This window comes from Halodesulfovibrio aestuarii DSM 17919 = ATCC 29578 (assembly GCF_000384815.1).
Classification (GTDB): domain Bacteria; phylum Desulfobacterota; class Desulfovibrionia; order Desulfovibrionales; family Desulfovibrionaceae; genus Halodesulfovibrio; species Halodesulfovibrio aestuarii.
Map to the genome: position 1 here is coordinate 1 of NZ_ARQF01000018.1, position 115,343 is coordinate 115,343.

At 45.3% G+C, this 115,343-nt stretch carries 102 protein-coding genes, 4 tRNA genes and 1 other RNA gene; 50 read left to right on the plus strand and 57 right to left on the minus strand.

Annotation, left to right across the window (positions count from 1 at the left end):
- On the plus strand, positions 1-3,054 hold a 3,054-nt coding region (locus F461_RS19455), incomplete at its 5' end, for a VCBS domain-containing protein (RefSeq protein ID WP_019999669.1).
- A gap of 89 nt (positions 3,055-3,143) precedes the next feature.
- Here F461_RS19455 and F461_RS0102975 read toward each other — a convergent pair.
- The gene (locus F461_RS0102975) at positions 3,144-4,127 is read right to left on the minus strand and encodes an ABC transporter ATP-binding protein (protein WP_019999670.1); all 984 of its coding nucleotides are present in this window, start codon (positions 4,125-4,127) and stop codon (positions 3,144-3,146) included.
- A gap of 350 nt (positions 4,128-4,477) precedes the next feature.
- On the opposite strand from F461_RS0102975, the gene F461_RS16915 reads away from it, so the two are divergent.
- The 4 genes from F461_RS16915 to feoB all read left to right on the plus strand — a co-directional run bounded on the left by F461_RS16915 (position 4,478) and on the right by feoB (position 7,633).
- A complete protein-coding gene (locus F461_RS16915; protein ID WP_019999671.1) occupies positions 4,478-4,750 on the plus strand; it encodes a FeoA family protein in 273 nt (90 codons plus the stop codon).
- Positions 4,751-4,881: 131 nt separating this feature from the next.
- A complete protein-coding gene (locus F461_RS16920; RefSeq protein ID WP_019999672.1) occupies positions 4,882-5,070 on the plus strand; it encodes a FeoB-associated Cys-rich membrane protein in 189 nt (62 codons plus the stop codon).
- 96 nt (positions 5,071-5,166) lie between these two features.
- On the plus strand, positions 5,167-5,403 hold the full coding sequence (locus F461_RS0102985) for a FeoA family protein (protein ID WP_019999673.1): 237 nt from the start codon (positions 5,167-5,169) through the stop codon (positions 5,401-5,403).
- A gap of 43 nt (positions 5,404-5,446) precedes the next feature.
- Positions 5,447-7,633, plus strand: a complete 2,187-nt coding sequence (gene feoB, locus F461_RS0102990) for a ferrous iron transport protein B (protein WP_019999674.1) — start codon at positions 5,447-5,449, stop codon at positions 7,631-7,633.
- Positions 7,634-7,836: 203 nt separating this feature from the next.
- Here the strand turns inward: feoB and F461_RS0102995 are convergent, their stop codons facing one another.
- Positions 7,837-8,262 (minus strand): FKBP-type peptidyl-prolyl cis-trans isomerase, encoded by a 426-nt coding sequence (locus F461_RS0102995; protein ID WP_019999675.1) that lies wholly within the window; start codon positions 8,260-8,262, stop codon positions 7,837-7,839.
- A gap of 356 nt (positions 8,263-8,618) precedes the next feature.
- On the opposite strand from F461_RS0102995, the gene F461_RS0103000 reads away from it, so the two are divergent.
- Positions 8,619-9,308: a TrmB family transcriptional regulator gene (locus F461_RS0103000; RefSeq protein WP_019999676.1), complete on the plus strand. Its 690-nt coding sequence runs from the start codon at positions 8,619-8,621 to the stop codon at positions 9,306-9,308.
- 15 nt (positions 9,309-9,323) lie between these two features.
- Complete coding sequence (lysA, locus tag F461_RS0103005; RefSeq protein ID WP_019999677.1) at positions 9,324-10,625, plus strand: diaminopimelate decarboxylase; 1,302 nt, start codon at positions 9,324-9,326, stop codon at positions 10,623-10,625.
- 128 nt (positions 10,626-10,753) lie between these two features.
- On the opposite strand, the gene bioD is transcribed toward lysA, so the two are convergent.
- From bioD to bioB, 9 genes are all read right to left on the minus strand, one after another.
- Positions 10,754-11,458 carry a dethiobiotin synthase gene (gene bioD / locus F461_RS0103010; protein ID WP_019999678.1) on the minus strand — a complete coding sequence of 235 codons (705 nt, stop codon included), beginning with the start codon at positions 11,456-11,458 and terminating at the stop codon, positions 10,754-10,756.
- Entirely contained in the window at positions 11,445-12,587 is a 1,143-nt protein-coding gene (locus F461_RS0103015) for an aminotransferase class I/II-fold pyridoxal phosphate-dependent enzyme (protein WP_019999679.1), read from the minus strand. Before F461_RS0103015 ends, bioD begins: the two co-directional genes overlap by 14 nt.
- Positions 12,569-13,006, minus strand: coding sequence for a hotdog family protein (locus F461_RS18455; protein WP_019999680.1), 438 nt, complete (start codon positions 13,004-13,006; stop codon positions 12,569-12,571). The genes F461_RS0103015 and F461_RS18455 overlap by 19 nt, the downstream gene beginning before the upstream one ends.
- Positions 13,007-14,239 (minus strand): beta-ketoacyl-[acyl-carrier-protein] synthase family protein, encoded by a 1,233-nt coding sequence (locus F461_RS0103025; RefSeq protein WP_019999681.1) that lies wholly within the window; start codon positions 14,237-14,239, stop codon positions 13,007-13,009.
- A 9-nt stretch (positions 14,240-14,248) separates the two neighbouring features.
- Entirely contained in the window at positions 14,249-14,617 is a 369-nt protein-coding gene (locus F461_RS0103030) for a hypothetical protein (protein WP_019999682.1), read from the minus strand.
- Positions 14,618-14,626: 9 nt separating this feature from the next.
- Entirely contained in the window at positions 14,627-15,376 is a 750-nt protein-coding gene (locus F461_RS0103035; protein WP_019999683.1) for an SDR family NAD(P)-dependent oxidoreductase, read from the minus strand.
- Complete coding sequence (locus F461_RS0103040) at positions 15,369-15,677, minus strand: ApeI family dehydratase (protein ID WP_019999684.1); 309 nt, start codon at positions 15,675-15,677, stop codon at positions 15,369-15,371. Before F461_RS0103040 ends, F461_RS0103035 begins: the two co-directional genes overlap by 8 nt.
- A gap of 344 nt (positions 15,678-16,021) precedes the next feature.
- Positions 16,022-17,377 (minus strand): adenosylmethionine--8-amino-7-oxononanoate transaminase, encoded by a 1,356-nt coding sequence (gene bioA / locus F461_RS0103045; protein ID WP_019999685.1) that lies wholly within the window; start codon positions 17,375-17,377, stop codon positions 16,022-16,024.
- Between the two features lie 9 nt (positions 17,378-17,386).
- Positions 17,387-18,367 carry a biotin synthase BioB gene (bioB, locus tag F461_RS0103050; RefSeq protein ID WP_019999686.1) on the minus strand — a complete coding sequence of 327 codons (981 nt, stop codon included), beginning with the start codon at positions 18,365-18,367 and terminating at the stop codon, positions 17,387-17,389.
- 215 nt (positions 18,368-18,582) lie between these two features.
- On the opposite strand from bioB, the gene F461_RS0103055 reads away from it, so the two are divergent.
- The 5 genes from F461_RS0103055 to gltX all read left to right on the plus strand — a co-directional run bounded on the left by F461_RS0103055 (position 18,583) and on the right by gltX (position 24,392).
- On the plus strand, positions 18,583-19,569 hold the full coding sequence (locus tag F461_RS0103055; protein WP_019999687.1) for a biotin--[acetyl-CoA-carboxylase] ligase: 987 nt from the start codon (positions 18,583-18,585) through the stop codon (positions 19,567-19,569).
- Positions 19,570-19,954: 385 nt separating this feature from the next.
- Complete coding sequence (locus F461_RS0103060; RefSeq protein ID WP_019999688.1) at positions 19,955-21,346, plus strand: MATE family efflux transporter; 1,392 nt, start codon at positions 19,955-19,957, stop codon at positions 21,344-21,346.
- A gap of 9 nt (positions 21,347-21,355) precedes the next feature.
- Positions 21,356-22,261: a DUF2156 domain-containing protein gene (locus F461_RS0103065; protein ID WP_019999689.1), complete on the plus strand. Its 906-nt coding sequence runs from the start codon at positions 21,356-21,358 to the stop codon at positions 22,259-22,261.
- Positions 22,262-22,472: 211 nt separating this feature from the next.
- Positions 22,473-22,706: a NifU family protein gene (locus F461_RS0103070; protein WP_019999690.1), complete on the plus strand. Its 234-nt coding sequence runs from the start codon at positions 22,473-22,475 to the stop codon at positions 22,704-22,706.
- Between the two features lie 294 nt (positions 22,707-23,000).
- Positions 23,001-24,392, plus strand: a complete 1,392-nt coding sequence (gltX, locus tag F461_RS0103075; protein ID WP_019999691.1) for a glutamate--tRNA ligase — start codon at positions 23,001-23,003, stop codon at positions 24,390-24,392.
- 281 nt (positions 24,393-24,673) lie between these two features.
- On the opposite strand, the gene F461_RS0103080 is transcribed toward gltX, so the two are convergent.
- The gene (locus F461_RS0103080; RefSeq protein WP_019999692.1) at positions 24,674-24,928 is read right to left on the minus strand and encodes a hypothetical protein; all 255 of its coding nucleotides are present in this window, start codon (positions 24,926-24,928) and stop codon (positions 24,674-24,676) included.
- An 82-nt stretch (positions 24,929-25,010) separates the two neighbouring features.
- On the opposite strand from F461_RS0103080, the gene F461_RS0103085 reads away from it, so the two are divergent.
- Together F461_RS0103085 and F461_RS0103095 are read left to right on the plus strand one after the other, a co-directional pair.
- Positions 25,011-25,835: a Crp/Fnr family transcriptional regulator gene (locus F461_RS0103085; protein WP_235633770.1), complete on the plus strand. Its 825-nt coding sequence runs from the start codon at positions 25,011-25,013 to the stop codon at positions 25,833-25,835.
- A gap of 585 nt (positions 25,836-26,420) precedes the next feature.
- On the plus strand, positions 26,421-26,807 hold the full coding sequence (locus tag F461_RS0103095; RefSeq protein ID WP_019999695.1) for a hypothetical protein: 387 nt from the start codon (positions 26,421-26,423) through the stop codon (positions 26,805-26,807).
- Positions 26,808-26,910: 103 nt separating this feature from the next.
- Here the strand turns inward: F461_RS0103095 and F461_RS16930 are convergent, their stop codons facing one another.
- A complete protein-coding gene (locus F461_RS16930) occupies positions 26,911-27,639 on the minus strand; it encodes an ATP-binding protein (RefSeq protein WP_019999696.1) in 729 nt (242 codons plus the stop codon).
- A 271-nt stretch (positions 27,640-27,910) separates the two neighbouring features.
- On the opposite strand from F461_RS16930, the gene F461_RS0103105 reads away from it, so the two are divergent.
- The 3 genes from F461_RS0103105 to F461_RS0103115 all read left to right on the plus strand — a co-directional run bounded on the left by F461_RS0103105 (position 27,911) and on the right by F461_RS0103115 (position 31,462).
- Positions 27,911-28,582, plus strand: a complete 672-nt coding sequence (locus F461_RS0103105; protein WP_019999697.1) for a Crp/Fnr family transcriptional regulator — start codon at positions 27,911-27,913, stop codon at positions 28,580-28,582.
- A 111-nt stretch (positions 28,583-28,693) separates the two neighbouring features.
- The gene (cooS, locus tag F461_RS0103110) at positions 28,694-30,583 is read left to right on the plus strand and encodes an anaerobic carbon-monoxide dehydrogenase catalytic subunit (RefSeq protein WP_019999698.1); all 1,890 of its coding nucleotides are present in this window, start codon (positions 28,694-28,696) and stop codon (positions 30,581-30,583) included.
- Between the two features lie 87 nt (positions 30,584-30,670).
- Entirely contained in the window at positions 30,671-31,462 is a 792-nt protein-coding gene (locus tag F461_RS0103115; protein WP_019999699.1) for an ATP-binding protein, read from the plus strand.
- A 379-nt stretch (positions 31,463-31,841) separates the two neighbouring features.
- Here the strand turns inward: F461_RS0103115 and F461_RS0103120 are convergent, their stop codons facing one another.
- The 3 genes from F461_RS0103120 to hcp all read right to left on the minus strand — a co-directional run bounded on the left by F461_RS0103120 (position 31,842) and on the right by hcp (position 35,707).
- Complete coding sequence (locus F461_RS0103120; RefSeq protein ID WP_019999700.1) at positions 31,842-32,663, minus strand: nitroreductase family protein; 822 nt, start codon at positions 32,661-32,663, stop codon at positions 31,842-31,844.
- Positions 32,664-32,856: 193 nt separating this feature from the next.
- Complete coding sequence (locus F461_RS0103125; RefSeq protein ID WP_019999701.1) at positions 32,857-33,519, minus strand: class I SAM-dependent methyltransferase; 663 nt, start codon at positions 33,517-33,519, stop codon at positions 32,857-32,859.
- A gap of 592 nt (positions 33,520-34,111) precedes the next feature.
- Positions 34,112-35,707, minus strand: coding sequence for a hydroxylamine reductase (gene hcp, locus F461_RS0103130; RefSeq protein ID WP_026364591.1), 1,596 nt, complete (start codon positions 35,705-35,707; stop codon positions 34,112-34,114).
- Positions 35,708-36,152: 445 nt separating this feature from the next.
- Here hcp and F461_RS0103135 point away from each other — a divergent pair.
- The 16 genes from F461_RS0103135 (at position 36,153) to F461_RS0103210 (ending at position 52,721) form a co-directional block, all read left to right on the plus strand.
- Positions 36,153-36,227 (plus strand) — tRNA-Val (locus F461_RS0103135).
- Positions 36,228-36,300: 73 nt separating this feature from the next.
- Entirely contained in the window at positions 36,301-38,235 is a 1,935-nt protein-coding gene (gene thrS, locus F461_RS0103140; protein ID WP_019999703.1) for a threonine--tRNA ligase, read from the plus strand.
- Positions 38,236-38,260: 25 nt separating this feature from the next.
- Positions 38,261-38,767 carry a translation initiation factor IF-3 gene (gene infC / locus F461_RS0103145; protein WP_019999704.1) on the plus strand — a complete coding sequence of 169 codons (507 nt, stop codon included), beginning with the start codon at positions 38,261-38,263 and terminating at the stop codon, positions 38,765-38,767.
- A 184-nt stretch (positions 38,768-38,951) separates the two neighbouring features.
- Positions 38,952-39,149: a 50S ribosomal protein L35 gene (rpmI, locus tag F461_RS0103150; RefSeq protein WP_019999705.1), complete on the plus strand. Its 198-nt coding sequence runs from the start codon at positions 38,952-38,954 to the stop codon at positions 39,147-39,149.
- An 88-nt stretch (positions 39,150-39,237) separates the two neighbouring features.
- Positions 39,238-39,591 (plus strand): 50S ribosomal protein L20, encoded by a 354-nt coding sequence (gene rplT, locus F461_RS0103155; protein WP_019999706.1) that lies wholly within the window; start codon positions 39,238-39,240, stop codon positions 39,589-39,591.
- 15 nt (positions 39,592-39,606) lie between these two features.
- A complete protein-coding gene (gene pheS, locus F461_RS0103160) occupies positions 39,607-40,644 on the plus strand; it encodes a phenylalanine--tRNA ligase subunit alpha (protein WP_019999707.1) in 1,038 nt (345 codons plus the stop codon).
- 17 nt (positions 40,645-40,661) lie between these two features.
- Positions 40,662-43,070 carry a phenylalanine--tRNA ligase subunit beta gene (gene pheT / locus F461_RS0103165; protein WP_019999708.1) on the plus strand — a complete coding sequence of 803 codons (2,409 nt, stop codon included), beginning with the start codon at positions 40,662-40,664 and terminating at the stop codon, positions 43,068-43,070.
- 27 nt (positions 43,071-43,097) lie between these two features.
- Positions 43,098-43,508, plus strand: a complete 411-nt coding sequence (locus F461_RS19000; RefSeq protein ID WP_019999709.1) for a MerR family transcriptional regulator — start codon at positions 43,098-43,100, stop codon at positions 43,506-43,508.
- 87 nt (positions 43,509-43,595) lie between these two features.
- Positions 43,596-44,252, plus strand: a complete 657-nt coding sequence (rpe, locus tag F461_RS0103175) for a ribulose-phosphate 3-epimerase (protein WP_019999710.1) — start codon at positions 43,596-43,598, stop codon at positions 44,250-44,252.
- Between the two features lie 114 nt (positions 44,253-44,366).
- A complete protein-coding gene (tkt, locus tag F461_RS0103180; RefSeq protein ID WP_019999711.1) occupies positions 44,367-46,364 on the plus strand; it encodes a transketolase in 1,998 nt (665 codons plus the stop codon).
- Positions 46,365-46,789: 425 nt separating this feature from the next.
- Positions 46,790-47,143, plus strand: a complete 354-nt coding sequence (locus F461_RS0103185) for a helix-turn-helix domain-containing protein (protein ID WP_019999712.1) — start codon at positions 46,790-46,792, stop codon at positions 47,141-47,143.
- 40 nt (positions 47,144-47,183) lie between these two features.
- A complete protein-coding gene (locus F461_RS0103190) occupies positions 47,184-47,807 on the plus strand; it encodes a hypothetical protein (RefSeq protein ID WP_019999713.1) in 624 nt (207 codons plus the stop codon).
- Between the two features lie 86 nt (positions 47,808-47,893).
- A complete protein-coding gene (locus F461_RS0103195) occupies positions 47,894-48,523 on the plus strand; it encodes a hypothetical protein (protein WP_019999714.1) in 630 nt (209 codons plus the stop codon).
- 224 nt (positions 48,524-48,747) lie between these two features.
- Positions 48,748-51,177, plus strand: coding sequence for a Lon protease family protein (locus F461_RS0103200; RefSeq protein ID WP_019999715.1), 2,430 nt, complete (start codon positions 48,748-48,750; stop codon positions 51,175-51,177).
- Between the two features lie 81 nt (positions 51,178-51,258).
- Positions 51,259-51,987 carry a TIGR04283 family arsenosugar biosynthesis glycosyltransferase gene (locus F461_RS16935; protein WP_019999716.1) on the plus strand — a complete coding sequence of 243 codons (729 nt, stop codon included), beginning with the start codon at positions 51,259-51,261 and terminating at the stop codon, positions 51,985-51,987.
- 5 nt (positions 51,988-51,992) lie between these two features.
- Positions 51,993-52,721 (plus strand): TIGR04282 family arsenosugar biosynthesis glycosyltransferase, encoded by a 729-nt coding sequence (locus tag F461_RS0103210; RefSeq protein ID WP_019999717.1) that lies wholly within the window; start codon positions 51,993-51,995, stop codon positions 52,719-52,721.
- Positions 52,722-52,854: 133 nt separating this feature from the next.
- On the opposite strand, the gene F461_RS0103215 is transcribed toward F461_RS0103210, so the two are convergent.
- The gene (locus F461_RS0103215; RefSeq protein WP_019999718.1) at positions 52,855-53,028 is read right to left on the minus strand and encodes a MarR family transcriptional regulator; all 174 of its coding nucleotides are present in this window, start codon (positions 53,026-53,028) and stop codon (positions 52,855-52,857) included.
- A gap of 253 nt (positions 53,029-53,281) precedes the next feature.
- Between F461_RS0103215 and F461_RS0103220 the strand changes: the two genes are divergently transcribed.
- From F461_RS0103220 to purT, 3 genes are all read left to right on the plus strand, one after another.
- The gene (locus tag F461_RS0103220; protein ID WP_019999719.1) at positions 53,282-53,548 is read left to right on the plus strand and encodes a hypothetical protein; all 267 of its coding nucleotides are present in this window, start codon (positions 53,282-53,284) and stop codon (positions 53,546-53,548) included.
- A gap of 419 nt (positions 53,549-53,967) precedes the next feature.
- On the plus strand, positions 53,968-55,416 hold the full coding sequence (locus F461_RS0103225; RefSeq protein WP_162139280.1) for a sensor domain-containing diguanylate cyclase: 1,449 nt from the start codon (positions 53,968-53,970) through the stop codon (positions 55,414-55,416).
- 223 nt (positions 55,417-55,639) lie between these two features.
- Complete coding sequence (purT, locus tag F461_RS0103230; RefSeq protein WP_019999721.1) at positions 55,640-56,821, plus strand: formate-dependent phosphoribosylglycinamide formyltransferase; 1,182 nt, start codon at positions 55,640-55,642, stop codon at positions 56,819-56,821.
- Between the two features lie 109 nt (positions 56,822-56,930).
- Here purT and F461_RS0103235 read toward each other — a convergent pair whose 3' ends face one another.
- The 6 genes from F461_RS0103235 to F461_RS0103260 form a co-directional block, all read right to left on the minus strand.
- Positions 56,931-57,431, minus strand: a complete 501-nt coding sequence (locus tag F461_RS0103235; protein ID WP_019999722.1) for a universal stress protein — start codon at positions 57,429-57,431, stop codon at positions 56,931-56,933.
- Positions 57,428-58,417 carry a hypothetical protein gene (locus tag F461_RS0103240; RefSeq protein WP_019999723.1) on the minus strand — a complete coding sequence of 330 codons (990 nt, stop codon included), beginning with the start codon at positions 58,415-58,417 and terminating at the stop codon, positions 57,428-57,430. The genes F461_RS0103235 and F461_RS0103240 overlap by 4 nt, the downstream gene beginning before the upstream one ends.
- 36 nt (positions 58,418-58,453) lie before the next feature.
- A complete protein-coding gene (locus F461_RS16940) occupies positions 58,454-58,903 on the minus strand; it encodes a DUF1499 domain-containing protein (RefSeq protein ID WP_019999724.1) in 450 nt (149 codons plus the stop codon).
- A gap of 226 nt (positions 58,904-59,129) precedes the next feature.
- Positions 59,130-60,914 (minus strand): amino acid ABC transporter permease, encoded by a 1,785-nt coding sequence (locus F461_RS0103250; protein WP_019999725.1) that lies wholly within the window; start codon positions 60,912-60,914, stop codon positions 59,130-59,132.
- A 121-nt stretch (positions 60,915-61,035) separates the two neighbouring features.
- Complete coding sequence (locus F461_RS0103255; protein WP_019999726.1) at positions 61,036-61,860, minus strand: transporter substrate-binding domain-containing protein; 825 nt, start codon at positions 61,858-61,860, stop codon at positions 61,036-61,038.
- Positions 61,861-61,953: 93 nt separating this feature from the next.
- Positions 61,954-62,685: an amino acid ABC transporter ATP-binding protein gene (locus F461_RS0103260; protein ID WP_019999727.1), complete on the minus strand. Its 732-nt coding sequence runs from the start codon at positions 62,683-62,685 to the stop codon at positions 61,954-61,956.
- A 401-nt stretch (positions 62,686-63,086) separates the two neighbouring features.
- Between F461_RS0103260 and F461_RS0103265 the strand changes: the two genes are divergently transcribed.
- Positions 63,087-63,839, plus strand: coding sequence for a hypothetical protein (locus F461_RS0103265; RefSeq protein WP_019999728.1), 753 nt, complete (start codon positions 63,087-63,089; stop codon positions 63,837-63,839).
- A gap of 56 nt (positions 63,840-63,895) precedes the next feature.
- On the opposite strand, the gene F461_RS18465 is transcribed toward F461_RS0103265, so the two are convergent.
- The 11 genes from F461_RS18465 to F461_RS0103320 form a co-directional block, all read right to left on the minus strand.
- A complete protein-coding gene (locus tag F461_RS18465) occupies positions 63,896-64,516 on the minus strand; it encodes a TetR/AcrR family transcriptional regulator (protein ID WP_019999729.1) in 621 nt (206 codons plus the stop codon).
- A 226-nt stretch (positions 64,517-64,742) separates the two neighbouring features.
- Positions 64,743-64,837, minus strand: a tRNA-Ser gene (locus F461_RS0103275).
- A 203-nt stretch (positions 64,838-65,040) separates the two neighbouring features.
- Positions 65,041-65,135 (minus strand) — tRNA-Ser (locus tag F461_RS0103280).
- A 125-nt stretch (positions 65,136-65,260) separates the two neighbouring features.
- Positions 65,261-65,593: a hypothetical protein gene (locus tag F461_RS0103285; protein ID WP_019999730.1), complete on the minus strand. Its 333-nt coding sequence runs from the start codon at positions 65,591-65,593 to the stop codon at positions 65,261-65,263.
- Between the two features lie 189 nt (positions 65,594-65,782).
- Positions 65,783-66,088: a hypothetical protein gene (locus F461_RS0103290; RefSeq protein WP_019999731.1), complete on the minus strand. Its 306-nt coding sequence runs from the start codon at positions 66,086-66,088 to the stop codon at positions 65,783-65,785.
- 133 nt (positions 66,089-66,221) lie between these two features.
- Positions 66,222-66,317: signal recognition particle sRNA small type (gene ffs / locus F461_RS18910), an RNA gene on the minus strand.
- 19 nt (positions 66,318-66,336) lie between these two features.
- A tRNA-Ser gene (locus F461_RS0103295) sits at positions 66,337-66,431 on the minus strand.
- Positions 66,432-66,729: 298 nt separating this feature from the next.
- Positions 66,730-67,518: an enoyl-ACP reductase FabI gene (locus tag F461_RS0103305; protein WP_019999733.1), complete on the minus strand. Its 789-nt coding sequence runs from the start codon at positions 67,516-67,518 to the stop codon at positions 66,730-66,732.
- Between the two features lie 63 nt (positions 67,519-67,581).
- Complete coding sequence (locus F461_RS0103310) at positions 67,582-68,481, minus strand: phosphoribosylaminoimidazolesuccinocarboxamide synthase (RefSeq protein WP_019999734.1); 900 nt, start codon at positions 68,479-68,481, stop codon at positions 67,582-67,584.
- A 19-nt stretch (positions 68,482-68,500) separates the two neighbouring features.
- Positions 68,501-69,808 carry a histidinol dehydrogenase gene (gene hisD / locus F461_RS0103315; protein ID WP_019999735.1) on the minus strand — a complete coding sequence of 436 codons (1,308 nt, stop codon included), beginning with the start codon at positions 69,806-69,808 and terminating at the stop codon, positions 68,501-68,503.
- 118 nt (positions 69,809-69,926) lie between these two features.
- Positions 69,927-71,351, minus strand: coding sequence for an outer membrane homotrimeric porin (locus F461_RS0103320; RefSeq protein ID WP_019999736.1), 1,425 nt, complete (start codon positions 71,349-71,351; stop codon positions 69,927-69,929).
- Positions 71,352-71,493: 142 nt separating this feature from the next.
- Between F461_RS0103320 and uvrC the strand changes: the two genes are divergently transcribed.
- Both uvrC and F461_RS16950 read left to right on the plus strand, forming a co-directional pair.
- Positions 71,494-73,344 (plus strand): excinuclease ABC subunit UvrC, encoded by a 1,851-nt coding sequence (gene uvrC / locus F461_RS0103325; RefSeq protein ID WP_019999737.1) that lies wholly within the window; start codon positions 71,494-71,496, stop codon positions 73,342-73,344.
- A gap of 544 nt (positions 73,345-73,888) precedes the next feature.
- Positions 73,889-74,176 (plus strand): phage regulatory CII family protein, encoded by a 288-nt coding sequence (locus F461_RS16950; RefSeq protein ID WP_019999738.1) that lies wholly within the window; start codon positions 73,889-73,891, stop codon positions 74,174-74,176.
- A 129-nt stretch (positions 74,177-74,305) separates the two neighbouring features.
- Here the strand turns inward: F461_RS16950 and mnmA are convergent, their stop codons facing one another.
- The 7 genes from mnmA to F461_RS0103365 all read right to left on the minus strand — a co-directional run bounded on the left by mnmA (position 74,306) and on the right by F461_RS0103365 (position 85,092).
- Positions 74,306-75,343 carry a tRNA 2-thiouridine(34) synthase MnmA gene (mnmA, locus tag F461_RS0103335; RefSeq protein ID WP_019999739.1) on the minus strand — a complete coding sequence of 346 codons (1,038 nt, stop codon included), beginning with the start codon at positions 75,341-75,343 and terminating at the stop codon, positions 74,306-74,308.
- Positions 75,344-75,478: 135 nt separating this feature from the next.
- A complete protein-coding gene (gatA, locus tag F461_RS0103340; protein WP_019999740.1) occupies positions 75,479-76,942 on the minus strand; it encodes an Asp-tRNA(Asn)/Glu-tRNA(Gln) amidotransferase subunit GatA in 1,464 nt (487 codons plus the stop codon).
- Between the two features lie 18 nt (positions 76,943-76,960).
- Positions 76,961-77,245 carry an Asp-tRNA(Asn)/Glu-tRNA(Gln) amidotransferase subunit GatC gene (gene gatC, locus F461_RS0103345; protein WP_019999741.1) on the minus strand — a complete coding sequence of 95 codons (285 nt, stop codon included), beginning with the start codon at positions 77,243-77,245 and terminating at the stop codon, positions 76,961-76,963.
- Positions 77,246-77,259: 14 nt separating this feature from the next.
- On the minus strand, positions 77,260-79,467 hold the full coding sequence (locus tag F461_RS16955; protein ID WP_019999742.1) for a penicillin-binding protein activator: 2,208 nt from the start codon (positions 79,465-79,467) through the stop codon (positions 77,260-77,262).
- Between the two features lie 132 nt (positions 79,468-79,599).
- Entirely contained in the window at positions 79,600-81,534 is a 1,935-nt protein-coding gene (dnaK, locus tag F461_RS0103355) for a molecular chaperone DnaK (RefSeq protein ID WP_019999743.1), read from the minus strand.
- Between the two features lie 387 nt (positions 81,535-81,921).
- Positions 81,922-82,479: a nucleotide exchange factor GrpE gene (locus tag F461_RS0103360; protein ID WP_019999744.1), complete on the minus strand. Its 558-nt coding sequence runs from the start codon at positions 82,477-82,479 to the stop codon at positions 81,922-81,924.
- Between the two features lie 474 nt (positions 82,480-82,953).
- Positions 82,954-85,092: an AsmA family protein gene (locus F461_RS0103365; RefSeq protein ID WP_019999745.1), complete on the minus strand. Its 2,139-nt coding sequence runs from the start codon at positions 85,090-85,092 to the stop codon at positions 82,954-82,956.
- A 203-nt stretch (positions 85,093-85,295) separates the two neighbouring features.
- On the opposite strand from F461_RS0103365, the gene F461_RS0103370 reads away from it, so the two are divergent.
- Entirely contained in the window at positions 85,296-86,852 is a 1,557-nt protein-coding gene (locus tag F461_RS0103370) for a cobyric acid synthase (RefSeq protein WP_034606056.1), read from the plus strand.
- Positions 86,853-86,989: 137 nt separating this feature from the next.
- Positions 86,990-88,072, plus strand: coding sequence for a hypothetical protein (locus F461_RS18470; protein WP_019999747.1), 1,083 nt, complete (start codon positions 86,990-86,992; stop codon positions 88,070-88,072).
- Positions 88,073-88,168: 96 nt separating this feature from the next.
- Here F461_RS18470 and F461_RS0103385 read toward each other — a convergent pair whose 3' ends face one another.
- Genes F461_RS0103385 through F461_RS0103395 form a run of 3 tightly spaced genes read right to left on the minus strand, consistent with a single transcriptional unit; the run spans position 88,169 to position 90,406 of the window.
- Complete coding sequence (locus tag F461_RS0103385) at positions 88,169-89,113, minus strand: hypothetical protein (protein WP_019999748.1); 945 nt, start codon at positions 89,111-89,113, stop codon at positions 88,169-88,171.
- Positions 89,113-89,463, minus strand: coding sequence for a PqqD family protein (locus F461_RS0103390; protein WP_019999749.1), 351 nt, complete (start codon positions 89,461-89,463; stop codon positions 89,113-89,115). Before F461_RS0103390 ends, F461_RS0103385 begins: the two co-directional genes overlap by 1 nt.
- A gap of 34 nt (positions 89,464-89,497) precedes the next feature.
- Positions 89,498-90,406 carry a hypothetical protein gene (locus tag F461_RS0103395; protein WP_019999750.1) on the minus strand — a complete coding sequence of 303 codons (909 nt, stop codon included), beginning with the start codon at positions 90,404-90,406 and terminating at the stop codon, positions 89,498-89,500.
- 454 nt (positions 90,407-90,860) lie between these two features.
- On the opposite strand from F461_RS0103395, the gene F461_RS18475 reads away from it, so the two are divergent.
- Positions 90,861-92,411, plus strand: a complete 1,551-nt coding sequence (locus F461_RS18475; protein ID WP_019999751.1) for a PP2C family protein-serine/threonine phosphatase — start codon at positions 90,861-90,863, stop codon at positions 92,409-92,411.
- Between the two features lie 80 nt (positions 92,412-92,491).
- Here F461_RS18475 and F461_RS0103405 read toward each other — a convergent pair whose 3' ends face one another.
- Complete coding sequence (locus tag F461_RS0103405; protein WP_019999752.1) at positions 92,492-93,238, minus strand: hypothetical protein; 747 nt, start codon at positions 93,236-93,238, stop codon at positions 92,492-92,494.
- Between the two features lie 324 nt (positions 93,239-93,562).
- On the opposite strand from F461_RS0103405, the gene lepA reads away from it, so the two are divergent.
- Positions 93,563-95,368: a translation elongation factor 4 gene (lepA, locus tag F461_RS0103410; protein WP_019999753.1), complete on the plus strand. Its 1,806-nt coding sequence runs from the start codon at positions 93,563-93,565 to the stop codon at positions 95,366-95,368.
- Between the two features lie 44 nt (positions 95,369-95,412).
- Entirely contained in the window at positions 95,413-96,072 is a 660-nt protein-coding gene (gene lepB, locus F461_RS0103415; protein ID WP_019999754.1) for a signal peptidase I, read from the plus strand.
- 80 nt (positions 96,073-96,152) lie between these two features.
- On the opposite strand, the gene F461_RS0103420 is transcribed toward lepB, so the two are convergent.
- The gene (locus F461_RS0103420) at positions 96,153-97,886 is read right to left on the minus strand and encodes a bacteriohemerythrin (protein WP_019999755.1); all 1,734 of its coding nucleotides are present in this window, start codon (positions 97,884-97,886) and stop codon (positions 96,153-96,155) included.
- 284 nt (positions 97,887-98,170) lie between these two features.
- Here F461_RS0103420 and F461_RS0103425 point away from each other — a divergent pair, with 284 nt between their 5' ends.
- The gene (locus F461_RS0103425) at positions 98,171-99,691 is read left to right on the plus strand and encodes a YifB family Mg chelatase-like AAA ATPase (protein ID WP_019999756.1); all 1,521 of its coding nucleotides are present in this window, start codon (positions 98,171-98,173) and stop codon (positions 99,689-99,691) included.
- Between the two features lie 43 nt (positions 99,692-99,734).
- On the opposite strand, the gene F461_RS0103430 is transcribed toward F461_RS0103425, so the two are convergent.
- The 6 genes from F461_RS0103430 to F461_RS0103455 form a co-directional block, all read right to left on the minus strand.
- Complete coding sequence (locus F461_RS0103430) at positions 99,735-100,373, minus strand: LysE family translocator (protein ID WP_019999757.1); 639 nt, start codon at positions 100,371-100,373, stop codon at positions 99,735-99,737.
- A 63-nt stretch (positions 100,374-100,436) separates the two neighbouring features.
- Entirely contained in the window at positions 100,437-101,063 is a 627-nt protein-coding gene (locus F461_RS0103435; RefSeq protein ID WP_019999758.1) for a LysE family translocator, read from the minus strand.
- A 196-nt stretch (positions 101,064-101,259) separates the two neighbouring features.
- Positions 101,260-102,363 carry a ribosome small subunit-dependent GTPase A gene (gene rsgA, locus F461_RS16975; protein WP_019999759.1) on the minus strand — a complete coding sequence of 368 codons (1,104 nt, stop codon included), beginning with the start codon at positions 102,361-102,363 and terminating at the stop codon, positions 101,260-101,262.
- A 188-nt stretch (positions 102,364-102,551) separates the two neighbouring features.
- Positions 102,552-103,496: a hydroxymethylbilane synthase gene (gene hemC, locus F461_RS0103445; protein ID WP_019999760.1), complete on the minus strand. Its 945-nt coding sequence runs from the start codon at positions 103,494-103,496 to the stop codon at positions 102,552-102,554.
- Positions 103,497-103,540: 44 nt separating this feature from the next.
- Complete coding sequence (locus F461_RS0103450) at positions 103,541-103,768, minus strand: FmdB family zinc ribbon protein (protein WP_019999761.1); 228 nt, start codon at positions 103,766-103,768, stop codon at positions 103,541-103,543.
- 80 nt (positions 103,769-103,848) lie between these two features.
- Positions 103,849-104,469, minus strand: coding sequence for a D-sedoheptulose 7-phosphate isomerase (locus F461_RS0103455; RefSeq protein WP_019999762.1), 621 nt, complete (start codon positions 104,467-104,469; stop codon positions 103,849-103,851).
- 300 nt (positions 104,470-104,769) lie between these two features.
- On the opposite strand from F461_RS0103455, the gene F461_RS0103460 reads away from it, so the two are divergent.
- The 4 genes from F461_RS0103460 to F461_RS0103475 all read left to right on the plus strand — a co-directional run bounded on the left by F461_RS0103460 (position 104,770) and on the right by F461_RS0103475 (position 109,732).
- Entirely contained in the window at positions 104,770-105,621 is an 852-nt protein-coding gene (locus tag F461_RS0103460; RefSeq protein ID WP_019999763.1) for an NAD(+)/NADH kinase, read from the plus strand.
- A 35-nt stretch (positions 105,622-105,656) separates the two neighbouring features.
- Positions 105,657-107,405, plus strand: coding sequence for an ARMT1-like domain-containing protein (locus F461_RS0103465; RefSeq protein WP_019999764.1), 1,749 nt, complete (start codon positions 105,657-105,659; stop codon positions 107,403-107,405).
- A gap of 95 nt (positions 107,406-107,500) precedes the next feature.
- Complete coding sequence (gene gatB, locus F461_RS0103470; RefSeq protein ID WP_019999765.1) at positions 107,501-108,928, plus strand: Asp-tRNA(Asn)/Glu-tRNA(Gln) amidotransferase subunit GatB; 1,428 nt, start codon at positions 107,501-107,503, stop codon at positions 108,926-108,928.
- A gap of 405 nt (positions 108,929-109,333) precedes the next feature.
- Positions 109,334-109,732: a Ros/MucR family transcriptional regulator gene (locus F461_RS0103475; protein ID WP_019999766.1), complete on the plus strand. Its 399-nt coding sequence runs from the start codon at positions 109,334-109,336 to the stop codon at positions 109,730-109,732.
- A 179-nt stretch (positions 109,733-109,911) separates the two neighbouring features.
- Here F461_RS0103475 and F461_RS0103480 read toward each other — a convergent pair whose 3' ends face one another.
- From F461_RS0103480 to rplM, 5 genes are all read right to left on the minus strand, one after another.
- On the minus strand, positions 109,912-110,523 hold the full coding sequence (locus tag F461_RS0103480; protein ID WP_019999767.1) for a hypothetical protein: 612 nt from the start codon (positions 110,521-110,523) through the stop codon (positions 109,912-109,914).
- Positions 110,507-111,043, minus strand: a complete 537-nt coding sequence (gene thrB / locus F461_RS0103485) for a homoserine kinase (protein ID WP_019999768.1) — start codon at positions 111,041-111,043, stop codon at positions 110,507-110,509. Before thrB ends, F461_RS0103480 begins: the two co-directional genes overlap by 17 nt.
- A gap of 329 nt (positions 111,044-111,372) precedes the next feature.
- On the minus strand, positions 111,373-112,332 hold the full coding sequence (gene nadE / locus F461_RS0103490) for an NAD(+) synthase (RefSeq protein ID WP_019999769.1): 960 nt from the start codon (positions 112,330-112,332) through the stop codon (positions 111,373-111,375).
- Between the two features lie 487 nt (positions 112,333-112,819).
- Positions 112,820-113,212, minus strand: a complete 393-nt coding sequence (gene rpsI / locus F461_RS0103495) for a 30S ribosomal protein S9 (RefSeq protein ID WP_019999770.1) — start codon at positions 113,210-113,212, stop codon at positions 112,820-112,822.
- A 20-nt stretch (positions 113,213-113,232) separates the two neighbouring features.
- On the minus strand, positions 113,233-113,667 hold the full coding sequence (rplM, locus tag F461_RS0103500) for a 50S ribosomal protein L13 (RefSeq protein ID WP_019999771.1): 435 nt from the start codon (positions 113,665-113,667) through the stop codon (positions 113,233-113,235).
- Between the two features lie 228 nt (positions 113,668-113,895).
- Between rplM and F461_RS0103505 the strand changes: the two genes are divergently transcribed.
- Positions 113,896-115,137, plus strand: coding sequence for an HD domain-containing protein (locus F461_RS0103505; RefSeq protein ID WP_019999772.1), 1,242 nt, complete (start codon positions 113,896-113,898; stop codon positions 115,135-115,137).
- Positions 115,138-115,343: the final 206 nt, after the last annotated feature.

Consider the following 115,343-nt stretch of genomic DNA (forward strand, 5'->3'; position numbering starts at 1 on the left):
GTGAGCGAAGGTCAGATTGTGACCACAGACGCTGACACAGGCGAAGCTGCGAACCATACCTTCAGCTTTGCGGACGGTGAAGACGGCTCCGGTACCTACGGCAGCCTGACCCTTGATGCAGACGGTCACTGGAAATACGTAGCGGATAACGCCGCAGTGCAGGGGCTTGGCAGCGATGATACGTATGTGGAACATTTCTCCGTTGAGGTCTCAGACGGTCACGGCGGCACCGACGTACAGACAATCGATGTGACGATCCACGGCACGAACGACGGTCCTGAGGTTGCGAGTGCAACTAACTTGGAAACGGGGCAAACGTTCGGTGATGGTGAAAATATTAGCGGTTCTGTAACAGAAGCCGGACATGGGGACACTGGTGATAGCTCTGCATCCGGTACTCTTACTTTTAGTGATGCTGATAGTAATGATATTGGCAATAGCAGTGACGAAACAAGCGGTGGGCTTCATACTAACCTTGTCTATCAATTGACATCCGAGAATGAATCGTCAGATTCCTATGACCCTAAGGTCGATTCGTCTAGTGAGTCTGCTCTTAAGGTTGTAGGTGTCTATGGTGATCTGACGTATAACACTCAGAATGGTACTTGGGAGTACCACCTTGATAACGACAGAGAAGCAACTAAAGAATTAACCTTTGGTGATCCTGCGAAAGAGTCATTTACTGTAACAGCAACTGATGCATCTGGTGCAACTGTTGATAAAGTTATTGATGTAACTGTTAATGGCCAGCCTGACTTGATTGAGTACAAACTTACTTTTGAAAGTCAAAATGGTGATTGGCATAACGCTCTTGTGGTAGCTGTTACTGACGCCAATGGTGTTACTACAATGTATACTGATTGGAGTGACTCTCATAATATTGACGTTGGTTCTACACTCCAGTTCTCTGCCTCGGAAAATGCAACTGTTGAGTACTTTTTGATTCCACAGGCTACAGAAGATAAACTTGATTCTGTGAGTTATAACGGTACAACCGTTCAGTATCAGAATTCGAACGGGGACATTGTTGATGCTATCTCAGACATGAAATCGCCAGGGCAGGCGCACCCTGGTACTGATTCGGATACCTACCGCTTTGAAGATGGTGGCGGCTCTGATTATAATGATTTTGTCTTTAAAGTTGAAACAGAGCATGCCGACTTGAAGCTCGAAGGTACTTCGGGTGGTGATGTTTTCCATGGCACTGAAGGCAATGACATTATTGTTGATGGAGATGGCGGAAGCTCGAATATAGTTGATGGTTCATTTACAGAGACTGGCGAAAGTTATTCCTCAGGTGATAACGGCGCTGAAACTAATCTTTCTGGTAAAGATTGGCATACTGATAATTCTGTAGAATTGGTGCACCGGGATGTCTCTGGAGAAACTAATTATTTTGTGGAGCTTGATACAAATCCTAACCGTCCTTATCAGTCGAATGAACATCCCACAAATATATACCAGGATATTGATACTGTTGTTGGCCAGACGTACACCCTGACATTTAAGGCTGGTGCTGTTGAGTCAGGAGATGAACTTTATGCAAAAATTCTCGGTACAATTGTTAGTTCAGATGGTGGGACAGTCTATTCTGACAATGTCCTTATTTTTGCTCCTGACGATTCAGACGGAACTTCATGGAATACGTATACCATCACTTTTGTTGCAACATCAGACTCGACTAGAATTGAATTTGGGCAGGATGGAAGTACAGAGTCCGGCTCCTATGATTGGAAGGGCGTCTATCTTGATGATGTTTCCATCCAGTCTGCTGGTAATGACGTTTTGTATGGTCATGGCGGAAATGATACGTTAGACGCAGGCTCTGGGAACGACTTCTTAAATGGTGGCACCGGTGATGATATCTTGATTGGTGGTGACGGTAATGATGTCCTTGTCGGTGGCGCTGGTGCAGACCATCTGATTGGCGGGAATGCCACAGTTGTCAATGGTGAAGTAACCATTACTGCTGGTGGAGATAGTGGTATTGATACTGTAAGCTATGAACACTCTGCTCACGCCGTAAATGTCGATTTGAACTTATCAGGCGCTCAGGTTGATTTTGCAAGTGCCACACACGGCGATGCAGTGGGTGATATTTTGGATGGCATTGAGAACCTTGTCGGCAGTGCGCATGCTGATACCCTGATAGGTGATTCTAATGTGAATGTTATCCATGGTGGTGCAGGTGACGACACGCTGTATGGTGGTGATGAAATTACGGGGCAGCCTGTAGCAAGTGATGATTTTTCATCAAATCCTTGGGATAATACTGAATGGCCATTTCATGGAGACGTTGAGTGGAAGTGGGAGTGGGTTCCAAACCCTGATTATGATTGGCTGCACAATCCTGATCCCGGACATAATGATGTTTATTTAAATCTGGGAGATGCCCGAAATAATGGTGGTAATGGTGAGTTGTCACACACCATTCTTGGTACAGAGGGTGAATACATCATGACATTCGATGTCCGAAACAGCGGTGGCGGCAGCGATGGGCTTAAAGTTGATGTTGATGGTACAACGCATGTGATTCCTAAGGGGAGCGTCTCTGATTCATGGGAAAGCCATGTGGTAACTTTTGAGGGTGATGGCAAGACGGATATTAAATTTTATCATGATGAAGAAGTGCGAGCGGGGAATAAAGATCATGGCATTGATCTTGACAACATTTCTGTTGTTAAAGTTGATGATCACCTTTACGGAGGCGATGGCAATGATACCTTGAATGGGGGCGCGGGCAATGACATATTGAATGGCGGTGCCGGTGATGATACCTTCCTGTTCACATCCCATGACTTTCAGAAATCTGGTGAAATAACCGTTATTGAAGATTACGAAAAAGGGCATGATAGCCTTGCCTTTAGCGATGTACTGGATTCCTCATCATTAACGGAACATGCAACGGTAACTGCTGTCGATAACGGAGGATCGGGTGTTGTGACGATTGTAGATGCAACGACACATTTTACCCATACTATTGTTTTCGAAGGTTATCACGATGAGTTAGACCAACTTGCACAACAAATTCAGCATTTGATAACCCACAGCTAGTTTTATTCAATCAAAAGCCCCGTTCTTTCGAACGGGGCTTTTTTTGTCTTTTATGGAAGACGGGTAGCGCTGCGGAGTGGACGTTGGGGCTATTCATATAACCAGCAACGCACTGCCCTGTGATTACTTGGTGTTAGCAACGGCGGTTCCAGTTCTCTACATTTGTCGAAAGTGTGCTTGCAGCGTTCATGAAAACGACAGCCTGTTGGCTGGGCGTAAAGCGGGGCTACTACTCCAGGTATTGTTTCCAACATTCCTCTGTGAAGCGGGGTGCCTTTTTCAGGAATGGTCGGAATAGAGCGCATGAGCCCTTGTGTATATGGATGGAGGGGATTTTTAAACAGGTTGATGGTACTTGCTTGTTCAACAACGCGACCACTATACATTACGACAACGTCATCAGTGTTTTCTGCGACTACACCGAGATCATGAGTAATAAGGAGTAGAGCCGTTCCCGTATCGTCTGCAAGTTTATGCATAAGATCTAAAATTTGTCCTTGAATGGTGACATCGAGTGCTGTTGTAGGTTCGTCTGCAATGATTAGACGTGGTGAGCACGCTAGCGCCATAGCTATGACGACACGTTGCCGCATCCCGCCACTCAGCTGATGTGGGAATTCTTTAGCTCGCTGTGCAGGAGAAGGGATGCCAACTTGATGAAGGAGTTCAATTGCTCGATTTAATGCAGGTTTTTTCCCAAGACCTTCGTGCAGGCGGACTACTTCGGCAATCTGGTCACCAATTTTAAATACAGGATTAAGCGAGGTCATTGGTTCCTGAAAGATCATCGAAATAGAATTGCCACGAATTCGTTGCATCTCTTTTTCGGGCAGAGTGAGCAGATCTTGGCCATCAAAAATTACTTTACCGCTTACGATTTTACCGGGAGGTGTCGGAATGAGCCGCATGATGGAAAGTGAGGTAACACTTTTTCCACATCCGGATTCGCCAACAATGCCCAAAGATTGGCCTGCGTTAATGGTAAAGCTTACGTTGTCAACAGCCGTAAGTGTACCGTGAGTCGTGGTATGAAAAACAGTTGTTAAATCCTGAACAGAAAGCAGCGGGGGCATAGTGAGTCCTGTTGGTAAAGTTTCGTAAAAAGCGGAAGGTGCATTGACTCGATGATTTCGAGTATTATTTATATCATCTAACCACTGCAATTTTTGTACAGGCTGTGAGTTACCTTATAGTCTGTTAAAAAAGCAATGGGTATGCTGCATTCAAAGATACGGCTTGAAAGAGGCTGGTGCAAGGAATCTTTATCTATAGGGTATCACTAACCTTAATGCTTTAGAAATTAACGTTACGTCGGAAAGGCTGTAGAATGTAGTTGAAAATAATTTTCAATTACATTTCCATTGTTCTTGACAATCATTTTCAATTTGCATAGTTACTAGTCATACGTTTTGGAGGGGCACATATGCCATGTTGTAAACGCAAGCATAAATTGAATTCCTTACCTGCTGGTTGCAAAGCTCGAATCAGAGGGTTTTGTTCGGAACCGAAGCTGAGAGGTCGACTCTGCGCGCTGGGGCTTACTCCGGGTACCGTTGTTGAGGTGTGTTCCCCGTGCAGCTTTAGAGTAAAGGATTGCCTGCTCACTTTGGGTGACGACATTGCACGTAAGTTAGAATGTGAACCATTAGAAAACGAACAAAACTTGAAAAGTACAGAGACTGCGGGCACATTATAGCAGTTTTGGTTACTGATAATTATATGACTCTAAACAAGAGGTGTTTTATGCTGTTGCAAGGTGGAACCCGCTAGAGGTGTCCACTGAAGGTGACAAACGCTTTTTAATTGATGAGTAATCGGAGGTGTCCAATGACGGATGCTATTATTGTTGCAGCTATTATCGCTGTAGCAGCTGGTTATCTTGTTCGTCGCTTTATAAAAAAGGGTGCATCTGGAGGCTGTGGTTGCGGAAGCGACTGCGGTGGATGTAGTTCAGCCGGCGGTAAAAGTTCACAAGATGTAAAATCAGGCTGCAGTTGCTCTTCGCACAAAGAGTAGCAAAGGTTTTGTACGATCCGACAGTGTGCGAAAGTAGCACACTTTTTTTACCGGATCTAATTGATAGAGATTTTCAATTTCATAGAGGGTGGTTAAATGTCTAATGCTATTCCGATGCGAGAATTAAAAGTAGGTGAAAAGGCCAAAGTAGTTGCTATTACAGCAATTGGCGAGCTCGGCCGTCGAATTCGTGATATGGGACTTGTTCCCGGGGCTGCACTTGAAGTTGTCGGGCGCGCGCCATTAAAGGATCCTGTTGCGTTGCGTCTTACTGGTTTTACTCTTTCCCTGCGTAATAATGAAGCAGACTACATCGCTGTTGAACGCGTTTAAGAAATAATCTGCCACAAAAATTTCTGTATACGAGGAATATTTCATGTCTAAAGAGATCAAAGTTGCTCTTGCCGGTAACCCTAACTCCGGTAAAACAACTGCGTTTAACGCAATCACCGGTGCGCGTCAGCATGTAGGCAACTATCCGGGGATTACTGTTGATAAGAAAGAAGGGTTTACTAGTGTTGGTGAGAACAAAATTCATCTTATCGACCTTCCGGGAACCTATTCTCTTACTGCGTACACCATGGAAGAAATTGTTGCGCGTAACGTTGTTGCTGATCAGCGCCCGGATGTAGTCATTGATGTTCTCAATGCCGGTGCTCTCGAGCGTAACCTTTACCTTGCAATCCAGTTGATGGAAATGGGCGCTCCACTTGTTCTTGCTCTGAATATGATGGATGAAGCGAACAAGCAGGGAATGAAGATTGATCTTGCTAAGCTTTCTGAATTGCTGAACGTGCCTGTTGTAGAAACCGTTGCACGCACAGGGGACGGTATTCCGAGTCTGATGGAAGCTACCGTAAAATGCGCTGCGGAGAATCAGGGCAAAAAGTGGGAACCCCTTTCTATCTCATACGGGCCGGATCTTGACCCTGCCTTAGACAAACTGATTGCCCTTATTGAGGAAAACAACGTTCTCACTGACCGTTATCCGGCTCGTTGGACCGCAATAAAATACCTCGAAAGTGATGATGAAATTATACAGCTTGGTCGTGAAATGCATCCTGTTTCCGCCGAACTGGAAGAAATCGTTAAGGATGTTTCCAAGCATCTTGAAAGCACTCTTGCAACGTATCCTGAAGCTGTTATTGCGGATTACCGTTATGGTTTTATTACCTCTATTATTCGTCAAGGTGTTGTAACTCGTCTCGATGCAACCGCAGATCGTGTAGCGCTTTCGGACAAAATTGACAGGGTTGTAACGCATCGCTTTCTTGGCCCGCTCATCATGTTCGGCATCATGTATTTGATTTATCAGATCACGTTTACATTTAGTGAAATTCCGGTTGGCTGGTTTGAAAATTTCTTCGGCTGGCTAGGAGGAATTGCAGACGCCAATATGTCTGAGGGGTTGCTCAAATCTTTGATTGTATCCGGTGTGATTGATGGTGTGGGCGGCGTAATGGGCTTTGTTCCGCTTATTATGTTTATGTTCTTGCAAATTGCCCTTCTTGAAGACTCCGGTTACATGGCTCGCGTTGCATATATGCTTGACCGCGTATTCCGTTTCTTCGGCTTACATGGTTGTTCAGTAATGCCGTTTATTGTGTCAGGCGGTATTGCAGGCGGTTGTGCTGTGCCGGGTGTAATGGCTGCACGTACTTTGCGTAGTCCTAAGGAAAAATTGGCGACACTTATTACAGCGCCGTTTATGGCGTGTGGTGCTAAGCTTCCAGTATTTCTTCTCTTTGTAGGTATTTTCTTTAAAGAACATCAGGCTATGGTAATGTTTCTGCTTACTATGGTTGCATGGGCATGTGCTCTTATCGTTTCAAAAATTCTTCGTAATACCGTTATTAAGGGTGAATCTACTCCATTCGTAATGGAACTTCCTCCGTACCGCTTCCCGACTATGCGTGGTCTCTTTATCCACACCTGGGAGCGCACATGGCAGTACATTAAGAAAGCTGGTACCGTGATTCTTGCTATCTCTATTCTTATCTGGGCAGCAATGACCTTCCCGAACCTTCCTGCAGATCAGGTTGCAGCATTTGATGCACAGAAGACTGTTGTTCAAGAGCAGATTGATTCTGCGAATGCTTCCGGTGCACCTGCGGCAGAGCTTGAAGAAAAACTGGCCATGATTGAAAACGATGAAGCAGAAGCGACTCTTAAAAATTCTTATGCGGGTAGTATTGGCGTCGCTCTTGAGCCAGTTATGCGTCCTGCCGGCTTTGACTGGCGCACAAACATTGCTCTTGTGGGTGGTTTTGCTGCAAAAGAGGTTATCGTTTCAACTCTTGGTACAGCATACTCTCTTGGTGACGTTGATCCGGAAGATGCTGCACCGCTTGCGGAGCGTATCGCGCAGGATCCGAACTGGACTCCTAGCACCGCAATCGCATTCCTCCTCTTTGTACTTCTCTACGCACCGTGTTTTGTAACTGTTGTTGCTATCAAACAGGAAGCAGGTTCATGGAAATGGGCACTCTTCTCAGTTGTATTCAATACAGGTCTTGCATACATAGTAGCGGTAGCTGTGGTTCAGATTGGCAAATTGCTGTAAAAAGTGAATAGTGAATAAACAAAAAGTCCCGTTCAATTTCGATTGAGCGGGACTTTTTGTTTATATCCTGTGGAGGATAAGCTGTCATTTACACAGTCGGCTATGACTTGGGGCATACATTTCTCCATTAAGCTGGCTGGTTCAAAATAAAAAAAGCCCGCGCTAGAAATAGCGCGGGCTTTTTTTATTCGAATGAAATCAGACTAGGCGATTTCAACGAGCTCAATTTCGAAGGTAAGGTCTTTACCTGCGAGTGGGTGGTTGGCATCAAGGGTAATGCCATCTTCTTTTACGGCAGTAATAACTACTTCCATAACACCACCTTCGGATTCAAGCTGCAAGAGCATGCCGATTTCTGGGGTGATGTGTTCAGGCACTTGATCATTGGCAACATCAATAATCATTTCGTCATTGCGCTGACCGTATGCTTCGTCTGCTGGGATAGTAACTTTAGTAGCGTCACCAACGCTCATACCCTCAACAGCTTTTTCGAAACCAGGAATAAGCATGCCGGAACCAAGAGTAAACTCAAGAGGTTCGCGCTCGCGTGAGGAATCGAAAACAGTACCGTCATCGAGAGTACCAGTATAGTGAACTTTTACAGAATCGCCGTCTTTGACCTGTGCCATGAAGGTCTCCTTGTTAAAAATATGGTATGATAGGATGACTGTTCACACTTTGAAAGTCAATTCTTATTTAAAGGACGGTATGATTGCACGGTGTGTTATATTTTGAGCATGGACATCTCCTTGTGTATGGAATACGGAGCCAGAAAACATGTTGATGGTATCCTCGTACCTTACTGATTTTTTGTAGGTATACCTGTTTTTTCGGAGCCTGAATTTATTGTCAGTAATTAGGTGCTGCAAACTGTGAAAGAGTGGTGCTGTCAGCATGTCAGAAAAGTTAAAAAAGTAGTCCCGAATACTTGACCAGTCGCGAAATCTGAAATAGTAGTACTTATAAGAACTACGCAGGAGAAGAGATGGAACTCATTCAAGCATTGAAGAAATTTGGCTTCACCCAGCAAGAGTCTCTGATGTATGTAACTCTTTGTAAAATGGGCGCCATGACAGGGTATGAAGCCGCAAAGGTTTCTGGCATTTCCCGTTCCAATGCATACGCTGCGTTGTCCAGCCTTGTTGAAAAAGGCGGGGCCATTGTTTCTTCCGAGGATTCCAGCAAATATACTGCAACACCGCGTGAAGAACTTATTTTAAACTTACGTCGTTCCTGTGAATCGACATTAGAGTTTCTTGAAGAAAATTTACCGGAACAGGAAGAGGAAGAAGCACCATATCTTACCATTTCCGGATATGGAAACACCCTTGATAAAATGCGGAATATGATTCTGCTGGCAAAAGGATGGGTGTATCTTTCTGTTTCGTCTTCCACAGTAAAATTGCTTACGCCCGACTTGGATAACTGTATCAAGCGCGGGTTAAAAGTTGTGATTTTATCTGATGAAGACCCGCATCTTTCCGGCGTTGTTTTCATGCATAACGAAGCACCTGCGGAGAATGTACGTATTATCGCTGATACCAGCGAAGTTATAGTGGGCACGCTTGCAGTAAATAAAGGGCAGTGTCTCTATTCAAAAAACAAGCACCTCGTATCATTAATGCGCGAATCGCTTTTAAATGAGATTGAGCTTATTAAAATACGTGGAATTTAATTAGGAGATTTCGGCATGAGCAATGTTCGCTCCAGCTACACTGATAGTGTAAATTTCTACGGTAACACCGACCCGATGGAACTTGTTAAAACATTCGGCAGCCCGCTGTATGTCTACAACGAGAACGTATTGCGTACGCGTTGCCGTGAAGTTCAGGCGCTTTCTGACAATCCAGCCTTTACACCAAACTATTCCGCGAAAGCGAATACGAATATCCACCTCCTCAAGATTGTACAAGAGGAAGGTATGGTTGTGGACGCTATGTCCCCGGGTGAGATTGTCATGAACCTTGCCGCCGGATTCAAGCCGGAGCAGATTCTGTTCATTTCTAATAACGTCTCTGCTGAAGAACTCCAGTTCGCCATCGATCATGGCGTGTACGTGAGTGTGGATTCCCTCTCCCAACTGGATCTGTTCGGGCAACTGAATCCGGGTGGCAAGGTTGTTATCCGCTTTAACCCGGGCATTGGTGCAGGGCACCACGCTAAGGTTGTTACCGGTGGTAAACAAACCAAGTTCGGTGTTGATCCTGAAGAAGCAGATACTGTTCGTGCTACCTTGGCTCGTCACAACCTCACCTTGTGCGGTGTGAACATGCACATCGGTTCCCTCTTCATGGAGCCGGATGGATACCTTGAGGCAATGGGGGTATTACTCTCCATTGCGAAAGAATGGGTTACTGAAGATAACAAGCTTGAGATCATCGATTTCGGTGGCGGCTTTGGTATCCCGTATCACAAGTATGATGGTGAAGAACGCCTCGATCTTGCAAAGCTTGGCGAAGCCTTCCACGCTACAATCACAAAATTTGTTGAAGACACAGGCTACACAGGACGCTTTATGTGTGAGCCGGGTCGTTACATTGCAGCAGAATGCGGTGTCTTGCTTGGTAGTTGCTACAGCGTAAAGAACAACGGTGAAAAACGCTTCGCCGGTACCGATCTTGGCTTTAACCAGCTTATGCGTCCTGCCATGTACGATTCATTCCACGATGTGGAAATTTACCGCGAAGGTGGCAGTGAAGTTACTGAAACAATGGAACAGACCATTGTTGGTAACATTTGCGAATCCGGTGATATCATGGCTAAAGATCGTCAGCTTCCTGAAATTGCAGAGGGCGATGTTATAGCAATGCTCGACGCAGGTGCATACGGCTATGTAATGGCATCTCCGTATAACCAGCGTCCGCGCCCTGCAGAAGTTCTTATTCAGGAAAACGGTGAAGCACGTCTTATCCGTCGTCGTGAAACGTTGAACGATTTGCTGAACATGTATCCGGAAGCGGATGAACTGCTCAGTAAGTTCGGCGAGAAATAGATCTTGCTTAAGATGTTACTCCGCCAGTGTGCTGCGCATATTTTTTATGAACAGCGTTAGGTAATATACTTACGGAGTAACGAAGGTACGACATTGTTGGCAGGTTTGCTGTGCTCCATCCGACAAACCTAGCCAGCTATTCTTTCGAAGAGGTTGATTGCCTCTTCGGGAGGGTTTGAAAAGTCTTCAATATGCGGAATACAGCCGCATACAGAATAGTTTGAAAATGTGGAGATAGCCTCCATGTTTTCCTGCAGCATCACCTGTGGTGTACGGTGTTCCTTGTTATTCACAAACACTATCCCTGCCGGTTGAACGCCCCGGTGATGCAACGCCTCAATGGAAAGAAGCGTGTGGTTGATTGTACCAAGTCCGGCTCGTGCAACGAGTATGGGCTTGATCCCGAACCGCTCGACGGCCAGCTGCACCATGTCCGCCAACATGTGTGTACGGCTGAAAGGCACTAACAGTCCTCCTGCAGCTTCTACCACCAAGGTATTATTTTTACGCAAATATGCCAGTTTGTGTAAAAGGTCTTCCACTTCTACGCTGCTTTGTTCATCACGGGCAGCGTAGAATGGAGCCTTGGGATTGCGAAAGCAGGCTCCGGTTGCATCAGCAGCAGTTTGATGCACTTCGGGACAATATTTAAGAACGAAGCTGGCGTCCGCGCCGGCATCGTTCGGGCTAAGGCAGCCTGTTTGCACTGGTTTCCAATAGTAAGGCGCGTGCCCCGCCCTTATTAGAAACCGCATAAGCATCAGGGAAGCAACTGTCTTACCCACATCGGTATCTGTACCGACAACGAAAAATGACGGATTAGGTTCTGTCATACCACCCCCTAATACTGTTGACGAATGTGTGTACGTCCGCAGTACTGTGCAAGGCTGTCATACTTACTCGTATGACAGCTTTGTTCGTTGGTACGGTCGGATAACGTGATGCAAAAGCAAGCACACCATCTTTCCGCATTTTTTCCGCAAGTTCTGCGGCTTTCGTTTCATTACCAATCTCAATAGAAACAATATGCGCATCACCCTGAATGGTGAATCCGGCCTCCTGTATATCAGCACGCAAGAGTGCGCTGATATGTGCCAGATGTTCGCGTTCCGATTCCATTGTCGGCAGTTTTTTGAGTAACGCAGCAGCCGCTGCTGCGTGTGCTTCCGGCATCGCTGTTGAATAGATTACAGGCGATGAGAAGTTATGGAAAAATTCTTTAAATCCTCTCGGCATGAGTACGAAAGCACCGAACATCCCAAGTGCCTTGCCGAAGGTTCCCACGGCTATGTCTGTGCAGCCGTGACTGATACCTGTGCCGTTTGCACCCAGCGCCCCGAATGAGTGTGCTTCGTCCACTATCCCAAAAAAGTTATGCTTCTTGCGTAATGCCTTGAACATTTCTGTATTCAATACATCACCATCCATGCTGAAAAGCGACTCTGTGAGTACCACAGGGTTTTCTGCATCGGCAGCGGTTAATTTTCTATCCAGCTGGGCAAGGTCACTATGGGCAAATCCTTTTAGTGTGCTGCCCGTCTGGACGAGGCCCTGCGCCATGCTGGCATGAATTCGTTTATCGTAGAACAAGGTTTCAGCAGGGCTGCATAGTCCCCATATTACCGCAAGGTTTGCCTGATAGCCGCTAGGGAGGAATAAAGCCTCATCGTATCCGAAGTATTCTGCAAATTGTTGCTCAACATCTTCGGTGTATTGGCTATGGCCTGTAACAAGCCGTGACGAAGTGCCGGACGGTGAATGAGAAGCAAAGCATTCACTGACAGTTTTTTGCCAATCGGAATCTTGTGACAGACCAAGGTAGTCGTTGGATGCAAAATTGATGAGCTTCTTTCCATCAACAAGGACATGACTGCCGATTTGTTTTTCCACAGTAATGGGATTCCGGTATAGCCCTGAATTTTTTTGTACGGCAATGGAGCGTTTTAGGCGTTCTGTAACCATTGAAATAACTCTCTGTAATGGGTTGTGAGGGAGTCTTTCGAGAACTGTGCACCAAACTCGGTACTTCCGAAGAGAAAGGAGCCTTCTAGGGCTATCTCTTCGCAGGTAAAGGAAATATCATAGGCTGCTGTGGAATCCGTCAGAGCTGTCTGTACAACTGTAGTTGTGGCACAGCCTGAGAAGGCAGCTGCACGTAGTAGAGGTGATTGTTGAATAGAAAGCAGGAACGCATGTCGAGAGAAATTCATGCATTTTCTAAAATGCAGGCCGCCAGTCTGCGCCATTGCTTCCAGAGCAAGATAGGCAGGAGCGTTTATAAACTTTTTTTCAGCCGTAAGCGTCTTGTCATCATACTGTACGATTCTGTCCAGCATGATGAAGTTGTCTACGCCAAAGCGGATGGTTTTATCGTATTGCATTTATGACCAGAGGCGCACAACGAGCGCGCTGTTTTGACCACCGAACCCGAAGTTTTCCAGAAGGATGTTGGTTGGCATATATGTACCGGAAAACTCAGTACGTTCGGTAACAAAGTTGATTTTGTCGGAACAAGGTGTGGTGAGGTTACGTACAGGCGGTACAACACCTTTGCTGAGTGATGCGAGAAGAATACTTAGTTCAACGGCTCCGGATGCAGCGGTGCAGTGTCCGATCCAAGATTTAACAGCTGTGACGTAAGGCCGCTTGTTGTTGGTGTCTGCATAGAACACGCGTTCAATCATGTTTGCTTCCATGCGGTCATTAAGTGGTGTGGAGGTACCATGGGCAGAGATGAGGTCAATATCATCAGGTGTCAAATTTGCTTCTGTGAGAGCCGAACGGACAGCTTTTTCTGCATGGACTGCGTCAGGGTGCGGTGCAGTCATGCTATGGGCATCCATTGTTGCGCCATATCCGCAAATTTCAGCTAGAATATGTGCGCCGCGTTTCTGCGCGTGCTCCAGTGATTCCAGAACAAACATAGCACCGCCTTCACCAGCGATGAATCCGCAGCGGTCTGCATCAAACGGTCGGCATGCCTCGTTCGGTTTGCCACCTTTATTCCATATGGCCTGTGCTTTTTTATACGCAAGTAATCCGCCGTGGGAGATTCGAGAATCACCTCCACCTGCAAATGCAACAGTACGGTATCCATCTTTGATTTTACGAAAGGCCTCTCCAATCGCTTGAGTGGAAGCGGAGCACGCGGTGCCTATAGTGGAGTTGTCACCTTGAATATGTAAAAACTGGCTGATGGCGCTTGCGGCAGTGTTGGGTAGGTAGCGAAGCATCCATAGGGCTGCAAGCTCGACACTATCCAGGTTGCCGTTTTTAATATTCGGGAAATCTGAACTGATATCAAAATTAGGGCCGGCACCAGTAAAGAGTCCGGCTTCTGCAAATTCCTCAATAGGTAGGCTGCAATTTTCAGCGGCACGTATGGCAGCAGCGAGTGCAAATTGGGCTCCCCGGGCGAGATATTTTTTATTCTTCCACCGTCCGGTAGATGCTGTGAGAGAAAAGTCTGGAACAGGGCAGACAAAGCACCCTTCAAAGTCGTGAAAAGGAATAAAGTTTGGTGTATTATGACGAACAGTATTCGTGATTTCTTCAGGAGTGCTGCCAAGCGGCGTTACATACCCTGCACCTGTTATGACGACTCGATTACGCATCTCAGCTTCTTACGCACGCTTAGCATATTCAACGTACGCAACAATATCACGTACCTGAAGAACAGGGCCTTTGTTAATAGTGCTCAACATCTCTTTTATACGGTCAGAAGAAAGGTGCGGATATACGCTCACAAGGTGAGTTACAGGTTCCAGTCCCTTATCGTTTGCTTCTGCAATGTGTGTGCGGAATGATTTTAAGAACACCGTCTCATCGTGGACAGAGACACCACATTCTTTTGTAAGCCCCACGCCATACTCCATCAGGTCGATAGACTCCGTTGGGAGGTCACGCATAACGTAAGTTTCTGGGGTGACTTCTTCCGGCTCTACTTCGAGAACCTCTGTAATAACAGCCTGTACTTGATTAAAAATAGACATGTGATTTCCTTATTTGCACGCGGTTAACCCGCCATCCATGGTAATAGCTGTGCCGTTTATCATCGTTGCGTTATCACTGAGTAAAAATGCCACGGTGCTGGCAACTTCATCCGGTGTAACCGCGCGCTTCGCCGGGCAGCGTTTAACCGCTTGCGGGTTACTTTCAATAAAAGTGTTTCCTCTGCCGCTCTGCACATATCCCAGCCGTAGCGAGCATGTTGTAACGCCGCGTCCACCAAGTTCAACTCCAAGATTTTGATACAGAGCTTCGCCAGCCAGCTTTGATGCAGCATAAAAGCCTTGTCCCGCATTCGGGAGTGCCGCAGCCGTTGAAGAAATAAAAACACAACGTCCAAAGCGGGTTGCCAGCATCATTCTTGAAATATAGCGTAAGCAAATGGCTCTGCCGGAAATGTTTGTTTCCATATAGTTGGCCACATCAACAGGTTCAGCTCCTGCGACAAATTCCTCGAAATTACTCTGCATGCAGTCAACAAGGTATTCTGGAGAATCTATGCTTTCTAGTGTGGCATCTGGTTGCATAGTAGCGTTGTGAGCAACCGCTGCTAAATTGAGTTTTAGTATCGTTGCAGTGGGAAAGGCCGATGAAATGCGTGCAATACCTTTTTCCGAACATGCAGAAAGGGTAAGCCGAAGCCCTGCATCGGATAATACTTTTGCAACCGCCATCCCCAAGTCAGAAGATGCTCCAAGTACACATGCGTGCTCACCGGAAAAGCGCATGGGAATATTATGCATCCCCGTCTCCCTCAGTATGAACAAGTATACGACCCGTTACAGTTTTAGCATTGTTTTTAAACAAGGTGCACGCATAGCCGAACGGCTTTGCTTCAATAGAATACGAATACACAGCAGGCGTAATAAACGACTTGAAGCGAAATTTGCTTACGCTCAAAGTTGCCTCGGGTATCAGTTCGCGCAGCACGCTTACAAAGCTATGGATGATAACCGTTCCCGGAATTACAGGGCTGTCAGGGAAATGATCTGCCAGCGCCGGTTCATCAGCGGGAAATGTGAATGTGCCTGTAATGTTGTTCATAGTATTTTTGCCTATGGCATGCCTTCGGCGAGTCTCCGACGGGCAAGGGCTCTGCCCTGCACCCGCAAGGGGGACTCCCCCTTGACCGTGATTATGGATAAGGGGATTGTTCGCGCATTGCCTTAATCTCAGAATGAAGTGTGATTTCGGCAGAGGTTACGCAAGTCGTTTCAGGTTGTAGCAGTACGTCGCTTTACGAACTGAGGCATAAGCCGCAAATGTAACTCTGTGACGGACTGAACTCGCTACTAAAAGTTTTTGGAGAGTCCAGATAGCGACAGTGCAACAGGTTCTCTGGCCGTCGGAAGCATTAAACATACCGCCGGAGGCCTACAAAAATATCCCTATTCAGTCACAGTCTTGATTGCTTCAGTCGTAGCGTTGCACAGCAGGTCAATTTCGCTGAGTGTTATGCTGAGCGGTGGCATGAGCACGATGACGTCTCCGAGGTTTCGTATGATGACTCCGTGCTTTCGTGCTTCCATGCAGACTTTGTGGCCAATTTTTTCTGCGGTTGCGAATGGAGCTTTGGTGGCTTTGTCTTGCACCAGTTCGATGCCGGTCATGACCCCGCGGTTGCGGATTTCTCCGATGTGTTTAAGCTCCAGCATTGCTGTGAGCCTGTTTTGCAAATGGGCAATTTTAGGCTGAAGCTTTTCCATAACGTTGTTGTTTTCAAAATAATCAAGGTTAGCTATGGCTGCTGCACAGGCTAGCGGGTTGCCTGTGTAGGTGTGGCCATGAAAGAACGTTTTGAATTCTTCGTGGTTGCCGAGAAACCCGTTGTAAATCTCTTCTGACGTGACAGTTGCTGCGAGTGGCAGGTAACCTGCGCTGATGCCTTTGGCGAGGCAGATAATGTCCGGCGTAATATTTTCCTGCTCACAGGCGAACATAGTTCCGGTTTTACCGAAGCCTACTGCGACCTCGTCTGCAATGAGAATAATGTTGTGGCGGGTACACAGGTTGCGCACATGCGTGAGGTAGCCTTCCGGATGCATAAGCTGCCCTGCTGCACCTTGCACCAGTGGTTCAATAACGAACGCAGCCGCGGTGCTTCCGTGTGCTTCGAGTACGCCTTCTACGTGCTGGAAACATTCGTGGTCGCAATTTGATTTGTCTTTACCGAATGGGCAGCGGTAGCAGTAGGGAGTGATGACTTTTTCACCCTGAAAGAGCATGTGCTTGTAGGTTGCGTGGAATAAATCCATACCTCCAACGGAAACGGAACCGATGGTGTCGCCGTGATATGCGTTTTGCATTGAGATAAATTTGATGCGGTCAGAGTCACCTTTCTCTGCCTGCTGCTGGAACTGGAAAGCGATTTTAAGCGCAACTTCGACTGCGGTGGAGCCACTGTCGGAGTAGAAGACACGGGTGAGTCCTGCCGGAAGAATATCAACAAGGCGTTTTGCGAGTTCTGTTGCCGGAACGCTGGCAAGGCCGAGCATAGTAGTGTGAGCAATTTTTGCTAACTGTTCCTGTACTGCTTTGTCTATTTCCGGCACACAGTGACCGTGTACGTTCGTCCATAAGGATGAGACACCGTCTAGATATTGGTTGCCTTCAGTGTCCATGAGCCAGTTGCCTTTACCGCTTTCAATGATGAGCTGGTCTTGCTGAGTCCATTCTGCCATCTGGGTGAATGGATGCCATACGTTGGTGCGGTCGATATGCTGTAATTCTTGTGTTGTGCTCATGTGTGCTCCTTATAACACGCCCATACAGGAAAGCATGCTGATGTCGTCTGTTATGTTGCGTCCGCTTGTGGTCAGGTAGTTGCCGATCATAAGACCGTTGGCACCTGCCATAGGGATAAGAGATTGAAATTCGCCAAGGGTGTTTTCGCGACCGCCTGCAATCAGAATGTCCTGCGTTGGAAGAATAAATCTATAGACTGCAATGGCGCGCAGCGCTTCGGAAGGAGCAAGGAGTGGCTGGTTTTCAAGGCGTGTACCTTTGACCGGAGTCAGAAAATTCATAGGAATAGATGGAACTTCGAGATCCCGCAGGGTGCAGGCCAGTTCAACCCGTTGGTTGCGGTTTTCACCGAGACCTAATATGCCGCCTGAACAGACTCGGAAGCCGGCTTGAAGTGCGTTCTGCACGGATATGATATCGTCGTCATATTCGTGCGTACTGCAAATGGCGGAGAAGTGGGAGCGGGCTGTTTCGAGGTTGTGATGATAACTTGAGAAGCCGGCCTGTCGTAACCTTTGTGCCATGTCGGGTGAAAGTTGGCCGAGGGAACCACAGACTTTAATGCTTGTCTGTGTGGTGATGGCAAGTGCTGCTTCGCAAACAGTGTCGAGTTCTTTATCAGAGAGAGCCATGCCGCTGGTCACAATGCCGTATCTCTGTGCGCCGCCTGCTTCCAGCTCCTGTGCTCGGGTTAGCAAAGCTTTGGGATCGATTAATGGATAAATTGGCGCACCCGTGTCATGGTATTTTGACTGTGCACAGAAGGAACAGTTTTCACTGCATTTACCTGATTTGGCGTTTATAATACCACAGGTAAATGTTGTATTTGTTGTAATCGTGGAGCGAATACGTTGTGCACCGGCAAGAAGATCAAGTGTTGCGCTCTCCGGCAGGTTTATCAGTATTTCAGCATCATCGCGGCTGATACCTTTTCCTGACTGGACAACCTCTTCGCACAACGCGTACACAGTTGAAGTTATGGTGGTCATATGGTTTCTCTGGAAAAGATGAAGTAAGTTCTCTGTCTAATATTTATGGGGCATTTTATCAGTATGTTAATTCCACTGGTAAAGTTGTCCCCGCTCATTATGCGGTCGTTTGAACCGCTGGTCGGATAATTTGATGTCGTTAAGGATGAACTAGCTGAGAGTGTTACTATTGTCAACTTTGATTCATCGTATAAGGTTTACAATCAGAGGTATAAATGGCTTCAAAGGGAACTGCAGTTCGTGAAAAGATCTTGGAATTACTGCAAAAAAATACAGATGGATATACGTCCGGAGAGGATTTAAGCCAGCTGTTTTCCATTTCGCGTGCGGCTGTGTCTAAGCATGTCAGTGTGCTGCGTGGACAGGGACACGAGATTGAAGCTGTTACCCGTAGGGGATACCGTTTGCTGCGCAAAGCAGAGTTACTTACGGAAGATGTTGTGCGGCAGGGATTGAAGACACAGCTTTTTGGCCAGTGCGGGGTGCATTATCTGCCAAGTGTCGGGTCGACCAATCTGGAAGCCATGCAACTTGCATTTTCAGGTGCACCGGAAGGAACCGTTGTTGTGGCAGATGAGCAGACAGGTGGCCGTGGCAGACAGGGACGCATTTGGCATTCACCAGCCGGCTGTGGTCTATATGTCTCTGTCGTTTTGCGACCGGATATTGCCCCGAATGAAGCACCTATTATTACGTTATTAACCAATGTTGCGGCGGCAGAAGCTGTGCACGAGATGACGGGTATTCTTCCTGTTTGTAAATGGCCTAATGATGTTCTCATAGATGGTTGCAAGGTTGCCGGAAATCTTACTGAGATATTTCTTTCCGGTGACGTTGTGAGTCATATTATCTCAGGTGCTGGGATTAACGTGCGCCCGTTGCCGAAAAGGCTGGTGGCTGATTTGCGTACAGCACCGTGCTCCCTTGAAGAAACCGCAGGGAAAAGTATTTCCCGCGTTGAGCTGTTACAGGCATATCTGGTTCGGTATGAGTATTGGTACCTGCTTGTAAAAGAGCAAGGGTTTGCTCTTTTACTTACCCGTTGGAAAGAACTCACTGATGTCGTTGGTAAAGAACTGACTGTAGAGGTTCGCGGGGAGACTTTTCAAGGCACGGTGACAGACGTATCCACGGACGGTATGTTGCTTCTGCAAAGCAGCGATGGAGTTGAACATCGTCTGTTCTCTGGTGATATCTTGTAATTGCGTGGTAACCTTCCCTCCATGAGGTTCTTTTACCTGTTTCGTTATTTCTGACTGTTACAAACTGTGATCGTTTGGACGTTGTAACAGGTGAGCCGGAGCTGTTTGTCCGGTTATTTATTGCGGGCAACTATTATTCCCATCTTGTAATCTTTTGGACGGAGCCGCTGTTCATATTGATCTCGTATTTAACGTAACAAAAGTATGATATGATGGACTGTTACGTCCTTTTTTTGTGGCGTTTGGCCATTGTATAGAAATCTTGAAGGCTCCTGCCTGAAAATGCAGTTCTACGTATAAAGTAGTATTTGCTGGTTCCGGGCTGTACTTTTTCCCCATCCGTATTACTCTTTGCACTTCAACACTTTCACTTGGTAACAAATTGATGAGCAACTCAAAGCAGATAACTGACCCTACATCATATAAGGCTATATGGAATCTTGCATGGCCGCAGATTCTTATGATGATGTTTCATTTTTTAATTGGCTTTGTTGATGTGTGGGTAGCAGGACAAATAAATTCCAATGTTCAGGCGGCGCTCGGGATGATTTCCCAGACCTTCCTGTTCTTTCTGGTTATTGCTATTGCTATCGGTAACGGCTGCGTGGCAGGCATTAGTCAGTCTATTGGTGCAGGGCTGCATAAAAGGGCAGCACGGTATATAGGGCTTGTGGTTCTGCTTGGACTCACGTGCGGACTTATAATATCCGGACTGGGGCTGTGTGGGCGGCATATATTTTTGGGGATATTACAGACGCCGGAAGATATCTATTCTATCGCACTGTATTTTTTAAAAATATATCTCTTGATACTGCCCGTGTACTACCTGTTTGTTATTTCTAACGCCGTGTTTCGTGCAAAGATGATGGTGTTTGTCCCTATGCGCTCAATCGCCATTGTCGCCTTGGTGAACGCTATTGCAGACCTCGGCTTCGGGCTTGGCTGGTTCGGTTTCCCTGAGTTCGGTTATAAAGGGGTAGCATGGGCAACCCTGATTTCCGTGTCCGGTGGCACAATTTATAACTTTTGGGTGCTGGTAGGAAAAGGGATACTAGTTAAAAATTCCTTTGCTCCTTGGCGTTGGATGCGCTCTGCCTTGCCTTATTTAATCAAAGTTGCCGCTCCGGCGGGTGGTACTCAGGTCTTATGGCACACAGGGTATATCGTCCTTTTCGCAATTGTTGCTTCATTACCGTACAATGCCGTTGAAGCTCTGGCGGGGCTTGCTGCGGGCATGCGTATTGAGTCTCTTTTGTTTCTGCCTGCATTCGCATTTAATATGACTGCAAGCATCCTTATCGGCCATTTCCTTGGTGCTGGGAATAAGGGTGAGGCAAAGCGGGTAGGATTGCGTATCCTGGGGACAGCGTGCGGGCTTATGTCTATTGTTGCTATTGGCTTTTGGCCGTTTATTGAGCCTATGGCGAAGTTTCTTGCACCGGAAGCCGGGGTAACAATACAGGCTGCCGTCTACTTGAAGTATAACATTATTTCTATTCCATTCACTGTCGCCAGTATGACCCTTGGTGGTATTATGACTGGCGCTGGTGCGACTATATACAACTTTTGGATTTACAGCAGTGCTTCGTGGTTTGTGCGATTACCTGTGGCGTATATTCTTGGGCATCTAGTTTTTAAAGATGCAGAGGGTGTCTACATAGCCATGCTTGTTTCACAGGTGTTCCAGTCCACGACAATGTTTTATATATTCATGCATCGCGACTGGTACCGCTTTAGCATGATTAAACGCAAAAATGCGACCGCTCCGGCTGCGTAGGAGTTTTTGATGAAGGAACTTGTTTTTGAACCGATTTCTTTTGACCGTAAAGATGAATACATGGAACGTTTGGCTCAAAGTAAAACTAAGTCATCCGATTTCAGTTTTACGAATATATGGGGCTGGGCAGACGAGTACGCTCTTGAATGGGCATGGACTCCTAATTTAGTCTGGATCCGCCAGTCATCTTCCGGAGCTTCCGAAATTCCAGTTGTTCGTTATTGGGCACCAGTTGGAAACTGGGATAATGTGGACTGGGCAGATTGTCCGTACATGAAGCAGGCACGTACCTATCATCGCGTGCCGGAACGGTTGCTTGAAATATGGAATGAAAAGCTCGGAGACCGCATTACAGCCCATGAAGACAGAGGGCAATGGGATTACATTTATGATGTTCAGGAACTTGGTGAATTGCGTGGAAAGAAATTTCATAAAAAGAAGAACCTCGTAAACCAGTTCAAGAAAAATTATACCTATACGTATGAACCCATGACCGCTGACTGTGTTGAAGCAGTGCTTGAAATGCAGGAGGAGTGGTGCATGTGGCGGGAGTGCGAAGAATCGCAGTCTCTTCTCGCAGAAAATGATGCAATTCGCCGCGTACTTGAGCAGTGGGACGTAATTCCTACACTTATTGGTGGTTCAATTCAGGTAGACGGAAAAGTAGTTGCGTATACTGTCGCAGAAGCGATTAACGACGAAACGGTTGTTATTCACTTCGAAAAAGGAAAAACTGACTACAAAGGCATTTATCAGGCCATTAACAACTTTTTCCTGACTGACGGAGGTTCCCGTTTTACCTATGTAAACCGTGAGCAGGATTTAGACGACGAAGGACTGCGTAAAGCTAAGATGAGTTATAACCCAAGTGATTTTGTGAAAAAATTTGTCGTTGAAGTAGCAGAAGAAAAGTAAAAAATAGTAGCCGCTTGTGGTTTGACGATTATTTTATAATTATTGAACAGAGGAAAACGTCAGGTTCGGAGCATACAGTTGGCTGTATATACGGATTTGACGTTTTTTCGTAACAGCGCAAAGTGCAAGGTTACTTCTGTCTATGTTTGACACCATTTTTTAACGGCGATAGAAGTGCCACACATATATTTACAGACCTGTGAGGAATAAAATGTCTCTTAAAGAAAAAGTTGAAGCAGCGTTGGATAAAGTTCGCCCTTATCTTCAAAATGATGGCGGAAACGTTGAGTTAGTTGATATTACTGACCGCGGCATTGTAACTGTGCGTCTTACTGGTGCTTGCAAAGGCTGTCCGATGTCTCAGATGACTCTGCGCAATACTGTAGAGCGTTTTATTCTGAAAGCAGTGCCTGAAGTTAAAGCTGTTGAAGCAGCAGAAGACTAGCAGATTGATGAAAACGCACCTTGTGGCGTTTTTCAAAAAATAAAAACTCTTGCATCTTTCTGGCAGGCTTCAATCTTAATTTTTCTTCGAGCCTTGCACTGCACAGATTTGCTGTAATCTGTACCGCAGGGACATTGTTAACAATTAGTATTACTCTAGATGCATAAGCCCCTAGCCTGCGGGCGGGAAGAGATATCTAGTCTTCCTGTACGTCTGTTAGGTGAAGACTGTTTATCTGTTATAGATATTCATGGGTACAGTGCGTCAGTTTTTTTATATTTAGGAGATAGTTACATGGCTAAAGTAGTCACTCGTTTTGCTCCGTCCCCGACCGGACATTTACACATTGGTGGTGCGCGTACCGCTATTTTCAGTTGGTTACTTGCTCGTCACAATGGTGGCGAATTTGTTCTGCGTATTGAGGATACTGACAGAGAACGTTCTGAGCAGCAGTACACAGACGCCATCCTTGCTTCTATGGAATGGCTTGGTCTTAACTGGGATGCAGAACCTGTATACCAGAGCCAGCGTGATGATCTGTACAACAAGTACATTGATCAATTGTTAGCAGAAGGAAAAGCGTACTACTGTGACTGTACTGCCGAAGAAGTAGAAGCAATGCGTGAAGAAGCGCGTGCTAATGGCAAAAAACCTAAGTACAACGGCAAATGTCGTGAGCTTGGTCTGGAAAAAGCAGAAGGCCGTGTCGTACGTTTTAAAGCACCTCTTACTGGTCGTACTGTATGGAAAGACCTTGTAAAAGGCAGCATTGCTTTTGATAATGAAGAACTTGATGACATGATTATCCGCCGTAGTGATGGTTCTCCAACCTACAACCTTGCAGTAGTTGTGGATGACCATTCTCAGGAAATCTCCCACGTGCTTCGTGGTGATGACCACGTAAACAACACTCCTAAGCAGATTATGATTTATGAAGCATTGGGTTGGGACGTCCCTGAATTCGGTCATGTTCCGATGATCCTCGGTTCTGACCGTAAAAAGCTTTCCAAACGCCATGGCGCAAAATCCGTTATGGAATACGAAAAAATGGGTCTGCTTCCGCAGGCGTTGGTGAACTACCTCGTACGTCTTGGCTGGTCCCACGGCGATCAGGAAATCTTTGCTCTCGACGAACTGATTGAGAAATTCTCTACCGACAATCTTTCTTCTTCTGCTGCTGGTTTTGATCCCGATAAACTTCTTTGGCTCAACGCGCAGTACATGAAAGAATCCTCCGATGCAGATCTTGCAGCTCTTGTAGCACCGTTTGTAAAAGATGCTGGTTTCGACAAGTCTGTCGAGGAACTGACAGCGATGGTGCCTCTTTTCAAAGATCGCGCGAAGGATCTTATTGGTCTCGTAGAAGCGATGCGCTTCATGCTTCTTCCTGATTCTGAATACGAATTTGACGAAAAAGCAGTGACGAAAGCGCTGACAGAAGAAGGTAAACAGCATCTTGCTAATATGCGTGAGCAGTTTGCAGCGTTAGAAGCATTCACGAAAGATACCACCCATGACGTTATGGCTAACTACGTATCTGACAACGGCCTCAAGTTTAAAGCTGTCGGCCCTCCATTACGCGTAGCACTTGTTGGTGCTATGGGTGGACCTAACCTTCCTGATGTTATGGAAATCATCGGTAAAGAGCGCACACTGGCTCGTGTTGATCGTGCTCTTGAACAATAGTTTTTTTGATAAATCAGCATATTGCATGTGGTTTATGAAAATAGAAGCCGCTACATTAGTAGCGGCTTTTTTTATTGTGCGTGAGTCATTCAAACCAGTGGATCGGCTTGTAACTAGTGTTTCTTGAGTTTTTTAGTGTTGGCGTGAAAAAAGGTGAGTCTACGTATTAGTAGACTCACCCTGTATTTGTTATACGAGTACCATGTTAGTTAACACATGTTGCGTGGCCGGAGGGCTATGAAGCCATGGCCAGCTACAGGATAACATCTGTTACGGCTGTATTACTGACTTGGTAAATCGTCCTTGGTGAACATACGCCATTGTGTAGTTCCATTTTCGGAAGATTCAGGCTCAACACGCAGAATAGGTTCACCTTTCCAGTAATATATCATGGATTCGTCAGAGAAAATATCACACTTCATATTCTCAACGATAACATGTGGTTCTAATTGTGTTATTTCAATGCCAATTTCGCTTAATTGTTCGCGAAGCAGTTCTTCAACTCGTGCTGCAACGCTTTGGGACATCTTACTCATAGAGTCCTCCTCATTATGATGCACGGACTATAACCTTGATTGCAACAGTTCGCAATTGCGTTGCGGTGTTGGAGTGCGTTTAGTGGCAATTGGACTTGAAGATGACGATTTGTCCACAAGTTGCTATAAGCTTGTTACGCTTAGAATGCAGCAACGTGTCCATTGTGTGCAGGCTTCTTTCTATTGGCGCAACATATTCTATAGATTAATAAAAAGGATAGTCATGCAACTTACTGCAGTGCTTTCTCAAATGCCTTTTTTTAGTGGACTCTCAGAAGAACAGCTTTCAACGTTGGCAGCTATTGCCGCAAAAAAAGATGTAGAGCGTGGACAAATTATTTTTTATGAGTCCGCTCCGGCAGAAGGGTTTTATATTGTTTTGTCCGGTAGAGTTAAAATTTACAAGACAGGCCCGGATGGAAGGGAAGCTATTATCCACTTGTATGGCTCCGGTGAAACATTCGGCGAAGTGGCAGTGTTCCAGAATAGTTCATTCCCAGCACATTCTGAAGCAGTAGAAAAATCTACATTAGCGTTTTTTCCGCGAAAAGGCCTGCTTGATTGCATTGCTAAAGACCCAGCACTGGCGCTTGCAATGCTCGGTTCCATGTCTAAGAAGTTACGTATGTTCACCAAGCAGGTTGAAGCACTGACTCTGCATGAAGCACCACAACGTCTTGCATCCTATTTGCTGTACACCAGTGAGGAAAAAGACGGTGCTGTAACATTTAAGCTTGATGTGTCTAAAGGGCTGCTTGCCGGCATGCTTGGCACTGCGCGTGAAACGTTATCCCGTACGCTTTCAAAAATGGCAGACAGAGGACTTGTTTCTGTTGAAGGACGTCAGATCACCATTGAGGATATGGCGGCACTGGAAGACTTGGCAGAAGGAGAGATAGTTCTTTAGGGCGAGTTGCCTCGTTATCTCTTTTTTAGTCTTGTCAGCAATTCACCCTCCTGCATACTGAGAACCGCACAGCGCTATTGTTTGTGTATCTAGTGTATGTGCTTCTACACATGCTGTGCAGTCTTCTAATATACCGGCAATAATAGTGTTAAAACATGTTTTGGGGAATTTTTTGCTCATACGCATAAAATTACCCTTTCTTAATTTTATGCATGATTTCTTATTGTTGCGTTGATCTCGTTTTTCATGACTACACATGGTTGTGTATGTTTTGTACTGCAACATATTGTTAGTATTACTAGATTGAACTCAATAGTGACTTGTAAACCGTCTTTGAAGTAATTCAAGGACGGTTTTTTACTGTAATAAAAGAGTGATGCAGTAAATTTTTTACGTAGTGAAGGGCGTGTATTGCAATTTATCAACAATATTACAATGTAGTAATGTTTGTTTTGTGTTCTTTCTGCTAGCGTGTTTGTAATCGCTTAAGGTTGTTGCGATCGGTGTTGCAGCATGCTGCATTTCTAAATGTTGAACGTAACGAGTACCTTATTGAATAAAAATCTTATAGATAGGAGGCACACTATGGTGAGGACGAAGCTGATTGCTTGTAATATCGCAGCATTAGTGGTGTTGGTTGCGTTGGTGCTGCCAACAGTTGTTAAGGCAGAGACAGTAGTCATGACGGAAGAAGTGGTTATGGTTGAAACGACACAGCCGTTGGATATTGTAAGGTCTCCGACCTTTACCTCTCCCAAAGAGGTTACTTTGTATGTTCCAATGAATCAGGTTGCTATCAACAAATCACTGGCAACAGCAGATGAACGTAAAGTTCGTGCTTTGTCTACCCGTCGCGCTGTTGGTCGCGCAGTGCGCAGAGGAACCTTTGTGTATCCTCGTAGCGAATGGCCGGTCTATGCACCGGAAAAATATCGCGTTAACCCTGTAATCGTGCGTACTGAAAAACCGTAGCGTATGCACGGAATATAAATAGAAAAGGCCTCGGTACATGGTACTGAGGCCTTTTTTTATCTAGTCAGGCAAGCATTGTTTTATGAGAGAATACTTCATGGAGTTAGCCGAACATAGTTTTTTGTGCTCTGGCTCCACCGCATGTCATAATGGTTTCAGTAGCGGCAATATCAACACCCGAAAGCTTGATTGCGTCAGCCAGTGCACGGGAAAGGCCGGTACAGCAAGGCACTTCCATACGAAGAACGCTGATGGAGCGTATGCCGCTATTGCGGATAATATCTGCAAGTTTTTGCACGTATTCATTAGTGTCGTCGAATTTAGGACAACCGATAAGAACAACTTTATTTTGAGCAAATTCACTGTGGAAAATTGGTGATGCAGCTGCTGCACAGTCTGCCGCTACAAGTACGTCTGCATCTTTAAGATACGGAGCTGTCGGTGGTACAAGGCGGATTTTAAGTGGCCAATGGCCCGGACCGGATACTTTGTTACCCGGTACTTCAATCTCAACAGTTTTCATGCTTTTTACATGTGAGCCCATGCAGCCGCATGGGCTGGATTTAGGTGTTTCTTTCGCGTCACGTTCTTTAACCCATTCCATCGCAGCTTCTTCGTCGAACTCAGGAGCTTCGCGTTCAATGATATGTAATGCGTCCTGAGGACATGCACCAAGGCATGCGCCTAAACCGTCACAGTATTCATCTTTAACGATTTTAGCTTTGCCGTTGATAATCTGGATAGCACCTTCGGCACAGTCAAGAACGCATAACCCGCAGCCGTCACAACGTTCTTCATCAATCTCAATAATTTTACGCACTACTTTATTCATAAAAAACTCCTTTAAGCGAAGTCGCTTTAATTCCTTATTTGTTGAGTTCAGTATATACAGTTCTTTTTTTAGTGTTGTGACATACGGCAAAAATATGGACTTTTTTATGGTAATTACTGTTAAGAGTACAATCTAACCAACTTCTCATTGTCTCCGCGTCACCACGTTCGGTGCCTGTTAACTTACAGAGTTGGGTTGCAAGTTTTGCTTCCCTTGGGCACTCTTCAGTGCGTTGAGAAATGCAAAAAGAGCTCTTACTAAGGAAATTTCTATGAAATTCGCTGAAATAAACTTGCTTTCAGAATTAGCCAAGCCTGAATTTAAAGATTTGCGTGCTGCGATGAACGAGCGCAAATTTGTTGCTACTGAGATGATAGCAGATCCTTTGTCTATTGCGGGTGATGGTATGACAAAACCGGACGAATCTGCTGCTGGTAGTGTGTTTATCGTTAAGGAAGGGCGCTTGAGGGTCTTTCTGGCAGCAGAAGGCAAAGAGTTTACTCTGTCTACTCTAGAAGCGGGCGATATTTACACCAGCCATACCGGAACATTTGTTCAAGCACTTACTCCTGGTGTTCTGCTTACAACCAGTATTCCGGTATTCCATACTTACATGCGTGATATTCCGCAGGTAAGTAAGGTTATGGTTCGTATCCTCGGTAACATGTTGAAAAGTACATTCGGCATTATTGATGATCTTGTTTTTGGTGATGCATCGACACGACTTGCGGCTTTTCTGCTTTCTGTTGCAAAGGAGGAGTCCGGAAGATCTATAGCGCGGCTTGGTATGACTGGCGAACAACTTGCACAACACGTCGGCTCCACACGCCAAACCGTTTCAACGTTACTTAACGATATGGTCCGATCGGGTATTCTGTTTCGTGTAAAGCGAGGCGTGTTTGAAGTTATAGACCCGGCACGGTTGGAAGAACTTACTAAATAGAGTTATTGTATGCTATGTTGATTTCTGGATAATTGTCGGCTTGCTGACAGAGTATAAGTTATAAGTGCGTAATAAAGGAGACAGAATAAAAAATTCAGGAGGAGAGCATTGATGGCAAAAGAACCAAAAAGACCTGAAGATCTTTCTATATGGGAAGACGCGCATGCAATGATCCGCAAAGCGAAAGCAGAAGGCATTGAAACTGCGTGGGATAGATTGGAACGTCAAACACCGCATTGTAAATTTTGTGAGTTGGGTACCACCTGCCGCAACTGTATAATGGGGCCTTGCCGGATCAGTACTAAACCGGACTCCAAAATGAACCTTGGCGTTTGCGGTGCCGACGCAGACGTTGTGGTTGCACGTAACTTTGGTCGCTTTATCGCTGGTGGGAGCGCTGGTCATTCAGATCATGGACGTGATCTGATTGAAGTGCTGGACGCGATTGTTCAAGGTGACACTGAGCATTATCATATTTCTGAGCCGGAAAAGCTTACGCGCATCGCTGCTGAGGTTGGCATTGCCACCGAAGGCCGTGAGCTTAATGAAATCGCATCAGATCTTGTTGATGAATGTTATAAGGATTTTGGTTCCCGTCGCTCTTCTTTGGCCTTTTTATCCCGCGTTCCTGAGCAACGTCGTGTTTTGTGGGATCGTGTAGGCATTACTCCACGCGGTGTTGACCGTGAAATTGCAGAAATGATGCATCGAACACACATGGGCTGTGACAATGATGCACCGAATACGTTGTTGCACTCTGCACGTTGTGCGCTGTCCGACGGTTGGGGTGGTTCCATGATTGGCACAGAACTTTCTGATGTTATTTTCGGAACTCCGACCCCTTCACGCTCCGTCAGCAACCTTGGTGTGATAAAAGAAGACAAGGTGAACATTCTGGTGCACGGGCATAACCCTGTTGTCTCCGAAATGATTCTCGCAGCTGCACGTATTCCTGAACTGGTTGAAAAAGCAAAAGCAGCAGGCGCAGCAGGCATCAACGTAGCCGGACTTTGCTGTACCGGTAACGAGCTGCTGATGCGTCAGGGTATTCCTATGGCCGGGAACCATCTTATGACAGAACTTGCTATCGTCACAGGCGCTGTTGAATCTGTTGTTGTTGATTACCAGTGTATTATGCCTTCCATGGTAACTGTTGCACAGTGTTACCATACTCGTTTTATTACCACTGCGGAAAAAGCTAAATTTACCGGTGCAATGCACTTTGAAGTGCATCCGCACAACGCACTTGAACAGGCCACCGCTATTGTTGAAGAGTCTATTAAAGCCTACACAGAACGTGATAAAGGCCGTGTTGAGATTCCGGCAGAACCTGTTGAAATTATGACAGGATTTTCAAACGAAGCAATTCTATCTGCACTCGGCGGAACTCTTACCCCGCTGATTGATGCTATCAAAGCTGGTAAAATTCGCGGCATTGTCGGCATCGTGGGTTGTAACAACCCAAAAGTTAAGCAGGACTCTGCAAACGTTGGTCTCGCAAAAGAGCTTCTCAAACGTGATATTCTTGTTCTTGTTACCGGTTGTGTTACCACCGCTGCCGGTAAAGCAGGTCTTCTTGTTCCGGAAGGTATCGAGATGGCAGGCGAGGGACTTAAAGAAGTGTGTGGCGCGTTAGGCATCCCGCCAGTACTCCATCTTGGTAGCTGTGTAGATAACTCCCGCATAATGCATCTTTGCGGTCTTGTCGCAAAAGAGCTTGGTGTAGATATCTCCGATTTGCCTGTGGGGGCTTCTTCTCCTGAGTGGTATTCAGAAAAAGCTGCTGCAATTGGTATGTACGCTGTGGCCAGTGGTGTTATGACGCACCTTGGTTTGCCTCCGAACATTCTGGGTTCCGAAACTGTAACCAATATTGCTCTGGAAGGACTGGAAGACATTGTAGGTGCCCACTTTGTTGTAGAAGGTGACTACGTGAAAGCTGCAGAGCTTCTGGATGCACGCATCCGTATGAAGCGTGTCGGGCTTGGTCTTTCTGAATAATGCATAGATAACAGACTACGGCAGTGCGGCCTTGCATCCTTCCGCACTGCCGTAGCTTTTTCGGTACAGCATGGGAGAGAATGTAGAATGAAGTTAGCATTTGCAGGCAAAGGCGGTGTGGGAAAAACGACTCTCACTGCATGGATGGCAGAGTATCTTGCCCGGAAAGGGCAGAATGTGTGGCTGGTGGACGCTGATACCGCATTATCCCTAGGTGAAGCTTGCGGGGTAGACCGTAGCAGTCTGCCGGAAGCTCTCATCCACCGTGAAGATTTGATCCGCGAGCGAATTCGGCAGGAAAATACCAGCATGTTCACCCTGAATCCTGAGGTAGGCGATTTGCCGGAAGCGCTCTCAGTTGAGCTTCCGGTCTTAGGAGAGAATGCACAAGGAAAACCTGCCGGCTCAAAACGCCTGCTTGTGATGGGGACTGTCACTGGAGCCGGAGGGGGGTGTGCCTGTGCTGCCAATACACTTCTAAAAGCTATTCTTGCGCATCTGGTTCTTGAAAGAAATGACTGGGTGTTAGTAGACTTGGAAGCCGGAGTGGAGCATTTAGGGCGCGGAACGGTTGCACACGTTGACGGTCTTGTTGTTGTCTCCGAACCAAGTATGCGTGGTCTGCAAACTGCGGCAGATGTGGGCACGATGGCGGAGGAGCTAGGGCTGCATAAGCAAGTGCTTGTTCTTAACCGTTCTGATATGGAAGACCCAGCACTTCCTCAGCTTGAAGGACTTCCTAATCAAGTTGTTTCCATGCCGTACCTCTCCTCACTTGCAGCACGACAGCTGGAAACCGGCAACGTACTTGGCTTGCCCGACAATGAGGTTGATTTTGTTATTGAGCGGGTGTTGAAAAAATTTGGGGCTGAAGTTTAGTTTTTTATAGTTGTAAAGGGACGGTGACATTCTGTGGTTAGCGTTTAGTAAGCGGGGGATCGCTGGCTGCTGGAGATTGTTTTGCACAACTGCCCCTATACTTTCTAGAAAATGTTATCGGCGAGGCGACGCCTCTTTTGTAGTCCTGCGATTTATGCCGGCATTACGTTATGTACAATAAAAGGCTGTCCTCCATATTGGGGGGCAGCCTTTTGGGTGATTTCAGATTTAGTATGCACAAGTTGCTCAAAGAGTCTGGTTCATAGCTATAGAGATAGAATGACGCAGTTTCAATGAAGCCACTATTGCCTTATTGTATCGCTAACGAATACTAAGAAGAGACTGCCTGTTCTGGAAAATTATGAACAGGTGTCATTAATTAAATGACAGCCCGGTGGATGTCTTGGTCGGAATGCTGCACGGCGCGATGGTATTTTACAGCAGGTTTACCAAAGGCCATAACGCAGACGACCGTGTGGTCTTCAGGAATTCCTATCAATTCAAGCAGTTCTGGGGCGATCATTGTTAAAACGGCTTTAGCGATACCATCCCAGACTGTGCCGAGACCGTGGCTGTTTGCCAGCAATTCGAAATAGCTCATGGCAATATGACAATCAGCCATAGGCGCGAGCGCATCTTTCGGTGCCGAAGCCACTAGTAAATGCGGTGCATTGCGAAAAATTATGTCTTTGCCGTCTTCGCATCCTTTGAGGAAATCAGCTATCCGCTCCAGACCTTTCGGGAGGTTACCTTCGCGAATTACTTTGAGAGCAGCTGCGGTTGCCTGCTCGCGGAGCTTGTCCATGGATTCGGGGTTATCTATTACGGTAAGCCGGTTTTGTCGCTGATTGACAGCGGTAGGGGCATGGTCCACCACGTGTAGCATATGATGAATGAGTTCTGGGTCAACACCCTCTTTTTTGTATCTTCGGATAGAACGACGGCTTAAGATCAGGGTTTCCATCTGGTTGGGGGCGGGCAATCCACCCTTGATTGAGGCACTGTTGGCCGGATCTTTTCCAAGGATACTCAAAGCACCTGTTTTGCATACGGCGAGACAGTGCTGGCATCCAATACACTTTTCTTCCTTTTCTTCATGGATAAAAGGATAGTCGTCCATTCCTATGATGCCGTATAGGCAGTCCTGAGCGCATTCTCCGCACTTAATACATTTATCTGTATCTACCTTAAAATTTAACATGTGTTACCCTTATACCTGTGTAGAGTTTGTTTTCTGTAAGCTTAATCACAGTAGCACAGAGGAAATGTAGCAAGAATACGTACTTTGCTGTAATTTTACGCGGTAATAGGTCGCACGGTGATGTAGAGAAGAAGTGAAGACATAGCAGGCAGAAAAAGAGCACCCTCAATGAGGGTGCTCTTTTTCTGCAATATTATCTTTCGCCCTTGCGGGCGCTGAACATGGCAATACAGCCTTTTACTTCAATTTTAACATTGGAGAATCGGGACTCCAGTTCTTCACGTAAACCGTTACGGTAGTCTCGCGTGTTAGAGAATATTCTTTTTTTGTTATAGAAGGCCATGAACTTTTGTGCAGCGAAGTTTTGTCGTACGCCGTGGCTCAGGATTGTTGATCCGAAAATCTTTCCACCGTCGTACAGGTATTCTGAAAGGGTATCCAAAATGACTGCTTTTTCTTTTATTGCTCCGGGGAGGCAGTGAAAAAGAGCGTTGATGCTTATTGAATCAAATTTGTTACATGGCAAATTCAGCGGTGCAAGAATATCTGCCTGATATACTTCCGGCTTGAAACGCTTAACACGCGCTGCGGCGGTATCTAAGCATGTGCTGTTTGCATCCAACAGGGCTAGGCGGCGTTTTTGTTCTAACAGGCATTTGTCGAGAAAGTAACCTGTGCCCACGCCGACATCCAGATGGTTAAGCGAAACGTGTTTGCGAAAATGGTAGCGCAGGTGCTTGGTTGGGCAGCGCCAGATAAATGAGTTTGAAATGCCGAGTACCCATATATCGTATAGAGATAGGACAGGTTTTGTATAGAATCCCTGCCCCGCGTGTATTACTTGTGACTGTTTCATTATATAAAATTTCTCCTCATCAGGTCACTTGATGATGAACTGTTGCGGGCTGTATGCTTTTGTGCTTCACGAGAACATTGAATGTAGCCCGAGCTGGTATCCATATTGTATGAACCATGTTCAGGAGAAGGTAAAAAAGCAATAAATTCCACACGAATTGTGGTTGCGATGTGATTTTTAATAATATTGTCGTTAAGCGCACAGAAAAAGCGCCCTGTATCGTGTCACAGGGCGCTCTTCACTGATAGCCAAGATGTGAGTACAGCATCATTAATCATAATGAAAGTTGAAATCACATCGCAAGGAGGTAACGGCTTTTAAAATGAAACTTATCATATTGTTGTGCGATAAGAAGTCATTCAAGTGACAGTTTGTTTTTACGCTCCAGCGCAAGTGGACCGACTGGCCACAATAACTGCGTTAGAAGTTGGAACAGGTTTTTATTTGCTCCCAAAATGCGAGAAAGGAAAGCTGAAAATTGTTACGCTTGTTTTTAAACAAGTAAGCTGTCAGGTCGCGTAGGTTGTTTGGCCTATTTGATAGTAAAAGTCCCTCCCGCAGGTACTGCGGAAGGGACTTTCGTGCTTAGGCGCTATCCGAGGATAGCTTTGAGATCTTCTTCTGGGGTGGATATAGGTTTGATACCGTAGTTATCTACCAGAATGTTCAGGATGTTCGGGCTGATGAATGCAGGAAGGGAAGGCCCGAGGCGAATGTCGGTAATACCGAGAGAGAGAAGGGTGAGAAGAATAACAACAGCCTTCTGCTCGTACCAGCTGAGTATCAGTGATAATGGGAGTTCGTTTACGCCGCACTCGAATGCGCCAGCAAGGGCTATCGCAATCTGGATTGCGGAGTATGCATCGTTACACTGACCAATGTCGAGGAGACGAGGAATACCACCGATGTCGCCTAGCTTTTTATCAAAGAAACGGAATTTACCACAAGCAAGTGTAAGGATGACCGTATCTTCAGGAGCCTGTTCTACAAACTCAGTGTAGTAGTTACGGCCAGGTTTGGCGCCATCACAACCACCGACAAGGAAGAAGTGGCGGATTGAACCGGCCTTAACACCTTCGATTACTTTGTCTGCAACACTCATTACGGTGTTGTGGCCAAAGCCGCAAAGAACGCTGCCTTTGTCCGCGGTGTCAGTGAAGCCGGGCTGTGCAAGTGCGCGTTCGATAACCGGAGTAAAATCTTTAGCGGGGCCGATGTGGGTAAGACCAGGCCAGCCAACAAGACCGGTTGTGAACACGTTGTCTTTGTAAACTTCCTGAGGTTTCTGGATACAGTTAGTGGTAAAGAGAATTGCACCGGGAAATTCAGGAAATTCTTTATGCTGATTCTGCCATGCTGTACCGAAGTGGCCGTAGAAATGCTCAAATTTTTTGAGTTCGGGATAAGCGTGACATGGGAGCATTTCACCGTGTGTGTAAATATTGATACCTGTTCCTTCAGTTTGTTTAAGAAGGAGGTATAGGTCTTGAAGGTCATGGCCGGAAACAAGGATTGCTTTACCCGGGACGTGACCGAGAGGCACTTCAGTAGGTACTGGATGGCCGAATGTACCGGTGTTTGCTGTATCAAGCAGTTCCATAGCACGGAGGTTGACTTCGCCACATTTGAGACAGAGGCCGAGCCATGCTTGAAGGTCTCGGTCCTGTTCGTCGTAACCAGCTGCAAGACCGGTGTATATAAAGTGGTATACAGAGGAATCCTGCTGACCGAGTACTGCCGCATGGTCAGCGTAAGCACAAAGGCCTTTCATACCGTAAAGAAGAAGTTGTTTTGCGGAGCGGATATCATCGTCAGTATCAAAGTTTTTAATGGAATGTGCTTCGCCCTGAGCAATTAAACCCTCAAGAGTTTCAGCCGGCTCAAAATTTCCTGGCCCGCTTGCGAAATGAACATCAAGTGCTTTGCGGTGCGCTACGATTTCATTGATAAATTTCTGAAAATCTTCAGGTGTGAAATTAACATTGGTAAGAGTGGTGAAGAGCATTTTGGCAGTAAAATGGCCAAGGTTGTTGCTGCTGTCACCTTTTTTTAGCGCAGTAAGAGCAAGGCCGCGCAGTGCATAGACTGTGAGATCCTGAAGTGCTGCAACGTCTGCTTTTTTGCCGCATACGCCAATTTTGTCACAACCGATACCTTTTGCGGTTTGCTCACACTGGTTACAGAACATAGGTAACTCCTTTTTTTGAGTATTAACTTGAGTTGCTTCGTCTGCCGTAAAAATTTTTTTCAAGAAATCCAACATACTGGTACACCTCATATGGGCTAAAAAATTTTGTGTGTCTCATCGAACAGCAACTTGACAGCAATTAGAAGTTATTTGATGCGCGAAAGAAGTTCGTTGCCATTGAATGCAACCTAGCTATCCTATGAATTTTATTCTGTGACACGGGTCAAAAAACAGAAGTCGTGTCAAAAAAAAGTTGGTTCAGGCATTTTATTTTACCATAGTGAATTTCTCATGTTACTCCTGTGAGGAATATTATATAGGGGGGCATCTTGATATCATCAGGGTGTGCTTACTGTTTGCTTGCAAGAAAAAAGAGGAAAGTGTACCTTTTCCACTTGACGATTGGGTGGGGAATGCGTAAATACCATCTTCGCCGTAACGGTGTAGGCGCGTAGCTCAGTGGTAGAGCACTACCTTGACATGGTAGGGGTCAGCAGTTCGATACTGCTCGTGCCTACCAACACTGACGGATTGTAGGGAGGCGATAGCCTCCCTTTTTTTTATATATTCGAAAATTTTCAGGAGATACCATCGTGAACGTGTCTATTGAAGGACAAGTTGTAGAGGTAGCAGCAGAAGCAAGCTGCCGTGATGCCCTGAGAGAAGTACTCAGCGGTAAAAAATTCAAGACTGTGTTGGCTGCAAAGTGCGGCACGACAACGCTTGATCTCACTGCAACTATTCCGACAGGTTGTGATGAAATCACGCCTGTATACGCGGACACGCCGGAAGGTCTTGCCTTACTCAGACACTCAACTGCGCACATTATGGCTGATGCAGTTAAGCGTTTGTTCCCTTCTGCTAAAGTTACCATTGGTCCTTCCATTGAAAACGGTTTTTACTACGACTTCGACGTAGAGCGCCCGTTTACTACTGAAGACCTTGAAGCGATTGAAGCGGAGATGACCAAGATTATCCGTGAGGCTGCTCCATTTACTTGCGAAGTTGTTTCCAAAGACGAAGCGAAAAAATTGTTTGCTGATATGGGAGAAAGCTACAAGCTTGAACTTATTGATGCTGTCGATGACGATGTGGTTTCCATTTATCGTCACGGCGATTTTGCAGACCTTTGTCGTGGCCCGCATCTTCCAACAACCGGATACGTTAAGTCGTTTAAACTCATGTCTGTTGCTGGTGCTTACTGGCGCGGAGATGAAAAGAACCCAATGCTTTCACGTATCTACGGTACTGCGTTCTCTGATCCTAAGGAACTCAAAAAATACCTCAACCGTCTTGAAGAGGCGAAAAAACGTGATCACCGCAAGCTTGGTGCAGCACTTGACCTTTTCAGCTTTCAGGAAGAGGGCGGAGTTGGTATGGCCTACTGGCATCCAAAAGGTGCCCTTATCCGTACTATCCTTGAAGACTTTGAACGAAAAGAGCATTTAAAACGCGGATACGATATCGTACAGGCACCGCAGATTCTCAAGCGAGAGCTTTGGGAACGCTCCGGTCATTACGACAACTACCGTGAAAATATGTACTTCACCGAAATCGACGAAGTGCCATACGGCGTAAAGCCAATGAACTGTGTTGCGCACATGCTTATTTATAAGTCTCACATGCGTAGCTATCGTGACCTTCCAATGCGCTATTTTGAGCTTGGAGTGGTTCACCGTCACGAGAAGTCCGGTGTGTTGCATGGTCTTATGCGTGTTCGTCAGTTCACTCAGGATGATGCTCATATTATTTGCCGCCCTGATCAGCTTCAGGAAGAGATTGTTGGTGTTCTTAACTTTGTTAAAGACATTATGAATGTTTTTGGTTTTGAATACTCTCTTGAGCTTTCCACCCGTCCTGAAAAATCCATTGGCGATGACGCTGATTGGGATCTGGCAACGGAATCCCTGATTGAAGCGCTTAAGGCCATTGATCTTCCTTACGAGATTAACGAAGGTGACGGCGCTTTTTACGGACCAAAGATTGATATTAAACTCCGTGATTGTCTTGACAGAGAATGGCAATGTGCTACCGTTCAGTGTGATTTTACCTTGCCAGAACGCTTTGATTTAGGGTACGTGGGCGAAGATGGTGAACGTCACCGCCCTGTAATGGTTCATCGCGTTATTCTTGGTTCAGTTGAACGTTTTATTGGTATTCTTACTGAACACTATGCTGGTGCATTCCCAACTTGGCTTGCTCCGGTACAGGCCCGTGTGCTAACTGTCACCGATGCACACAACGAATTTGCAGAAGAAATCAAAGCGGAGCTTCGTAAAGAAGGAATCCGCGTTGAAGCAGATACTCGTAATGAAAAGCTGGGTTACAAAGTTCGTGAAGCCCAGGTTTCTAAGATCCCGTATATGCTAGTTATCGGGGATAAAGAGGTTGAAGAACAAGGTGTGAACGTACGCATGCGTAAGGGCGAAAACCTTGGTCTGAAATCTGTTTCGGAAGTGGTAGAGCTTATTAAAGCTGATTGTGAAGAACCGTTTAAAAGCGGAGGGTTAAGCTATCGCTTTTCCTAAATATCGTCGGCAAGAGCCGCAAGATATGACTAAGCGTAACGAACAAATTCGTGCGCGTGAGGTTCGTGTTATTAGTGAAACTGGTGAGCAGCTTGGAATTCTTGGAAGAAACCAGGCCATCGACATCGCTAAAGAAAAAGGACTCGACCTCGTTGAGGTGGCTGCTAATGCTGAACCACCTGTCTGCAAGATCATGGACTATGGTAAGTACAAGTTCGAGCAGAAAAAGAAGAAACAGGAAGCAAAGAAAAATGCTGCTGTAGTTCAGGTTAAAGAAATCAAAGTTCGTCCAAAAACTGACGAGCACGATTACCAGACTAAACTTAAGCACATTCGTCGCTTCCTTGAAGCCGGTGACCGTTGTAAGGTTACTGTGTTCTTCCGTGGACGTGAAATCGTTCATAAAGATCGCGGTCTTACAATTTTGGAACGGGCTATGGAGGATACTAAGGATATCGCAAAAGTGGACCAGATGCCACGTTCCGAAGGACGTACCCTGCACATGTTGCTGGTGCCGACTGCGAAAAAATAAGCATTCTGGCTTGATTTTGTGATTGAATTAGAGCAATATCCCCGCTTCGCGTAGTTATACTTGTTGTTCTGCGCTTTGCTCAGAGGAATTTTCTGAAAACTCCTTGTACTGCAAGGGGTTTTCTCTCGCGTGCTGTCGTTACGCTGTAGAATGACAGTACAGCAATAACGGTAAGGAGATTAACATGCCAAAGATTAAAACCAGACGTGGCGCTGCAAAGCGTTTTTCTTTGACTGGTACCGGCAAGATCAAACGTCGCAAGCAGAACCTTCGTCATATCCTGACTAAGAAAAGTGCAAAGCGTAAAATGAATCTCGGTCAGTCTGCTATTGTTGATAGAAGCAATGAAAAAGCTGTTCGTCGCATGCTTCCTAACGCATAAGACGTATCACTTTAGTATATAACATTTTTTCGCGCTCCGTTGGCACATCTCTCGCCTCACGGAGTGACAAAGACCCTGGAGGGTATCCATGCGAGTCAAGAGAGGCTTGGCGGCTCATCGTCGTCATAAGAAATATTTGAAAATGGCTAAAGGCTTCCGTGGCGGTCGTTCTAAACTGTACCGCACAGCACGTGAAGCAGTAGAAAATGCATTAGTTTATTCTTACCGTGACCGTAAGACCAAGAAACGTGAGTTTCGTCGTCTTTGGATCCTGCGTATCAACGCTGGCGCCCGTTTGAACGGTCTTTCCTACAGCAAGTTCATGCACGGCCTGACCCTGGCTGGTGTTGAACTGAACCGTAAGGTCCTTGCTGACCTTGCAGTTCGCGAAAAAGAGCACTTTGCCCAGCTTTGCGAAATCGCAAAAGCTAAGCTGAGCTAAGTAGCACTTTCAGGTATGAGCCTGATTCACGAATTAGAAAGCCTGGTTCAGGAGCTTAACAGCGGCCTGGATCAGGCTTTTTCATTAAGCGTAGTGGAAGATTTGCGTGTAGCCTTCTTGGGTCGAAAGGGTAAACTCGCGCAGATCATGCAACGTCTTCCAGAACTGTCTCCAGAAGAACGTCCGGAAGTTGGTAAAACTGCAAACATCGTAAAGGGTAAGCTTACTGGCTTGCTTGATGAGTGCAAAACTAAACTTGAAAACGCAGCAGAAGCGGACAAACTTGCCAAGTTTGACCCTTCAATGCCGGGACGTATGCCTTGGCAGGGTTCATTGCACCCTATCACCAAGGTGATGACAGAAATCTGTGATATCTTCAAAGGGCTTGGATACGACATCGTAACCGGTCCTGAAGTAGAGAACGATTTTTATAACTTCGAAGCGCTCAATCTGCCTCCAGAGCATCCAGCGCGTGACATGCAGGATACCCTGTACGTAACAGATAATATTCTTCTGCGTACGCACACATCTCCAATGCAGGCACGTACTATGCTCAAGCGGAAACCACCGCTTGCTATTATCGCACCTGGTAAAGTGTACCGTCGTGATTCTGACCTTACACACACACCTATGTTCCATCAGATCGAAGGTCTGCTGGTTGGCGAAAAAGTAAGCCTTGCAGAGCTCCGCGGTACCCTTACCGCCTTTCTTCAGGAAGTGTTCGGGCCGGAAACCAAAGTTCGTTTCCGTCCTAGTTTCTTCCCGTTCACCGAGCCTAGCGTAGAAGTAGATATTTCTTGCTGCATGTGCGGTGGCGACGGCGTAGTGGACTGCAAGCCTTGTCGTGTCTGCAAGCAGACTGGTTGGGTTGAAATCCTTGGTTGTGGCATGGTTGATCCTGAAGTGTTCAAGAAAGTTGGCTATGATCCGGAAAAATACACCGGCTTTGCTTTCGGTCTTGGTGTGGAGCGTGTTGCAATGCTTAAATACGGCATTGGTGACCTCCGCATGTTCTTCGAGAACGATGTGCGTTTCCTTAACCAGTTTATCTAGCAGGGGAGAATAGTACCATGCTTTTAAGTATCAACTGGTTGAAAGAGTTTGTTCCGTTTACCGGAACAATTCAGGAACTTGATGACGCGCTGACCATGCTTGGTCTTGAAGTGGAAGAAGTAATTCATCCGTTTGAAGGCATTAAGCCAATGGTTATCGGTCACGTTGTTGAGTGTGAAAAACATCCTGAAGCAGAAAAACTTTCTGTATGTAAGGTCGATGTTGGCGAAGCAGAGCTGTTAAACATTGTCTGCGGTGCACCGAATGTTCGTAAAGGACTGAAAGTTGCTGTAGTCAAAGTTGGCTCTGAAATGCCTGACGGCACCAAGATTAAAAAGACAAAACTTCGTGGTATTCCATCCATGGGTATGATTTGTTCAGAGCGTGAGCTTGGACTTTCAGACGCACATGATGGCATCATGGAGCTTCCGGAAGAACTCGTGCCGGGTGCAAGCCTTGTCGAGTCCTTGAATCTGGATGAAGTAGTGCTGGATATTTCCATCACTCCTAACCGTGCGGACTCCTTGAGTGTTCTCGGTGTTGCCCGTGAGGTTGCACTTGCTTTTGATCTGCCGCTCACCGTACCTGAGTATACTCTTGTTGAGTCCGGTGATGATTGCTCTGATGAAGTGGCAATCGAAATTACCGATGCAGATAAATGTTATTGCTACTACGGTCGTATTCTTGAAGGTGCTGCCATTGGTCAGTCTCCTGCATGGATGCGGTACCGTCTTGTAGCTGTCGGCTTGCGTCCTATTTCGAATATCGTAGACGTGACCAACTACATCATGATGGGTTTTGGTCAGCCGCTTCACGCATTTGACCTTGATCGTCTTGATGGTGCCAAGGTTATTATAGATACGGCTGCTGAAGGTGAAAAGTTCATTACTCTTGATGAGCAGGAACGGACACTGAAGGCAACGGATCTTATGATCAAAGACGGTAGCAAAAGTGTTGCCCTTGCCGGTGTTATGGGTGGCGCTAACAGCGAAATTCATGATGGATCTACACGTATTTTCCTTGAATCAGCTGTGTTCCAACCTGCATCTGTACGCCGCACTGCACGTCGCCTTGGTCTCTCCTCTGATGCTTCTTTCCGCTTTGAACGCGGTGTTGATCAGTTACATTGTCCAGAAGCAATGGATCGCGCAGCAGCTATGCTTGCTGAGCTTACTGGTGCAACCGTCCGTAAAGGCATATGTAAAGCTGAACCAAAGCCTTGGGTTGCTCCTGAGCTTCAGTTCCGCCCGCAGCGTTGTCGTGATCTTCTTGGCGTAGATGTGGATGATTCTTTCTGCAAAGCTACCCTTGAAAAGCTTGGCTGTACTATCTCCGGCGCAGATACTGCGGACTGGACAGTGGTACCGCCTAGCAACCGTCTCGACTATGAGCGCGAAGTAGATTTTATTGAAGAGGTTGCACGCGTATACGGCATGGATCGTATTGAGCCTGTTCTTCCTCAAGTGAAACGTACTCTAGAAGCACGTAATGATGATTGCAACGAGTACGAGTTCTGGTCTCTCATTAAACGCTGGGGCTGCGGTCTCGGACTGAATGAAGCGATCAACTACTCTTTCGTTGGTCATGCAGATCTTGATCTGTTTAATTTGCCTACAGACAACCGCATCACTATCATGAATCCGCTCTCTTCTGAGCAGGATGCGATGCGCACAGAACTTGCTCCGGGGCTTTTGCAGAACCTTCGCTATAACTTGGGACACGGCAACACCGGTCTGCGTTTGTTTGAACTTGCGCATATCTTTGAAGCTGATGAATCAAGTGATACAACTGTTCGCGAATCCGGCCGCCTTAACATTTTGTTCTACGGTGACCGTTTTGATTCTGCATACCCTCGTATGACTTCTGAAGCAGAGTATGCTGATATTAAAGGTTGCGTAGAACATCTTCTTGCACATCTTCATGTAGGAGAGCCTAGCTTTACTCTTGCAGAAGATCATGTATGGCTGTCTCCGGCTGTAGATGTTGTCGTTGGCAACCAGAAAGTTGGCACTATCGGAAGAATCAATCCTGTGATTGCTGATGCCTACAATGCTAAAAAAGATGTCTGGTTTGCAGATCTTGATACAGACGAACTGAGTAGATTGTATGTAGCAAGCTGTGTTAAATTTTCCAGCTTGCCTGTGCATCAGTCTGCATGGAACGACCTCACTGTAATCGCTCCGATTACACTTAATGTTCAGGCTATCTTTGATCAGGTTGCAGCAACAAAATTGCCGCTTCTTGAGAAGATGGAACTGATCGACGTGTTCGTACCTGAAGTGTCAGAAGATGCTGAAGAAACTCGCAATTTGACTTTCCGCCTTACTTTCCGTCATGGTTCAAAGACATTGAAAGATAAGGATGTAGACAAAGAGCGTAAAAAGGTGGTTAAATCTCTCGAAAGCGCATTGCCTGTTCGCATTTAGTCAGGAAACAGCTCTGCAGGGAGACGTATGAAAGCAAAGACCTATCGTATCGGTGAGGCTGCTACCCTGTTGAACTTAAAACCGTATGTCTTGCGGTTTTGGGAAACAGAATTCAAACAGCTTATCCCTATACGCACCCAAAAGGGGCAGCGTATGTATTCCGAACAGAATATACTTCTGTTGCGGGCGATACGGCATTTGCTTTACGAACGCGGTTTGACCATTGAAGGCGCCCGTAAGGTGCTTGGTCAATATGAAGAAATACATGGCTCTATCACCGGTCCGGAATTTCCCGGGCCGGAGATAGAGGCTTTTTGTGCAGGGAGCGGCACAGAGAAGCCTCTGTATGGAACAGAAGCTTCCGGTGCAATTGATGTCGAGGAGATCATTACAGAACTCGCATCGCTCCGTGATTTGCTTATAACGGGTCGTCATTGATGTACCCGTATTTTTGTGTGTGATGTCCGTTGGGGGCGAGCACACCCGCACAGTACCATAACCGGCGAAAGCCACAGAGAAGATACTATGATCCTTTCACCTTCGTTATTGTCTTCTGACTTCGGCAGACTTGCTGAGGAATTACAGGCACTCGAACAGGCAGGACTGAAGTGGGTACACTGGGATGTCATGGACGGCATGTTTGTACCTAATATTACTCTTGGAGCACCTATTATTAAACGTCTCCGTAAAGAGAGTAACCTCTTTTTTGACGTTCATATGATGGTTCAGCAGCCGGAGCGCTACGTTGAAGACTTTGTGGATGCCGGTGCAGATATGGTTGTTATTCATGCAGAAGCAACCAATCACCTTGAACGCACAATTGCTGAAATTAAGCGAAAAGGTGCGCAGGCGGGCGTGGCTCTTAACCCGCATACTCCTCTCTCTGTTCTTGATTATGTTCTCGATGAACTGGACATGGTGCTCATTATGAGTGTTAACCCGGGATTCGGTGGACAAAAATTTATTCCGTTCAGCATGCGTAAAATTGCAGAGCTTTCGGATATGATTAAGAAGCGCGGCCTTTCAACCCTTATTCAGGTTGATGGCGGGGTGGATCCTGATAACACTTCTGAATTGATACGTAATGGCGCAGACGTGCTTGTATCCGGTTCTGCATTTTTTGGTTTTCCGCCGTACGCAGATCGCTTGAAGATGTTTGAAGAGATAGCTCGTAACGCATAACGGTCTTTTTGAGAGACGTTATCAACGGTTGTCATGGCGGCGATTAATGTCTATCGACAGCCACAGCAACCAGCTGGAAAAAATTTTATCGCATCATTCTTTTAGGAGGAAACGATGCCTTCTCGTAAAGACCTCGCCAATGCAGTCCGCGCTCTGAGCATGGACGCTGTGCAGCAAGCAAACTCAGGCCACCCAGGCGCGCCAATGGGTATGGCTGATATTGCTGAAGTTCTCTGGAACGATTTTCTTAAGCATAACCCAAGCAACCCTGCATGGGCTAACCGTGACCGTTTTGTACTGTCTAACGGTCATGCTTCCATGCTTATTTACTCTTTACTGCATCTCTCCGGTTACGACCTGAGCCTCGAAGAGATCAAAAATTTCCGTCAGATGGGTTCAAAAACTCCGGGTCATCCAGAATATGGCATGACTCCGGGTGTTGAACTTACTACTGGCCCTCTTGGTCAGGGTATCGCTACCGCAGTGGGTATGGCAGTTGCTGAAAAAGCACTCGCTAAGCACTTCAACCGTGACGGCTTTGACGTTGTAGATCACTACACCTACGTTTTCATGGGTGATGGTTGTTTAATGGAAGGTGTCTCTCACGAAGCATGTTCTTTTGCCGGTACTCTTGGTCTCGGTAAATTGATCGCATTCTGGGATGATAACGGTATCTCCATTGACGGTAAAGTTGACCACTGGTTCGACGAAGACACCGCTGCACGCTACGAAGCATACGGCTGGCATGTCGTTCGCAACGTAGATGGGCATAACCCTGAAGCAATCAAAAAAGCTGTTGAAGAAGCAAAAGCAGAAACTGCTAAACCTTCTCTCATCTGCTGTCGCACAATCATTGGTTTCGGTGCTCCGCACAAGCAGGGTACTGCTGCAACCCACGGTGCTCCTCTTGGCGATGATGAGATCGCAGCTACCCGTAAAGAAATCGGTTGGGCTCATCCTGCTTTTGAAATCCCAACTGAGGTTGCTGATGCATGGAACGCTCGTGAGCGTGGTGCAGAAGCTGAAAAAGAATGGGACGGCATGTTTGCAAGCTACCAGGTTGCACATCCTGAACTTTCTAAAGAATTTATCCGCCGCATGGCTGGTGATCTCCCAGAATCTTTCGAAGATCTTGCACAGAAAGCAATTGATGCAGCAAACGCTGCCGCTAAATCTGCTGCAACCCGTAAAGATTCTCCGGTTGCGCTTAACGCTTTCGGCCCTGCCATGCCTGAACTCCTTGGTGGATCTGCAGACCTCACCGGTTCTGTAGGTACTAAGTGGGATCAGTATGAGCTTCTCTGCAAAGAGAACTGGGATGGAAACTACATGTCTTACGGCGTTCGTGAGTTCGGCATGGGTGCTATGATGAACGGTATGGCACTGCATGGCGGTATCATTCCTTACGCTGGTACCTTCCTCGTATTCTCCGACTACGCTAAGAACGCAATTCGCCTTTCCGCTCTCATGGGCATCCGTACTCTCTGGGTACTTACCCACGACTCCATCGGTCTTGGCGAAGACGGCCCTACCCATCAGCCTGTTGAACATCTTGCTGGTCTGCGTTTGATCCCTAACTGTCATGTATGGCGTCCTTGCGATACTGTTGAATCCATCGAAGCGTGGAAGTCCGGTATCGAAACCAAGAATGCTCCTTCCTGCTTCTCCATGTCCCGTCAGACTCTGCCGTTTATGGAACGCACTGAAGAAGCTCTCGCTAATGTTAAACGTGGTGGTTACGTACTTCGTGACTGTGAAGGTACTCCTGAGTGTATCCTTATCGCTTCCGGTTCTGAAGTTGGTCTCGCTGTAGAAGCATATGATCGCCTTACTACTGTAGGTCGTAAGGTTCGTGTTGTTTCTATGCCTTGTACTAATATCTTTGATGCTCAGGATGCAGAATACAAAGAAAGCGTATTGCCTTCTTCCGTTACTGCCCGCGTTGCAGTCGAAGCAGCGGCAGCTGATTTCTGGTATAAATATGTAGGTCTTGCAGGTCGTGTAATCGGCATGACTACCTTCGGTGAATCTGCACCGGCTGGTGAACTCTTCAAGCACTTCGGTTTTACCGTTGAGCATGTTGTAGAAGCTGCTGAAGAAACTATGCGTTAAGATTAGGCTCTAATCTGCTTTATTAGGCTGACAATTTTGTATTGCAGTATAAAAAAGTTACGGCTTAATGATGATGGAGTGTAATGCTTCATAACTAAAGCCCTCTTATAGAATTAAACCCCAAGCACATGTTACGTGTTTGGGGTTTTTTTTTGATATGGCAATTTAGAGTTATTGGAGATGGTGAAGATAACAAAGAGGCCCCCTGTACGGTTGTACAGGGGGCTTTTATTTTGTGAAAAGTTTTTAGCTCTATCCCCCAAAAATGTTTCAGGTATGAAGGTTAAATAAAAGCAGCTATATAGAAGCTTTTATATTTTTATGTGGCTTCATAAGCCGCATGAAGAGAGGACACAACATAGTTAAATTTGGCGGTTATATTAGTCAGTAATGCGGTGTAAATTCTATTTCAACGGAGAAATGTAATGGATGAGCAAAAAAAAATTGTTGAAAGAATTGCAAGCATTGTTTTGGCAGCATCAAACAATGAACTTTCAGTAATGCAGACAGCATCTATATTGCAGAAGATGAATATTAGTCGAAGTTACAGTTCTAATTTGCTCAAAAAATATACAGAGTTCTCTATTTTTAAATTTATTGAACAAGAAAAAATGTACAGATTACGTTTGAAAATATCTCAAGATCGGAAATATACAATTGAAAATGCATGTATAGAATTTGGGATATGCAAACAAGATCATGTAATAGAGAAATTTAAAAAAAAATATATCGTTACACCAGGTAGCTATAAGAAAATACATCATAAAGAAGTAACCTAATAATAGGTTTTTCATAACACTATAACCGTAGGAGATTGTTATGCAGTACAATGTAGTTTTCAAGAACAATTCAAAAAACAACATGAATTTTTGTTTGTTTCAAAAAAACCCGGACTTAGAAAAGTATGAAGCCCTTTCGCTTGCATGGCTGGTAAAAAGCTGCGCTCCTGATGCAAATCTCGAAATGAAATGGGAAGTTGACTACGGATGCTCATGGAGCCGTGATGGCGCTCTTGGTGATGTAGCAAAATACCGCACATGGCAGACTAAAACTATCGATCCTTCAAACAGTAATGTCGTGACTCTTTCATACAACCATAAAGTGAATGACTTCTATTTTGGTCCTCTGCGACCTTCCTCTGAAAGTGGAAAAGGTACGCTTCACATTGTTCAGGATGGTAGTGTGCCTGCTGGACTGGCAACTGTTGGGGTAAGTATGGCAGGGATTCCTGCAATTGCTTTAAAAGCACAGCCTAACTTTACCTACAAGTTCACTCCACATCCAAAATACTGGGCTGTCTTCGGTGATTTTACTCCGGGTGATGTCATTGATCTGGAAGAACTGACGAATGTGTGTGAAATCGAATTCAAAGCAGGCGAAAGCAGCATGTATGTCGAATTAAACAGCGATAATACTTGGAGCGAACCAAAACCGCTTGGCTAATATTCCCCACCCCATAATAGAAGCTCAGAGTGACTTTATTGTTGCTCTGGGCTTCTTCATACAACGTATAGAATTATGGAGCGAACATGTATAATTACTTTGTGTATGTTGTTGACTCGCAGTCACCGATGGATTTGTGCAATGGTCGTAGTATTGCAACTGGGTTGCGCGATGCACTAACCTCAATTCGTATTCCATGTGAATATTTTTTGGCATTAAATAAGGAAATGTTCACGTATGCGCTAGGTCAGGCATTGGAAGAACTGGTGCTGAGAAAGAAATTGCAGGGAGGTGTAAATCCATACCCGATAATTCATTTGAGTATGCATGGAAACAAAACAGGTATCGGGTTAACAAGTGGTGAATATGTCTCCTGGAGTGAATTGCAAAAGCTTCTTGAGCCATTTAAGAAACTTCTTGGGGAAGCCCCCGTTCTTTGTATGGGCTCTTGCGAAGGGATGCACGCAGCAGATTGGGGTGGATTGTCTGCCAATTCTTACAAGTGCATTATTGGCAATGCTGAGAAAGTGCTTCAGTCTGATCTAACGACAGGGTATTTGGCCTTTTATAACGGTGTCTTTTATCATACGACGGATGCTGAAAAGCTTATAAGTGTGATGCGGCAAGCATCGTTTGATCAGAATTTCTATTACCAGAAAGGTGCTGGCACTAATGTGGTGCAGTTCAAGAGTGCCATGGCCACTGACCGCCAATAAATCTTGTCTGGTTAGAAAAAAATATTCATGAACGGTGCGGTGCTCTTGTTTAGAGTGCCGTACCTTTTTCTGTGAAATGAACTCTCTCTAGTGACATTCAAATATCAAACAGGTATGTTTACAATTGGTACTGCACGTGACTTTGTGATCAGGTGTATGTTATTTCAGTACCAGTCCATAATTATCTAAATTTCAAATCAGTTACCGATCATAACTGGAGCATCATGAGCAAGATCCGGCCTCTTCCTGCCAAAAAACTACGCGCTAAACTTGCGCTTTCTCATATTCCATACAAAAGCAGCAACGATATTAAGCTAGATGTGAGCTTTGTTCATGCACCACAACCTCGTGCGATGCAGGCACTTGAACTTGCTTTGCATATTAAAGATAACGGCTACAACATCTTTTTGGCAGGTTGTGCCAACCTTGGCCGTAACTACATGTTACAAGAATTCTTGCGTGAAAAGGCGCAGGCGTTGCCTGTTCCGCCAGATATGCTGTACGTGAATAATTTTGACGATCCCGATGCACCGATTCTGCTTACTGTACCAGCGGGTAAAGGGCGTGCTCTTAAGCAGGATTTTTCTCAGGCCATCGCAAATGTGCGAAAGGAACTTCCTAAGCGTTTTGAAAGTGACAGCTATCTGAAAAAACGTACCATCATCATGGAGCAGTTTGCAGACGAGCGGGATGCTTTGTTTAAAGAGATGGATTCTATTGCTGGAAAAGAAGGATTCCATATGGATCTGGATGAGCAGGGCAGCATCACACTGTACCCGCTTATCGATGGAAAGCGTCTTTCAGAAGAAGAGTTCGAACGTATTGACGAAGCATTGAAAAAAAGCCTTAAAAATAAGGGTGATAAGCTGTTGCAGGCTTTGAACACCTTGCTGCGCAATATGAATAATGCAGAGCAGGCGCTTCGTACTAAAGAGCAAAATTTAGATAAAGAACTGACCACTGAAGTTCTTGAAGAGTTGCTGCAGCCGGTAATTAAAGAATATGAAGAGTGTTGTCATAGTGAGACTCTTACTGGGTTTTTCAATGCTGCCAAGGAAGATATTTTAGAGCATGTGGAGGCGTTGCTGCCGAAAGAACCTTCCAATGCTCCTCTTTCTTTGCCGGAGGCTCTGCAGCAACAGCATCCGGAAGATGCTACTGCCCCATATGAGATTAACGTCTTTGTCGACCATTCAGAAACAAAGGGTGCACCGATTATTCTTGATGATCACCCTACAGTGACAAACCTTCTTGGTTGTATTGAGCGTGAAGCTGAAATGGGTGCGTTGATTACAGACTTTTCTCTTATTAAATCCGGTTCATTGCATCAGGCAAATGGCGGGTTCCTGCTGTTGCATATAGAAGATATTCTTTCTCAGAGTGGTTCATGGGAAGGACTTATGCGCGCGTTGCGTTCCGGCATGGTTCGTATTGAAGATACAGAAGAAGGGCAGGAAGCAACCAAAACAAAAGGTATAGAACCTGAACCGCTTTTGCTTGATCTTAAAGTTATCTTGATAGGCGCTGAAGAAATTTATGAACAGTTGCTGGAATCTGATGATCGTTTCCCAAAACTGTTTAAGATCAAAGCCCATCTCAATGATGCAATGCTGCGAGACAAAGAAGGCTATGCAGTTTACCTGCATCGTATGGCAGGCATTATTGATGATGGTGACTTATTGCCGTTCACTAAAGAGGCCATGGCAGAAGTTATCGACTACGGTTCACGCATTGTTGAAGATCAGACCCGTCTTTCTCTTAAGTTTCCCTTGATTAGGGAGATTATGATTGAAGCATCTGCGCTGGCATCCATGGATAAGAAAAAAGCCGTGGATGGGGCTGTTGTTCACAAGACACTCGTTACACGTCATTACCGGAATAATCTGTACGAAGAATTATTCTTTGAAGAATATGATCGTGACTTGATTAAAGTTACCACTCATGGCGAAAAGATTGGCCGTGTTAACGGACTTTCCGTGTCCATGTATGGTGATTTTGAGTTTGGTTTACCGCATCAGATAGCGTCTACAGTTGGCGTAGGACACGGCGGGGTTATTGACCTCGAACGCGAAGCAGAGCTGAGTGGGCCTATTCATACTAAAGCGATGATGATCTTGAAGAGTTACCTCATTGGTATGTTTGCACACAATAAGCCGCTGGTGTTGACCGGCTCGTTATATTTTGAGCAGGGATATGCCGGTGTTGAAGGTGACTCTGCCTCCGGTGCCGAACTTGCTGCGTTGCTTTCCGCACTTGCAGAGGTCCCATTGTCCCAATCGCTTGCTTTCACCGGTGCCGTTTCTCAAAGTGGTGAGATCCTCGCTGTGGGCGGTGTTACCCGCAAGATTGAGGGGTACTTCGATATTTGTTCACGTCGTGGCCTTACGGGGCTACAGGGCGTTATTATGCCTAAAGACAATGTGGATCAGCTCATGCTGAAACGCGAGATTGCTGACAAGGTGGAAGAGGGACTCTTCAGCATTTATCCAGTGACGTACATTGAAGAGGCTCTGGAACTGCTTACTGGTATGAAATGTGGTTCCAGACGCAAAGACGGTTCTTTCACCAAGGATTCTCTCTTTGATCGTGTCGACAGACGTCTTAAGGAGCTTGGCCGTCTGGCTACCCATGCCTACAAACAGAATAAAAAGTAGTCTGTGCTATTGTAAGGCACGGCTTGCGGGCGTTGTGCCGTGTATGTACTATAGCTATACATGTATTGTTTCTGAGGATGTATGGATTCATTTTCTGTAAGTGTAGTTATACCAGTGTGGCATGAAGCCGCCGGTATTAATGAACGCATCGCGCATGTATTTCAGCGCGCGGCAGAAGCAGACGTTCCTCCTGCTGTGGAAGTTATCGTTGCGGATGGAGATCCGGAAGCAACAACGCTTGCAGCTATTAAGCATGTTGGAGTCATTTCTGTGAAATCTCCTCAGGGGCGTGCTGTGCAGATGAACGCCGGTGCAGCACGGGCTACAGGTGATGTTTTGTTGTTTTTGCATGCAGATACGGTACTTCCTGTCCGTGCTTTTGATTTGATCCGTAACGTATTTGAAAAGAGCACTCCTGCAAAATCTAGTGCAAAGGCGGGGGCTTTTACCCTCTCTATTGCCAGCGATAGCAGGTTCTTATATCTTGTAAGTATGCTGGCCAATTGGCGTAACAGGCTAACCCGTACTCCGTACGGGGATCAGGCACAGTTTTTTGTTCGAACATATTTTGAAGAGCTTTCAGGATATGCTCCCATTCCACTTATGGAAGATGTGGATATAATGCGCAGGATTCGTGGACGTAACGAACCTGTCGTAATTATCAATTCCCCGGTTTCTACGTCTGCCCGCAGATGGGAAACGGAAGGCATATATAAATGTACGTTACGCAACGTGCTGTTGCGTTTATTATACGGGGCAGGCGTTTCTGCTCAAACACTTTCGAATTGGTATCGCGCCATGAAGGGGTAGCTTTAATGACCGACACATGTATTCTTTTTTTCATTAAATATCCGGAGCACGGCAATGTTAAAACACGACTTGCCAAAGTTGTTGGCGAAGATGTTGCTACCTCATTGTACCGTAACTTTGTACAGGACATGCTCAAAGGATTTGAGACGGTAGATTCGCAACTTCGTATTTGCTACGCTCCATACGGAACAAACGGCTCGGGAAAGAACTTTAAAAGCTGGCTTGGATCTCAGTACGAATATCGCGAACAGAAAGGGGATGACATTGGTGCGCGTATGAAGCATGCCATGCAGTCCGCTTTTGACGAAGGGTTCCGGCGTGTGATTATCATCGGTAGTGATATACCTGATTTCCCACCGGAACTGATCACGAAAGCGTTTTTAGATCTTGATATGCAAGATGCAGCTGTAGGTCCTTCATACGACGGTGGGTACTACCTGATCGGTTTCAGAAAGGACACTTTTATTCCTGAAGTGTTCGACGAAATACCTTGGTCAACACGCGATGTGTATCGTGCAACCCTTTCCAAAATGCAGAATGCCGGTCTTGAACTTATTCGTCTGCCGGACTGGAATGATGTTGATACAATCTGGGATTTGAACTTGTTGTTCAGAACCAACCGTAACAGTTCCTTCCGTAAGTCCTCCACATTCGCAATTTTACGTGAGCATTCAGACCTGATCCGTCAATTTGACGTTGACTTGCCAACACACTGTCGGTTTGACGAAGAGTAGAGTGTTTTAGACTAAAAATGGAAATAGCCTATGTCAGTTATGACATAGGCTATTTTTTTGCCGTTAGGCGTCTTGCGGTGCAGACAAAGTGGGGAAGGAACTTTGGCAGGACACTCACGATAAGGCAAAGAGATTATTCTGTAGGAGCGTAGTAGCAACGCTTGGGAGAGTGAATCTTACCAGCTTCCTTCAGTTTTTTTATTGCTTTGGATACTTCCTTACTATCAACACCCAATACTTCTGCTACTTCACCTGGGCGGACAGGTTTACCTGCGTTTTTCATTGCTTCAAGAACGTTAGCTTCCATGGGAAACTCCTGATGTTTATTTAGTATAGATTCCTATTATCGATAAGGTGGTGTGCTGTCAATAAATATAGTCAAAAAAAACTAACTTGTTCTGATAGGTACAGATCGAGTATTTTTTGTATAACTATGCATATAGTAAAGAATAACAACTTATTTTGGTTGCCCGAAAGACGAACAGGGAGGTACTATAGTTCTATTACCCAGTAATTGAGCCAAAGCCCTGCATGTTCGGCAGGAAAGAAGGGAGCGGAATATGTTAGCACAGAGATGGCGTACTATATGCGCACTGCTTTTCGCGTTACTTTGCATTATTTTTAACTGGCAGTGGGGCGTCGGGGTTATGTTCTTGCTGTGGGCAATACGCGATATCGCTGATGGTGAATCCCGTTTTATTGAAAAAATTAAGCGCTCTGAAGAACTCGTTCTGTATGTTCTTGTTATTATTATGCAGCTTTTCTTTGCGTTATTCTTCTTAGTTGCAGATTTTTCAAAGAATGATTTTTTACTTTGGTTTTTATAAGAAAAACTGTTTTTAACAGTAGCAAAAAAAAGACTGACTTGCCGTGTGAGTCGGTCTTTTCCTCGTTTAGCATTCTGTTTTGCTTTGCTATCTCTTTCTATTTTATATGTGGTAAAAACACGATGATAGTTACGTCTGCAAGAGTCATTTTTGTAATCACTAGTTACGTTGCTATATCAATCGGTACCTGCGTAACGTATTCTTATGGTGTACGTAGCGTTGGTTAGACATTTTTGTGGGGATATATGAGTGGGCTATTAACAACTCGTTCGTTAAAACTGTTTTTTCCTATACTTGCAATTTTTTGTTATGCGATTTTTTTTGTGATCTCTGCAGTATATCACGATAAGGTTGAGAACAAAGAAGAGCTTTTACGGGTAGATCAGAACAGATCTGTAAGTATACGAAAAGCGAGCTTGATGAGGTCCTTCAATGTTCCTTTTGCAGATGTACGTGTTCTCGCAGGTATTATTTCATATCAAAGGAACAAGGCAAGTCTGTATAAAGACGTTGCGTTGCGCATACTGTACACTTTTGCTGAAAACAAGCCTGAGTATGGTCAGGTTCGTCTGTTGAATGTACAGGGGGATGAGATTATTCGTATCAATCGCGAACAGGGAAGGCTGCGTGTGGTTCCTGAAAAAGGATTACAGTCAAAGGCTCATCGTGGATATTTTAAAAAATCTCAGCGTCTAGGGTTTGGTGAAGTGTATGTTTCCCCGCTTGATCTCAATATAGAAAATAAAAAAATTGAAGTACCCTATGTTCCCGTTATCCGTTTTGTGACTCCGGTTTTTAATGACAGCGGAGAGCGAAGCGGATTTGTTGTTCTTAATTTTTATGCAGCGAAGATGCTGGCACATTTTCTTGAGATAACCTCGGATGTTATGAGCAACGCGATGCTACTTAATAATAAAGGCTTCTGGCTTGTTTCTGATGATAAGAATGTTTGCTGGGCATTTATGTTTGAAAAGGATGAGAAGAAACTCCGTGGAAAAATGTTTGGAGCACAGTATCCTGTTATCTGGAAGTTAGTGCAGCAGGATCTTTCCGGTCAGGTTCAAAATAGGGATGGGTTGTTTACATGGGCAACTGTAAATCCGGTTTTCTCTGTTTCTCCTAAAATTGACAAAGGTGGGCAGGCATCTCCGCCCGTTGTTGTCAGCCCGTATCACTGGGTTGTCATGCAGCATGTAACTATTGAAAAACTAGCTGCTATGAAAAAGACTCTTTTTACTATTTGTGCGTGGGGGTGGGGCATTCTCTCCACATTAACAGGTGTTACCTTATGGTCTGGGTTACTTTTTATTCAACGGAACAGAATGCATCGGGAGGAATTGGAAGTTCAGGCACGTCAGGATTGGTTGACTGGACTTGCAAACCTGCCAAATATATTTGCTAAGCTTGAAAAAGCCTGTGAGAGTTCCAAAATTAGTAATATTCCGTTTTATATTCTGTATCTTGATTTGGACGATTTTAAATTTGTGAATGATCGTTACGGGCATGAATCAGGTAATATTGTGTTGCGGCATGTTGCGTCAGTGCTTCGCAAAAAGGTGCGGTTTACAGATACGGTTGCCCGAATAGGAGGAGATGAATACGTTATCCTTCTGGAGAATATGCGAACTAGCGATAAGGCGAAAGAGATTGCTGCTGACATTCTTACAGCGTTTGATGAGTCTCCTGTCGTTTTGGAGTGCGGCAGCAACGTGTATGTGAAAGCCAGCATTGGAATTGCAGGCTGGAGCAGGGATGTCACAGGGCCAGATGATTTGATGAAACGTGCAGATGTAGCTATGTATGATGCAAAGAAGGAAAGAAAAAAACACAATATCATGCAGGCTGAGACCAGCGATATTACTGTGTAAGTTTTAATAAAAAATAGTACTAGATAGAGGCTGATGATCAGTTTTTCATTATTCTCTTTTTTTATATGCTGTCTGTGGAGGTAAGGGCTGTGAGAAGTAATGAGACAACTTCAGACACTCCCTTGCAACAGGTAAAAAAGTATGACAAACCCCCGCAGAAAAGGTGCATTGTGTACCCGTAAATATAGTCATAGTGATTCCCAAATTTGACAGGAGCAGCGACATGGCATCTATTGGAACCCCCTTAACTCATTCTGCAACCAAAATTTTGTTACTCGGCTCGGGCGAGCTGGGCAAGGAAGTAGCCATTGAGGCAATGCGCCTTGGTGCGGAAGTTGTTGCGGTTGACCGTTATGAGAATGCTCCCGCCATGCAGATTGCTCATCGTTCTTATGCTATCAACATGCTTGATAGTAAAGCGTTGCGGGATGTAGTGGAAAAGGAACAGCCTGATTTAATCGTTCCTGAAATTGAAGCGATTGCAACTGATACCCTTCTTGATCTTGAAAAAGAAGGTGTAACAATAGTTCCAACTGCTAAGGCGACTTGGCTCACCATGAACCGGGAAGGTATTCGTCGTTTAGCCGCAGAAGATCTTGGTGTGCCGACGTCCCCTTACCGTTTTGCAGATACCGAAGAAGAGTACCGCACTGCTGTTGCAGAAGTAGGTATGCCTTGCGTTGTTAAGCCCGTTATGAGTTCTTCCGGCAAAGGGCAGAGCACCGTCAAAACTGAAGCAGATATTACTTCCGCGTGGAAATACTCGCAGGAAGGTGGGCGTACCGGTGGCGGGCGAATTATTATAGAAGGCTTTGTAACGTTTGACTACGAAATTACGCTGCTGACTGTGCGTCATGCTGGAGGCACCAGTTTCTGCAACCCGATAGGCCACTATCAGGAAGATGGAGACTACCGGATGTCATGGCAGCCACAACCTATGTCCGCCATTGCGTTAGATCGTGCACGGGAAATCGCTCGCACAGTGACAGATGCATTGGGCGGGTTTGGTATTTTCGGGGTGGAACTTTTTGTGAAGGGCGATGAGGTTATTTTTAGTGAGGTTTCACCGCGTCCTCACGATACAGGTCTTGTGACTGTGATCTCGCAGAATCTCAGTGAATTTGCTCTGCATGCTCGTGCAATTCTCGGGCTTCCGATTCCGGAAATCGTTCAACGTGGTGCTGCGGCGTCCAGTGTTGTTCTGGTAGAAGGAAATGGCACAGGCGCAACTTTCTCAGGATTGGATAAAGCGTTGAGTGAGCCGGAAACGCAGCTTCTTCTTTTTGGTAAAGCTGAAGTGCACGGACGTCGTCGTCTCGGTGTGGCTCTTGCCCTTGATGAGGATATTGAAAAGGCAAAAGTAAAAGCAAAACGCGCTTCTTCAGCCGTTACTGTGACTTTTTAAGTGAATATGCCTAGGGTGTGTTTCTACGTTCTCAACGCGGGAACCGAGGAACACACCCTAGTATGTCTGCATACTGTAACGGTGTCAGGCGCAGGTGGCATGAGTTTTATTAGTCACAGTTAGAGCTGACCACCCATAGAGCGCATTTTGTGAACTTGCGGAGGAGTTCTGCTGAAACACTTCCAAAGAGAAATTCTTCTTCTTTGCTGATTCCGCGACGGCCAATAACTACGGTTCCATGGTTTCCTTCTTCCTGGATAGCAAGAATATCCTGAGCTATCGATTCTCCGGTTGTACATACTTTTGCGTCTTCAAAAGGTGAACTGCAACTGATGATATATTCTTCATTAATTGCTTTTTTATGAATGTTATTGCTGAGAAGCAATCCGCGAGCTTTGGCAAGTTTCCTTTTATACTCGACGACCAGTTCAGCGCATTCTGCACGCCAGAGAGCTTCAGATTCAAATAGATCCTTGTCCGGTAGCCGTTCGATAAAGAGCAGCGTTACAAGAACGTCCGGAATTGATCGAATCATTCTGGCGGTGTATTCCACAGCTTCAAAAGAAGGTTTGGAAGAATCAAATGCCACAAGAATATTGTAGATGTTCATACTTCAGGATACCTCCTACGGGCTGACTTAAATACGGGGAGTTCGTGAAAACATGTAAGTAACGCGCTTACAAACTCGGTAACTGATGAATAAAAAACACTATTTTTTGCTGAAAAATGCATGCAAATGTTGTTCAGTGTGTCGGGAATGTATGGGTATCGTTTTTGAATGTTTGCAAGACGATACGGCATTGCGAGTGCCATATCCTCAGCTGTTACGGCTTCTGTCTGTGATTGTTCCAATGTTCCAATCTGTTGGGCTGTTATTTCCCGTTGCCCCACTAGGAGTAATAGAATGCTCCCCAGCCCGAATAAATCCAGAGCGAAAGGGTTTTCGCGCAGTCCGAATGCGTAGTCAAAGTCAATCCACCGCCAGTTTTTTGTGTCGGACTCTATGAGTAGGTGATCACGCCGGATATCACCATGTTGTTCATGATTTAGATGCAGGTGCGCAATCGCTTTTACGGCACCAATAAATTTTGCGAAGTAGTCAGGAAAGATGGTGTTGAAGTATTCTTCATGTGATACCGGAAGATGATCAAGAGCCACATCCAGTTCTGATCCGTAAATGATGTCTAATATTCTGACACAATTTCCTTTTTCATCCAGAACGGTTTTGCCTTGCATAAACCGCATATCTCCATCAACTAACTTGAGAATTCGTGATTCCTTGCGCGGACTTCGGTAGCAGCTGGACCGGATGGTTCCTATTGAAATGTCAAACTTCTCATAAAATTCCAATTTGATTATCTGGTGTTTTCCTGTTTCAAGCTCTTTACATCGTTTTACCCAATACTTTGGATCCTCTAATCCGAAACGACGTTCTGACAGGTTTTTGTTCACAAGATAATGCTTACCATCAAGATACATTACATCACCATAATCAATGGACATGAATTCTGTAGTATTGGTAATAATCTTACCTGCATGCTTGCGTGGAAATGTAGGCATGTAGTGCTTGAGAATGTCGTAGGCACTTTTTTCCATACAGTTGTCCAGTGTAAATAGAGTGATAAAACGAATTTAACCTTCAAGTTTATTTTCCATGTAACGCCGGATAGCCTCGACCCGCCTGCGGTTTACTCCGAAATCATACCAACCGCTTCGAGACGCAGATCGAACATGGATTTTGTCTCCAGCAAAAAATAGCTCCAGATCATCTGTAAATCCAAAAAACATGGAACGGATGCTAACGTGGACATAGTGGCTTGCTTTTTCTTCCAACTCAGCTTTGGGGAGTTGTTGAACATAGTCTACAAGCATTGGAAATATTGAAAGAGTACTTGCCGTGGGAACAAGTGGTTCTATGTAGTGACTGTCGCTTTGTGGCAGTTTACTGCAAACGCAATTGGGAGAAATCGGACAAGGGGAAAGAACTTCATCGGACGTGTCCATTGCTACAGTCTTGTCTAGAGTGGTGGCGGTGTAGTTACTGTCTTTGGTTGAACTGCTGAAAATAGAACGAAATCGCATGGCTCTCCTGCCTGTAAAAACTATCAGTTGTCTGAGTGCGTATTGTGCCATGTCCGTGGAGCAGGGCAAATGAAAGAAGGCAAAAAGGTGCATAATTCATAAAGTAATCAACAGAAGAACGCGACTAACGTTAGTTAAGACTTTTTCTCTCTCTTTTCATTTGAAAATAAAAAAGCGCCTCACAACGACTATTGTGAGGCGCTCAGCGTACTACAGCAAATGAAGATTACATTTTCAAATTGACCTGCTCTGGAGAGAGCTTCAGTTCAAGATGCTTTGCGTACTTGGACATGAGCAAACATGGTACAAAGTACAGAACCGCTGCTGTTGTCCATAGTTCCATCGATGCGATCATCAGACGGTTGTCGAGTGCCTTGGTTACCGAGGTCAGTTCCATTACCCCTAGAACAGTAACAAGCGAGGTATCTTTAAATATAGCAATGAACAGTCCGACAATTGGCGGAATCATTTGTTTCAGAGCTTGTGGAAGAATAATTTTCCGCATTGTCTGCCAGTAGGAAAGACCGGATGAGAATGCCGCTTCAACTTGTCCCGGAGGAATGTTTTGGATGCCGCCTCGTACAATTTCTGCGAGGTATGCTGCTGTAAAGAGTGTAAGCGCAATGGATGCAGACCAAACTGTGTTGATGAAGCTGTCAAAAAGAACTGGAATGAGGAAGTATACCCAATAAATTACGATAATCAGCGGGTTGCCTCGGATAAGCTCAATATAGAGCAGACTTGGAATTCGGAAGATACGGTTTGTAGAGCTTCTGCCAAGTCCAACAACAAGCCCGATAAAAAAGCTTGCGAAGATGGCAACAATGGCAATGATGAAGGACAGAGAGAAGCCGCCCAGCCCCATAAAGAGGTCATCACCTGTTGCGTTCGGGAACTGCCATACCAGCATTGTTGGAAGTTCTTTGAAGATTACTGACCAGTCAAAACTGTAGAAACCTTTTGCAAGAGAGAATAGCAGACCGGCGAGTATGGCGAGAAATGCTCCCTTACTGATAAGTACAAGCATCACATATAGTTTTTTGAGAATTAACTGGCTTGTATTGACCGTAACTCCCGCGTGCATTTTTTGTCTGCGTCGTTGCCGCAGGAACCGTCCGGCGGGATGAAATAAAATTTTGTTCAGGCAGGAAACAGGAATGAGAAGCATGTTGATAAACATTACAGGAAGACTGTTCTTGCCTTTACTGGAAGCGCGAATACGTCCGTCCACTCCATTGATCACAAAAGCGATAATGAGTGAGAAGGAAAGATACAATACTGATGCAGCTGTAGTTGCTTCAAAGCCTTTAAAGGTTAGAGCCTCTACCTGCTGGGCCTGCCATGTAAGGTCAGCAACCCCAACCACCATAGCAAGGGAGGTGTTCTTCATGTTGTTAAGAAATTCGCTGCCAAGTGGTGGAATGATTTCACGGAATGCAAGAGGAAGGATGACTTTGCGCAGCACTTGTACGTAGGTGAGGCCGGAGGAATAGGCAGCTTCCAGCAATCCTTTGGGGATGGACTGGAGACCTGCGCGGATGACTTCCGCCATGAACGCACTGGTGTATAAGCCGACAGCAAAAGTGGCAGTCCAGAATTCAAATTGTGTTTCAAAAAGAAGTTCCCTTCCTGCTTCAGGAAGCGCCTGTGGAAACGCAAAGTAGAAAAAGAACAGAATTACAAGCAGCGGTGTGTTGCGGAAAAATTCCACAATACATGTGGCTGTCCAGTTCAGAGGCTTAAAGTCCGAGAGGCGTGCAAGGCCGAGGGCTGTACCAAGCGAAATACCGATGAGAGAACTGATAAGGGTAATTTTAGCGGTAAGCCAAAGACCTTTTAAAATCTCAACACCAAAATTTATTTGATAGGTCTTGTTGACGGTGAAGAGAATCGGCCACTGAAAATCGTACCCGAAATCGAAGACCCAGCCCCAGTAATAGAGGCTGATAATGCCGACCACAGCAAGAACTGTGTTTTGAACCCAAACTTTTTCCAACCAATAGCGTAGCATGAAATAACAAACCTTTTATCAAGTAAATACAGCGTCTAAGTATTTTACTGCTGTAGGACAGCGATAAAACGTACGTCCGGCGTAAACCGGACGTACGAATAATGATCAATAGATCAGACGGCTATGGCCAGAGCTCGATGGAACCTGACATTGGCATAGCAAAAGGAGTGTCTGCACCGTACCATTTATTGTAAATGGTCATGTAGGTGCCGTCACGCCACATATCCTGAAGCGCAGCGTTTACAGAGTTACGCAACTGGGAATCGTTTTGTGGAAGACCGATGCCGTATGGCTCGTCGGAAAGGAAATCACCAACGAGTTCAAATTGGCCAGGAGTCTTGGATGCGTAACCAAGAAGAATGGTTGCGTCAGTGGACCAGCCTGCTACGCGACCCATCTGGAGGGCCTGGAAGCACTCAGATTCTTTCTGGAAAGAAATAACGTGTGCAGCAGGGTCGGCAACGCCCAGAGCCTTAAGAGCACGTTTTACGTTGATTTCAGAAGTAGTGCCCTGCATGGTGGCAATTTTTTTGTCTTTCATGTCAGCAAGAGTTTTATATTTGCCTGACTTAGCAAGAACTTTCTGACCATCAAAGAAGTAAGTAATGGAAAAATCAATAGATTTTTCACGTTCGCGGGTGTGAGTCATGTTTGCTACAGATGCATCTATGCGACCCTGCTGAATAAAAGCGATACGAGTTTTGTTATTCACTTTTACGCGTTCGATCTCAACGCCAAGGCGTTTTGCAAGCTCGGTAGCCACATCGTAGTCAAATCCTCCCCATTCACCTTTGTCATTAAAGAATGCGCCAGGGATGGAGTCGGTCATGACTCCGATACGGATTTTCTTATCTTTCATGATACGATCATACGAAGGGCCGGCAAATGCAATGGATGCAATCATTACAAGAGCTAAAGTTAAAGCAAGAACTCTACTAATACGCATGTACAACTCCCAGTTTCGGTGTACTAATTTTTACCGCGAAAAGCGGTAGGCCTCCAGAATGACAAAAAAGCAAAATTGCAAGCAGGGTTTCTGCTAGTGAGATAGAATTTTGCTTAAAAACTCTTTACTACGGTCGTTTTGTGGATTGTTGAAGAACTCATGTGGCGTGTTCTCTTCAACTAACAACCCATCATCCATGAAGATAACGCGATCGGCAACTTCACGGGCAAATCCCATTTCGTGCGTCACGCACGCCATGGTCATCCCTTCGCGGGCAAGTGCTTTCATTACGTCAAGAACCTCATTGATCATTTCAGGATCAAGGGCGGACGTAGGTTCATCAAAAAGCATGATTTTCGGTTTCATAGCAAGCCCGCGGGCAATTGCAACACGCTGTTGCTGTCCACCGGAAAGCTGACTAGGAAATGCTCCGGCTTTGTCTGGAATATTAACTTTTTCGAGTAGTTCCATGCCAAGTCGGTCTGCCTCAGCGCGAGGCATGTTGCGTACCATTGTCGGCGCAAGTGTAATGTTTTCCAAAACTGTCATATGAGGGTACAGGTTGAACTGTTGGAATACAAAACCGATTTCAGCGCGCAGCGTTGTCAGGTCAAGACGTGGGTTGTGCAGATCCATGCCATCGACAATAATTTTACCTTGCTGAATGGGTTCAAGCCTGTTTATGCAGCGAATAAGAGTTGATTTCCCAGACCCGGAAGGTCCACATATTACAACTACTTCGCCCTGTTTTATTTCAAGGTTAATATCTTTAAGCACATGGTGGTCACTACCGTACCACTTATTCACTTGTTCGAAACGAATCACAGAGTACTCCAAAGTAATAGCACAAAAAATATTCAAGTCTGTCTTCGCTGCTATCAGAAAAAGCTGACCAAATGCAAACAAAAAGTATCGTTTAACAAATTTGTTAATCTGTTTCGATTATCTGGTCAATCACTCAAAGTCTTATAAAACAGTGTATTATGTTATTTGACTTGATGTGATGAGTTGAAAGTAAGTTTTTTTTTGAAAGAATACTCAATATATGTTGATTATTTTTATGAGATATTAGTTTTTTAACACTCTTGTAAAACATGTGTATGTCATAAGGTGCTGCGGTTATTTCTGATGAGGAATACAGGGATCAAAAAAAAGAGGTGGTAGCAGGTAGGTAGGATATATGGTAGTCCCGAATTCAATATGGGAAAGGAAAGAGGTGGTAACGAATGAAGCAGTCAATGCGAACAAAGTGGAACGAACTGCGTGGTGTTCTTGCCGTACAGTGTCGGTCATTCTGGATGATGTGGGGTGTATGTCTATTGCTGCTCGCGAGTGCATTCTATGCTGCCGGTAGTGTGTTTGCGGCTATTGCGTTTGGAGGCATCCTGGGATGTGTTGGAGCCATGTTGCTAGGTGAACTGGGTGCATTTGTCCAAGATGGTGAGTTTGATACTGTAAGTGCAGGGATCGCTATTCTGGCAGCAGTAATGGCTAGTGCCGGTTTTTTTGTGCCTGTTAAATGGACAGTCGTGGCAGGGTGTCTGCTCAGTTCCGGATTACTGTTGTGCTTTCTGCTCAAGCGCCTTGATCACGAGACTGGTATGAATATTCAGTCTGGAATGTGGCTTGGGTCTGTATTGACGGCGATGCTTTGTGTGTTTTTGTATGCGGGGCCATATTCACAGTTTGTTCATCTGTCCGCATATTTGCTTTCTGTAGGGCTTTATGGCCTGTTTTTGCTTAATCTGGCAAATGGGGCAGAACAGGGCTTACAAGCTGCATGGTACGTTGCTTTGATTATCGGCATTGCATGCCTTGGTGGAACAGCATTTAACCTGCTTAAGATTGATCCTGATCCAGAAATTATCTTCAGTGGTCTTGCAACAGGGCTTGGGTGTACAATGCTTTATTCCCCGATTAAGCAGCTGCTGGCAACCATGGCGAAAAGACACGAGGAAGATTGGAAAGATTTTTTATGACCAAATGTTATTTGCCAAAAAGGAAACCCGCTAGAGCTAGCGGGTTTTTTTTATTGCTAACAGACTGGTGTTGTTGTGAGCATGTGGACTGCTGCGATGATAGTAGCTACTGCTCGCTCTGACGTGGTTGCGCGATTTCCTTTAGGTTGCATGCTGACCATTAATGCGAGATGGAGTCCCAGTTCTATAATAAACTGTATCAGACTGCGTTCAATGTGCAGGGCAAAACGCTCTTCTAAAGCGTCACAAAGGAGAGAAAAAGTCTGTTCATCATGTGTCTTGTCCAGTTCGTGAATATGCTGGTTCATGACGGCTGCTTTGGTTAGTTCCACTGCGATTGTATGATCTTCGTCAGAGTGACTTTCGATATATTCTTTAAGTAGTTGACCTAAAAATTCATCAGCGCTGTTCCATGTGGTGGTATTAGCAAGGTATGTGGTGAGAAAACTGATAGATTCTTCTAAGCGCTTTTTGTAGAGCTGAATAATGATTTTCTCTTTATCCGGAAAATAGCGATATATCGTCCCGATATTAAGGCTTGAAGCAGTTGCAACGCGATTGGTGGTGAATTTTTCGTACCCTTCGGAAATTAAAACGCGTTTAGAAGCTTCAAGAATTTTGTCGATAGTCGTTATCGCACGCTCTTGTTGCGGATTGGTGCGTAGCGTGTTGTTCATGTCTTGCTCCTTAGTGCCAGACTCATAGCCTGACAATTGCGTTGATTCAAGGGGCATAAGGAAAACAAGCAAAAGGTTAATTCTTCAGTTATGAGAATGAGATGAAGGCAATGGGAGCGGGGGGTGCGGGTAGAAAGGAAAACTGGTTGGACATGTCCTTTTTACTGGCAAATATAGGATACAAAAAAAACTCCGAAGCGTTAAGCTTCGGAGTATATTTTTATGCTGGCGGAGAGGGAGAGATTCGAACTCTCGGTACCAGTTTTGCTAGTACACACGATTTCCAATCGTGCTCCTTCGGCCGGGCTCGGACACCTCTCCGCGTTGCGAATGTGTTGCTATCAAAGGCGGGGCATACTTGCAAGAAAAAAGTATAACAAACTTTAAATTGATGACCGGTTGAAGTGGTTTTGTCCCGTATTGCCCCTCCGTGACGTGCATAGCATTCTGGATGAAGTAAATTGTGAAGAGGGGGGATAAAAAAAGACGCATACTTTGCAGTATACGTCTTTTTTGAAGTCATCTGGCGGAGAGGGAGAGATTCGAACTCTCGGTACCAGTTTTGCTAGTACACACGATTTCCAATCGTGCTCCTTCGGCCGGGCTCGGACACCTCTCCGCGATGTGGAGATACTCACTATATAAAAGAGAAGCGACTGGCAAGTAAAAAATGACTTTCTAGAGCCCATAGTGGGAGAAATGATGCATAAACTTGTTGCGTCGCTATCTCAAGTGGTCGCCTTGCTAGGCAGCTTCTCTTACAGCTTCCGGTTCGAGAACAGCGATGCCAAGACGGGCTTTTACTTCTTCAATGGTCAGTTTGCCACCATCAGTGATTTCGTAGCCTTTCTCGATTAGTCCGAGAGCGTAGCGTTTGTTGTAGATAAAGCAGAAAACAAGGCCTGCAAGTCCCATAGTGAGACAAGACAGTACAAGCATGAGAATTGCGTTTTTCCAGTCACTTCTGAAGACAGCAGGGAAGAAGCTGAAAAAAAATGTAGTCCAGGAGAAGCCAATAGGGGCTTTCTTTTGAATACCAGTGGTTGGGTGTACAAGAGTCGCAGTAGTAGCAGCCATATAAATTCCTTTATCAGAGCAGATTGTTTAACGAAGTCGGGAATGTAAAAAAAAGTGAATGCCTTGTAAATAAAAAAAATAGTGAGTCCTCACAACCTTACTACAACATTCTGTTTTTAACATTTTGTCTGATGAGCGGGAAAAGGTTAAAAGTCTGCCACGCTTAGTTGGTGAAATTTAGATAGATTGTTATGAAGGTACGATCCCGAGTCTTGCTTTTATCGCTTCTATCGAAAGCTTTCCTCCATCAGTGATGATATACCCTTGCTCGATTAATGAAAGTGCATAGCGCTTGTTGTAGACAAAGCTGATGATGAATCCAGCAAAATTGTAGGTAGTAATGGATAGGATAAGAATAAGTAATGCATCTTTCCAGTTTCCTCTAAGGAGGGCAGGAAAGAAGTTGAAGAAGAGTGTTGTCCATGAAAAGCCGATAGGACATTTTTTTTCTATTTGTGTAATTGGATGTGTGAATGTTGCAGTGGTGTAAGCCATATAAGTCCTCTTTATCAATAATAAAAGAGAAGTGTTACTGGGTGACTGTTGGTATGTAAAGAGAAGAATAACTGGAATGGTGAGGAAGAAGTAGTGCATGCAAAAAAAAGAAGGCACAAACATTTCTGCTTGCGCCTTCTGGGAGTCGGACACCCACATACAACTGCTACGGCTGCTTTCTCTCGAACCTGACCGGGTTGACAGCGTATATGCCGTCCGACTCCCTACTCAATTAGGGTAAATTTGACTGGCGGAGAGGGAGAGATTCGAACTCTCGGTACCAGTTTTGCTAGTACACACGATTTCCAATCGTGCTCCTTCGGCCGGGCTCGGACACCTCTCCGCGTCGAGAGGGATAACTAGCAAACAGCATAGTACTTGGCAAGCGAAAAAGCAAAAAAAATAAAAAAAGGGCGGCAAATATGCCGCCCTTTTACTAACTATTTACAGTTATGCTTTTTCTTATTTGCAGAACTGCATGAGCATCCTGACGAGGAGCCTCCCCGTCCGTCAAAGCTTATGCCTCACCCCGAGGGTTTATGGCCTTTGGGAACAACTTTGATACAGACGAGTGCTATAACAACTAATCCAATAATGGGAATTAGGTATCCAAGCATAGGGTCTCCTGAGAAGGCTCTTTACTATTTTTTGTCTTCGTTTCTGATACCGATACCTACGGTGTGGTAACCACAGTCAACGTGGAGTACTTCACCGGTAACGCCGGCAGAAAGGTCAGAAGCAAGATACAGTGCGCTTTTACCAACATCTTGAGTAGTAACGTTGCGCTGCATCGGAGCGTTTTCTTCGATGTAGTTAAGGATCTTACGGAAGCCACCGATGCCGGAAGCAGCAAGAGTCTTAATAGGTCCTGCGCTGATAGCATTAATGCGAATGTTCTTTGCGCCGAGATCGACTGCAAGGTAGCGTACGCTAGCTTCAAGGGCTGCTTTTGCAACGCCCATTACGTTATAGTTTGTAATAACTTTTTCTGAGCCATAATAGGACATAGTGATAACTGACGCATTGTCAGTTAACAGGTGCTCAAATGCACCGCAGACAGCGGTCAAAGAGTAAGCAGAAATATCCATCGCAAGTTTAAAGCCGTCACGGGAGGTTTCAATGAAACGACCCTGAAGGTCTTTGCGGTCAGCGAAGCCGATGGAGTGAACAAGAATATCCACGCCGCCCCATTTCTCTTCAACCAATTTTACTGCTGCAGCGATTTCTTCATCGCTGCTTACATCACACTGGAAGATGAAATCGCCATCAAGCTCTTCACAGATAGGCTCAACACGCTTTTTCAGAGCATCACCAAGAAAGTTAAACGCTAGTTTAGCGCCATTTTCCTTAAATTCTTTGGCAATGCCGTATGCAATGCTTTTGTTGTTGGCAACGCCCAAAACGAGGGCTCGTTTCCCTTCAAGAAGCATATGAACTCCATTTCAGTTTGTCTGCCGGGTAGCAGACTTCTTAGGTAATTATTGTGGTTGCACTTATTTGAATAGCAGTGTTTGCCCTGTAAGTATAGTGTAGGCCTCAGCGTACTTTTTGCCTGTTTCGGCAACAACTTCGTCAGGCAGAGCAGGCGCTGGCGGGGTTTTGTCCCAGTCCTGAGCGCTAAGCCAGTTACGCAAGTATTGTTTGTCGAAGCTAGGCTGGCCCTGACCAGGGGTGTAGCTGGACTTAGGCCAGAAGCGGGAGGAGTCAGGAGTGAGAACTTCGTCGATGAGAGTCAGTTCTCCATCAATAATGCCGAACTCGAATTTTGTGTCAGCAATGATGATGCCTTTCTCTTCTGCATAGTCACGGCCTTCGGAGAAAATGCGCAAACTTACATCTGCTACTTTATCAGCAAGTTCTTTGCCGATCATTTCTGTAGCACGTTCTACAGAAATATTTTCGTCGTGGTCGCCCAGTTCTGCTTTTGTGGAAGGGGTGAAGAGCGGAGTCGGGAATTTTTCGGACTCAAGCATTCCTTCCGGCAGTTCATAGCCGCACACAGAACCGGTTTTGCAGTAGTCTTTCCATCCGGAGCCGGAAATATGACCACGAACAATACATTCAATTGGAAGAGGCTTTGCTTTTTTAACAAGTACAGAGCGTCCTTCCAATTCATCTGCATATTTCTGCAGCGGTTCAGGGAAATCTTTTACATCAGATGCGATGAGGTGATTGGCAATGATGTGTTCAAACTTTTTCATCCAGAACAAGGTGATCTGGTTAAGGATAACACCTTTGTACGGGATAGGTTCTGCCATGATCACATCGAATGCGGACATGCGGTCGGTAGTAACAATAAGCAGACTGGATTCATCAATTTCGTAGATATCGCGAACTTTACCGCGGGAAAGAAGAGGGTAATCCGTAATAGTTGTTTTCGTAACGACTTTCATATGAGAACTCCTGCAAGGGCTATTTCTTTAAGCGGGTTTCTGCGGAACGGGCGTGTGCTTCCAGTCCTTCAAGACGGGCAAGACGCGCAATTTTTGGCGCATTCTTTTGCGTGAATGAAGCAGACGCAGCAATAATGCTGGATTTTTTTGTGAAGGTATCAACAGATAATGCTGATGAAAAACGCGCAGTGCCATTGGTAGGCAATACGTGATTCGGGCCTGCAAAGTAGTCGCCGACAGGTTCCGGTGAGTTGGCGCCCATAAAAATAGCGCCAGCATTACGGATGGCCGGTAACAACGCCCAAGGGTCTTCAACAATTATTTCCAGATGCTCGGGTGCAACTTTGTTGGAAAGCTCTACTGCTGTAGCCATGTCCGGAGTAACAACAATAGCGCTCCAGTCTTTAAGGGCTGTTGCAGCAATTTCATTGCGCGGGAGCAAACCTGTTTGCGTGCCAAGTTCGTCACAAACAGCTTTTGCAAGTTGTTCATCGTCAGTAACTAACATGGCGGATGCAAGCGGGTCATGTTCTGCTTGAGACAGCATATCTGCTGCAATTTGCACAGGGTTTCCGGTTTTATCTGCAAGAATAAGAATCTCGCTAGGACCGGCAACCATGTCGATGCCAACCGTGCCGATAAACAGGCGTTTAGCGGTGGTTACAAAGATATTACCAGGGCCGGCAATAACATCTACAGCAGGAATGGTCTCAGTGCCATACGCAAGAGCAGCAATTGCCCATGCACTGCCACAGGCAAATACATTGGTTATGCCAAGATGATGTGCGGCTGCCAGAATATACTGGTTGGGAACGCCATCTGCGCGGGGAGGTGACACAACGCAAATTTCTTCTACGCCGGCAACCTGTGCGGGGATAACGTTCATAAGCATACTGGAGATAAGAGGGGTGTCGCCTCCTTGGCCGCCCGGGACGTACAGTCCGGCACGGTCAACAGGGCGTACAACCTGTCCCAAAATTGTTCCGTCTTCGCTTGTTGTAAACCAGGATTTCTCTTTCTGGTTTTCGTGGAACGTGCGGATATTGAGCGCAGCTTCTTTGATAATATCAAAATCTTCTGCGGGAATGTCTTGAGCAGCCTTTGCTAAGGTTTCCTTAGACACTCGCACCATATCTTCCGTAAACGAAGGGCAGTCAAACTTTTGCGTGTAATGAACAAGAGCCTTATCCCCTTCTGTATGCACATGATGCAGAATATCACGCACCACAGGTTCAACAGAATTCTCAGGGTTATCCCGTCCAGCGAGAAGGTCCCTGATTCCCTTCCAATCCTCTTTGGACTGGTAGCTGATCATACGACAGGGCATACTGGCTCCTAATCAAATAAGGTTCATAAAACTAAATCCGACGCCCCATCCTTATAAGAGGGTGTCAGAAAAGTCGAGTAGCATTACGATGATAAAAATTACACCAGAGAGGTGAAATTTAGAACTGATAATCCCAAAGGAGTACTGCGCGGTACGCATCACGAGTGTTGGAGGTTCCCCACACTTGAGGATCGACTTCTATGTGGATATATCCGAGGCGTAAAATTAAACTGAGATGTTCGTATACCTTAAACGTGGTTTCAGAATCAATTTCGATGAGCCAGTCTTTGGTAGTGAGATATGTTCCCCAATTGTTTCTGTACCCCCCTTGAAGCAGTTCAGGAGAGAAACGGTTGTTTTTGACGGCATCAGTGTTGTTTGTCCCACGCATATAGAGAAGCTTGCATGACGTGGATAAATCATCAGTGAAAGCAAGATCGTCAACAGTAAGCCCCAGTGTCCATCGGCCTGTGGCGTCTTGTATGAGCAATGCAGACTCTGTTGTTATCGCATACTTGTAGTACCCGAAGTCCGTAAGGCCCCACTGGTTAGTGATAAAGGGCATTCTGCCTGCACCGTCTTCATATGCGTTGTTACTATCACCGCTTCCCCACCAGCCTAGAATGCCAATGGTCATGAAGTTAAGTGCCCAATCCAATTCCCCTAATAGAACAGCTCCCTGTCTGCTTGCAGCATCGTTGCCGCCGTATAGTGTTCCCCACATGAGGTCGCTTTTTGCAATGAGGTTACAGGGGCTGTGATAACGCCCCGAAAATCCGGCCCAAAATGCCCATGGATTTCCGGAGAAGTTTGAGAATCCGTTCCATAGTCCAATATTGCCACCATCAACCCAGGCAATACCTAAAGGATCTCCTGAAACGTTTTTACCAAATTCAGTATAGGCAACATACGGTGTGAAGATATTGTCTTTCGGCGTATAAGAAAATGTTGCCGCAAAAATATCCATCGTCTCGTTTGAAAAAGCTGGGTCGGAGTTGGTATATGGCCTGCCCCAAATTACGGTGCCGTTTATTGTGTCTGTAAATTCGTATCCCAAGGTTACAGCGGCTATGTTGTCGTCAAGAATGATGGAGCCGCCAATCTGGTTAGGGAGAGAAGCAGAAATAAGACCGGCTCTTCCGTCCAGTGGTAGCTGATCGGGTTTAACATGAATGAACATGAACGTCGTTTGTATGTTGGCACCATCTGTGCCTATTTGTCCTCCTGCGAATTCGCCATATCCATTCCCTTCATCCACTCCCCAGTAGGTGTCTACTTCAAAGAGGGCCGTGCCGGAGACCTCTTCGTGCGGATTAATGTCGAACTGAAAGCGGTAATATTGGGCTGCTCGAAAATCGTTGTTGATTTCCTCTTCTGCGTAAGGAGAAGCAAATCCCAGCGTGGAACCAGTTGACCATTGGGTGAATACTTGTAATGTCCCAGAGGGGTGTATTTCCAATGCAACGCATGTATCCGCTATACACAGAAGTGATGCGGTAATGATACAGAGTTTAATGACGTATGAAATAGGATGTTTTTTCATGGCATAACATGTTGGGATTTAAATCTATCATTAAGCTATGTATCATGGGTAGTATTGGAAATGATATTTATCCCCATGTCACAATTGATTAGTCTAAAAGCAACAGTAGGATACAACTTAGAAAGATGGTACACGAGTAGCTATGGAACCTATCGATTTAAAGACGATTCCCGTTTCTCCGGGAGTATATTTATATAAGGACGCGCATGGGCGCGTTGTGTATGTGGGGAAGGCAAAGCATCTTCGTAAGCGAGTTGCCTCGTACTTTCGTCCGCTTGAAACTCAAACTCCCAAAACACGGGCGATGCTTCGGCAGGCACAGTCTATAACAACACTGATCACCACAACGGAAAAGGAAGCGCTGTTGCTTGAGGCGAGCCTCATTAAGAAACATCGCCCGAGATACAATATTCTGTTGCGGGATGATAAACAGTATGTGCTGTTTAAATTGAATAAGAAACATCGATGGCCCCGACTAACGCTCACCCGCAAGGTGCTTAAAGACGGCTCAAAATATTTTGGTCCGTTCACTTCGTCTCATTCAGCATGGGAAACTCTTAAAGCTGTTCATAAAGTATTCAAGTTGCGCAGGTGCTCAGACAGAGCATTTGCTAACAGAGTGCGACCTTGCCTGTATCATCATATAGGGCAGTGTCTTGCTCCATGCTGTCTGGAAATTTCTCACGATGATTATTCGGAGCAGGTACAGCGTGTAGAGCTGTTGCTTTCTGGAAAATCTAATGAACTTGTGGAGATACTCTCCGCAAAAATGTTCGCCGCTTCTGAGGCTATGGAATTTGAAACAGCCGCGCAGCTTCGTGATCAGATTAAGGCTATTGAATTGACGGTGGAGACGCAGGCTGCCGTAATCCCTACCGCACATGATGTGGATGTCATTGGTCTTGGTGAAACGGACAAAGGATTGGCTCTAGGCATTCTGTTTATTCGCGGCGGTATTCTTATCGACAAGAAATACTATTTTTGGGCAGGGCTTGGACTTGAAGAAGCGCCTGAACTACTTCAGTCTTTTGTTGCCCAGTATTATAGTGTGAACAGTTTTGTTCCGGCACGCGTTGTTGTCCCGTGGGGGAATGATGTGCTCGGAGATGAAACAAATATGGAGCCCCTTGCTGCCCATGCAGAGGCGCTGACAGAATTGCGTGGAATGCAGGTGCGAGTTGCTCCACCACGTAATGATACAGAAAGTAAGCTTGTGACCATGGCTACAGCAAACGCCATTGATGATTCAAGAAATAAGCGGAATATCAGCCCGCTTGCTATTCTGCAAAAACGGCTTGGTATGGCAGAAGAGCCGTATAGAACTGAAATTGTCGATGTGTCCCATACGTCGGGCAAAGACACCAGAGTGGGGATGGTTGTATTTGAAGGAGACTCACCTGCTAAGAGTGAGTATAGAACCTACGCTTTCACGGACGAAGAAGGTGGGGGAGACGACTATGGCGTATTGGCGCTATGGATGGAGCGGCGTCTGAATTCAGGGCCTCCCTGGCCGGATTTATTGTTGATAGATGGAGGTCGCGGACAGTTGAATGCTGTAGTGAGTGTTCTGGAAGCACACGGACAGGGTGATTTGTGTACTGTTATTTCCATTGCAAAAGCCCGTAAGGATGAATCCGGAAGAGCTGATAGACGCAAAGGAAATATTGAAGATAGAATTTTTCTTCCTGGGCGTTCCAACCCTCTTCAGTTAAAGGCGGGAGCTCCAGAATTATTGCTGTTGCAGCATATGCGTGATCTTTGTCACGACTATTCGATTGGCAGGCATAGAAAGGCGCGCTCAGGGCGGGCCTTGTCTGGTGAGCTTCAGCGTATTCCCGGCATCGGTCCATCGATGGCAAAAAAGTTGTGGGGGCACTACTCCTCTGTGAAGGAGATGGCAGAAGCATCCGTGGCCGACCTGATGCGAATTGATGGGGTCGGGAAGAAAAAAGCGGAAGCTATCCATGAAGGCCTTTCTGTTTTTAGAGGGTGATAATGCTTTTGGGGGAATAGTTAGCCTGAGTACTAAATGTTGTGGTGAATGTTTTACTTTGATTAATAACAGTTTTTCTTTCAGCTATCCTATGAAAATATTTTAATTAGTTGCAAAATCATACGGAAAAACGCTACAAAGTGGTTAGACCATTTGTAGCGGGATTAATAGAATAACCGATATTTGATAATAAATACAACAAAAATAGCTGGTTACGAAATAGGTTGAGTGTCGCTTAAAATGGCGTTATGTAAGTAATTATTTATATAATAAAATAAGATGCTATTTTTTAAGAAACTTTTGCCAAGATTATGGACGGAAACATTTTATTGGTGTATCTGAAAAAAAGCTTTATATTTAGGAGTTTGTATAGGGTGTTGCTTTAACAAGAACATGAGGGGGAGATTGTCACATTAGGCGTAGTGTGGCGATTTGAAAAAGCACATTGGTTTTACACGTTCTCATCTATGAAACCTTATATGGCGTATTAAGGTGTGTTAGAGCCGGGTGTGACTCCTCGTAGCAATGTGTAGGGAGAGTTATGATGCGTTCTGAGTTAACTAAGATTGTCCATGAACTAGTGTTAAACAGTCCAATTCCAGCAAAAGCACTAGCAAAAGAAATCGGCAAGCCGTATTCAACCTTGCTTCGCGAAGTGAATCCGTATGATGCCGGAGCTAAGTTGGGCGTTGAAACGTTAATGGACATAATGAAGAAGACTGGAAACATTGAACCATTAGAGTACATTGCTCAAGAAATGGGATTTGCAATTGTGAATCCACAACTTATGGAAGAGCCGAGTAATACTGCTAATCTTGCCGAAATCGCATAGCGAGTAATCACTAATGTGATAGGCTGAGGTTTTCAGTCTCTGCTAATCTTTAAGAGACTTGTAGTAATACAGGTCTCTTTTATTTTGGATAAAAAAAGCTTCTGATATTATCAGAAGCTTTTTGAATTTTTATTGGATGGAGCTTTTAATAATGCCACCGCCTAGCACGGTGAGATCTTTGTCATATACACAACATACTTGGCCACTTGCAGGAGGGGACTGCGGTTCATTGTACGTGACAATGAGCATATCGTCCTGTTCGCTGATGGTTACCGGAATAGGCTGTTGTCTGTAACGGGTTCGAACCAAAAGATTTTCCCCCCAGTGTTTTTTAGAAACAAGGTAATTCATGTTGCTTACGATACAGCCTGTTGAAAGAAGTTCTGCTTTAGGACCTACAAGAAGAACGTTTTTCTCAAGTTCCTTGCAGATCACGTAGAGCGGTTCTTTCCATGCAATACCAAGACCTTTGCGCTGGCCTTCCGTATACTGCCACAGCCCATTGTGTTTGCCGACAACAGTTCCGTCCGTTAACTCCATATTTCCGCCGGAACCAAGGGTGGCACCTCGGTTAATTAAAAAAGCGCGGTAGTCATCGTTTGGAACAAAGCAAATCTCCTGACTTTCACTTGGGTACGCAGGAGCAATTCCACGTTCTTCGAGTTCTGCTTTAATGTCTTCTTTTTTCTTTTTGCCAAGCGGGAAGAGTGCCTTTTTCAGCTGTTGCTTTGGTACAAGCGATAAAAAATAGCTTTGGTCCTTTTTAGGGTCGTGTCCTCGGGAAAGCGTACGCCCGTAAACCGGATGGTTTTCCAGAACAGCATAATGTCCCGTCGCAATCTGTTCCGCGCCAAGTTTTTCGGCCTCACGCAGCAGTGCTCCGAACTTCATGGTGGCATTGCATAACGCACACGGGTTCGGAGTACGTCCATGTATGTATTCATCCATAAATGGAGTAACAACAAATCGTTCAAATTCTTCGTGCAGATCAACAGCATGAAAAGGAATACCCAACGTTGCGCACATGGCACCAATAGCCTCTTCTCTTTCTTTGCATGGTGCAAGAAAGTGAGCATGGAGCGCAAAAATGTCGTATCCCTGTTCTTTCAATGTGAGCAGAGCGTACAAAGAATCTATTCCGCCGCTTACTGCAACTGCAATGGTCATAGCTATTCCTGAGCGTTTTTTTAATGCCTTCGGTGAACCGCAGGAGACAAATGTACCTTGTTAATAAACGAAGGGAAGCCTGCCGCACAGACTTCCCTTCAGTGTATCATAATTACGGGTCAGGCTTGGTTATTGTTATAGTCCTGCTGGTGCGCCGAGCTTTTCGGTATTTTTTTCAAGAAGCGAAGCAACTCCGTAAAGGGTCGCTTCGTCAAATTCTTTACCAAGAAGTTGGAGACCTACCGGCATATTGCTATCTGCTCCCAAACCTACTGGAAGGGACAAGCCCGGAAGTCCTGCAAGGTTGAGGGAGATTGTGTAGATATCCAGAAGGTACATCTTGAGCGGATCGCTGGTAAATTCTCCAACTTTCCAAGCTGTGACTGGTGACGCAGGGCCAACAAGCACATCACATTTTTCAAGAGCCTTCAGGTAGTCTTCGCGTATAAGGCGACGAACTTGTGCAGCTTTTTTGTAGTATGCATCGTAGTAGCCGGAGGAGAGCACGTAAGTGCCGAGCATAATGCGACGCTGCACTTCATCTCCGAAACCTTCGGAGCGGGACTTCACGTAGATGTCGAGCAGGTCTTCAGCATTATCGCTACGGTAACCGTACCGCACACCGTCAAAGCGCGCGAGGTTGGAGCTGGCTTCAGCCATGGCGATAATATAGTATGTCGCAATTGCGTAAGATGAATGCGGAAGCTCAACTTCAACGAGTTCTGCGCCGAGTTCTTCCAGTTTTGCAACGGCAGTTCGACATGCAGATTCGACTTCAGCATCCAGACCTTCAGCCCAGAATTCTTTAGGAAGACCTACTTTAAGACCTTTGAGGTCTTCGCGATGTAAGGCTGCAAGGTAGTTGTCCACAGGAACGTCCACACTTGTAGAATCTTTTTCATCATGTCCTGCAATAACCTGCAACATACGCGCATTATCTTCAACAGAACGGGTCATAGGACCTATTTGATCAAGAGAAGAGCCGTACGCAACCATGCCGCGACGGGAAACACGACCATAGGTCGGCTTGAGACCAACACAACCACAGAGGCTTGCTGGCTGACGGATAGAGCCGCCAGTGTCGGTACCGAGGGTGCCAAAAACCTGTGAGGCGGTGACAGATGCCGCAGAACCACCGGAAGAGCCACCTGGAACTTTATTCAGATCCCAAGGGTTCTTGGTAGCTTTGTAGGCAGAGCTTTCTGTGGAAGACCCCATGGCGAATTCGTCCATGTTTGTTTTTCCAAGAAGAACTGCGCCAGCTTCTTTAAGCTTTGCGATGGCAAATGCATCATAAAATGGCTCAAAGTTTTCAAGAATTTTAGAACCGCAGGTAGTTTTAGTTCCTTTGGTACAAAGGAGGTCCTTTACGGTAAGCGGAACGCCCCATAACGGCTTGCTTGCATCTGGACCTGCTTCATCCATGGCACGAGCTTGTTCGAGAGCTTCTTCAGCCTGAACGGAAATGAGTGCTTGAATGGACGGTTCAGTTTCTTCAATGCGTTTTAAGCACGCTTCTACTACTTCTGTAACAGTAAGCTCTTTTGCCAACAGCTGGGAGCGAATTTCACTCAGGGATTTTTCGTACAAAAATGACATGTGATAAAAACTCCGCTGTTAAACAATCTTAGGAACGATAAAGAACTGGCCATCTGTTTCCGGTGCGTTGGAAACAATGTCTTCGCGTGCAAAGCGTTTTTCCACTTTATCTTCACGTAAAGGCGTAGGCTGTTCTACGGGACTGTACAACGGTTCTGTACCGGCAGTGTCTAGCCCGTTCAGCGTGTCCATATATGAAAGAATATCTTCAAACTGGCCTGCAAACAGGCGCTGTTTTTCATCGTCGAGTTCAAGTCGGGCCAGCTTGGCAATTTGTGCTACCCGTTCAGGAGTAATACTCATAGAGGTGTCTCCGGTTATTGAGAAGTGGCTGGCGTAGTTTCAAAAGAGAACAAGCCGTATTTTTCAGCTTCGGCAGTTGTTATAGGTCGTGTACTGCTGGCTGCTGTTGCCTGCTGCCTGCGGTACTCTTCCAAAGAAATGCCGAGTTCTTCAGCTTTTTTTGTATCTGCTTCATCCATCATCATCTGGATACGTTCATCGTGGCGAATGCGCACGGTGTTAACGCGGTTTGAAAATGATTCTGGATTAACTGGTACAAAACCGTTTTTGGAAGGACGGAACAGAAATAAATTTTCAGTAGCGTTGCCATCTGCATCCCATGTGATTGGAGCAATACTCCAGTCCATATGTTGTGCTGAGGCGAGCTCTGCATTTACTGTATCGTCATCCCAGTCAGCAGGCATGGAGCCCATGCTTGCTGCGAGGCGGATAAAGTCATATCCAAGACCAACCCATGCATCCGGCTTACCAAGACCTGCGTCATCCATTTCCTCTACCAGCTGCTTGGAAGCATTTGTAGGAGTAAATGGATTCCAGATGCCTGGGAATACTGCTAGCTTGTAGTAGCGGGATTCCAGCTTTCTGCCAGCAGATAATCCTTGTTCCCATAATGCGGTGCCAAGGAAAACTGCACGGTCTTCCTGATGGAAAAAGAAATGTGGAATAATAGATTCCATATTCTTCCAGCTATCCGGAAGGAACACTGCCTGAAATGCCGGTTGGTATGGCATATCTTCATATTGGCCTGTGTTCATTTTGGCATACAACGGATTTTCTACATTCCCATTAACAGCTCGCAGTTCTTTGTTTTCCTGATCGCTTTTTATGAGAAGGTTTTTAACATTTTTTGACCAGCCTTGGGGGTCTTTCGGTGCGTAGCTTGCTGTCAGAACAGAGGATTGTGTCTGTTGTTGTGCAAGTTCTGCAAATAGTTGCGCCATATGTTTACCATAATTTTCATTAGGGTAGAGCGCCGCAAACTTATTAATGCCTAGATCAAACTGTGCAAAGTTAAGCAATGTTTGAACCTGATCTTTAGGGCTGGAGAAGAATCTCCAAGCATCGTTACCTTCTGTTCCTGCAGGAAGAGAGGAAAGGAAGCTGAAGAACGCATGTTTTTCTGTAAGATCACGCTCGTAGATTCTACGGAAAATTTCTTTTCGAAGCGGACCGCCTACAATGGTGAAACCTTCCGGCAGAGCCGCAAGTTCCTGCTCCCACGTCGGGGATTCGGTATTAATAACTTTAAGTGCAAAGTTATACCCGTTGTTGGTGAGTTGCCAGTGTGCAATACCGGCACCGCGAAGAATTTTCCAGCCGATGTTTCCGTACGGTCCGGTAAGCGGTAATGCCAGTGCAATGCCTTGTGTCGGTTCACCGAATTCCTGTTGCAATGGGGCCAGCACAGAGTCGATAATAGTCGGGTCTGCCAGCTTTCCCAGTGTACGAAGACGCTCGATAGCCGCCCACGCAGACGGCCAATTCTGCTTATCTCCGGCAGCGCGATGCGCTTTTTCCAGCAGGATAAGAGAGTACGGGTACGTAATCTCGTTTTCCGGAGTTAGGAAACCGGAAAGGGTTGCAAGCAACTGGGCATCGGCATCTTTTAATTCTGAAAAAAGACGACGTTCCAGCGCAGCTCTGTATTTAGTATTGGGTGCCTTAGCATACAGGCTTTCAAGGGATGTAAGCGCCGCGCCTGTATTCCCTTTTTTCCATTCAACTCCGGCAAGGAGAAGGGCTGCGTTTGCACGCAAACCCCAAGGTTTTGATGTATTGTTGTAGGTGGACTCAAGAATGGTAAGGGCTTTGTTTTGTGGAAGTTGCTTAACTGCCAATACCCATGCGTCCTGCCATTCTGTGGTGTCAATTGCATTGGGTTGGCTGGCCTGCCACTTGTCCAGAGCCTGTAACCCAAGGAATGCTTTACCACTTTTAATGGTGCTGAGCGCAAAGTAGCGCCATGCACTGCGTTTTTCTGGTTCAGACAAATTCTTTTTTTGCAGAAGCCTGTCAAAAAGCGAACTGGCTGAGATGTAGTCTCCGCTGTCATAGGCAGCACGAGCCTGCTTATACAGCTGTTGCTCTGCGCCTCTTGGAGAAGTGGCTTGTGGAGTTACAATCACTTGTTTTCCACAGCCGGAAAGAGAAGCCACAGTAAGTGCCATAACCATGAGTGTAATAGTTACACCGCGTAAAGAAAGAGAAGATGTATATTTCATAGCATAATACCGTATAAAAAATGGCCTGATCCGCATAAGTGCGAATCAGGCCAAGGTAATCATATCAACCAGCAATTGCAAGAGCATGATGCGGGTAAGCGGTGTTATTACCCCTTGCCGGTAATTTTGTAATTATTTTACTTCAGTGTAGTCAGCATCAACGACGTCTTCGTCGTCTTTTTTCTGCTGAGCACCCGCTCCAGCGTCTGCGCCGCCGCCGCAAGTGCCGCCTGCACATCCACCTTCAGCACCCTGAGCCTGCTGTGCGTAAAGCTGTTCAGCAAGTTTGTGGGATGCCTGAGAAAGCTCTTCAGTAGCAGCTTTTACAGCGTCTACGTCGATTGTTTCAGCTTCGAGCAGCTTTTTAAGTGCTTCTGCTTTGCCTTCGAGTTCAGCTTTCAGATCAGCGTCAAGTTTATCACCAAGCTCATTAACTGATTTTTCAGTTGTGTAGATAAGGGTGTCAGCCTGGTTACGAACTTCGATCGCTTCCTGCTTTTTCTTATCTTCATCAGCGTGTGCTTCTGCTTCTTTAACGAGGTTTTCAATTTCTTCGTCAGAGAGACCGGAAGAAGCGGTGATGCGGATAGACTGTTCTTTACCGGTACCAAGGTCTTTCGCGGATACGCTTACGATACCGTTAGCATCGATGTCGAAAGTTACTTCGATCTGCGGAACACCGCGTGGAGCTGCTGGAATACCAGTCAGTTCGAAACGACCGAGAGTCATGTTGTCACTGGCCATTGGGCGTTCACCCTGCAGTACGTGAATAGATACTGAAGGCTGGTTGTCAGCAGCAGTGGTAAAGGTCTGAGACTTCTTGGTAGGGATAGTGGTGTTACGCTCGATGAGCTTAGTAGCCACGCCGCCAAGAGTTTCAATACCAAGGGACAGAGGAGAAACGTCGAGGAGAAGAACGTCCTTAACGTCACCTGCAAGGATACCACCCTGAATTGCTGCACCCATGGATACAACTTCGTCCGGGTTAACAGAGCGGTTAGGCTCTTTACCGAAGAAGTCGGAAACAACTTTCTGTACGAGAGGCATACGGGTCATACCACCGACGAGGATTACTTCGTCAATGTCGCCTGCTTTGAGACCTGCGTCAGCAAGAGCTTTCTGGCAAGGGCCTTGAGTGCGTTTTACAAGATCACCAACAAGGGTTTCAAGTTTAGCACGGGAAAGCTTAAGCATAAGGTGCTTAGGGCCAGTCTGGTCTGCAGTGATAAACGGCAGGTTGATTTCTGATTCCATGGAAGTGGAAAGGTCTTTCTTTGCTTTTTCTGCTGCTTCTTTAAGACGCTGCAGAGCCATACGGTCAGTAGAAAGATCAAGGCCTGCATTTTCGTTTTTGAACTCTTCAACAAGGTAGTTGATGATTGCGAGGTCAAAATCTTCACCGCCGAGGAAGGTGTCACCGTTAGTTGCAAGTACTTCAACAACGTTGTCGCCAACTTCGAGGATAGAGATATCGAAAGTACCGCCGCCAAGGTCGAATACTGCGATTTTTTCGTTTGCTTTTTTATCGAGACCGTATGCAAGGGAAGCTGCAGTAGGTTCGTTAATGATACGTTTAACTTCAAGACCGGCAATTTTACCTGCGTCTTTAGTAGCCTGACGCTGGGAGTCGTTGAAGTATGCTGGAACAGTAATAACTGCTTCAGTTACTGCTTCACCGAGGTATGCTTCAGCATCAGCTTTAAGTTTACCAAGTACCATAGCAGATACTTCGGCAGGGGAGTAACTACGGCCTTCAACTTCAACATAAGCTTCGCCGTTTTTACCCTCTACGATTTTGTAAGGAGAGTGGTCAGCCCAACGTTTTACTTCCGGGGTGTTAAACTGACGACCAACAAGGCGTTTAATTGCGAATATAGTACGCTCAGGGTTGGTTACAGCCTGACGTTTAGCAATGTCGCCAACGAGACGCTCTTTATCGGTGAAACCTACAATAGAAGGTGTAGTACGACCACCCTCTGGGTTGGTTACGCACTTAGGATCTTTACCTTCCATGATGTAGACACAAGAGTTAGTTGTGCCGAGGTCGATACCAATAATTTTACCCATGTTTAAACCTCCTCATGAGAAAACTCTCACGAATATTATCTTAAATTATAAAGAACCAGAGTAATCTGGCTTTTAGTCTTTGATGTTCCAAAATTTAAGCACGTTTTTTTTGCGGGCAAGGGGCACTTGTTATTTTTTTTTACCAAAGTTGATGTGTCAGTTGCTGTTATTCATGCTTTGTTGGTGAAAATGTTTTTAGAATCAGTGTGTTACGCGTTTTGCTGTATGTGGTAAAAAAAACTCAAAAAGTTGAGAAAAGATTACTGGACAGCCAAGTGACGATGACGTTTTATTCTATTTTGAATAAATGAAAAATGGCTGCCGATAAAAATCGGCAGCCATAGAAATCTAAATAATGCGTGAAGCGCAAGATATTGTTGTAGCGAATTATTTGCCGCCGGAAACAATAACTTTTGCAGGACGTAAGAGGCGTTCTTTAAGTTTGTAACCACGTTGCATTATTTGTTTAACGTGACCCTCAGGTACATCTTCACAGTTTTCCTGACCAACGGCTTCATGGACTTCAGGGTTGAATTCGTCATTTACATTGCCAAGCGGGCAAAGACCGTGTCGCTCGATAGCTTCAAGGAGGAGCTTCTGGGTCATTTCAACGCCGATGAGCATATTCTCACAACCTTCAAGGTTGCGGCCGTAGTCAATAGCAAGCTGGAGATTGTCCAGAGTAGGGAGCAAGTCGCTCAGCACAGATTCTGTTGCATACTTGAACTGTTCTTCACGTTCTCGCTGGAGACGTTTTTTGAAATTTTCCATTTCTGCAAGGCAGCGGAGGCGAACTTCTTCAGCATCCTGCATGGTGTTACAGTCAGGGCATACGCGTTCTTTTGAAAGTTGCTGCAACTCTTCGTCAGAGATTACAATTTCAGAAGTCTGTTCCTGTTCTGTGTTTTCTGCTGTTTCTTCTGGTTTCACAGTATCTTCACCCATTCTGCTAGCTCCTTATATCCTTATGCTGCTTTACAGTAATAGTAAAAGCAGTGACGAATTATTAGTGCAAATATATTTTTCCCAAACGTACGTTGTTCGGGTTTCAGACAACGTTGTATGCTTTTTCAGTATACATTATTGAGACGCAAGTTCCCACATATCCTAGCACATCGTGAACAGACGGGTAACAACGAGGTAACTACCTGTCAAGATGCGGGGTTGCGTATGTTATCTGTCTTGTTTGTTAATGTCTTGAAATTATTTAATTAAAATTGAAATGTGTTTGCATAATATTTTCAACCGATATTGTGCAAGCGAGTGCTGTTGAACCACGAGGCTCGTAGAGCATGTGAGGTGAGTCGTTCTATATTTCATGTTTCTTTTTTCTGTGAATAAGAAAAAGGCTGTCCAATGCATATGGACAGCCTTTTGTTTTTTAATGTCAGCTTCAATATTACGTGGCTGATTTATACGTTATTTGAAAAGATTCTTTAATCCTTTCTCCAGTTGTTTAAGTGGGTTTTCGTCTTTGTTTTCTTTGTTGAGCAACGTCTTGGCGATGTCTTCCACTGAAGATCCGAGGAAGCGTTTCATATCAACTTTGTAATTTGGCTTTGAGAGTTTGCCACTGATGACCACAGGGATAACAGGGACGTTATCAAATTTAAGGTCAGCCTTATAGTGGATCGAGTCTGATGCAAGGTTTGCGAAACCGCTGCCGTTTGCGTTCAGTTCAGTTGCTTTCATGATGAAGTCGTTGTTGGAGATACGTCCGTTTTTAGCGAACAATGTGCCACGGATAACCTGATATGGTTGTGCGGTAAGTGAGCTTTTCACTTTTTTCTGCAGGGAACCTTCCAGAAGCTCAAGGGTTCCCGGAGGAAGAATTTTCAGGCCTGTCAGGGTGCCGTCAGTTGCGTTGAATGTGGCTTTACCGTTCAGTGTACTGCTCACTGTTTCCTGTGTAGTTCCATATGCGGAAAGGGATGCATTAACAAAGAGCTTACCGCTTGCGTATTCGGTTCCGGTAAATGTTTTTGTAATGTTCGCCAGATTCATTTTATCTGTAGTCAGCGTAATAGATGATACAGGCAGGGCACCACGTAAATCGGTTTTAAGTGTACTGGCTACATCACCTTCAAAGACGCGGAATTGAAGAGGGTTAATTGTGATAACACCGTCTTTGCCTTTTCCCAGCGCTTTTATATTTGAGATTGTAAGGTCGTTTACAAGCAGTTTGTTGATGGTAATATCAACATTTGCATTCAGTTTAGCAAGAGTCTTCGGTGCAACCGCTTTGGCAATATTTTGTTCAGCCTTGAGCTCGACATTAGTGCTACGAGCTTTGATTCTTGGCGAGGTGGCACTTGTTTTTGATTTAGTTGTGTCGTCAGAAGTCTCAGTGCGTTCTTTAAACAACTTACCAAGTGCGATGTATGGATCAAGGTTCAGGTGTTCTGCATTTAGACGCAGACGCAGTTGCGGTTTATTCCCGAAGTAGTACTGGAAATCTCCATTAAGCGGATGTCCTTCGAGGCTGCCCTGAATATCGTTGAGAGCAATGTTGTCCGGAATCAGTTTGAGCTGCATGGAAAGAATGAGCTCTGAATTGTTGTTAGCAGGTTGTGGTGAAGAAATACCAAGTGCCTTAGCAATTTTCCTGTAGTCGGCATGAAGGTTCAGATGGCCTGTAACATCTAATTCATTAGAGTACGCCACGTTACCTGTGAGGTTTACTACAGTATTGTATGCGGAGAGTTCGCCTTTATGTACAGTGATAGACTGGTCTTTAAGCTGCGCTGTAAGAGCTGTGCGGGCATGGATGCTTGCCTGTTCTCCCGGTACATCTTTGCCTTTCGGTTCAAGTGTTATATCAATATTTGTTACGTCAACAGTGCTAAGGTCTTCGGAAGGCGTTGCTTCAAGAGTCATCGAGAATGGAGACTCAATGGCCGGTTTTTGTGCCACAGCTATTCCGTTAACATTTAAGGTGAAAGATTCACCTGCACGGAATGCAGAAGAAGCAAGTGAAAGATCTTTAATAGAATACTTCTGTTCCTTGCGTTGATTTTCGTACGTGATGTTGGTGTCGGTAACTGACAGTGATTCAATAAGCAGAGCGGCAAGAGCCATGGATTCTGTTTGTGTTGCTTTAGGCTTTGGTGATTTTATAATAGAACCGTGATGCTTTGTTTTGTCTGGAGCAGACTTTGGCGGCGCGAATGTCCAGTTGTTCACACCCTTTTTATTCTCAATAAGATTAAGTGTTAAGCCATTCAGAACAACGTCTGAAAATTCAATCTTGCGGAAAAAGAGTGGCAGAACTTTAACGCTGGCTTTAGCCTGTGTGACAGACGCAAAAGCTTCGTCAGGAAATCCTTTCGGATTATTCATGGAGACTTCGCCAAGGCTTATACCGAACCACGGGAAAAAGGTAAGGGAGATATCACCGTTAAAAGTGAGTTCCCTGCCGGTGGCGTCGTATACTGCACTGGAAATTTCCTGTTTGTAGTCGTTAGGGTCGACAAGGGTTGTGAGGGATATAGCTGCAATAACCAGTAGGGTTATGAGCGTGCCTGCGACTGCCAGAATAATTTTAGCTATCAGATTCATAGTGGAGCTCTCTTGTTGTTGGAGAAGATAGCGGGATTCAACTTTATTAATATATTCAGTAACATTACGTAAAAAATTCTACAAACATTATGGCATGATATATGATATGTATTGTGTGTATGTGTCAAATCTGTATAACATGCTGACAATAAAGTGCTTTTTCGCACTGGTGGGTAATGCAAAAAATAGGTACACACTTCGTTATGAATAATACAGTCACTACATCCATTACGCCAGCTCTTATGTTGCAAGGTACTAGTTCCAATGCAGGAAAAAGCGTACTTACTGCCGCCCTTTGTCGCATTTTATTGCAGGATGGGTTTTCCGTAGCTCCATTTAAGGCACAGAATATGGCGCTTAATTCTTTTGTAACACCCAATGGTGAAGAGATAGGCCGTGCGCAAGCTGTACAGGCTGCAGCATGTCGACTTGAACCTGACGTGCGGATGAACCCTGTGTTGTTGAAGCCTTCGTCTGATACAGGCTCTCAAGTTATTGTATTGGGTAAGCCTGTGGCAAATATGCGGGTGAAAGAATACATGAACTATAAGGCAACCGCCTTTCGACATGTCCAGACAGCCTATGATTCTATTGCAGCAGAGCACGATGTTATGGTGCTTGAAGGTGCCGGAAGTCCTGCGGAAATAAACTTGAAGGCGCATGATATCGTCAATATGCAGATGGCACGGTACGCACGGGCAAAAGTATTGCTCGTGGGTGATATCGATAGAGGAGGTGTTTTTGCATCTCTCGTAGGAACAATGGAGCTTTTGGATACATGGGAAAAAGATTTAGTTGCAGGCTTTATCCTTAACCGCTTCCGTGGTGACGTAACATTACTTGATTCTGCCCTCGAATTTACAACAAACCGAACAAACAAGCCGTTCTTTGGTGTAGTGCCATACCTGATGCAGTTAGGACTCCCTGAAGAAGATTCTGTCACATTCAAGGAAGCAATAGGACGTCAGTTTCCGCTACGCGATGATGCTCTTGATATCGTGCTGCTTGATCTTCCACATATTGCTAACTTTACAGATGTAGATGCGTTCAGCATTGAACCGGATGTTGCGTTGCGCGTGGTAAACTCCATTGAGCAGATCGGTAATCCAGACTGTATTATTATTCCCGGTTCTAAAAATACACCGGGTGACCTTCTCTGGTTGCACAAAAGTGGATTAGGTGCAGCCGTAAAGAATTTTGCAGAAGCCGGTGGTGTTGTTACAGGTATCTGCGGTGGTTTCCAAATGCTTGGCGATACAGTGTCAGATCCTGCATCGATCGAGTACGTGGAACAAGCTTCAAGCACAAAAGATACTAGTATACACGCCACACAACAGGGGCTTGGATTATTGCCATTGCGCACTGTAATGGGGGAAGAAAAAGTTCTTACCAGAGTTACAGGTACGCATGTGCCAACGGGGAATACTGTAACTGGATATGAAATTCATCACGGTGTGACAGAAGCAGCAGGGTCTCAAAAAATGCAGTCTGCAATTGCACGCGAAGATGGAACAATCATCGGGTACGGCTTAGCAGACAGCCATAGTTTCCAAAGTGTATGGGGAACGTACCTGCATGGTGTATTTGATAACGACGAGTTTCGTAGAGCGTTCCTCAACGATCTTCGAATCCGTAAAGGGCTTTCTCCGTTGCAGGGAGTGCAAGCCTCTTTTTCTATTGATCCGGCTCTGGACAGGCTTGCCTACACAGTGCGTGAGGCGCTTGATATGAAAAAAGTCTATGAAGTTCTTGGTCTGTAGAGACACTGCCACACAAAGCTATCGCACATAAAAATAGAAAATTTGTACATCACTCCACGTTGTACCCCTTGGGTAGGACTGCTCATTGTGTATGGTAACCCGAAAAGTAGAGTAAATTTTTAGGGTACGGAGGATGTATGACCATATCAAGTCAGCGAACAATTCATAGGTATGTTGGTGACGGCGCACAAGATAAGTGGCCAGTGCTGTTCAGGTTTCTTGAACCAGAGCATGTGAAGGCAATCAGGACATCAGTTGATGGAGTGGATATCCCGTTGGTGTACGGAGCGGAATATTCCGTTGAAGTGCTGGAAGGGGGTGGTGGCCGTTGTGTGGCCGCGTTGGCGCAGGATGAACAGATTACACTGTTTCTTGATGTACCTTTGACGCAGGAAACAGACTTGCGGAATGCTGGGAAGTTGAGTGCTGAAGCTATTGAACGGATGTCTGACAAGCTGACGCTTGCGTTGCAGCAGCAACGGGAAGATTTAGAACGATGTGTACAGGTTCCTACAACGTCTTCGGCAACGCCGGAGCAATTAATGCAGGAACTGACCGACTCGGCTTCGACTGCTGTGAGTGCAAAGGAAGAACTGACCGTCATTAAAGAACAGACGTTGCAGCTTAAGAACGAAAGCGCAGCGCAAGTTGGTCTGGCTGCGTCAGAGGTGGTAAAGGCGCAGGAGGTGGTGTCTGATGCAGCGGTGTTGGTTTCAGATGCACAGAGTTTGATTAAAAGTGCACAGAATTTGATAGAACAGGCCACTGGTGATTCCGGGAATACAGCTGTTGAAGAATTGCTAAGCGGCATGGTTATTCCGTTTAACGGAACAGTGAATAGCGCAGGACATCCCGTAAGCAGAATGACCGGTGCGGAAGATGTGAAGTATGCGTTGTGTGATGGACGAACTTACGCGGCGCCAGATGGAGCATTTGTGGTTACACCGGATTTGCGTGACAAATTTATTGCCGGTGCAGGTAAGGTCTATGCGCAGGGTGAAACTGGCGGCTCAAATACCGTAGAGCTGACCGTGGCACAGCTACCAGCGCACTCACATTCTATTCGTGCGTATAAGAATGATGGCACAACAACATATAACGATTTAATGACATCTGCCCGTACTACCACGGCAGAGCGAAATGTTAGCGAAAGCGGTGGGTCGGAACCGCATGAAAACCGTCCGCCATTTTATGCTTTGGCGTATTTGATGAAGCTATAGCGGTAACTGTGGCACTGGTTATTGTTGACGGACAGTGCGCTAAAGAAATGTACTGAAAGCAGGGGGGATTCCCCCTGCTTTTTTATGTATTGAAATTTATTTGTGGAAGATTGCGTGGCTTCCCCGTTTTCGCCATGTTTTCCAAGGACTATTAAGAGTGCCGTTTGAATAGACAGTGTAATCGTCGTTCTTATGAAGGATGTAGTTGAAGACAGCCATGTCGTTGAGTTTTTCTGTGATGTTTAATCGTTCCATCTCGGAACAGGCAGTTTTTAGAAGTGAAAGAACATCTGGCTTACGTCCTCCGATGATTCCGCAGTTTCGAATAGGCTTGGCCGCAAATTCTGGAAACTGTCGGCCATAAATTGTCTGAAATTGCTCCAGCATCCATGGATTTTGACCAATGGAATTTACTTCCCCTCCTACGAACAGGGAGTAAGAGTAGCGTTCTCTCCATACTGTTCTTTGGCTGGTCAGGAACTCACGCATTGATGATATATTGCGGGTGGCATTGAGTAGGCGTGATGTGTCAAAGTAGTCCCATATGTTGCGGCGGAGTATGAGGTTGGCGGGGTTTTTGTTAAACCATGCGTCGGAAATATCTACAATGAATGCGGTGCGGCAGTCAGGCAGGACGTCAAGTAAATCGCGCGCTGCAAAAAATCGTTCGTCTGCGATGGTGAACTTTCCCGGTGAATAGGGGACAAAATGTAGGCTGCCTGTGTGATGTGACGGTGTGCTTAATGAAAAAATAAGACGGCATTTGTCCATGAATTTATCAGACAATCCATCGTGAAGAATTACCATATTCAGCCCGAGTCGAATGGCACTGTGGAACCAGTCTGCAATGTAATCAAATGATGCGGGCTGAACAGAGATATTGTGTTGTGGATGTATTTTTTGAGTGAAATAGGCACCGATGACAATATCTTTACAGGTTAGCACGTGGTTCAGTGTTCTGGCTTGTTCTGGCGTACATTGAAGTTCGCCTGAGTTCGTAGCGGACGGAAAAGGGTGGTCAGCAATACGGGCTGCCTGCATTATCTTGCTCCTTCTTTCAAACCTATGATGCCCCGTTTCCCCAGTTGGCGAATAAATTGGCTCACTGCAACCCGGGCTTCTTCCGGATGCAGTTGGTAGGTTTTGGAAAGCTCTGTTGCGATTCCCTGTACGGAGCGTTTGTCGTTAATCAACGACCAGCAGAACGTCCCGAGCTCGTCGAGTTCAAGGCGTTTTTTTTGTTCAGGAGGGGCATGACCAAACGCTGTGGTAAATTTGCTGAACCACGGGCGCATGCGGAGTGGGAAGGACAAGGTAACGGTTTTTGCTGAGCGGTTGACTTCTTCAACCAGCAAATTACGGACAGGTACACAGGCCATTGCCTTTTGCATAGACAACGCCTGTGTGACCTGTTGATTTTTTTTTCTAGTCGACTTCCACATGGGTGCAAATAGATTCCAAAAACGAACTTGATATTGGGGCGTTCGACCGTATTTGTACGGTAACGAGCTTGTTTTGACCCTCTGCAATCCACGCTGCACCCCGAATATGTTGCTGGTGACCCAGCCCTGAAGAACGGAATATGCGTTTCATGAAAGAAGGTTCCTCTACATGCTCCCAATGATAACGTTTTTTTGCTCCCGTGGGGAGTATGGATTTATCTTTGCGGAAGTTTTCTAATGGCAAGTTGTACTTAGCGTGCAACCATCTACGGAATGGTTTACCTTCCAGAACTACGTTGGCAGGCCCCAGCCGCGTGATGCAGATGGTTGATGCTCCGGATTGTAGCTCAAGAATAAATTCACCCGGTTTAAATGAATGGCGCACGAGAGTGGAACCAGCAGGAAGAGCACAGCGTAATCCGAACATACTGAATGTCACGGGTTCATCAGCCTTGGTGACAGTTAGCGAGGCAAGAATTTGCCGGATAACGTCCGTGTACTGATCGATTGGTGCGTGAACCTGAAGTACCAGAATTGTTTTTGAAGGAGAATGGATGCAGATAGCACCACTGCCTTTTGCATGTGAGAAGGGCTGAACTTTCAGTAAGGGTTGTAGCGTATCTGTGATAGATTTCCACTGCTTTGTGATAGCACTTTGTTCAGTGCTAAACCCTTTCAGTCGTTTCAGTTGACGGGTAATGTCGCCTTCTTTTTTTGGCAGCGAAGTAGAGTCGGAAACTCTATGCCATTTGATTTCCAGCGCTGGATGTGAGTTACGAGAAAAAAGAAGATAACGCTGCTCAATTGCAGCAGGAATCCAGTTGTCAGGCATGGTCAGCGTAATGCCGTTCCATGCGGTGGGACTACCGGATATCTCCGATTGGGGGTCCATGCATTTTTCCTTAGTTATAGTTGCACAACGATACTTACAGACAAAAATCGGATGCAGAATGCATTCTGCAATCCCTTCAGGACAGTCTAGTTGGTATCTTCCCGCAGGGCGGGTACCGTGAATCTAAAAATAGTCTTCATTGGTCTGATTGCCGATATATCATTAATCTGATTTTTTGAGGACTACTTACATATTTGAACTACTTCTGAATCGTGGTCAAGCATATTTATCGAGTTGTGTGCTATTGTGTGTTGTATCAACAGCATTCTCAAATTCTTTGTGTAATATCTGATGGTTACGGAGGCTGTTGTGGTGCAGCGATGGAGTGCTTGTTTGTAGTGTGGTTAGTAATGTTGCTTTGTAATGTACCAGTTGTCGTAACTTTTTTACCGTAGAATATTCAGGTTACAATGCATTACGGAATAGCAGATTATGATACCGCACAGGAGAAGTTATGCGTGCATTTTTGCTTTATTTTATCGCTTTCATTCTTATCTATGTCTATAACGGTAGAATCTGTCCTTTTGTGTCCACATTGTCTGCGCAGGAGATAGGTTTTGTTGTCTTTGTCCCGCTTGCTATTTCCTATTTTTTTCGGACAGTTTTGTATGCAAAGTTTATTAAAAAGCAGAAGCTTGATGTGCAGGCAGTCGCAATAGGGTGGGGAGATTTTTTACTGTTTGTTGCGTCTGGGCTTAGCATAGTTTTGTTTAACCGAATTGTGTATGGCTTTCCGTTTTTTGAGAGTGGGCTTAAAATCTTCTTGGGTGCGTTAACCATAGGCTTTTTTGTATCTGTGGATCTTGCTCTGGAACATAATCGCAAGGTTATGCGGGTGGCGGGCAATATGGAATGGACGTATGCGCTGCCGCAGGTTTATTATCCCATCACAACAAAATTTTTTCTATTTGGAACAATAACTGTACTCTTGTTTGCCTCGTTGGTTGTTGCTGTTATCGCACGCGATCTATATTTGCTTGGTTCCATGTCGGTTCAGGTTAGTAAAGTACACATTCTGCTTACCCGAAAATCTATTATTGTAGACGTCGTTTTTATTATGGTTGTGCTCCTCGGTTTTATTGTCAATCTCCTATACTCGTACTCTCTCAATTTACGTATGTTGTTTAAAAGTCAGACCGGGGTGCTGGAGCGGGTGAGCCGGGGAGATATGGATGATTTTGTGCCCGTAATGACTTCTGATGAATTTGGAATAATAGCCGGACACACCAATACGATGATTACCGGTTTGCGTGATCGTATCCGGATGATGGAAGGGCTTAAGGTTGCAGCAGAAATGCAACAGGCGCTCTTTCCTAAAAAGCAGGTCAAATTCACTGGGGTTGATATCGCAGCTTCATCTGTTTTTAGTGACGAAACCGGGGGAGATTTTTTTGATTTTTTGGAAAAACTCGGGCCCGAAAAGAATGAAATGGTGGTTGTGCTTGGTGATGTGACAGGCCATGGTATTGGTGCTGCCCTTCTTATGGCATCCACACGGGCATATCTTCGGATGCAGGCAGAGTATGAATATTCTCCGTCGGATCTCCTTGCTAATGCTAACAGGCTGCTCGCGTATGACAGTTATGGTACTGGGCGTTTCGTAACGCTGTTTTGTCTGCATATTGCTGGAGAAAACTGTGCTATGAAATGGGCAAGTGCAGGACATGACCCGGCAATTATTTATGATCCAGAAAAATCAGAGTTTCGGGAACTGAAGGCGCACGGTCTGCCTCTCGGAGTATTGCCTGATTCAGAGTATGAAGAAGTTTGCTGCGATACACTTCGTTCCGGTAATGTGCTGGTTATTGGAACAGATGGCATTTGGGAAGCGCTGGCTCCTGACGGTGAGATGTTTGGCAAGGAGCGTTTAAAGGAAGTTGTTCGTATGAATCATGATAAGCCTGCGACAGAAATTTTGCATGCAGTAGTAGATGCGGTGAAGGTGTTTCAGGATGGTGAGCCACAGTTGGATGACATTACGATTGTAATACTGAAAGCTGAGTGATTGATATTAGGAGAATAAACGCCCCATGATGGATTGTGGTACACAATCAGCATGGGGCGTTTTTTGTAAGTTGTAGGCTGTTAATAGGTTTGCACTGGAGAGGTTCCTTCGCGCATTGGAGCGTTAAGTAGGTAGTTTTGATTGTAGTTAGAATTTGATTGTTGCGGTGAGCGGTAACCTTTTGGCATTCGTTTTGTGCTTTTCTGCATAGGTTGGCCACTTTTCATTTCTTGAAGTTTGTGCAGAAGCATTTCGCGTTCAGTAATATCCAGACAGAAACGTCTTTTGAGAATAGCTCGCTGTTTTTTAAGGTTTTTCATGAGTGCGCAGCGTACATTTTCTCTTTTTATTTCAATGGTAGCGAGGACTTCTGGAGGGGTAGTTGAAATACGTTTTAATTCGGCATGCTTTTGTTTGAGCCTTGTGAGTTCATCAAACATGGGTTGGTTCTGAATTGAGAACTCATAAAGTGTCATCATAAGCTGCATGCGCTGTTCCTGTGTCAACTGCGCTGCTCGAATTTTTGCACACATAGGGCAACGGGATGCTTTATGCAAAAAGTTCATTTGAGTATAAGGAACACCCTGCTGCTGCATCTGCATTTCTGGTGTGTAATGTTTGGTGATGCCGTTTGGGGAAGTATAATACCTAGGGGTTGCGTTAGTCTGGTTGCTGGCAACAGCAGAAGATATTGGTTGTATTTGCGGAGTTGTTCCTTGCTGCATCACGCTATAATCTTGTGTTGATGTTTCCTCAGCCAGAACGGCCTGTGGTGCAAAAAAAACCACTGCGCAAAATATAAGAATACTAATCTTTACCACTCTCATGGTAGAAACTCCTCAAAGTTGTGTGTTTCGAATCTAAGACCCTAAAGAGAGTAAAGCGCATTTTCGGTTTGTATTAAAAGTATTATCGGCTCATTCCACTACCGTTTAGCTATTAAATACCAAGGCTCAACGAAGTAACAAAAGGTAGGCGGCCCGTCGGTATTTCACACTTGTCAGAGTTAGACTTTACAGACAGAATGGCGTATGTAAGCACGTTCAACAAGTTACGAAAATAATGGGGCTGTAATCATACTTATGAGTGCGGCTTCTTACATGTACTAGACTTTTACAGGAGGAGTGCCGGAAACGGCCGTCCGATACTATATGGCGAAACTGGATAACATTCGAAATTTCAGCATTATTGCACACATTGATCATGGTAAATCTACTCTTGCGGACCGTATTCTTGAAATTACCGGTCTGGTAAGCGAGAGAGACCAACGTGAGCAATATCTTGACCGCATGGATCTCGAGCGTGAGCGCGGCATTACCATCAAGGCACAGGCGGTACGTATTCCGTACAAGGCAAAGAACGGCGAAGAATACGTTTTGAACCTTATTGATACTCCGGGTCACGTTGACTTTGGCTACGAAGTATCTCGCTCTCTTGCAGCTTGTGAAGGCTCTTTGCTTGTTGTGGACTCAACTCAGGGGGTAGAAGCGCAGACACTTGCTAACGTTTATCTGGCACTGGATCATGATCACGAAATCATTCCTGTGCTGAACAAGATTGATCTTCCAAGTGCTGATGTTGATCGGGTTTCTTCTGAAATTGAAGAAAGTATCGGTCTTGATTCGACCGAGGCCGTTGGCGTAAGCGCTAAAACAGGCCTGAACGTGGATCAGGTGCTTGAAGCTATCGTAAATCGTCTCCCTGCTCCTAAAGGGGATAGGGACGCACCTCTTAAAGCCCTCATCTTTGACTCCTGGTATGATTCATATCAGGGCGTTATTGTTATGTTTCGTATAATTGATGGTTCCGTGAAAAAAGGCGATAAAATTCGTCTCATGGCGACTAAAAAGGACTACGAAGTCACACGAGTTGGCGTATTCAGTCCTGAAATGATTGATATGAAGGAATTGTCTGCCGGTGAAGTAGGATTCCTTTGCGCGACCATTAAAGAGCTGGGCGATGCAAAAGTTGGTGACACCATTACGCTTGCCAACAACCCGGCAAGCGGCGCAATTGCCGGATTTAAAGAAGTACAGCCAATGGTTTACTGCGGCCTGTATCCTTCTGAATCTCAGGATTATGAGAACCTTAAGTACGCACTCGAAAAATTACAGTTAAACGACGCTGCGTTCCAGTATGAAGCAGAGACCTCTCAGGCTCTTGGTTTTGGTTTCCGCTGTGGCTTCCTTGGGCTGTTGCACATGGAAATTATTCAGGAACGTATTGAGCGTGAGTTTAATATTGATCTTATCGCAACTGCGCCTTCAGTAATCTACAAGGTTAAAACGGTCGACGGTGCTACCATTGAAGTGGACAACCCGGCAAAGCTGCCGGATCCTACTAAGACAGAAGCATTGTACGAACCATTTATTCGCTGTGAAATTCATGTTCCGGACGAATATGTTGGTAACGTACTTAAATTATGTGAGGAGAAACGTGGTATTCAGAAGGATATGAAATATCTGACCACAAATCGTGTTATCATCACATATGAATTGCCGTTTGCTGAAATTGTGTACGATTTCTTTGACAAATTAAAGTCTTACACTAAAGGCTACGCTTCGATGGATTACGAGATTATCGATTACCGTGAAGCAAATCTTGTTAAACTGGATATGCTTATTAACGGTGATCCTGTAGATGCCCTTGCAACGATCGTCCATAAAGACAATGCATACCATCAGGGCCGTGCTGTTGCTTTGAAGTTAAAGCGCAGCATTCCTCGTCAGCTGTATGAAGTTGTCATACAGGCTGCTATCGGGCAGAAAATTATTGCTAGAGAGCGTAACGCGCCGTTGCGTAAAAACGTTACCGCGAAATGTTACGGTGGTGACATTTCCCGTAAGAGAAAACTGCTCGAAAAGCAGAAGGCTGGTAAGAAACGCATGAAACGTATGGGCAACATTGAATTGCCACAGGAAGCGTTCCTTGCTGCTCTTAAAATTGGTGACGATTAGATGAGACTGCCCGTGCCGCGGGCTAACTAAGCAGGTATAGAAGAATGGGTAATACATCAGGTAAAAGTGGATTGAGAGAATATGTGGAAGCACTCGGCGTAGCGCTGATTTTAGCGCTGATTATTCGCTCTTTTGTTGTTCAGGCATTTACTATTCCGTCAGGCTCCATGCTTCAGACCTTGCAGATTGGTGACTATTTGCTGGTTAATAAGTTTGCCTATGGTGTTCGGTTCCCGTTTTCAATTAAAGAGACAAATCCGGACGCACCGTCTGTGTGGGCCCGTTACTCTGTAGTTCAGGGTGGCGAAATGATCTCCGTAGGTGATCCGGAACGCGAAGATATCGTGGTATTTGAATACCCGAAAAATCCCTCCGTTCATTATATCAAGCGTGTCATAGGTATCCCAGGGGATACGATTGAAATTCGTAATAAGGTATTATACCGAAATGGCCTCAGGGTTAATGAACCGTATGTTCAGCATACGAAGGTAATGCCCGGCCCCGGTGATAACTTTGGCCCCGTACTTGTACCTGAGGGCAAATATCTTATGCTCGGGGATAACCGCGATGAATCATACGATTCCCGATTCTGGGGATTTGTTGAGCGAGATGCGATTGTTGGTAACGCTCTGATTATTTACTGGTCTATGGATGGCGTACGGTCTATTCGCTGGAACAGATTAGGAATGCTAGTCCAGCAGTAGTTGTGACAAAGAATAAAAAAATCCCTGACAGAAAACTGTCAGGGATTTTTTTTATTCTATGGTTATATGACGATTGTTGGCTAGTTAACACCCTTTGAAGTAAGAAAACCGGTGTACTGTTTGTCAGTTCCTTTGATGTGGTGGGTGAGCCAGTCTTTGAGGAATTTCATGACATCCATGGTTACAGTTAGTTTTCCAGAGCGAACGCCTTTTTCAAAGTCGACAACGTCTGAAACAAACTTACGATGCTGTACTAGGTGTGCCGGAGTGTCAGGATAGCCATGTTTTGCAAACAGGTCTTCTTCGTAGCCGAAGTGGGTAACTGTGTAGTTCTTTAAGTTGTCGATAACAACAAGGATGTCATCCTGACTGCGACGGGCCTTCATAGCTGCATGCAGTTCGTTAATCAGTGAAATAAGAACTTTGTGTTGCTCGTCTATAGAGTTAATTCCAACAGAAAGATCGTCACTCCAGATAAAGAGAGGGCCATCGCTGGCTGCGGCGTTTTCAAGATCTCCTGTGGAGAGGCTTGAGATCATGGAGTCCAGTTCTTCGACAAGGCCGGAAAGCTCAACGATAGCATTAGCCGCATTACTCATGCCTACGGCAGTTTCAGAGGCAACACGGGTCACATCTGAAATTGCACTGTTAATTTCTTCGGATGTTGCAGATTGTTCTTCGGATGCAGTCGCAATGGAAGCTACCTGAATTGCCGTTTCATCCACTATATTCACAATCTCTTCCATAAAACGGCCGGATTCTGTAGCGGCTTGGGTAGATAGGGCAATATCGTGTGCTGCCAGTTCGACTGCCTGTACGTTTTGTTGGGCATGAGTTTGAATCAGTCCGACAGCATCACCCACTTCCTGTGTCGCCTGCATTGTTTTTTCAGCAAGCTTGCGAACTTCATCTGCAACTACTGCGAATCCACGACCCGCTTCTCCTGCACGTGCTGCTTCGATGGCAGCGTTAAGTGCCAGTAGGTTGGTTTGATCTGCAATGTCGGAAATTGTTACCATGATCTGGCTAATGGCATCGGCTTGCATGCCGAGCTGCCCCATGGTTTCTTTCAGGTTCACTATGCGTTGTTCCATCTGCATGATGGATTCAACAGCACGCCGTACACCATCCGCACCTGTTTCAGCATTGTTTTTAGATTCAGAAGCTGAATTTGCCGCATTGGAAGCGTTCTGAGCAACTTCAAGAACTGTGCAGTTCATTTCTTCCATTGCAGTGGCAGTTTCAGTCATGCGTTCATGCTGGACATCAACACCGGCATTAACTTGCTCTATCTGCGAAGACAGTTCATGTACTGCTCCGAATGCATTGGTAGAAAGAGTGTGCGCACGACTTGCCACATCGCGCATGGACATAAGCATTTTCTGTACTTTCTCATCCTGCTCTTTTGCAGCCTTGAGTGCTCGTTGGGACTGCTCTTCAGTAATTTTGATAAGCTCGTTACTTTTTTGAGCCTGTGACATCTGTTCTTTGAAGTTGGAAACAATACCCAACAGTGAATTTTGAAGGTCTTGAAATTCAAAATGGAAGGAGCCTTCAAGACGAGCATCAAAATCACCCTTATGGATTTTTGCTGCATAGTCGTGAATGTTGTTAAGCGGAGTAATGAGCTGAGAGCGTACGTTTAAAATAGTTAAAAGCATTACTACGAACGCGGCAACAGCAAGAGCTCCCTGGACTATATGTCGAATAAACTCATTATCTGCACCGGCCATAAATGAATTAGTGACGAGTATCAGTACCACGGTGCTGAAAAGAAAAGTTACAGATGCTGTAATTCTGTTTTGTAGTGTCATATAGACGTCCTTTGTGAGAGTAGCTTTGTCTTTACACTTAGAGTGTTTTTTGTTTCCGAAAAGTTAACAATGCGTTTTTGTTGCCTTTTACATTGTGAAGACGAAAAGACTCTCTCCCCCCTAAAATGGTAGTTGAAAAAAATCAGTATAAAAATGAAACCTGAAAGCTGATGTAATCCTAGTCTAATTTATCGGTTTGATTGCGCTATTCTTTAAAAATATATAGCATTTTGTCCGATTACGTTCCGATTGTATTGATTTCTTATGATAATTGCGAGGACAATGTGATTACAGTTGTTTCCTGTGCTGCTCTAGCTGGAATTGATGCCTTTACAGTAGAGATGGAAGTAGACTTAACCCGTTCCGGGTTGCCTGCGTTTACAATGGTTGGACTTGCGGAAGGTGCTGTACGCGAAGCGAAAGAGCGGGTGATGTCAGCTTTAAAAAATACGGGGCACAAGCTTCCGCCGTCACGTATTACCGTAAACCTTGCTCCGGCGGATAAACGTAAGGCCGGGAGTGGATATGATTTAGCACTGGCACTTGGTTTGCTTGGTGCCTCCGGCGTGATTTCTACAGAAGCGCTGCAAGGCTGGGTTTTTGTGGGTGAGCTTTCTCTTACAGGAGAATTGAAGCCGGTACCGGGAGTTCTTCCCATTGCAATCCATGCTCGTGAAATAGGAGCGAAGGGACTGGTTGTTGCACCTGACAATGCTGAAGAAGCCGCGGTGGTGGAAGGGCTGCCTGTATACTCTATGGCAACACTTGGAGAAGTCGTCGAGCATGTAGTGGGGACGACTGTTTTTGAACCTGCAACCCCGCCAAAAGCAAAAGAAAGTACTGTATCAGGGTGGATGCATGATTTTGCAGAAGTGAAGGGGCAGGAGCATGCTAAGCGCGCTATTGAAATTGCAGCAGCGGGCAATCATAACCTGCTTTTTGTTGGCCCTCCGGGAAGCGGTAAGACCATGCTTGCCAAACGGATTCCCACCGTACTGCCCCGATTGACATTTGATGAGACACTGGAAGTTACAAAGATTTATTCTGTTTCCGGTTTGCTTAGTAAGAAGCGTTCACTCATAACAGAGCGGCCATACCGTTCCCCCCATCACACGATTTCAGATGTTGGCCTTGTTGGAGGTGGAACATATCCGAAGCCGGGAGAGGTCTCCCTTGCGCACCGGGGCGTCCTTTTTCTCGATGAGCTTCCGGAGTTCAAGAAATCTGTATTGGAAGTAATGCGCCAGCCGCTTGAAGATGGCAGTGTTACTATATGCCGTTCCAGTATTTCGTTGTCATTCCCTTCAGATTTTATGCTGGTAGCAGCTATGAACCCGTGTCCTTGCGGGTATCTTACTGATGACCGGCATCCCTGTACCTGTAACAGCAGACAGGTGGCGAATTATCGTTCAAAACTCTCCGGACCGTTATTGGATAGGATTGATTTGCATGTGGAAGTGCCTGCAGTAAAGTATGATGATTTGCAGACGAATAGCGGTATCAGTTCACAAGAAATGCGCAGCCGAATAGAGGCAGCAAGAAAAATTCAGGAAGAGCGTTATAAAGGGACACCGCTGAAGACAAATGCTGATCTTTCAGGACGTTGGCTTGAAAAGTTTACATCAATTACTGAAACGGAAAATGCCTTTTTGCGCAACGCTGTTGAATCGCTCGGGCTTTCAGCGAGAGCGTATACCCGTGTGTTGCGCATTTCTCGCACAATCGCTGATTTAGAAGGCGCAAAAGATATTGCTGTTACGCATATTGCTGAAGCAATTAACTGTAGAACGCTGGATAGAGAGTAGGACTACATGTGCTTGCCGTTCGTTAGACGGCAAGCACATGTTATTATTCAGTGGCAGCCAGTTTAATTCCAAGCCCAATAAGAATAGAGCCTGCTGTGGCTTCGATGTATGAGCGGCTCTTAGGGGCAGATACAACTTCTTTGGCTTTTCCTACAATGCTGGCGAGCAGGCATTGCCAGATGAAAGAGATGCAAAAGTGGATACTGGTAAGAAAGAAAATTTGTGTGATGGGGTTGCTGCCTGAACTCATAAACTGTGGCATGAACGTGAGGTAGAATACTGCAGTTTTTGGGTTCAGCACGTTAGAGAGAACCCCTTCTCTGAGTGAGCGGGAAATTCGGAGTGTTTCCGAACGAGCAGAAATTTCTTCGATGCCTTTGGCGCTTGAGTATCGCTTTTTAGCATCCCATAAGTTTTGAAAACCGAGCCATACAATATAGAATGCGCCGATTATTTTAATAAAGTGATACAGTTGAGCTGATTGGTAGAGGATGAGTGCAAGTCCGCAACCGGAAATAGTAGCGTGGAAAAAAAGTCCTGAGCAGATTCCGACACTTGTAATTGCGCCGTCAGTAAAGCCCCCTCGGATGCTGTTGCGGATAACCATCATGGTGTCTGCACCGGGAATCATTGCAAGAATAGTGATTGCGATTAAAAATTCACCAAAATTATCCGGTATCATTTAGAACTCCTACACACTGAATTTGAAAAGTATCTGGCCGCAATAATATGTTGTAAAAAATGATTAATCGGAAACAGCGAGCTCAACGCCTAGGCCGATTAGGGCGACTCCTGCCACGGTATCAATTCGGGAGCGTACCTTTGCCTTTGAGATGAGTGCCTTTGCTTTATGTACAAAACCTGCGATGGCGCACTGCCAGCAGAGAAAAATAGTACAGTGTACTCCCGCTAAAATACATGCCTGTAAGAGCAGGTTGCCATTAGCATCCATGAACTGTGGTAAAAATGCCATATAGAAGATGCATGTTTTGGGGTTCAGGATGTTAAATACGATGCCCTCTGTAAAAGACTTACGGATTGAGCATTGAGCGAAACAAATTTGCTGGTCTGTCCCAGACACGTTGTTTTTTATGGCGTTGCGTAGACTTTGGATACCCATCCAGATGATGTAGGCGGCACCGCAAAATTTGATTGCATGATAGAGTTGGGCTGAGTGATAGAGAATAAGCGCAAGTCCACAGGTTGAAACCGCAGCGTGGATAAAAAATCCTGCCCCGATTCCTGCACTGGTGGCAGTGCCGTCGATGAAGCCTCCCCGAACGCTGTTCTTGATTGTCATCATCGTATTGGCACCGGGGATTAAGCAAAAGATTGTTACCGCAAAAAGATATTCGGTTAAATGTTCAGGCATCTTACAGGCTCCGTAAGAGCGTGTCCGTTCGGGCATGGTAGAAGATTAATGAATGAGCGCAAACAGTGACAGAAACACTTTTTGTATGCAATGGGGAAAATGCATTTTTTGCCAATTTTGTAAAAATAGTTTTTTTAATGTTGATGCACGATTTGCTTTTTAAAATAAAAAATGCGGAGAAAATTCTCCGCATTTTTTATTTCTTTTTCTTCTTTTTTCCGTTTTTCTTTCCGCCACCAGTGCGTCTTTTGGGCTTGCCGCCTGTTTTGGGACGTGGAGGCATCTGGCGTTCCTGTCGCTTGGTGTAGGTGCGTTCTGTTCCAGTGCGTGCCTGTTCCTCAATAAGTTTATGGTAGTTATCAACTCTACGCTGAGTCAGCACGCCCGCTGCAATAGCCTGTTGTACAGCACAGTCTGGTTCCTGATCGTGTTGACAATCTATGAACGCGCACTTCTCGATAAGTTCCTGAATATCGTGAAAGACCTTTTTTACGCCATCTTCACAAGCTGGAAGTTGGAGTTCCCGAAAACCCGGAACGTCCATGATTGTGCCGCCACATGGCATTACATACAGAGTTCGGCTGGATGTAGTGTGTCTTCCTTTGCTGTCTATGTCTCTAATCGCTCCTGTGAGGGTAACTTCCTCTTTCATCATTGTGTTGATGAGGGTGGATTTACCTACGCCCGATGAACCGACAAGAGCAATAGAGTGACCATGGCTGCACCAGTTTTTGAGCAGAGTTGCTGTGTTATCTTCTCTACCGTCGACAGCAATAACAGGTACATTTTTATAAAGTTGCTTTGCGTCTGCAACGCAACTTTTGACAAATGATTGGTCTGCCTCATCCGCTTTGGTCAGGATTATGACCGGCTCAGCCCCGCACTGGATCGCGAGCGCAAGATAACGTTCAAGACGGGAAAGGCTGAAGTCATGGTTTAGTGAGGAAACAATAAAAACTGTGTCAAGGTTTGCCGCAACGAGCTGTACAGTTTTTTCATTCTGCGGAGAACGACGTACAAAAACAGTTTTTCGTTCCAGCATGCGCACAGGATATTGCTTGTTTTTATCAAGCACCAGCCAGTCTCCGACAGTCGGCTTAGCTTCTGCTTTACCGCCAAGCCAGTTTCCCGGTAGTGGCATTTGCACTTTTCCGAATTCGCCCCAAACATTCATGAGCACCGCATGAATGCTACAGACGCGGCCTACATGTTCTGTCGATTCGTCTTCGGAAAGTTGCTGGCTGAAATGATCAGACCAGCCAAGTGTGCTGAGAATCGTGTTTTTTTGCGTATCGTCCATCTGCAAGAGTGTTGTCTCCTCCGGTCATATAAAAGAAACCGGTACGTAATATTGTTGAAGTTGTGTGTGCAGTATAGCAGAGCGTGCGTCAAGTCCCAAATGCCCGCTGCTGACTGCACAAAAAAATAGCGGATGAACCATATCGGTTCATCCGCTATTTTTGATGTAATTATTTGTGAAGCAACACGTTAGTTCTTAACTGCGTTTTCAGAAGCGTATACTTCTTCAAGGATGGCGTCCGCGCCTTTCCCTTTTACTACTTCAGCAAGGTCAAGACCTACCTGCCGTGCGTTTTCTTCATTACCGGTTGCTGTTTCACGGATTTTACGAACTCCTTCGAGGTCAGCTACAAAGCCTACCATTTCGAAGTTGTCGTTGTCTTTCATGGTTGCAAAACCTGCGATAGGCACCTGACAACCGCCCTGTAAGCCGAAGAGGAAGCCGCGTTCTGCTTCAACACATATGCGGGTCGGTCGGTGCTCAAGGAAAGCAAGCATTTCGTGCAGGTCTTTACGATCCTGATGGAATTCAATACCGAGCGCACCCTGACCTACAGCTGGAAGGAAGCGCGGCGCACCAAGAATTTCATTCTTTGGTGCAGAAAGGCCGAGGCGTTTAAGGCCGGAGGTCGCCATGATGATTGCATCAAACTCGCCATCCATGAGCTTGCGTAGACGTGTGTCTACGTTCCCGCGCAGGGAAACGATGTTGAGGTCAGGACGGAGAGCCAGCAACTGAGACTGACGGCGCAGCGAGCTTGTGCCCACTGTTGCACCTTCCGGCAGGTCATCAAGAGAATCGTACTGTACGGAAAGGAATGTGTCTGAAGGGTTTTCACGTTCAGGGATGCAACCGAGAATCAAACCTTCAGGAAGCTCCATAGGAACATCTTTCATGGAATGCACAGCAATGTCTGCGCGCCCATCAAGCAGTGCTTCTTCGATTTCTTTAACAAAAAGTCCTTTGCCGCCAACTTTCGCAAGTGGAACATCAAGGATGATGTCGCCTTTTGTTTTGAGAATCAGAAGCTCAACAGTAGTTTCTTCGTGTTCTTTTTCAATACAGTCTTTAATATGGTTAGCCTGCCAAAGAGCAAGCTTGGAACCTCGGGTAGCAATAACGATTTTCTTCATGTCGTGTCCGAAAGTGCTTGGTAGTTCGAGTGTGGGTCTGCGAATTAGCCGCAGGTAGAACAATTGCCGCCGGAGCAACCGGAACAGCTGGAACCGCCGGAAGAACCGGTTGGGGCGGAGATGCTGCCTCCGGACATTTTAAACTTGGTTGCAGAGAGTAACTTGTGTGTATTGGAAGACTTGCATTCTGGGCATTCTGGAGTTTCGTCACCAAAAACAAGTTCTTCAAACTCTTTGCCACAGTCTTCGCATGCGTATTCGTACAAAGGCATAGCCGTTGCTCCTTAACTATCTATTTTGGCGAATAGATAGTGCGAAATTAAAAAAGGTCAATATATACAGCTGAAAAAAATTATTTACCGGCGTCTAACTCTACTTGTAGTGCCACTGCATCTTCAAACAGGTAGTAGTCCGTGAGCTGGCAGAGGAGGTGCCCGATAGTAAGCTGCACTTCCTGAATAAGCGGTGTGTGTGAGTGTGGGACATCTAGTAAGTAGTCACACAGTTCGGTCATTTGGCCGCCGCCGTTGCCTGTAATACCTACAGTAACAAGGCGACGTTCGCGGGCTGCATTGAGTGCATTGATGATATTGGTGGAGTTGCCTGAAGTGGAAATGCCAACAAGGATATCATTTTCATTCCCGAGAGCTTGAACCTGTTTGGAGAATACAAAATCATAACCGTAGTCGTTACCAATAGCTGTGAGAATAGAACTGTCAGTTGTCAAGGCAATGGACGGCAGCGGAGGGCGTTCGATTAAAAAACGATTCACAAATTCTGCTGCAAGATGTTGAGCGTCTGCCGCGCTTCCGCCGTTACCGCAAAACATAATTTTGCCGCCTTTTGCAAGACAGACAGCAAATTTTCGCGCAACAATATCTATGTCTTCTGAGTGCTTAGAAAAATATTCTTCACGCAGACGTGCGCCTTCGCGTGCATGTTCAATAATAGTGTCTATTGCTTTTTGAGTCATTAATTCTCCAGACGCATTGGTGTGCGTACGATATTGTATACAGGTCAGTAGCACCTGACGAAAAGGAAGTACACTATATACGCCGGAGTGACAATGTGCGAAGAAGAGTGAAGAAATATGAATAATACTGGTATGGTATATGTGTGTTATGGTGTTTCTGTTGGCTTGACTGCTAGAAAACACAATTGAATAATCAGATTTACTGTTGTCCGAAAAAAGCTGGTGGTACAATTGGAATTATGCGATTCATTTTATCATACATTTCTTGAAGTCATAGCCGGTTTTTACTAGAGAACTGCGATGCACCATAAAATTTCTAATATTTGTATTGTAACTAAAGCCTCACATACAGCCGCGGCTGCACTCGGACAGGAATTGCTCGAGTGGTTTGCTGCGCGTAATGTACGGGGCGTTATTTGCGAAAATAGCACACCGGAATGGGGATACATCCGCGAAGCTGTCCAATGCGATCTTGTCCTTGTTCTTGGTGGTGATGGCACGCTGCTCAGTGTGGCACGGCATCTTATCGGACGTGAGATTCCTCTTGTAGGAGTCAATATGGGAAAGGTCGGTTTTCTTGCAGAAATACCGAGCGATGCATGGGAAGAGCGTTTACAGGCAATTCTTGACGGCGAAGTGGAATTTCGTCGAAGGCTTGCTCTTTCCTGTACTGTCACCCGTGGGGATGAGATTGTGTTCAGTGGTGTTGCTGCAAATGACTTTGTTATCAACAGGGGGGCTCTTGCCCGTGTTGTCAGCCTTGACCTTTCTGTAAATGGAAACTCCATGGGAGAAATCCGTGCAGATGGTTTTATCATCGCCTCACCTTCCGGTTCAACAGGGTATGCTATTTCTGCCGGAGGCCCGCTTGTGCATCCAGATATGGATGCATACTCTGTTACACCTATCTGTGCTTTCTTACGTAGTTTTTACCCTATGGTTTTACCCGGAGAGCACGTCTTCACTGCCGCAGTATGCACGCACGATACAGAGCTTTTTCTGACGCAGGATGGACAGGAAGCTGTTTTGCTGCAGACTGATGATGTTGTTTCTATCACGAAAGCACAGGGCGGTCTGTTGTATGCTGAATTTGATGACAATTCTTATTATAACAAACTTCTTAAAAGAGGCTTTATTCGCGAAAACTGCTAGTCTGGGACTGCTGCAATATATGAGGGAGAATCAAGATGGGGAAAGTACTGCCTGCCGTTGTGTCCGCCAGAGATGTTCGATGGGGACAGGACGCAGCGATGGATGCATGGCTGCATCATTTTAAGACAGAAAATAACATTGAGCACCTCATGAATCCTGAAAACGTTGCTTCTGACGAGCAACTGAAGTTCATGGTTGCCCTTGATAAGCAGCAAATTTTTATTCCATGTTCTGATGAAACGCTGATGTGTTTGATGGAGGAAAATCCGTCGGATGATCTGATGCGTGAATATGGAAGTATCTGGCTGCACACTGTCCGTCTTATTCGTAAGCACTCATTCAATAAATATCATGAACGTAAAGTGATGGAGTTTTGCCGGTTGCGTTTTAAAACGCATTTGTCTTCGCGGATTATGATTCCTTCACGCTTATTGAAGCGTATGAACAGTATAGTACTTACGCAGTGTTCTCTGGTTGATCCTTCCAGTGAGGCAAAACTGTCTGCCAACCGGAATGCCATTGATTATTTTACAAATCCTGCAACTGACAGGATGCTGTACTCCACCCCTTCTGAATGCATGTATAACCCTGACCTGCGTAATTTGCGGTCAGAGTTGGATCTTATTGAACTTGTGCGTCTTATGTATCTGTCTACTATGCCGGAGTTATGGAGCGGGAATACGCCTTCATATCTTGATATAGAGAAGGAAATGAATAAGCCGTGCCCGACTTCGCATGCGCTTGAAGTACTTCTTGGCTCAGAAAAGGATGACAGAAAAACAATCTTGTTTTTGCCGGAAAGCAGCGGTGGGATTATATTTGATCTCTACTTTATTCGGGCGTTACTTAGTCAGGGACATAAGGTTATTCTGGCTTTGAAAGAAGGGTTTTTATTTGATTCACCTACGTACTGGGATGCCATGCAGGATCCAGTGCTGGTTGAACTGTGCAAGACCGCAAAAATGGTACCCAATGACACCATTTCAAAAAACTTGCTGCTTGCACTTTTGCGTTCGCACCGTTTTCTTATTATCTCTGATGGGATGCGTGAGAAGTTGAACCTGTATAAAACAAATGTGACCTTTTCCCGTGCATGGAAAGAGTGCGATATTGTTTTTGCAAAAGGTGCAGATAACTATGACAACTTATTGAATTGCGGACATAGTTTTACACGTGATGTCTTAGGTTTTTATAGAAAGGCTGATGGTACGTTCGTTCTTGAAGCAAAGCCTCGCGCAAGCAAGATTCGTAAATTTAGCGAAGAAGCTATTAATGATATGGCAAATCGTATCATTGAGAGTATGCGCAAAGAAAAGCAAAAAGGGCGAAGCGTTATGTTTTATAGCGCAGTCATCGGCTCTATTCCCGGCGAAACGGATACCGCAATTAAGGTTGTGAATACTTTCGTTGCCCATTTGCGAACACGTCTGGATAGTACATTTATCATAAATCCCGCAGAACACTTTGAAGAAGGTATGGACGGGGATGACTTGATGTTTATGTGGGAGCAGGTTCAGCGAAGCGGCCTGCTCGACGTCTGGCGTTTTCAGACAGTTGAAGATATAGAAACAAGCTTTGCCTTGCTTGATCGTAAAGTACCGTCCATCTGGTCCGGTAAGGACTCTACGTTTTCCACCGGTTGTACAAAAGAAATGCGTATTGCATTGGATGTGCAGAAGAGGAATCCGGAGTTACAGATCATCGGGCCGAGTTCTGAAAAATTTTTCCGTAGAGCAGAATATGGCGTGGGTAAATATTATGACGCCGGTATTACCTCTATGTAGCGTACCAATTATAAAATTAACTGGCTACCTTGTGCACTGCGCGTGGGGAAGCTGTTTTTCGGTATTTTCCGGAAGATAGATGTAAGGAGAGTATTATGGCTGATTTTGAAGTTGTCATCGGGCTTGAGGTTCACGCTCAGCTCAAGACGGAATCAAAATTATTCTGTTCCTGTTCGACCCGTTTCGGGTCTGATCCGAATGAAAATGTTTGTGAAGTATGTTCCGGTATGCCGGGTGCGTTGCCTGTACTGAACGCTAAGGCCGTGGAGTTTGCAACAAAAATGGGACTTGCAATGAATTGTACTGTAAGCCTCAATTCTATTTTTGAACGTAAAAACTACTTCTATCCTGATTCTCCTAACGGCTATCAGATTTCTCAGCTCGATAATGCAATTTGCCAGAACGGTCATATTGAAATTCCAGTTGGTGACTCTTTGAAGCGCGTGGGAATTACTCGTATTCAGCTTGAAAACGATGCTGGTAAGTCTATTCATTCTCAGGCAGAGAATCTATCTTATGTCGATTTCAACCGTACAGGTGTGCCGCTTATTGAGATTGTTTCTGATCCTGACATGCGAAGCGCAGAACAGGCAGTTTCTTACCTTAAGACACTGCACTCCATTTTGCTGTACCTTGATATTTGTGATGGGAACATGGAAGAGGGTAGCTTCCGTTGTGATGCAAACGTTTCTTTGCGTCCACGCGGTCAGGAAGAATTCGGTACTCGTGTTGAATTAAAGAACATGAACTCCTTCCGTAACGTACAGCGTGGTATTGAATACGAAATTGCCCGTCAGGAAGATCTTATTCTGGATGGTGAAGACGTGATTCAGGAAACCCGACTGTACAACGCAGAAAAGAATATTACGGCTTCTATGCGCGGCAAGGAAGAAGCACATGACTACCGTTACTTCCCGGATCCTGATCTGATCCCTATCAAGTTGACTGAAGAACAGGTTGCAACGTGGAGAAGCGAACTTCCGGAACTTCCGCTTGAAAAACGTGCTCGCTTTGAAGCTGAATTTGGTTTGCCGGAATACGATGCAAACTTGCTTACGCAAGATAGAGCCATTGCTGAATACTTTGAATCAGCTGTAAAAGCTTTTAATAATCCTAAAAAGTTAAGTAACTTTATGATGGGTCAGTTCATGCGCGAATTGAATGAGCGTAATATAACAGTTACTGACGTTGCACTTGAGCCGGAAAACTTTGCAGAATTGGTTAGAATTGTTGAAGAGGGTATGATTTCTACTAAGATCGGGAATGATGTTTTGCCTGAACTTATGGAACAGGGTGGTTCTGCAGAAGCATTTGTAAAAGCCAAAGGTATGGTTCAGATTTCAGATTCTTCTGAATTAGAAGCAGTTGTGGATGAAGTAATAGCGGAAAATCCATCAGAAGCAGAAGCTTACCGAGGTGGTAAGCATAAGTTACAAAGCTTTTTTGTTGGTCAGGTTATGCGTAAAACGCGAGGAAAGGCTAACCCTGCTCTTGTTAATGAACTACTACAGAAGAAATTATAGTAAGATACATAAAAGTATAAATAAGGACGCCGTAACAGGCGTCCTTTTTTGTTTGATTAAAACAGTTGGTCAGATAAGCAATAGAAGAGGTAGTGCATTCTATATTGACGACAAAAGGATTGTAAGTACCAATGAACAACATGCTAAGTAGAAAATAAAAAAAAATATATGAAAGAAACATGATGATATTTATTTTGTGATGAAGTGAATATTAATTAAACAAGAATGCTCTTTTATGCCTACACTGACATAGTAAAATAATGCCGTGAAAAAAGTATTAAAAATAAAAAGTGCTTTGTTTGACGAGGGTTAAAAGAACATGTATTCAAGCGAAGGTTAGTATTTACATAACGCAAAAAAGTTGTGCCTAGTCGTTGAGCAATAGTATTTCATGAGGTGCATTAAATGGAAGACTACTTAAAAGAAGCGTTGGAAATTGTTAAGGCGCAAGCTAGTGTGCGGACCATGACAGAGGAAGAAATTACCTCTATGGTGAAAACACTTGCGTCTGGCATCAGAGTTATTAGCGAAGCAGATGCTTTTGCTGAGGAAACACAGGAAGCTGCAGTTGATCCGAAAAAGTCTATTAAGGAAAAAACAGTCACATGTCTTGAATGTGGAAAGACTTTTAAGATCTTAACAAAGCGGCATCTTGCGTTACACGATCTTGATGCAATTTCTTATCGTGAAAAGTGGGGGCTGAAAAAGAATACGCCGTTGGTTTGTAAAGCACTACAACGTGAACGACGTAAAAAAATGAACAATATGAAGTTGTGGGAAAGAAGACGTAAAAACGAAGCATAGTAATATGTTCAGTATGCTGTAGCAGGCGCAGGAACAGTGCTCTACAGTATTACTATCTGCCGTATTCTTACTACAATTTGTTAACATACAGTTAAATGTGATAGTCACATGTATCTGTACAGAACGGGATGTGTAGCACATGAAAAAACGCCTCTAATGAGGCGTTTTTTTCGTTTTGGCTATATGAGGGCGGGAGGACCTTGAACGATCATCTCAGCGAGAGTGAGGTTGACTCGGGGGAGTGTCTTGAGAGCAGCCCCTGCATATTTCATTTCCAGTTGAGCCAGTTCCTGATAAAACGGGGTGCGGTTTAACATTGGGATTAAAAATTCATCCATCCCTTCCACTTGTTCCCGGAACCTGTAGCACCCCTGAAAATATCGTTGTTCACCGTTAGGGAGTATCATTAAATTTTTTGTGCCGTGCATGCGGCAAATCATAAGCCGGTAGTCATATAAGCCGCAAAGGCCATCTTCATTCAGCGGACACATAACATGAGGGCGTTCTTTTTTAGCAATGGCCTCATTGTACTGTGTGACAACATCCTTTGCCCGTTGGATAAAATACTCACGTTTATCTTCTGGAAGTGCATTCAGCCCTTTCCATAAGTATGCCCATTCAATGTACGTATGGTGCTGAAAGTAGCTGTAGCAACAGTTGTCGTTACAACCGGCACAGGAGAGTCCTGCTTCTGCGGCTGTTTTAGAATAGGCATCAGCCATATTCTTATACAGCTTTGCAAGCTTGCCGAAGGTGCCTACAGTTGCCGTACGTTTATTTTTCTTTTTCATGACTGCACTCCAAAGCTGCCAGTAGAGCCGTTACGCATTGTTCGGGTGTTTTGTTATCGCACTGAACGCTGATCTCAGCGTATTTCTTGTATAATGCAGCACGCTCATTGTAGAGATCTTCAATGGTCTGTCCTGGTGCAATTGCAAGACCGCGATCAGGCTTTTCACCAATGCGTTTGATAATTTTTGGCAGACTGACATCCAGATGGCATATCGGTCCTAAAGAACGCAGGTGTTCCATTGCTTTTTCTCTGTACACAACACTTCCACCTGTAGCTATGACGCAGCGTTTTGCGCGCAACGCACAGATCACAGCGCATTCGACATCAAGAAACTCTTCTTTTGTCATAGAGTCGGTGACAGCTTGCAAGTTAGTTCCGTATTGGCCTTCGATAAGATGGTCGGTGTCAATAAATACCCACCCAAGCTGGTGTGCGAGAATTTTTCCTAAGGTTGATTTGCCTGCGCTTGCCATGCCGATAAGGGTTATGCAATCAGTTTCGTTCGGGTAATCTGCCATGAATAAGTTTCCTTGCTAATCTGGTTATCACCTCTTGTTCTGCCTGTAGAGACAGGCTCTGTCAATAATGCGGGGCGGTGGTCAGGAGCGCGGATAATAAAAAAAGGCAGGTTCGTATGAACCTGCCTTGAAGATCGAGCAGTTAATATCGTCGATGTGGATTCAGCCAAGTTGTCTTATGTTATGTCATAGTTAGAAAAATATGACTGAGACGTTTAAAAATTTTATAGGCAACTGCTTCAATTTAACCACATGTTCACTGGGGAATAGGAGACATTGTGTAAAATAATTAAAGAAGCTCGAAGACAACATATGGATATACAGAGCAACTAGCATCGAATGGCTGATCCGTAGCTGCCGTTAACCGGAGAGATTTCGTGCGGTGACATACGCTTCCATTTTGACAGGCGCATCAGGTCGATAATATCGACTACGTCCTTTTGGGGAATGCCAAGAGCCGAAATTTCTTCTAACGTAAGACCACGATCCAGCCCGTCGATGACGGTATCGACAATACAGTATTCATGGCCTATGCCGAACTCGTCAGTTACCCCTTTTGCCATATCCGGTGAGGGGATCTGCTTGCGGATTTTTTCGGGTAACTCTAGCTCTTCGGCCAGTTGGCGTATCTGTGTTTTAAAAAGTCCTGTCAGAGGCTGTACCGGTATATCGTCAATTCCATCTTTAACAAACCAGCCGACTTCGCACTCGGATCGATTAGCAGCTCCGATAAGAGATAAGTTTCGTTCTTCTGCAATGCGTTCAAGAATGTTGCGTCGAAAAATATGACGCTGGATGAAGCCGGCTTCAACATGACGCATGGTCATGTTAAATAGTAAACGCTTGTACCAAGGTCGCAAGGTTTCACCGCCACCGACTCGCAGTGTGGATTTAAACGGTGTTTCACCGCAGATAATTCTGTAGCATGCCGTAGTGATCTTTGCCACGAGACCGGAAAGCCGCAATAGTTTCGTGAAGGCTGATGCGTACACGCCACGCTTCGACATATCTTCTGAGATATCTAATTCTTCAAGATTTAAGCCTAGGTTATCCGCAATATGTCGTGCGTTTCGCGCGATATTGGGATCACTGTCTTGATCAAAAATGTAGACAACGGTCACCGACTGAGGCCCCAGAGCGCGCACGGCCAGTGTTGCCAGAATACAAGAATCCATCCCGCCGCTCAGGCCGAGAGCAACCCCGCGTGAATTTTCACGTTCTACGATTTGTTTTAGATATTTCAGAATTTCGCCGACAACCTTAGTTCCATCTACATGTAGATCAAGCATAACGGGATTATCTCCAATTCGTTTATCCGTCATTTCCCAAGCTGAGCGTCCCGCCTTTTCCTGTATTCGTTATTGCGCCTACAGCATGGCTCTCGGGCTGCTCCATTTAAGTTGGTGGAAGTGGCTTAATGGGGCTTTTTTTATCAATGGATAGGTTAGCATTCTAAGATTAAGAAATAATTTGTTTTGAAGTACGTTACGATCTTATCATCTTGGTGCAATATAGGGGCAGGATAATACTAAGGGATGCACGTAGGAATCTGGAAAGATGTTTGTCATAACGACGCTATTCAGCTCATTATCCAGTTAAAAAATATTAATGATAAATAGTTGTATCATCTTTTTGTGGTATGAATGGGGCTGAATATTATAAGAGAATTACAATCATGATGTGTTCAAGCGTCCAAAGAAGATTGAGAACAAAAAAAACCCCTTGTGGTAACAAGGGGTTTTTCTTTGTTTTGTCGAGCAGTAAACTCGAAGCGGATTAACGCTTGGAGTACTGGAAGCGAGCACGAGCTCCACGCTGACCGTATTTTTTACGCTCTTTCTTACGAGCGTCACGGGTCAGGAAGCCTGCTTTTTTGAGTGCTGGACGCATGTCTGCATCAATTTCGAGCAGCGCACGGGAAATACCATGACGAACTGCAAGAGCCTGACCGGACATACCGCCGCCAGCTACGTTTACTTTGATGTCAAATTTCTCGAGCATTTTAACAAGCTCGAGAGGCTGACGAATGATCATCTGAAGAGTCTTGCGTGGGAAGTACTCATCGTAAGGACGACCGTTAACAGTGATCTGACCGCTACCAGCGTAGAGGCGGGTACGAGCAGTAGCGTTCTTTCTTCTGCCTGTGCCGTAATCGAATTCGTTGGACATAGTAATCTCCTACCTCTAATCTAGTACTTAAGCTCAAGAGTCTGAGGGTTCTGAGCAGCGTGTGGGTGCTCGGTACCAACGTAGATTTTGAGCTTCTTCATGATAGCGCGACCAAGACGGTTCTTTGGAAGCATGCCCTGAACAGCTTTACGGATAACATCTTCAGGTTTCTTCTCAAGCATGGTCTCAAGGTTAGCTTCTTTGAGGCCACCTGGGAAACCGGTGTGACGGTAGTACATTTTGTCTGCCATCTTGTTACCGGTAACTTTGATTTTTTCACAATTCACGACTACGATGAAGTCACCGTTGTCAACGTGAGGTGCGAATTCTGGCTTATGTTTGCCACGAAGGCGGTGTGCGATCTGGGTTGCGAGGCGACCGAGGATCTGGTCCTCAGCGTCAACTACAAACCACTCGCGGGTGATATCTTCAGGCTTAGGGCTGAAAGTTTTCATCTATATTACTCCTAGTGTCGAAACACGTTGGCTCTTATGGAGTTCTTGTTTCCATGTCAATAAAACAATAAGATTGGTCAGCCCAAAACCGGCGGTTGTAAACGGGGGGATCCAGATTCTTTTACAAATCCTGGAAAAGTACCTCCGGCTTCGTGCGGAAACACCGTACTTATACCATGACCGACTCGTTGCCAAGTGATTTTTGTGAAAAAATGAGGATTTTTTATCATGTCAAGTATTCGTAAGGGATTGTTGCAGACCGTTTTTTCCGGCGCGTACATGAAACGCTGGAATGATAAGTTGCGTCCGGCAGAGTTGTATGAGGTAGATAAGCAGGCACATAAAATGATAATCGCCTGGCTGCTGTTGCAGGAAAATGCACGTGATCTGGAGGCCGAAGAGCGTCGTGAGCTAAGTGATAGAATTGCCGAGTGGGGGATTTTTGATTACCTCTTCCGGCTTGTCATTACAGATATCAAGCCTCCTGTCTATTATCGGATTAAAGAAAATCCGGAACATCATCGGCAACTGGTTGAATGGGTGCAGGGGGAGCTTGAACCAGTCTTGAGTACGCTAGGGGATGATTTTTGGATGCGTTTTATAGCGTACTTCGATCCGCATAGAAAGCGGGAGCTTGCGGATGATATCCTTGCTGCCGCACATTTTTATGCAAGTAGCTGGGAATTTAAGCTCATTGAAGGGTTGAATGCTTTTGATGATGAACTGGACGAGATCCGTGAATCATTTGTGGAACAACAGGCTTCTTTTCAGAAACTTAAAGGCTTTCATGAGCTGATGAGGCCTAAAGCCCATGCGCTGGGTAAACTGGCCAACCTCTGCGGGCAATTGCGTTTTCAGAAGCGATGGTCGCAGATGCCGCGTATTCCTGAAACGTCTGTTATGGGGCATATGTTTCTGGTGGCATGCTATAGCTATTTCTTTTCTGTTGTACAGGATGCATGTCCTACCCGTCGGCAGAACAACTTTTTTTGTGGGTTGTTCCATGACCTGCCGGAGATGTTGACTCGTGATATTATTTCACCGGTAAAAAAATCAGTGAAGGAACTGGATGCCCTTATCAAAGCATATGAGGATGAGGAGTTGGAACGACGGGTTTTTGAACCGCTACGCGAAGAAGGGTATTCGGATATTGCGGACAGACTGGGATATCTTCTCGGGACTGCAACCGGGTCAGAATTTCATGATTGCATAGAACGTGATGGAAAAGTCGAACAGGTTACCTTTGAGGAACTCCAGTCCTTATATAATGATGACATATACAATCCGAAAGATGGCGAGATGCTAAAAGTCTGCGATGAACTTGCAGCGTACATTGAAGCCTATACTGCTGTACGTAACGGTATATCAATCAATGAATTGAATCAGGCTATGTGGCGGTTAAGAGATAAATACCGGAAAAGATCTATCGGTAAGATTCACATTGGAGCTTTGATGTCGGATTTTGATTAGATTTACAGGTACTGCGAAACCTCCCCTCATCTGAGGGGAGGTTTTTTTGAAAAAGTTATAAAAAGTGTAACCAAGGCATGAGCGGGTGCGATGTATTATGTAGACGGATGTATCAATAAAGATTTTCCCGTGGATACAACCTTTAACTACTAGTGTATATGTGGTCGTGATAAGAAGGTTATCGTTATGGTTTGTACCTTTTTGCT

Coding starts and splice junctions, on each gene's coding strand:
- F461_RS0103255 (WP_019999726.1), bottom strand. CDS start 61,860: ATGCGTATTAGTAGAGTTCTTGCTTTAACTTTAGCTCTTGTAATGATT.
- F461_RS18470 (WP_019999747.1), top strand. CDS start 86,990: ATGACCATATCAAGTCAGCGAACAATTCATAGGTATGTTGGTGACGGC.
- F461_RS0103450 (WP_019999761.1), bottom strand. CDS start 103,768: ATGCCTTTGTACGAATACGCATGCGAAGACTGTGGCAAAGAGTTTGAA.
- F461_RS0103310 (WP_019999734.1), bottom strand. CDS start 68,481: ATGAAAGTCGTTACGAAAACAACTATTACGGATTACCCTCTTCTTTCC.
- F461_RS0103250 (WP_019999725.1), bottom strand. CDS start 60,914: ATGCTACGCTATTGGTTGGAAAAAGTTTGGGTTCAAAACACAGTTCTT.
- gatC (WP_019999741.1), bottom strand. CDS start 77,245: ATGAGTATTACTCCTGAACGGGTAGCACAAATTGCCAAGCTGGCCCGA.
- F461_RS0103030 (WP_019999682.1), bottom strand. CDS start 14,617: ATGTCTATTTTTAATCAAGTACAGGCTGTTATTACAGAGGTTCTCGAA.
- pheS (WP_019999707.1), top strand. CDS start 39,607: ATGAGCCTGATTCACGAATTAGAAAGCCTGGTTCAGGAGCTTAACAGC.
- rsgA (WP_019999759.1), bottom strand. CDS start 102,363: ATGGACGATACGCAAAAAAACACGATTCTCAGCACACTTGGCTGGTCT.
- F461_RS0103220 (WP_019999719.1), top strand. CDS start 53,282: ATGTTAGCACAGAGATGGCGTACTATATGCGCACTGCTTTTCGCGTTA.
- F461_RS0103025 (WP_019999681.1), bottom strand. CDS start 14,239: ATGCGTAATCGAGTCGTCATAACAGGTGCAGGGTATGTAACGCCGCTT.
- F461_RS0103120 (WP_019999700.1), bottom strand. CDS start 32,663: ATGTTAAATTTTAAGGTAGATACAGATAAATGTATTAAGTGCGGAGAA.
- F461_RS16940 (WP_019999724.1), bottom strand. CDS start 58,903: ATGCGATTTCGTTCTATTTTCAGCAGTTCAACCAAAGACAGTAACTAC.
- pheT (WP_019999708.1), top strand. CDS start 40,662: ATGCTTTTAAGTATCAACTGGTTGAAAGAGTTTGTTCCGTTTACCGGA.
- F461_RS18455 (WP_019999680.1), bottom strand. CDS start 13,006: ATGCAATACGATAAAACCATCCGCTTTGGCGTAGACAACTTCATCATG.
- mnmA (WP_019999739.1), bottom strand. CDS start 75,343: ATGACCATTGCAGTTGCAGTAAGCGGCGGAATAGATTCTTTGTACGCT.
- F461_RS0103035 (WP_019999683.1), bottom strand. CDS start 15,376: ATGCATAATATTCCCATGCGCTTTTCCGGTGAGCACGCATGTGTACTT.
- F461_RS16915 (WP_019999671.1), top strand. CDS start 4,478: ATGCCATGTTGTAAACGCAAGCATAAATTGAATTCCTTACCTGCTGGT.
- F461_RS0103015 (WP_019999679.1), bottom strand. CDS start 12,587: ATGGTTACAGAACGCCTAAAACGCTCCATTGCCGTACAAAAAAATTCA.
- F461_RS0103460 (WP_019999763.1), top strand. CDS start 104,770: ATGCACCATAAAATTTCTAATATTTGTATTGTAACTAAAGCCTCACAT.
- F461_RS0103225 (WP_162139280.1), top strand. CDS start 53,968: ATGAGGTCCTTCAATGTTCCTTTTGCAGATGTACGTGTTCTCGCAGGT.
- F461_RS16920 (WP_019999672.1), top strand. CDS start 4,882: ATGACGGATGCTATTATTGTTGCAGCTATTATCGCTGTAGCAGCTGGT.
- F461_RS0102985 (WP_019999673.1), top strand. CDS start 5,167: ATGTCTAATGCTATTCCGATGCGAGAATTAAAAGTAGGTGAAAAGGCC.
- bioD (WP_019999678.1), bottom strand. CDS start 11,458: ATGACAGAACCTAATCCGTCATTTTTCGTTGTCGGTACAGATACCGAT.
- F461_RS0103240 (WP_019999723.1), bottom strand. CDS start 58,417: ATGGAAAAAAGTGCCTACGACATTCTCAAGCACTACATGCCTACATTT.
- rpe (WP_019999710.1), top strand. CDS start 43,596: ATGATCCTTTCACCTTCGTTATTGTCTTCTGACTTCGGCAGACTTGCT.
- F461_RS0103420 (WP_019999755.1), bottom strand. CDS start 97,886: ATGACACTACAAAACAGAATTACAGCATCTGTAACTTTTCTTTTCAGC.
- F461_RS16935 (WP_019999716.1), top strand. CDS start 51,259: ATGGATTCATTTTCTGTAAGTGTAGTTATACCAGTGTGGCATGAAGCC.
- gatB (WP_019999765.1), top strand. CDS start 107,501: ATGGCTGATTTTGAAGTTGTCATCGGGCTTGAGGTTCACGCTCAGCTC.
- F461_RS16955 (WP_019999742.1), bottom strand. CDS start 79,467: ATGAAATATACATCTTCTCTTTCTTTACGCGGTGTAACTATTACACTC.
- F461_RS0103235 (WP_019999722.1), bottom strand. CDS start 57,431: ATGAACATCTACAATATTCTTGTGGCATTTGATTCTTCCAAACCTTCT.
- F461_RS0103305 (WP_019999733.1), bottom strand. CDS start 67,518: ATGCTTCTTGAAGGGAAACGAGCCCTCGTTTTGGGCGTTGCCAACAAC.
- F461_RS0103360 (WP_019999744.1), bottom strand. CDS start 82,479: ATGGGTGAAGATACTGTGAAACCAGAAGAAACAGCAGAAAACACAGAA.
- F461_RS19000 (WP_019999709.1), top strand. CDS start 43,098: ATGAAAGCAAAGACCTATCGTATCGGTGAGGCTGCTACCCTGTTGAAC.
- F461_RS0102975 (WP_019999670.1), bottom strand. CDS start 4,127: ATGCCCCCGCTGCTTTCTGTTCAGGATTTAACAACTGTTTTTCATACC.
- rplM (WP_019999771.1), bottom strand. CDS start 113,667: ATGAAAACTTTCAGCCCTAAGCCTGAAGATATCACCCGCGAGTGGTTT.
- F461_RS0103190 (WP_019999713.1), top strand. CDS start 47,184: ATGCAGTACAATGTAGTTTTCAAGAACAATTCAAAAAACAACATGAAT.
- F461_RS0103320 (WP_019999736.1), bottom strand. CDS start 71,351: ATGAAAAAACATCCTATTTCATACGTCATTAAACTCTGTATCATTACC.
- feoB (WP_019999674.1), top strand. CDS start 5,447: ATGTCTAAAGAGATCAAAGTTGCTCTTGCCGGTAACCCTAACTCCGGT.
- F461_RS0103505 (WP_019999772.1), top strand. CDS start 113,896: ATGTCAAGTATTCGTAAGGGATTGTTGCAGACCGTTTTTTCCGGCGCG.
- F461_RS0103465 (WP_019999764.1), top strand. CDS start 105,657: ATGGGGAAAGTACTGCCTGCCGTTGTGTCCGCCAGAGATGTTCGATGG.
- bioB (WP_019999686.1), bottom strand. CDS start 18,367: ATGACCACCATAACTTCAACTGTGTACGCGTTGTGCGAAGAGGTTGTC.
- F461_RS0103365 (WP_019999745.1), bottom strand. CDS start 85,092: ATGAATCTGATAGCTAAAATTATTCTGGCAGTCGCAGGCACGCTCATA.
- F461_RS0103210 (WP_019999717.1), top strand. CDS start 51,993: ATGACCGACACATGTATTCTTTTTTTCATTAAATATCCGGAGCACGGC.
- tkt (WP_019999711.1), top strand. CDS start 44,367: ATGCCTTCTCGTAAAGACCTCGCCAATGCAGTCCGCGCTCTGAGCATG.
- F461_RS0103405 (WP_019999752.1), bottom strand. CDS start 93,238: ATGAGAGTGGTAAAGATTAGTATTCTTATATTTTGCGCAGTGGTTTTT.
- F461_RS0103115 (WP_019999699.1), top strand. CDS start 30,671: ATGAAGTTAGCATTTGCAGGCAAAGGCGGTGTGGGAAAAACGACTCTC.
- F461_RS0103395 (WP_019999750.1), bottom strand. CDS start 90,406: ATGGACCCCCAATCGGAGATATCCGGTAGTCCCACCGCATGGAACGGC.
- F461_RS0103200 (WP_019999715.1), top strand. CDS start 48,748: ATGAGCAAGATCCGGCCTCTTCCTGCCAAAAAACTACGCGCTAAACTT.
- F461_RS0103435 (WP_019999758.1), bottom strand. CDS start 101,063: ATGCCTGAACATTTAACCGAATATCTTTTTGCGGTAACAATCTTTTGC.
- F461_RS16950 (WP_019999738.1), top strand. CDS start 73,889: ATGCGTTCTGAGTTAACTAAGATTGTCCATGAACTAGTGTTAAACAGT.
- thrB (WP_019999768.1), bottom strand. CDS start 111,043: ATGGCAGATTACCCGAACGAAACTGATTGCATAACCCTTATCGGCATG.
- F461_RS0103095 (WP_019999695.1), top strand. CDS start 26,421: ATGGTGAGGACGAAGCTGATTGCTTGTAATATCGCAGCATTAGTGGTG.
- F461_RS0103455 (WP_019999762.1), bottom strand. CDS start 104,469: ATGACTCAAAAAGCAATAGACACTATTATTGAACATGCACGCGAAGGC.
- rpmI (WP_019999705.1), top strand. CDS start 38,952: ATGCCAAAGATTAAAACCAGACGTGGCGCTGCAAAGCGTTTTTCTTTG.
- cooS (WP_019999698.1), top strand. CDS start 28,694: ATGGCAAAAGAACCAAAAAGACCTGAAGATCTTTCTATATGGGAAGAC.
- F461_RS0103285 (WP_019999730.1), bottom strand. CDS start 65,593: ATGGCTGCTACTACTGCGACTCTTGTACACCCAACCACTGGTATTCAA.
- F461_RS0103105 (WP_019999697.1), top strand. CDS start 27,911: ATGAAATTCGCTGAAATAAACTTGCTTTCAGAATTAGCCAAGCCTGAA.
- F461_RS0103480 (WP_019999767.1), bottom strand. CDS start 110,523: ATGAAAAAGAAAAATAAACGTACGGCAACTGTAGGCACCTTCGGCAAG.
- F461_RS18475 (WP_019999751.1), top strand. CDS start 90,861: ATGCGTGCATTTTTGCTTTATTTTATCGCTTTCATTCTTATCTATGTC.
- lysA (WP_019999677.1), top strand. CDS start 9,324: ATGAGCAATGTTCGCTCCAGCTACACTGATAGTGTAAATTTCTACGGT.
- F461_RS0103185 (WP_019999712.1), top strand. CDS start 46,790: ATGGATGAGCAAAAAAAAATTGTTGAAAGAATTGCAAGCATTGTTTTG.
- lepA (WP_019999753.1), top strand. CDS start 93,563: ATGGCGAAACTGGATAACATTCGAAATTTCAGCATTATTGCACACATT.
- infC (WP_019999704.1), top strand. CDS start 38,261: ATGACTAAGCGTAACGAACAAATTCGTGCGCGTGAGGTTCGTGTTATT.
- dnaK (WP_019999743.1), bottom strand. CDS start 81,534: ATGGGTAAAATTATTGGTATCGACCTCGGCACAACTAACTCTTGTGTC.
- hisD (WP_019999735.1), bottom strand. CDS start 69,808: ATGCCCTGTCGTATGATCAGCTACCAGTCCAAAGAGGATTGGAAGGGA.
- F461_RS16930 (WP_019999696.1), bottom strand. CDS start 27,639: ATGAATAAAGTAGTGCGTAAAATTATTGAGATTGATGAAGAACGTTGT.
- F461_RS0103215 (WP_019999718.1), bottom strand. CDS start 53,028: ATGGAAGCTAACGTTCTTGAAGCAATGAAAAACGCAGGTAAACCTGTC.
- F461_RS0103040 (WP_019999684.1), bottom strand. CDS start 15,677: ATGAACAACATTACAGGCACATTCACATTTCCCGCTGATGAACCGGCG.
- F461_RS0103195 (WP_019999714.1), top strand. CDS start 47,894: ATGTATAATTACTTTGTGTATGTTGTTGACTCGCAGTCACCGATGGAT.
- gltX (WP_019999691.1), top strand. CDS start 23,001: ATGGCTAAAGTAGTCACTCGTTTTGCTCCGTCCCCGACCGGACATTTA.
- hcp (WP_026364591.1), bottom strand. CDS start 35,707: ATGTTCTGTAACCAGTGTGAGCAAACCGCAAAAGGTATCGGTTGTGAC.
- F461_RS0103385 (WP_019999748.1), bottom strand. CDS start 89,113: ATGCAGGCAGCCCGTATTGCTGACCACCCTTTTCCGTCCGCTACGAAC.
- F461_RS0103390 (WP_019999749.1), bottom strand. CDS start 89,463: ATGCAAAAGGCAATGGCCTGTGTACCTGTCCGTAATTTGCTGGTTGAA.
- rpsI (WP_019999770.1), bottom strand. CDS start 113,212: ATGTCCAACGAATTCGATTACGGCACAGGCAGAAGAAAGAACGCTACT.
- purT (WP_019999721.1), top strand. CDS start 55,640: ATGGCATCTATTGGAACCCCCTTAACTCATTCTGCAACCAAAATTTTG.
- F461_RS0103265 (WP_019999728.1), top strand. CDS start 63,087: ATGAAGCAGTCAATGCGAACAAAGTGGAACGAACTGCGTGGTGTTCTT.
- F461_RS0103065 (WP_019999689.1), top strand. CDS start 21,356: ATGAAGGAACTTGTTTTTGAACCGATTTCTTTTGACCGTAAAGATGAA.
- gatA (WP_019999740.1), bottom strand. CDS start 76,942: ATGTCATTTTTGTACGAAAAATCCCTGAGTGAAATTCGCTCCCAGCTG.
- bioA (WP_019999685.1), bottom strand. CDS start 17,377: ATGAGCACAACACAAGAATTACAGCATATCGACCGCACCAACGTATGG.
- F461_RS0103290 (WP_019999731.1), bottom strand. CDS start 66,088: ATGGCTTACACCACTGCAACATTCACACATCCAATTACACAAATAGAA.
- hemC (WP_019999760.1), bottom strand. CDS start 103,496: ATGAAGAAAATCGTTATTGCTACCCGAGGTTCCAAGCTTGCTCTTTGG.
- F461_RS0103000 (WP_019999676.1), top strand. CDS start 8,619: ATGGAACTCATTCAAGCATTGAAGAAATTTGGCTTCACCCAGCAAGAG.
- F461_RS0103055 (WP_019999687.1), top strand. CDS start 18,583: ATGGCTTCAAAGGGAACTGCAGTTCGTGAAAAGATCTTGGAATTACTG.
- F461_RS0103475 (WP_019999766.1), top strand. CDS start 109,334: ATGGAAGACTACTTAAAAGAAGCGTTGGAAATTGTTAAGGCGCAAGCT.
- F461_RS0103080 (WP_019999692.1), bottom strand. CDS start 24,928: ATGAGTAAGATGTCCCAAAGCGTTGCAGCACGAGTTGAAGAACTGCTT.
- F461_RS0103060 (WP_019999688.1), top strand. CDS start 19,955: ATGAGCAACTCAAAGCAGATAACTGACCCTACATCATATAAGGCTATA.
- F461_RS0103125 (WP_019999701.1), bottom strand. CDS start 33,519: ATGAAACAGTCACAAGTAATACACGCGGGGCAGGGATTCTATACAAAA.
- nadE (WP_019999769.1), bottom strand. CDS start 112,332: ATGCTTGATCTACATGTAGATGGAACTAAGGTTGTCGGCGAAATTCTG.
- rplT (WP_019999706.1), top strand. CDS start 39,238: ATGCGAGTCAAGAGAGGCTTGGCGGCTCATCGTCGTCATAAGAAATAT.
- F461_RS0103430 (WP_019999757.1), bottom strand. CDS start 100,373: ATGATACCGGATAATTTTGGTGAATTTTTAATCGCAATCACTATTCTT.
- F461_RS0102995 (WP_019999675.1), bottom strand. CDS start 8,262: ATGGCACAGGTCAAAGACGGCGATTCTGTAAAAGTTCACTATACTGGT.
- F461_RS18465 (WP_019999729.1), bottom strand. CDS start 64,516: ATGAACAACACGCTACGCACCAATCCGCAACAAGAGCGTGCGATAACG.
- F461_RS0103070 (WP_019999690.1), top strand. CDS start 22,473: ATGTCTCTTAAAGAAAAAGTTGAAGCAGCGTTGGATAAAGTTCGCCCT.
- F461_RS0103370 (WP_034606056.1), top strand. CDS start 85,296: ATGAATAATACAGTCACTACATCCATTACGCCAGCTCTTATGTTGCAA.
- uvrC (WP_019999737.1), top strand. CDS start 71,494: ATGGAACCTATCGATTTAAAGACGATTCCCGTTTCTCCGGGAGTATAT.
- lepB (WP_019999754.1), top strand. CDS start 95,413: ATGGGTAATACATCAGGTAAAAGTGGATTGAGAGAATATGTGGAAGCA.